Consider the following 102,568-nt stretch of genomic DNA (forward strand, 5'->3'; position numbering starts at 1 on the left):
TCACCCTCGCCATCTTCGGCGTCGTCCTGCTGATCCTCGGCCGGATCCAGGAGCTTTGCGCCGGCAATGAAGACGTCCTCGGCCTCGAGCCGGCGAAATAAGCAACTGCCGCCGGCGGTGATGACCCATCGATCAGAACCGCCAGCGTCCCAGCCTTAAACCAAGCTGCAACAGAGCTTGGCCGCCCTGAAGAGTAGGCCGGCCAAGCGTTTTGGAACCTGCCCGGCAGTCGGCCGTTTCTCGGAGGAGCCTTTCGAGGAGCGTCGTCCGCCGGGCACGTTTTTGTTTCCGCGCCCCTCTAGAGCGTTTCCCGATCAGCTGGACTTGTCTGATTGATTGGAGTCGCATGGAGCCAAGCGACTGAGCGGAATTAGAATAATTCTTGAGGACGCAATTTATGAATTGTGACAAACTTAAAATTTGCTACTCTAATCAAACGATCGAGTCCGATGGGGGCAACGGCGAGACGGGGTGATGGACCTGAATTGAAAAACTGATTTCCGTGCCAAGCTTATGGCGTCTGGCGGGAAGTCTTACCGAGGATCGAAAAATGTTCGTTCGAGCAGCGTGCGCTTTCCTTCTTGCAACGAGCCTCCTCGCCCCCGCCGCACAGGCCGACGGCCGCATGCCGCTCGGCATCGAAAAAGAAATATGTGTGCTGAACGTCGGCCCCGACGCAATGCACTTTACCGCCTATCAACCGCGCTTCGGCGCGCATCGGCCACAAGAAACCGCGGTGGAATTCTGCAAGGATATTCCAGACGTCGGCCCTGTCCTGATCGTGCTCGACTATGTCGATATGGAGCTGCGCGAAATGAGGACCGATGTCCGCGTCATCAAGGCGGTGGACGGCCGGACCGGCTCCTCGGAAATGTCGGGCATTTTGCATGACGCGCAAATGGCTCCCGAGGCCCTGGATCCAGTCACCGAGAAATATCTCCCGCCGCGGCTTTATCCGACCGGCATCATTAAATTCGAACATACTTTCACCAGCCCGGGAAAATATTTCGGCATCGTGACGGTCAAGAACGACCACGGTCAGATCTATGTGTCGCATTTCCCATTTTCGGTGGGACAAACGCACCGCAGAATGATCTTGGCCTATAGTCTGTTCGCCGCGCCGATCATTGCCGGATTTTTCTTTTATTATTGGAAATTCGGGCGCAAACACAGACTAACCGCTTCCGCCAAGAAGGCCTGAGGCGCTGTCGCCCCTCGGTCGAACGGGATTGCAACAGCAATCCCTGCAGGCGCTAAGCCCGCTAGAGCCTCGATTATTCTGGCCCACGGCGCATTTGTCCTTGGACGTTTCGCGGACGTTTCGCGAAATAAAATGACATCCTCGCAAGATTGATCATGATCCGGTTGCGACGCTTGTTCGGCAAGCGGCGCCGCTGTCGCGCGACAGCGCTCAAGAACCGGAGGGCAGGATGGCGCCTTCGCTCGCCCGAAGTTGGAAGACGCCGCGCGACCTCGATCTCGGCCTCCGGCGGATAGATAATGGCGCCGGCATGTCGATCGCGGTTCTCCCGAACGGCTGCCTCTTTTCGATCGAGTCCCGGCGCCCCGGCGGCGCGATCATGATCAACCAGATCCTCGGCTCGCCGATCGATGGCGGAATCGCCCGGCTTTATCTTCGCGTCGGGGGGCCGCAGCCGGCTTGCGTCGAGGTCATCGGCCCCGGCGCGAAGGGTCGTTTCGGCGCGGCGGCGGATGGCTTTGCCTGGGAGGGCGAAGACGCTGGGATCAAGCACCGGGCAACCCTATCGCTGCTGCCGAACGAGTCCGCATGGCTGTGGCGCCTCGAGGTCGAGAACATCCGCGCCGCCACAGCATCGGTAGACGCAATTCTCATCCAGGACATTGGCCTTGGCGAGCGCGCGTTCCTCATGAACAACGAGGCCTATGCTTCGCAATATATCGACTCGCACGTCGAGCGGCGCGAGCGCTGCGGACCAGTCGTCATGAGCCGCCAGAACCTGCCCCAGAGTGGGCGCCATCCCTGGGTTCTTCATGGCTGCCACGAAGGCGCCAGCGCCTTCTCCACCGACGGGCGCCAGCTCTTCGGACCGGCCTTTCGCGACAGCGATCGATTCGCCTTTCCCTTTGGCGCGGACCTGCCAAGCGAAAGGCTCCAGCATGAGCTTGCCTGCGCCGCGCTCCAGACTTTCCGCGCCGCCCTCGCGCCCCGCGCGCGCGCTTCCTGGCGATTCTTCGGCCTTTATGATCCAGATCACGCCGAGGCCTCGAGCCGATCCGACCTCGCTCGGATCGACGCCGCGGCCTGGCCCGATGGGGGTCCAGCCGCCATCCGCCTCAGCGCGCCGGTCCGCGCCCTGGCGCAAGATGCTCCTCCAATCGCGGCGGACCCGCTTGACGCCGCCGATCTCGACCGCCGCTACCCCCTCCGCACGCTGGAGGAGCGGGGGGAAGGACGGCTGCTCTCCTTCTTCACGCCGACGCTCCACGGGTCCGAGCCACAACACAACCGCCATGTCGCGCTGAGGGACAAGGAGCGGATCATGACGCGCCGCCACGGCGCCCTGCTGCGCTCAGGCCAAGCGATGCTGCCCGATGAGGCGACCCTTTGCGCCACCTGCTGGATGCATGGCGTATTCGCCGCCCAGCTGACGATCGGCAATACATCTTTTCATAAGCTCTTTTCCGTCTCTCGCGACCCCTACAACATCACGCGCGCCAACGGACTGCGCATGCTCGTCGATATTGGCGACGGCTGGCGCCTGCTCGCCGTGCCCTCCGCCTTCGAGATCGGCCTTGGCGACTGCCGCTGGGTTTATCGCCTGGGCGTCCGCACCATCGTCATCCGCGCCATTGCATCTGGCGAGGACGCCGCGATGCAATGGCGCGTCGCAGTCGAGGGCGAGCCGTGCCGGTTCCTTGTCTTTGGACATCTGGCGCTGGGCGAACGCGAATTCGAGCGCGCGAGCTTGATCGAGGTCGAGCCCCAATCAAAGCGCTTCAGCTTCCATCCCGACCCAGAGTCGCTTTGGGGGCGGCGCTGCCCTGACGCGCTCTATCATCTTGTGACCAGCACGCCCGAAGCCTTTGAGGCGATCGGCGGCGATGAATTGCTTTATGCGGACGGACGTCCGCGCGAGGGCGCCTATCTCGCCCTGCGCACGGCGCCGGCGCGCGCATTCTGTTTCGCGGTCGTTGGCTCAATGACGGATCCAGCGGCAGCGGAACGGCTTGCGCAGAAATACGGGCGCGGCGTCGACGATCAAAGCCTGCTGGCGCCGGCCGCGCTTTACTGGGGCGCCGTCACGCGGCGCCTGCGCATCCGAGGCGGCGGCGCTGATGGCGAGGCCTTGGATGCGCTGTTCCCGTGGCTGGCCCATGATGCGATGATCCATCTGACCGCGCCGCACGGGCTCGAGCAATATACCGGCGCCGCCTGGGGAACCCGCGATGTCTGCCAGGGGCCGATCGAATTCCTGCTTGCGCTGGAACATGACGAGCCGGTCAAGGAAATCCTCCGGATCGTCTTCGCGCAGCAATATGAATCGCGCTGCGATTGGCCGCAATGGTTCATGCTCGAGCCCTATTCGAGCATCCAAGACAAGCGGAGCCATGGCGACGTCATCGTCTGGCCGCTGAAGGCGCTCAACGACTACATCGAGACGACCAACGACCTTGGCTTTCTCGACGAGCCCGTCGCATGGCGCAACGAACAGACGCTCGAAAGGACCGAGCGCAAGGACTCCGTCGCCGCCCATGTCGACGGTCTCCTTGCGGCCGTGCGCGAGCGCTTCATCCCCGGCACAAGCCTCATCCGTTATGGCGAAGGCGACTGGAACGACTCGCTTCAGCCGGTCGACCCAAGGATGCGGGACTGGATGGTCAGCAGCTGGACGGTGGCCCTGCTGTTCCAACAGCTGAGCCGTTACGCCGAGATCCTACGCCGGAGCGGGCGCGCCGGCGAGGCCGAAGCGGCGCGCGAGCTCGCGGGGCGGATGCGCGGAGACTTCAACCTTTATCTCCTGCGCGACGACACGGTCGCCGGATATGGGCTGTTCGAGCCGGGCGCCTCGGCGCCCGAGTTGCTGCTTCACCCCAGCGATGCGCGCACCGGCCTCAAATATTCGCTCCTGCCAATGACGAGAAGCATCATTGGCGGCCTGTTCACGCCGCAACAGACGCAACATCATCTGCGTCTCATCCGCGAGCATCTGCTGTTCCCGGACGGCGCCCGGCTTATGGATCGGCCGGTCGCCTATCGCGGCGGGATAGAGACGCTGTTCCGCCGCGCCGAATCCGCAGCTTTCTTCGGCCGGGAAATCGGCCTCATGTATGTCCATGCCCATCTTCGCTATGGCGAGGCCATGGCGGTTCTAGGCGAAGCCGACGCGCTCCTGGACGCGCTCCAGCTCGCCAACCCCATTGCGGTGACGCAGCGCCTGAAGCAGGCCCTGCCCCGCCAGCGCAACGCCTTTTTCAGCAGCAGCGACGCGGCTTTCCCCGACCGCTACCACGCCAGTTCGGAATGGAGCCGCGTCAAAGCCGGAGCGGTTGGGTTCGAAGGCGGCTGGCGGATCTATTCCAGCGGCCCCGGCCTTTTCGCCAACCTTCTCATTGTCCACGCCCTGGGCCGCCGTCGGCGCTGGGGCGAACGCGCCCCGCCGCCGTTGACGCCCGACACGGACATGCGGCTGGAATGGGACGTTGGCGATTGAAGCCGCCCGCGCGGGCGAGATTTTTTTGCATCGCGCGGCGAGGGACAGGCGCGGTTCATCGCGCGGCCGCGATCGAGGCATATGTATTGAGAATACGCATCGATAGGTTTCTCCCTCGATCCCGAGAGCTTTCGCCTGATTGTATTCCGACAGCTTGTGGTGTAGCGTTATTTCCAACGCGGTGGTAAATCGCAGATATAAAGTTCGGGAGGGATCGTATGCCGATCCGCAACGGATTTGCCTTGGCGGCCGCCGCTTTGACGGCTTCGGCTGGCCTTTTCGCGCTAGGCGCGGCGGAGGGGATCTGGTCGCCCCCTAAATTGCCGCCAGGGGTTTCGCCCACGCTTTATGCGCTTGCCGTTCCTCCGGGGCGCGAGCCGACCGCCGAGAAAGCCGCCTTGGGCGGGACCTTGTTCATAGATAAGCGCCTCTCCGTCGACGATACCGTCTCCTGTTCCACCTGCCATGATCCGATGAGAGGCTTCGTCGATCAGAAGCGGACTTCTGAAGGCGTTGGCGGCCAGCGCGGCATGCGCAATTCGCCGACGGTCTTGAACGCCATGTTCCAGGCCAGCATGTTCTGGGACGGAAGAGCGGCGACGCTCGAGGATCAGGCCAAGCTTCCAATTCTCAACCCGGTCGAAATGGGACAGAAAAGCCCGGACGACGTCGTCGCGAAATTGCGGGCGATCCCGGAATATGCGGCAAGCTTCAAACAGGTGTTTGGGCGCGACCTGACCTATGACGACGTCGCCGCCGCGATCGGCGCTTTTGAGCGCACGCAATATTCGGGAAATGCTCCCTTCGACCGCTTCATCGCCGGCGATGATCGCGCCATCGACGACTCCGCCAAACGCGGTTGGGCTCTGGTCAACGGCAAAGGCCGATGCAACGCCTGCCATGCTGGAAATGCCGTGAACCCGCTGTTCTCGGATCAGAAGTTCCACAATATCGGGATCGCGGCGCATAAGGCCAATTTCCCGGAATTGGCCGGAAAGGCCTTGAAGGTCCTGCGGACCGGCGATGAGAAACAGCTCGACGAACTGGCTTTGCAGACCGAATTCTCCGAGCTCGGTCGGTTTCTCGTCACCAAGCAACAAGACGGCGTCGGCGCATTCAAAACGCAGACGCTGCGCAATATCGGCATCACCGCGCCCTACATGCATGACGGATCGCTGGCGACGCTTTGGGACGTCATGGACCACTACAATAAAGGCGGCGTGCCCAATCCCTATCTTGACGGCGGCATGCAGCGGCTCGGCCTGACCGAAGGCGAGATCGACGATGTGGTCGCCTTCCTCTTCACCCTGACCGACGACCGCTTCGACGCCTTCAACAAGCAGGAGTTCGCACGGCAGTCAGCGCTGAAGACCACCCGGCCGGAGCGCGATCTCGACGCCGTCGCCGGGCGCAAGGGCAATCTCGGCGATCTCGCGCCAAATCCCGACCTCCAGAATCCGGCCCGGATCGGGGTTTATTAGCCGACCCTCAGGGGAGCGCAAATCCATGACTCGACACCACAAAAGCATCGAGACCCGGCATTATGAGGAACGCGCGTCGTTTTTCGGCGATCTCGAGCGCCTCAGCAACATGTCGCGCCGCGGATTTCTTGAAATTGCCGGCCTGTCGGCCGGAATTGCCGCCGCCAAGGGCCTTGTGACCCCGGTCGGATTTCAACTGATCGACATGGCGCAGGCCGCGGAGAGCAATCGCCCCGGCTTTTCCTTCGCCTATATTTCCGACGCCCATCTCTACAAGAAAGAACTCAACGATCGCTTCGTCCGTTCGATCCTGAAAGCGGTGGACGATGTGAACGCGCTGGATCCGCAGCCCGACTTCGTCCTCTTCGGCGGCGATCTGGCGCAGCTCGGGCAGAAGGAGGAACTCGATCTCGGCGCCCAGATTCTCAAATCGGTGAAGGCGCCGGTCAAGATGATGGTCGGCGAGCATGATTGGTTCCTCGACATGGGCGAGCATTGGCGCGGATTGTTCGGCGCGCCGCAATATTCCTTCGATCATAAGGGCGTGCATTTCGTGACGCTGATGAGCGTCAACGAGAAGGACTTCTGGACCGCCCACGGCATGACACCCGCGCAGCGCATGCAAACCGTCGCCGGCCTCGACAATGGGACGCAATCGCGTTTCGAGGTGGGTCCGGAAGGCCGCGAATGGTTGAAGAACGATCTCGCCAAGCTCGACAAGGCGACGCCGGTCGTGGTCTTCTCGCATTCGCCGCTCTACAAATATTACAAGAACTGGAATTTCTGGACCGATGACGCGGACGAGGTGCAAGCGATTCTGTCCCGCTTCGACACTCTCACCGTCATCCACGGCCACACGCATCAAATGCTGACCAATCGGATCGGCAATATTCACTTCCACGGCTTGTTGTCGACCGCTTGGCCATGGCCCTACGCGCCCACCGGCCTGCCGAGCCTGACCGTCCAGATGAACCGGGCGGACCCCTTCAATGCGTTCGACGGCTGCGGCGACGGGCAGGTCTCGGTTCTGATGTCCGGCATGGTCGACAAGCTCTACAATCTCTGGAACCGCGACCCGGTCACGATCAAGGCGAGCTATCTCTCCTCCTACGGCTTCAAGGACCGCCCGCCGGCGGCCAAACTTGCGAGCTACTAACAGCGTTGCCGGCTCCAGCGCCCCGCGCCAAGGCGGGTAAGACCAGCAACAGCCGAGACTGCGGTTTAGGACGGTCGCGAAAGCAATCGTCGAGGTAGGGCATTTTCGAGCGAAGTGGATGCCGGTTCGCGTTAAGAAAATGCGACAAAACAAAGACCTAGAGTTGCTTTCTGATTCCGCGGAAACTGGAAGCGCTCTAGGAACAAGAAGGAGAGGGAGATGAGTGCGCCTGCCTGGTCTTTGGTCCTGATCGCAGCCACGTTGAGTTGCTCTTCGCTCGCCTTTGGTGCGGACGATGCGCCGCGCCACGTCCTCCCTGCTTCGCCGGATGGCGATCTGGTCGTTGGCCTCTGCGATGGCGAAACATCGGTCGTGGCGAAGGGAATCAAGCCGGGCGACGCGATGACCCCCGAACAAGGCCAGCGCATCGCCGATGCGCTGATGGGCGAATGGCGGCGCAAGCATCCAGAGGCCGCTTGGGACAAGATGATCCAGGTGGCGGAAGCGGACGCCGTTGGACAGGCGAAAAATGCTGGCAAGGACGCTGGGCCCGCCGCAGTCGCCCCGTTTCAGGCGCAGACCTATGGCGCTTTCGACGCCCGCGACGAGGCCATCTGGAAAGCCTCCACGCAACAGCTGATCGACGAAGGCGACCGGATTTTCCATGACGCCAAAGCTTTGGGCGGAACCGTCGCGATCTCCTGCGATATGTGTCACCCCAACGCCAGCAATACGCATCCGGAGACCTATCCGAAATATCAGGTTCAGATTGGCCGCGTGGCGCTGCTGCGGGACATGATCAACTGGTGCATCGAGAACCCGGTCCGCGGCAAGCCGTTCGCCGATGACGATCCAAGGCTCAAGGCGCTCGAGGCCTACATTATTTCACAGCGCAAAGGCGTGGCGCTGGATTACGGCAAGCACTAAAGCGTTTCCCGATCAGATGGAGTCGTCTGATCGAAAAGGAATCGCTCAGATTTAATGAGTTGGAGCATGTTCTTATGAGACATCGGATATATCCGATGTCTCATAAGAACATGCTCCAAGGGGTTGCTATCAGCGCCATCCGAGCGCGAAATCCACACGCGCGCGCCGCAACGGCGCTTTGTCCGGTTAATATGAATTTGCCGCATTCAGGGCCGCGAGGCGTTGGCGCAATCGGCCGACGCCGCTCGAATGATCATCCAATGCGGCTCGGAGCCGCCGATTTTGCCGCACCCTCCAACCAACCGCCGTCCCTCGATCGCCTGCCCCCGCGTCGCGCCGGCGGCCGGCGGCTGGTCGTCCCAGAAATAGGCGGAGCCGAGCGACGCGGCCAAAGCCAGAGATATTGCGCCGATGCCCGGTTTGCGTTTGGTCCTCTGCGTCGCCACAGCTTCTAGTCTCCTTGCCTGCATCCGGCGAAGCGCCCGCGCCGTTTTCAATGAATTGCCGCCTGTTTTGGCCGCCTGGTCCTGGCCGCCTTGTCTTAGCCATCATCTCGGCGGAAATGCGGCGCTGTCTGGAATCATAATCCAGGTAGAACGTTTCATGTTGACGCATTGCGCCAAAAAAGCTTGGTCTCGCGAGGATCGCCCGAAACCTGTGCGGCGGGCGATCGGTCTATGCGTCGACGAAACTTGCCGCTAAATTGCGGCCCCCTTCACCCCCCAAGGACAAGCCATGCCGAAGCTCGCCACGGTCGCATTCGCACTCTTCATGCTCGCCATCGCGGCGCCCGCTCGATCGGGCGAAAACGAGACATATGTCGCCGCGCGGAACTTCATCGCGGCGCTCACGGAGCTGGACGACTCCCTGCGGCGCTATCACGACCTTGTAACGGCCGCCGGAATCAACTCCTACGAGGCGCCGGCTCTCTGCGCCGAGGTCACTCCCGACCCCGAAAACGTGCCCGACGAACATGTCCCGCTTGAGGACCTTTTGAAAAAGAACAAAATTTCCCTGTCCGACGCCCGCACTCTTTGCCGCGCCTTCGCCGCCGAACGCAGCAGCATCGAAAAAGCCAAAGCGGCGAACCTGGCCGCCGCCACTGAATGCGCCGCCCACCGCGTTCCCGCCTGCGACCAGGCCAATGAGGCGGTCGCGGCGCAAAAGGCGTCTCGCGCCCGCATGACGCTCGGCGGACCGCAATAATTAAGCTCAAACGTCAATCGATGAATGTGGCGGGCAGAATCGGCATGGCGCCCGCCATCAAGGACTGAACCTTCGGCGTTGGCCGCCCCAACGGGTAGCACATCGGCGCCGGCGCGAATGCCGATAGCTCGGCCGCCGATGAAGAGGCGGCGGCTGCCGGTTGCGGGGCCGCCGCCTCAAGCGGTGTCGCGTCCTTCGCCGCATTGGGCGCCAGGGACGCGGTCGCTGGGCTGCGCCGCTTCGGACGGGCCGGCGTGACGATGACATCGAGCCCAGCATAGGCCAGCGCCTCGGGGCGGCTGACTTCGCCTAGAAACGCGCCCTGGCGGGCAAGCTCGAGGAAAGCGGGGTGCTGGCCTCCATCCGCATAGGTGGTCCGCACCGCGGCGCCGCCGTCGGCTATGAGCGCCGCGACGCGCGCCTCCTCTTCATCGCGCCGCGCCGCCGCAAGCGCTTCTTTTTCGGGATCGGCCGAAGCGGCGAAAACATAGCGGCCGGCGGCGACGCCGACGACTAGCTCTTCGCCCGTGGCCTCGAAACGATCCGAACCCTCCTTCAATTGCCGCCAGAACGCGATATTCGGGTCGGAGCGGTACTTGGCCATGTTCTGCGCGGTCATCCGAAATGGATAGGCCTGAAACTGGAACGCCGGCTGGCCGCCTCTCAACGCATCGCGAGCGAGGGCGTAAATCTCTCCGACGCCCTTGTCAGTCATCGCGTAGCAGCCCGCCGAGGAGCATGTCCCATGCACCATCAGATAGGAGCCCGAGCCGCCATGAGCCCGGTCATAGGCGTTGGGATAGCCGGTATCGAATGAAAGATAATAGGCGGAATTCGGGTTCATCTGCTTGGGACCGACCGAATAGAACCCTTCGGGGGTCTGACGATCGCCGGCCTTCGACTTTGGACCGAGCTGCCCTGACCAGCGGCAGATTGGGAACGCCTTCAACAAGACGAAGCGTCCATTCTTGGCCTTCTTCCAGATTTCCAGCTCCGCTTCCTTCTTGTAGGAGCGGATGAGGATCGGCGCCGCCGCTGTCGTTTCTCGCGCCTTCATCAAGGCGAGCGTCGCCGCCGGAATTGGCGCACCGCTTTTGTCCGACTGCGCCAAGGCGGGGGCGCTCCCTTGGCTAAGGAGAAGCGCAGCCAGGCAGCCCACTGCGCGCCAAACCGCGATCTTTGACCTAAGGTCCATTCGCCGCCTCGGGCATTGTTGAGCTTTGCGAGAGCATATCCTCAAAAGGATTGCGAACTTATTGGCCAAGATCATGGCGCAAGACAACCCAAGCGAAAGCCGGACCCATGCCTTTCGCTGTGGCGATGCGTCCCGTCCTCCGGCTCGCTCATGGAAGGCGGTGCAGAAAGCAGGCTGGGACGTCGGCCCCCGTCGGTGATCTTATCGGACGGGGCGCGGGGCGCTATAATGCATGATGCGGCGGGGGAGCCAGCAGGCGCCAAACCACGGAGCAGACAGGATGAAGCATCGAACCCTTGGCCGCAATGGCCCGGAGGTCTCCGCAATCGGTCTGGGCTGCATGGGCATGTCCGATCTTTATGGCCCCGCCGACCGCGCCGAAAGCCTCGCCACCCTCCATGCCGCGATCGAGGCCGGAGTGACCCTGCTCGACACCGGAGATTTCTATGGCATGGGCCACAATGAAATGCTGATCCGCGAGGGCTTGGAAGGCCACCGCCGCGACGATCTCCAGATCAGCGTCAAATTCGGCGCCTTGCGCGATCCCGCCGGAGGCTGGATCGGCGTCGATTGCCGGCCGGCGGCGGTGAAGAATTTCGCCGCCTACTCGCTGCGCCGGCTTGGCGTCGATCATATCGACATCTACCGCCCGGCGCGGCTCGACCCGGCGACCCCGATCGAGGACACGATCGGCGCCATCGCCGATCTGATCAAGGCCGGCCATGTCAAACATGTCGGACTGTCCGAGGTCGGCGCCGCGACGATCCGGCGCGCCCATGCCGTCCACCCCATCTGCGACGTGCAGATCGAATATTCGCTGATCTCGCGCGGAATCGAGGATGAGATTCTGCCCGCCTGCCGCGAACTCGGAATTGGCGTCACCGCCTATGGCGTCCTCTCTCGCGGCCTCATCAGCGGGCACTGGTCGCAAGCGCGGGCGGGCGCAACGGACTTTCGCGGCTTCAGTCCGCGCTTCCAGGGTCAGAACCTCGAAGCCAATCTCGCTTTGGTGGAGCGGCTGCGCTCCATCGCCGCCGCCTTGGGCGGATCGGTCGCCCAGATCGCGATCGCCTGGGTTCTGGCGCAGGGCGCAGACATCATTCCCCTGGTAGGGGCGCGGCGGCGCGACCGCCTCGACGAAGCCTTGGGCGCCCTCGATCTCGCCTTGTCGTCGGAGGATCTGGCGGCGCTCGCCGAGGCGATCCCCGCCGGCGCCGCGGCGGGAGAACGCTACGACGCCGCCCAACTCGCGCATTTGGACAGCGAGAAGAAAGCCTCCGCCTAGCGCTCTCCCCCCGGGGCCGCTTTTCATTTCAGGCGCAATGGTTAAGACTGGGCTTTGACAAAAGGCATTCCGCGAGACAGCCAATGGACTCCTATCGCTCGCTTGAGCAGAAATTCGCCCGCTTAGGCGCGATCAACGACGTCATAGGCGTCCTCAATTGGGATACCGAAACCACCATGCCGGACGGCGCGGCCGATAGCCGCTCGGAACAATTGTCAACATTGGAGGGGATGGCGCATGGGCTGCTCGCCGCGGCCGAGACCGGCGAACTGCTGCAGCGGGCCGAGGAGACCGCGGACGCACTTGACGATTGGCAAAGCGCCAATCTGCGCGAGATGCGGCGCGCCTATCTTCATGCCGCAGCGGTTCCCGAGGACCTCGTCGAGGCGAACTCCAGGGCGGTGTCCAGGTCGGTCATGGCTTGGCGGCAAGCGCGCAAGGCCAGCGATTTCGCCGCAATGCTGCCTTATCTTGCCGAGGTGCTCGATCTCCAGCGCCAGATCGGCGCGATCAAGGGCGAGGCGCTTGGATTGTCGCCCTACGACGCCCTCCTCGATGGCTACGAGCCGGGGATGCGCCAAGCCAAGATCGACGGGCTCTTCGCGGCTCTGCGCGCCGAGTTGCCAGGCCTGATTCAGGCGGCGCAGGCGCGCCAGCAAAGCCTGCCCTCAGTCCAAGCCTTGACTGGCCCCTTCCCGATCGACAGCCAAAGGCGTCTTGGCGAGCGGCTCATGACGGCGGTCGGCTTCGATTTCGACCGCGGCCGCCTCGACGTCAGTTTGCATCCATTCTGCGGCGGCGCGACCGACGATGTCCGGATCACCAGCCGCTACAACGAGGACCGGTTCATCAGCGGCCTTATGGGCGTGCTGCATGAGACCGGCCACGCGCTTTACGAGCAGGGCCGGCCAGCCGCTTGGCGGCGCCAGCCGGTCGGGTCGGCCCGGGGCATGGCGCTGCACGAGAGCCAGTCGCTGCTGATCGAAATGCAGGCCTGCCGCTCCCGCGCGTTCACGGAATTTTTGGCGCCCCTCCTGCGCGAGGCCTTCCAATGCGAGGGCCCGGCATGGAGCGCCGAAAATCTTTACCGCCATCTGACCGCGGTAAAGCCAGGATTGATCCGGGTTGACGCCGACGAAGTCACCTATCCGGCCCATGTCCTGCTGCGCTACGATCTCGAAAAGGCGCTGATTGGCGGCGATCTTCGCCTGGCGGATCTGCCGGCGGCATTCAATGAGGGCATGAAGGAGTTGCTCGGCCTAGACGTGCCGAATGATGGCTTGGGGTGTCTTCAGGACATCCATTGGCCGGGCGGGAGCTGGGGCTATTTCCCGACCTATACGCTGGGAGCGATGGCGGCCGCGCAGCTCTTCGACGCCGCCGGCCGCGCCGATCCCGAGATTCCCCTGGCGATTGGACGCGGCGATTTCGAGCCGCTCCGGTCCTGGCTGCGCATCAATGTCCATGCGAAGGGCAGCTTGCTGGAGATGGATGAGCTTCTGATTGCGGCGACAGGTCAACCACTCAGCGCGGAAACATTCCAAAAGCATATTTCGACGCGCTACCTGGGAGATTCCTGAGCGGCTTATGAGCCCGCCGGAACATGCTCGGACGTCTTGATGTCCTATCGACCGACCGGACTGGCGCCGATGAAGCCAATCGGCTGGCGAGACCCAGCTTATTTCGAGGGTTGTCCGTGGTTGCGGGCATGATGAGAGCGTTTTTGTTTCCTGAGGCCCCAGCTCTGCGCAATGCCCGGGCCCGCCGTATAGCCGATCACGCCGCCAGCCACCGCGCCAACCGGGCCGCCAACCAAGAGCCCGGCGACCGCACCCATGGCGCCGTCACCGAGGCGCTCTTGCGCGCTCGAAAATGAAGGCGCGCAAATCATGGCCAGAGACGCTGTTACGACCAAAAGAGCTTTCTTCATCAAATATCCCTGTTGCTGCGCGCACGGCGCCGATAATCACGGATCGCCGCTGCGCCTGACGGATTCTCATCCGATCGCGTGAAAATTATAGGGAGAGATCGCGTTCATTCGAAGGCGGCGGCGCTTTTTGCGTATCCGCCAGCGGCAGGCCTGGGATGAAGTGGCGGCGAACGCCAGGATACTTGGCGCGCAGGTCAGGATAAAACCGAAACCAATGCTAGGAAGAAGTTTGCCGAAGCCGAGTCCGTCTGACCCAGGCTCAGGCGTGTTTGCCCGCAAAGGCAAACTTCGCGGCTCATATGGTTCGCGACCTTTTGCCGATCAGCCCAATGAGAACCTGCGCGCCACTGTGGCGCGCTGATGGCTAAGCTAATCGCCTCTTCCGCAAGCTTGGCGATATCTACGGCAATTGCCTTCGCCTTGCTCGCCTAACTCCTCTTTGTGGAGACAAGCTCTCCGCAGTTCCCCACAATTCGGTGAAACAGACCGGCCTTGGCGATGTTGCCCAGACTCTATTCGGACGCCTCCGGGCCCAAACTCGACACCCTGTGAGAACCCCGAAGCAGGAAAAGCAAGAAAAGCCGCCGCAGCTAGGGCGAGTGCATACGTGCGCATTAGAAATCCTCCTTGTGTACCAATCGCCAACTGAGGAGGGACGTGATTGGTTCCGGGCTGCGATCTCCGCTGCACCTGCGACGGGGCATGGCCCCAAAACATGAGGACGTCGCTCTACCCCATCCGCAATATTCGGGGCTTATGTGGATCGCGCAAGCTCGAATGGCTGACAGCGCTGGAGCGATCCGAAAACATCTCGGAAGGTGTGAAGGTGATCAACAAACTGGCGCCATCTGCGCCAGATTCTAAGGCCCGCAGCGTTTCTCGGCGACGAAGTCTACGCTGGCGCTTTCAAACTCGACGATGAATGTCTCGACGGTCGTGGCTTCTGCTGATTCCTGACGCGCTCCCGTCTTCGCGTCGTAATCGTAATTTCCGCCTTTGGGCACATCGAGCCAATAATCGACGAAACCTTCTTCCGCCTGAACGTCGTAGGCTAGGTCATCCCAAGGGCCTACTTCAAAGCGGCAAAAGCATTCCACGACGAAGTCCCGCCATGCGTCGCATTCGCCATCCTGGGCCACAGTTCTGTTATAGCCGCGCATTTCCTGGATGAGTCTGTTGAGCGTCATTGTTGTCATCGGACTTGTCCGGTAGCCATCTTGTTTTGGACTCTATACAATTCATCACATTTGAAAAAGTTCCATAACGACGCCAAACGCGTCGAGGTCGATTCGTGTTCTAGAGCGCGTTCCGATTGGATGGAATCATCCAATCGATAAGAACTCGTTCCAGATCAATAAGTTGGAGCATGTTCTTTTGAGACATCGGATATATCCGATGTCCAAATATCGAAAAAGTCGATCAACTTTTTCGGAACATGCTCTAGGGGAGCGGAGGCGATGGCTCGAGCTCTGAAAGAGAATATGCGCCGCGCCAATTCGGCTCAGCAGCGACGCATCAGCACATTGGCAAGCCATCCTGGCAGGCAAGCTGGACGGCAAGAGTTGTGACGGATCGGGCCGAAAAGCCAGCGTCGACGTTGTTCAGCGTTCCGGCTACCGGGCAGTCTGCGACGGCGGGACCTTCGCGGCGGGCAATCGGCCTCGCGCATGAGGTCAAGGTAGTCGCGCTCCATGTCTTCAATCACACGCTCGTCGTTTTCCGACGCTCAGCGAGAAGCTGGCCCGCCCACATCTGGCCACAGGTCGCAGCGGCGACTTGGATTTGTCAAAAACGTCTGGTCGAGTCAGGTTGCGATCGGACCAGCGACGATCTGGGGAATGTTCGTTAGATGGGAGAGAACAAATGCTTGAAACTATAGCAGTTATCCTCATTGTCCTCTGGTTGCTGGGCTTGGTCTCTTCCTACACAATAGGCGGGTTCATTCATATTCTCTTGGTTATAGCGGTCATCGTGATCGTGCTGCGTTTAATTCAAGGCCGAGGCATCCTGTAGCGGCGCGTGAATGTGATCACCCTCCTTTTTTAGCCCTCGATATAGGAGGCCGAACCGGATTGAGCCCAAAGCGCACCGCGCGGGCAATCATGTCGATCGTCGAGATTGAAGGCGGCGCGCCAGATCCGTCCGACGCGCCAGAGGGTCAAGCGGCTGCGTTGTGCTCCTCCGCGAGGATAAAGCAGCGGTTCGCGCTAGGCTTGAACGCCAGATGGATAACCCTTGTCTTTTCGCGGCCGTCGTCTAGGCGAATGTCGTAATTCGCCATTGATTTGGGTCCCGCCTCGTGCGCCGCGATGATCTCGCCGTCGCCGCTCGGATTCGCTGCATCGCCTGGGTATCCGGTGAAATGAATCCTCTGGCCGACTTTGAGGTCGTCATATTTACGGGGTTCCGTCGTCATCTTTTCGATCTCCATCGAAGCGAAGCGCCTCGGTGACGCCGCTCGCAGGCGGCGCTTCACAAGCGCTCAGACGTCCGGGTTTAAAGTTCAGGCCAAATCATCAATCCTCGCTATCGGATCGCGCCGTCGGATTTCATCCCTTGGCTCACGAATTCGAGGCTTACGCTGCGGCCGATGTTTCCCCGAATTTCGCTCTCTCGCTATCGAGGTCGGCAAGGGATCGTAGTCGGCAGAAGGCCGCGCCAATCACCAACGTTTGGCGGCGGCTTTCCGAAAAATTTCCTTACGGATGACTATCCGCCACAAAAATAAAGCTAACTAATTGAAATCATTGGCGCGCCCAAGGGGAATCGAACCCCTGTTTTCGCCGTGAAAGGGCGACGTCCTAGACCGCTAGACGATGGGCGCGGAAGCTGGCGAGATCGCATTGCAAGATTTGCTCAGCCGGGCGGACATATAAAGGGCGGCGGCTGGACTGGCAAGTTCAACTATGCGCTTTCATGCCGAACGCGGCCCGGCGGCGGGCGCCAGATCGAGCAGCCGGAGCTGCACGCGGTCCCTTCCGCCCCAACGGTCCAAGGCCAGGGTTCCGGCAAGATGCATCATGGCGCCGCGTCCGGCGTGCAGCGCCCGCCCCAACGGCTCTGCGCCGGCGCGAAAGGCTATGCCGTCGATCCTGGCGCCATCCCCCGCTTGCGCCCGCAGCCGCACATGCCCATTGCCGACGTCGGCGACATCGACGAGCCGATGGGCGGGCAGGACAAAAATCGGCTCGGCATTGCCGGCGCCGTAAGGACCGGCCCGCTCCAGCGCCGCCATCAAAGCCGGCGTCGCCGCGGCGGCGGTCAGCGCCGCATCGATCAGCAAAGCCTCGCCGGCTCGCCCCGCAGCGACCGGCGCGGCGAGTTTTTCTTCAAGAAAAGCTTGAAAATCGGCGACGCGCTCGCGGCAAATCGTAATGCCCGCCGCCATGGCATGGCCGCCGCCCTTGACGAGAATCCCAGCCTCCACCGCCGCGCGCACCACGCGGCCAAGATCGACGCCGGGAATCGAGCGCCCCGACCCTGTCCCCACCCCTCCCGCGTCAAGAAACGCGATCGCGAAGGCAGGACGCCGAAACTTGTCCTTGAGTCGCGAGGCGACGAGCCCGACAACGCCTGGATGCCAGCCGTCCGCCGCCGCAACGACCGCCGCGCCAATGTCGTCGAGGCCAAGGCTCGCCAGGGCCTGCGCCTCGGCGTCCTCCAGAGTCGCCCGCTCCAACTCCTGGCGCTCACGATTGAGCCGGTCGAGTTCTTCGGCGATGCGCCTGGCTTCAACTGGATCGGCGAGGCTCAACAGCCGGGCGCCAAGCGCGGCGTCGCCGATTCGCCCGCCCGCATTGATGCGGGGACCGATCAGAAAGCCAAGATGATAGGGTTTTGGCGGTCCATCGGCCCCCGCTACATCGAACAAAGCCGTCAGGCCCACCCTCCCCCGAGCGCGCATGACGGCCAGCCCCTTGGCGACAAAGGCGCGATTGAGGCCTGTCAACGGCGCGACATCGGCGATCGTCGCAAGCGCCACCAGATCAAGCCCGGCGAGCAGATCGGGAGCCTGCCGCGTCGATGAAAAAAAGCCGCGCTGGCGCAATGCCCGATTGAGCGCGATGAGGGTCATGAATGCGACGCCAGCAGCGCAGAGCTGGCCTTGCCCAGAGAGATCATCCTGCCGGTTCGGATTGACGATAATCGCCTCGGGAAGAATTTCGGGCGCTTGGTGATGATCGAGCACGATGGGGTCGAGGCCAAGCCGGCGGGCCTCGGCCAAAGGCGCATGGCTCATCGTGCCGCAATCGACCGTGATCAGAAGTTTGGCGCCCGCCTCGGCAAGGTTGCGGATCGCTTCGACATTGGGGCCATAGCCTTCGAAAATCCGGTCCGGAATATGAATGACGCAGGGCGCGCCGCAGCTTGAAAAATAATCGGCGAGCAGAGCCGAGGAGGCCGCGCCATCGACATCGTAATCGCCAAAGATCGCGATTTTGTCGGAGCGCTCGATCGCGTCGGCGATTCGCTCCGCCGCAGCCTCCATGTCCTTCAACGCATTGGGGTCCGGCAAGAGCCGCCGCAGCGTCGGATCAAGATGCGCTTCCGCCGTCTCCGGCGTAACGCCGCGCCCGGCGAGGACGCGGGACAGGAGATCGCCCGCCCCGACCAATTGCGCGATGGCGAGCGCCCGCGCCTGGCCTCCAACATCGAGCCGATCGCGCCAGGGACGCCCCAGCGCGGAGCGCTCGACGCCAAGAAAGGCGCGCGGCTTTTGGGCGGACAGCGATTCGGCCATTCCCGACCTTAGCGGGTCCGGCTTTGAAATTCGAGCGCGTTGATTTTTCCGATCGAAAGCCCGGCGGCTCAGGCCGGCGTCACCGCTTTTGCGCGATGCTTTCCCCAAGCCTTGCGGCATAGCGGGCCATCAGGTCGACTTCGAGATTGATCTCTTCACCCACGCGCCGCTCGCCCCAGGTCGTGACCTTCAAAGTGTGCGGGATCAGGAGCACCGAAAAGACATCGTCCTCCACGCTATTGACGGTCAGGGAGGTTCCATCAAGCGAAACCGAGCCTTTCTCCGCAATGAAACGGGCGAGATCCTTCGGCGCGCGAATGGAAAAGCGCTTCATTCCATCGAAATCCTCGATCGTGAGGATCTTCGCCAAGCCATCGACATGGCCGGTCACGATATGGCCGCCAAGTTCATCCCCGAGCCTTAAAGAGCGCTCAAGATTGACGCGCGCGCCGGGCTTCCAATGCCGCGCGCTGGTCCGGGCGAGGGTTTCCGCGCCGACATCGACCTCGAACCAGGTCTTTTCGCCGGCGGCTCCGATCGCGACTGCGGTCAAGCAAGGGCCGCCGCAAGCGATCGAGGCGCCGATGGCGATTGTCTCGGCGGGATAGGAACAAAGGATCCGCGCGCGTAACAATTCGCCGCGCGGCTCGACTTTGTCCACCTCGCCGATATCGCTCACAAGACCGGTAAACATCAGATCGCTCTTTCGTAGCGCGTCAGCCGGTCCGCGCCGATCGCCCGCGTCTCGACGCAATGGTACCGATCGGGATCGGCGAGCGCGGCGGCGCTTGGCGGGGCGAGCCCCAACACGCCCTCCCGCCCCAGCGGCTTGGCGCTGGTGAGGATCATGACGTCATCGGCGAGCCCCTGCCCGATCAAAGCCGCCGCGATGCGGGGGCCGCCTTCGCTGAAGACCCGGGTGAGGCCGCGCGTCGCGAGCGCCTCCAGCGCGGCGCGGAGATCGACGCGGCCGGCGCCGTCGCGCGGCGCCATCGCCACCTCGAGTTTTTCGGCGCGCAGGCGATGCGCGGCTTCCTCCGAGGCGCCCTCTCCCGCGATCACAAGCGTCGGATGGGTCTTGGCCGTCGCGACAAGACGCGATCCAAGTGGAAGCCGAAGGTCGCTGTCCAGCACCACCCGCAAAGGCCGGCGCGCTTCAAGCCCGGGAAGCCGCACGGTCAACAGGGAATCATCCGCCAGAATCGTTTCAATGCCCACCATGATGGCGTCATGCATGGAGCGCTGGATATGCACGTAGCCATTGGCCGGCGCCCCGGTGATCACGAGACGCGGGTCATGCAGGGAGCCAGCGGCATGAAGATCGGCCGTCAAGGCGAGTTTCAAGGTCACCATCGGCCGCTGGCCGGAGACCCGCAACATATGGCCGAGATTGGCCCTCAGCGCCTCCTCCGCCAGCAGGCCCTTTGTGACTTTGACGCCGGCGGCGGTTAAAATCTGATCGCCTTCGCCGCCGACGCGCGGATCCGGGTCGTCGACGGCATAGACGACGCGCGCAATTTTGGCCGCGATGATGGCGTCGGTGCAGGGCGGCGTCACGCCATGATGGCTGCAGGGCTCCAAAGTGACGTAGAGCGTCGCGCCGCGCGCGGCCTCGCCGGCGGCCCGCAAGGCTTCCGTTTCGGCATGAGGGCGCCCGCCCGGTTTGGTCCAGCCGCGGGCGAGGATGATATCGTCCTTGACCACCAAGGCGCCCACCGCGGGATTGGGGGCGCTGAGCCCCAGCCCGCGCCGGCCCAGCGCGATCGCCGCCGCCATGAATCTTTTGTCGGCGCCGGGCTGGATCATGCCCGGCTCGGCGAGCGCGCCTTCGCCGGCCCCGGCTCGACGCCCTCCGTTGGCGCGAGAGCGCCGCTCGCGAGTTCGTCGATCAGAGCGTTGAAATCGCTGGCCTCGCGGAAATTCCGATACACGGATGCAAAACGGACATAGGCGACGCTGTCGAGCGCGCGCAGGCCCTCCATGACAAGCTCCCCGATCCGCTCGCTCTGGATTTCGTTTTCGCCCTGACTTTCGAGCTGGCGCACGATTCCGTTGACCATCCGCTCGACGCGCTCTGGCTCCACCGGACGTTTGCGCAAGGCGACCTCGAGCGAGCGCATCAGCTTTTCCCGCTCGAAGGGCGCCCGCCGCCCTGATTTCTTCAAGACCGTCAATTCGCGCAATTGCACGCGCTCGAAGGTGGTGAATCTTCCGCCGCAATCAGGACAGACCCGCCGGCGGCGGATGGCGGAGGCGTCATCCGTCGGCCGGGAGTCTTTCACCTGAGTTTCGAGACTGCCGCAATAAGGGCACCTCATGGCGGGCTTGCCTCAGTTCGCCTCAGTAGATGGGGAAGCGTCCGGTCAGATCCTCGACGCTTGCCTTGACCTTGGCTTCAACCGCGCCATTTCCAGCATCGCCATTCGCGGCGAGGCCGTCCAGGGTTTCAGCGATCAGCTCGCCGACCTTCTTGAACTCGGCCACGCCGAAACCGCGCGAGGTCGCCGCCGGCGCGCCGAGGCGAATGCCGGAGGTCACCATCGGGCTTGCGGTATCGAAGGGCACGCCATTCTTGTTGCAGGTGATCGAGGCGCGGCCGAGTGCGGCTTCCGCGGCCTTTCCGGTCAACTGCTTCGGCCGAAGATCGACCAGCATCAGATGATTGTCGGTGCCGCCGGAGGCAAGCGCGAAACCGCTTTCCTTGAGCGTCTCGGCAAGCGCCTTGGCATTGTCGACGACCTGACGCGCGTAAACCTTGAAATCGGGCTGCAAAGCTTCGCCAAAGGCGACCGCCTTGCCCGCGATCACATGCATCAGGGGTCCGCCTTGCAGCCCCGGAAACACCGCCGAATTGACTTTCTTGGCGATTTCGGGGTCGTTGGTGAGGACCATCCCGCCGCGCGGCCCGCGCAAGGTCTTATGCGTCGTCGTGCTGACGACATGGGCGTGCGGAAATGGCGAAGGATGGGCCCCGCCCGCGACGAGTCCGGCGAAATGCGCCATGTCGACGAAGAAATAGGCTCCAATGGAATCCGCAATGGCCCGGAAACCGGCGAAATCCCAATACCGCGGATATCCAGACCCGCCCGCGATGATCAGCTTTGGCTTATGCTGCTCGGCAAGCTGGGCGACGGACTCCATGTCGATCAGATGATCGTCCCGGCGCACGCCATAGGGAATCGGCTTGAACCATCTTCCCGACAGGTTCACCGGCGAGCCATGGGTCAAGTGCCCGCCCGCTGCGAGATCGAGGCCCATGAAGCTATCGCCCGGCTGCAAAAGCGCGAGAAACACCGCCTGATTCGCTTGGCTGCCGGAGTTTGGCTGGACATTGGCGAATTGACAGTCGAACAGCCGCTTCGCCCGCTCGATCGCCAAAGTCTCGGCCATATCGACGAATTGACAGCCGCCATAATAGCGCCGGCCTGGATAGCCCTCGGCATATTTATTCGTCAGGACCGAGCCCTGCGCTTCAAGAACGGCCTTCGAGACGATGTTCTCGGAGGCGATCAGCTCGATCTCATGCCGCTGCCGGCCGAGCTCCAGCTCGATCGCCTTGGCGATTTCGGGATCGGCGTCCTTAAGAGTCGCCGCGAAAAAGGAATTTGGAGCGGGCCCGCCCCTTTCGGCGCTGGATTGGCTCATTGATGGGAGCTCCTGTGAAAATGCTGGCGCGCGCGCCAGGTTGGAAAGCTGGCGTAACGGCCCAGCCTGTCGGACGTACGGGTTATTCGACGGGTGCTGCTGGCCATAGCATGACATTCCGCCAGAGTGAAGCCGCGGCATGGATGGTTTTGGACTGATGGATTTTGACGCTCGGCGGCGCGCGCCTTGATGCGCTCTGCCAATCGAACCTTTGGGCTTTGAGAAAGTTACGGCTGAGCAGATCTCAGTCGCTCCCTTTAGAAGAAATCCGGCGCGGCGGCGGCGGCGGCAATCGGTCCTATAGCTGGAGAATTCGTCAAGGTCAGAACCTGATCGATACTTATCTTAAGCTTATCGATGAGACCTAAACAACACAGCTCTATTTTTGAAGAACAGGAGAGCTTTCGCTCCAGACGAAGGGACGGCGCCGCACTGAAGATGGACATCGCTAAAGCAAGCATCTGGACAGGCGCTTCGCGGCGCAAGGCAGTTAAGGGGCCAGATCTGGCTCGTTCTGAATGGGAGTTAACAACGGAGTTACGGAAATGACGCAATTCGACAACCTGACCCAGGATATTGGAGCGCGATTTAACCTCGGCCCCAAGGCCGGCCCGCTCATTCAAGAACTTCTCCGCCTGATCGCCGGACCGCCGGAGGGCGTCGCCGGGTTCCTGAACAAATTCCGGACGGCCGGCCTCGCCTCGGAAGTCGACTCCTGGTTGGGCAGATCGGACAGCGCCCCTCTCTCGCCGCCACAAGTCGAGCAGGCGTTAGGCCGATCCGTCGGCGAGATCGCAGGCAAGCTCGGGCTTAATCGAGAAGTCGTTGCGACCGCGATTGGCTATATCGCACCGAAAATGATCGGCATGATGACTCCGGGGGGCATTATTCCCACCTCCATCCCCGCTTGGGCGTCGCGATTTTCTCAACCCGCCGCCCCAGGGTCATCATCCCGCATCAGCGAATTCTCGACGGAAAGGGCCAGGCAAACGTCCCTCGGACAGGCCAACAGAGGACAGGCCAGCGAAGATATTTCCAGGCGCAACCGGTGGCTTATGCCCGCCGCAGCGGCCCTGGTCGCGATTGGCGCGCTGGGATATCTGATGTCCGGGCGAACCGGCGATCAAGCAGCGATCCAGCCGAGCCCCAGTTCGACCGCCATGGCGCCGGCGGCTTCGATCCCCGCCCGCTTGGCGCTCGTCAATGACAACGGTCTCGTTGTGTTTTCCGGCGTCGTCCGGGATGGCGCCGCGCGCGGCGCGATCATGGATTCGCTCAAGAGGGCGTTTGGGGCCGACAAAATCAGCGGCGACCTTACGGTTGACGGACGCGCATATCCGGCGACATGGGTCAACAATCTGAAAGCCGCGCTGGACAATTTCAAGACGCCGGGAGCCCAGGCCCTCTTCGAGGGGAATAAACTAAGCGTTGGCGGACCGATTTCCGACAGCGAACGCAACAGGATTGTGAATGCGTTGAAATCCGTCATGGGAACACAATACGCCTTTGCGACTTTGTCCGATGGCGCCGCCGCCAAAGGCTCGGCGCTGAGCGCCCTCAAACCAGGGTTCACCGGCGCTGAGCTGGTTGGCGTTCTCAATCAGTCGAATTTCGATTTTCCAACCAATAGCGCCGAGCTTCCGGCGAGCGCCAAGCCCATCTTGCAGCAGGCCGCCAGTCTGATGAAACAACTGCCGGCCGGAACATTGGTCCAGATCGGCGGCTATAGGGACAGCGCCGTCGAATCAGCCACCAATATGCAGCTATCCCAGCAGCGGGCCGACGCAGTGCGCCAAGCCCTTGTCGAGGGAGGGGTCAATCCCTCCATGCTCCGCGCGAAAGGATTAGGCGTCGCCAACGGGGGCGCGATGGAAGGCCGCAGCAGCGACGCGGGACGCATGCGCGCAAGCCGCAGCATCGAATTCAGCATCGTTCAATAAAGTTGAGTTCGGTTTGCGACGAAGGATTTTGAGAAAGACCATCGCGGCTCGCCACCGCGATGGTCTTCGCAAATTAAACTCTCCTTCGAGGATCATTCCTCGTCATTCATCGGTTCAAGCACCTGGCTGCGCGCGCTGACCGCCGGCCGCACGGACGGCTGGATCGCCTGCTGCACCGGCCAAGGCGACGCGTCGGCGGCGACAGGGCCGAAACCGTCCCGCTGATAAATATCGTCGCGGAACTGCGCGAGGCCCTCGGGCGTAGCCCAGGCGGTTATATAGACCCAGTAGACCGGCACAGTCGCGGCGAGCTTAGCGTCGATGCGCTGTCCGGACCGGATCGCTTCGTCAATATGATCGCGATCCCAGCCTGGCGTATCCTTGAGCAGCCAGGTCACATAGTCGCGAACATTCTGCACCCTGATGCAACCCGAGGACACAAAGCGGTCATCATCGCCGAAAATGCCCTTTTCCGGCGTGTCGTGCATATAGACGCCGTAAGGATTGTTGATATTGATGCGCACGACGCCGAGCGAATTCACGTCGCCGCCAGGATCCTGCCGAAATTTGTAATTCGTCGCCTCCAAGGAGTGCCAATCGACCTGGCTGGGGGAGAGTTCCTGGCCGTCCTTGTTGAAGATCCGGATCTTATGCTCGTTCAGATAATTGGCGTCCTTCTGCATCCTCGGGATGAGATCCTTGCGAATGATGGAGGGAGGAACCGTCCAATAGGGATTGAAATTAATGTCGATCGCCTTGGTCATCATGACCGGGGACTGGCGGTCGATCTTGCCCACGCCGGCGTTGTGATGCGTCGCGACGACGCCATTCTCGACCGTCTCTACCGCCATGGCCGGAATATTGGCCATAACGAAACGGTCTCCGAGATTGCCGGAATAGGAGCGCAGCCGGACAAGATTGATCTCGAGCTGACGCAATCTCACATCGGCCGGCACATTGAGCGCGGCGAATGTTTCTTTCGATGCGACGCCGCTCTCGGTAAGCCCGTGCCGAGCCTGAAAATGCTTGACCCCGGCGTCTACGTAGGAATCGAACACCGGCGAGGCCCCCACCGATTGATCGAGGTCGCCCGACGCGACCAGCCGGCGCCGCAGCGCCACGACGGCCGGACCGCTGGCTCCGAGTTTCAAGACATGTCCCGCGGGGACCATGCCCCACCCGCCATTGGCGACGATCTGACGATAGGCTTCGATCGCCTGCTCGGTCGCGGCGAAGGTCTGCGCCGAGAGAACCGGCGTATTCGAGCGCGTGATCGCGAGCCGCGGATCGGCGTCATACCGTTGCGCCCATTCGGCCTGATCGCCGAACGCTCCGCTCGGCGCCGCCTGCGCAATAGGGGATAAGGATAGACCGAAGCCAGCCAGCAGCGCGGCCAAGATCGAACTGCGCCTCAGATCATGATGCGCCAAGCCTATCGAACCTGTTGTCACGTAGCACTCCAATGCTTTGCGCTTCCCTTTGGCGCTACCCCGTGGCGCTTTCCTTCTGGCGCGCCAAAGCTTGGCGCTCCCGGTGCCGGGGCCGCTCGCCTGTGTTGGTTGCTCTTCAAACGTCCACGGGGATCGAAAATGAATAATCCACTATCAGGGTCAAAGGCCCGTCTATCGCTTTTTGATGGCCATTTTGGGGCTAACGGGCAAGACAAAGCCGCGTGAACGCCTTTGCTCCAGTTACCATCGCGATGGTTAACAACGAACAAACAGGACGGCGGATCTATGGCAAATCGGCTCTCTGCGCGATTTTGTCGGCGGGCGCGCATTTTCCGCGTCCTGGATGCCCGGGTCCTGGATGCCCGGGTTGTAAGCGTGAACGCAAAAAAGCGCCGACCTAATTGGAATAGATCATGACCCACGACAAGAAATAGACAGCAAATTCGACGCCGCTCAAAGACTTACGCTCCGGGGGTGAAAATCAATCCAAGCACAATGACCGAGGCTTCGCATTTAGGCTCGAGACGGAGCCGAGTTCGATCAAAGCCGGTAGCGAATCTGATCCGTCCAGAACCGCTCGAGCCGAACCAAGGACTGATTGAGCCGGGAAAACTCATCGCAGGCGATGCCCCCGATTTGCTCGACCGTCTTGATATGTTTGTCGTAGAGGCCGGCGACGACTTCGTGCACTTCCCGTCCTTTGTCGGTCAGGCTGATGCGGACCGCGCGGCGGTCGACGCGCGAACGGGCATGGTGCAGATAGCCGGTTTCGACAAGCTTTTTGACATTATAGGAGACGTTCGAGCCGAGATAATATCCACGCGTCCGCAATTCGCCGGCGGTCAACTCCTTGTCGCCAATATTGTAGAGAAGCAAGGCCTGAACGGAATTCACGTCGCTGCGGCCGCGTCGGTCGAATTCATCCTTGATGACATCCAAGAGGCGGCGGTGCAGCCGTTCAACAAGGGTCAGGGCTTCGAGATAGACCGGACGAACCTCGGCGAACCGTTCGGCGCGAGCCTGAGAAACATCGCTCTTCAGCGCATTGATCATGACCCATCCTCGTAACTGGCGATTCGGCGCGATGGCATTCGGCGCCTCTATGGGATAAAAATACCGGCCACAGATGAAAACCTGTTTAAGCAACAAACTGAATCGCAAGTTTATATGTTTCGGTGAATCAGACGTGAAATAAAGAATCAGTTTACGATTAACCGCTTCCAACTCTTGTAAGCTAGCCGCCCGTTTACTATTGACAAACTAGTATTAAAGCTAAACATAGCGTAAATCGTTCGGCTATTTCCACCTGATGAATCCGAAAAGTCGTCCTATCCGCGATTCCGCCACATTCCCATCGATAAAGGCCCAGCCGAGACCAGACGGTTTGGGCGCATTGTCACATTAGCGACTTTTGCCGGGATTAGTGTCGCCCTAAATAAAGTGCCGCCACGTGATTCCAAAGACTTAGAGCGCTTTCCGATCGAATGGAGTCATTCGATCGATCAGAAATCGCTCCGGTGTTAAAGAATCTGAGCTTATTCTCGTCGAACAGAGCGAACCAATCTATTCGGAATATGCTCTAGCGCGGGATGTCGGTATTTCTAAAGGCGCCCCAGTGTCGCTTGGCGCAAGACCGGAATGAATTTGCTTGATCTCGCACTGCGCCGGGTGGTTCAGCCGATCTCTACGGCGAGCGGCGCTCCCCTTAGGCGACGCAGCGCCTCAAAGCCGGTGAGGCGAGACGATGGAACCCTCTTTTAGCCCTGTCGACGGCGTCTTGCGCGCATCGGAATCGGCGAAGCTTCTACTGCGCCAAAGCGCATTAGCTCTTCAGGCCACGACGCGCCATGCCGAACGCATCGGCCGCGCTCACAATGCGCTCTCGCTTGCCGCCCTGACAAGCGCACAGTCGCTCGCTAAAACCATGACCTCCAGCCCCTTCCAGGGCCAAATGTTCGAGCAATTGCTCGACTATTGGGCCGATGCGGGGCAGCGGTTGGTCCTGACGATCGATGTCTTGCGCGAGCGCGCCAACAATGATCTCGCGCATGAAGCCGCCGGCACGCCGCCGATTCTTATCTACGACAACGAGGCGATCGTCGACGGCCGAACGCTGAAGCGGCCGGTCAATTACATGCTCCTCAAGATATTGCCACCCAAGGGCCAGGAGGTTCTGGCCTGGAAGCGGCCTCATATGATCATCGATCCGCGCGCCGGACATGGGGCGGGCATCGGCGGCAGCAAGCTGGACAGTCAGGTGGGGGTCGCGCTGGCCGATGGCCACCCTGTCTATTTCGTCGCTTTCCGCCCGCATCCGGAACCCGGGCAGACCCTCGCCGACGTCATGCGAGCCGAGGCGGAGTTCGTCAAGGAGATCGCGCGGCGCCATCCGAAATCGCCAAAGCCCATCATCGTCGGCAATTGCCAGGGCGGCTGGGCGGCGATGATTCTCGCCGCCGCGAATCCCGACATCAGCGGGCCGCTTGTGATCAACGGCGCGCCCCTTGCCTACTGGTCCGGCCGCATTGGCGAAAACCCGATGCGATACAGAGGCGGCTTGCTCGGCGGCATCGCGCCGGTTCTGCTCTGCTCGGACCTCGGCCATGGCGAATTCGACGGCGCCTATCTCGTCTCGAATTTCGAGCAACTCAATCCATCGCGCCATCTCTGGAGCAAATATTACGAGCTCTACCGTAACGTCGATGCGGATCGGGAGCGCTTCCTCGAATTCGAGCGATGGTGGGGCGGCTACCACTTCATGACCGAAGCCGAAATTCGCTGGATCGTCGAACAATTATTCGTCGGCAATCGTCTGGCGCGGGGCGAGGCGCGCATCGAGCGGGGCCGCCAGATCGATCTGAAGCAGATCCGCTCGCCGATCATCGTTTTCACCAGCCGCGGCGACGCCATCACCCCGCCGCAACAGGCGCTGAACTGGATTGTCGACACTTACGCCGACGAAAACGAGATCAAGATCCGCGGCCAGCGGATCATCTACATGATCCATGAGAAAGTGGGGCATCTGGGGATTTTCGTCTCCTCGTCCGTCGCCAGACGCGAGCATTCCGAGGTCGGCTCGACCATGAAGACAATCGAGGCGCTGGCGCCCGGACTATATGAGATGCAGATCGAAGATCAGCGCGGCGAGGGGATCCATGCTCGCTTTCTCGTCAACTTCCAGGAGCGGAAGATGGCGGATCTCGCGACGATCGACGACGATGGACGGCGCGAGGAAGAATCCGCCTTCGCGGCGGTGAACCGCCTCTCCGAACTCGGCGGCGAACTCTACGATCTCTGCCTGCGTCCGATCGTGCAATCCCTCGTCACGCCTCAGAGCGCGGCGGCGCTGCGCGCTCTGAACCCGGTTCGTTTGCGTCGCGGAATATTCTCGAATCGCAACCCTGGGATGGCCGCCCTGGCTTCTTGCGCGCAACAGGTCATCGCCGCGCGCAAACCCGCCGCGCCCGATAACGCCTTCCGTCAAGCAGAGGCCTTGTGGGTCGAAGGCGTCGCCCAGATCTTGGACTATTATCGGGACCTGCGCGACGCAGGGTGCGAATTGGCGTTCTTTGGACTCTATGCCTCGCCGCTGATGCAATGGGTCGGCCGCAGCCATAATTTTCAGCGGACGCTCAAGGACCCGGCGGAGCTGAGATTTCTGCCCGAGGTGCGGGCAATTTTGCACAACATCGAGCGCGGCGGCCTTGCCGAGGCAGTGATCCGCATGCTCATCGTGCTGGCCGAGGCGCGCGGCTCGGTCCGCCGCTCACGGCTTGAGCGCTCGGCGCATGTTCTCAGCCATGATGAACCCTTCGCATCGCTGGGAGCGGAGCGCCGCGCCGAACTGATCCATGAGCAGTCGGTCATTGTCGAATTCGAGAAGGATCTTGCGATCGACGCCCTTGCGCGTCTTCTGCCAGAGGCGGCGGAACGTCAAAAGGCGGTCGGCGTCGTGGAATTCATCGCCGGCGCGCTCGAAGAAATGGAGCCTCACACAATTCAAGCATTGCAGCGCTTCCGGCGCGTGCTTGGCCTGCCGCCGCTCGAGGTGCGTCCCGCCAGCGTCGACCCGCTGGCTGTGGCCTCGTTGGAGGGTTCCTGGGGGACCTGACGCCCCGGATCGAGCGCGGTTTTAGAGCCTATTCCGAACAGTTCACTCTGTTCGACGAGAATATGCTCAAATTCTCTAACGCTGGAGCGATTTCTAATCGATCGAATGACTTCGTTCGATCGGAAAGCGCTCTAGAGCATGATGCCGAAAAGTGGAAACCGGTTTTCGGACGACATCATGCTCTAACTCTTTGATGAGAGGCGGATTCAGACTTTGGACGAGATCGGTTGCGATTCCGTCCAAAGTCATCCGGCTCTAGGCGGCGGCGGCGACGGCGCGGTCCAGCACCGCCAGCGTTTGGCGCGCGATCATTGCCTCTTCGTCCGTCGGGATCACGAACACGCGCACGCGCGAGCGTTGTGAAGAGATGACCTGTTCGCTGGCCCGGTTGGCGGTGCGGTCGAGTTCGATGCCGATCCACTCCATGCCTTCCAGCACCCGCTCGCGCACCCGCCACGCGTGCTCGCCGATGCCGCCGCAGAAGACCATGGCGTCAAGCCCCTCCAGCACCGCCGCGAGCCCGCCCAGTTCTCGGCGGATGCGGAAGACAAAATACTCGATCGCCTGCCGCGCCTCCGGCCGGTCCGAGGCCTCCAGCTCCCGCATGTCGTGCGAGACCCCCGACAGGCCTTTCAACCCGGACTCCCGGTAGAGCAAGTCGGCGATCGCCTCCGCGCTCATTTTCATTTCCTGCATGAGATAGAGCACGACGCCCGGATCGAGCTGACCGCAGCGGGTGCCCATCGGCAACCCGTCCAGCGCCGTGAAACCCATCGAGCTCGCAACGGACAGCCCGTCGCGGATGGCGCACATCGAAGCCCCATTGCCAAGATGCGCGACGACGACGCGCCCGGCCGCGTGCAAGGGCGCCACCTGCTGCAGCTTCTCCGTCACATATTCATAGGACAGACCATGGAAGCCGTAGCGCCGCACGCCTTCGTCGTAGAATTTGCGCGGCAGCGCGAACACGTCGTTGACGAAGGGGTGCGCGCGGTGGAAAGCGGTGTCGAAACAGGCGACCTGCCGCACATGCGGCCATGCCTCGCGCGCCGCGAGGATGCCGGCGATATTATGCGGCTGGTGCAGCGGCGCGAGCGGCGACAGGCTTTCAAGAATGCGCAAGACTTCGTCGGTCACCAGCGCTGGCGCGTCGAAATAAACGCCGCCATGCACGACGCGGTGGCCGGCCGCGACCACATTGGCCTCCGGAAACGCTCCCAGCCGCCATGCCAGCACGCGCCGCAGCGCCTCGGTATGGAATGGCGCGTCGCCGGCGTCCGTCCATGCGTCCTCATGGATCGGCGCGCCGCCGCCATCGCGCGCCTTGAGGCGCCGCTGCTCCCCGAGCATCTCCACCAGGCCGACCGCGAGCGCCACGGGTTCACGCCCGTTCAGCTCAAACAGCGCGAATTTGATCGAGGACGACCCGGCGTTGAGGGTGACGACGTGGCGGCTCATTCGGCGGCTTCCTTCAAGGCTTCCGGCTCCACCGCGCTGCGCCCGGTGGACAACCAGTGCGCATAGAGGACCGCCACCGCGCAGGAGAAAAGGCGAGAGCGCTCATCATCGGCCCGGCTGGTCAGCAGCACCGGCACCTTGGCGCCCAGCACTAGGCCCGCTCCCTCGGCCTGCGCCGCATAGGTCAGCTCTTTCGCCAGAATATTGCCCGCCTCGAGGTTTGGCGCAACCAGGATGTCGGCGCGGCCGGCGACCAGCGAGGTGAGCCCCTTGGTTTTGGCCGCCGATAGGCTGATCGCATTGTCCATCGCTAGCGGCCCGTCGACGACGCCGCCGCGGATCTGCCCGCGCTCCGACATTTTCGAAAGGGCGGCCGCGTCGAGGGTCGATTGGATTTTTGGATTCACCGTCTCGACGGCCGACAGCACGCCCACTTTCGGCCGCGCGATCCCCAAGGCCTGGGCGAGGTCGATCGCGTTCTGCACGATGTCGACCTTTTCCTCAAGCGTCGGCGCGATGTTGATGGCGGCGTCGGTCACCAGCAAAAGCTGATGCAGCGATGGCGCATCCATGACGAACACATGGCTGATCCGGCGTCCGATCCGCAGGCCGCCTTGAGACTTCACAACATGCTTGAGAAGCGCGTCGGTGTGTAAATGGCCCTTCATGACCGCCGTGGCCAGACCTTGATGCACCATCTCCACCGCGCGCGCCGCCGCCGCGTCGTGGCTGGGCGCATCCTCGATCGCGATTCCGGCAAGGTCGGCGCCATTGCTCGCCGCAATGGCGCGGATCTGCGCGGCGTCGCCGATCAGGATTGGAATGATGAGGTTTTCCCGCGCCCCGGCAAGCGCGCCAAGCAGCGCATTCTCCTCCTCGGGGGCGACAACGGCGGTCGGCATCGGCGGCAGATTCCGGCAGGCGCCAAGCAACCGCTCAACCTGAGAGTGATGCTGCACCGTCAGCTCCGGAAGCTCGACATCGTCGATCACTTGGCGGGCGACCGGAGCGCGGACCTCCGCGATCCCCTTGGCGATCAACTCGCCGCCGCGCTCTACGCGCGTCTGCAGCACGACGATCGCCGGCGGGCGCAGCTCCTCCACCCGCACCGATACTTTCAACGCGTCGCCGACATGCGCCCTGGCGTGGAAGCTGAGCGTCTGTGAGACATAAATGGTTCCGGGGCCTGGCAGCAAATTGCCAAGCACGGCCGAGAACAGCGATCCAACCCACATCGCGGGCGCAGCGGGCGCTTCGTTATGACCGGGGGTTGGATCGGGGAGGTTTTTCGGGTTCAAATTCCCGCTGGCATGGGCAAAAACGATGAGGTCGTTTGGCGTCACCACCCGGGTGATTGACGCTTCATCGCCGATCGCGAGCTCGGCGAAAGTCTTATTGGTGCGCATCACTCCTCCACAGCCTCCAGAGACATCAGCTTCCCCACTGTGTCCGTCCAAGGCTTCGCCGCCGCCGGTTCGAAGTTCGAGGACGGCGCGCTCAAGGTCTCGCGGAGACGCGCAAGCATGCGGATCGTCGGTTCGCTCATCTCGGCCGGATCGCCGGCAATGTCCTCGACCAGCTTGATCGCCCGTTGCCGCTCCGCCGCGCTGGGCAACAGCTTGCGCAGCGCGCCAATCGCCGCCTCGGGTTCGAAGTCGATAATCAGCGTCTGTTCGTTGATGATCTGAGTCCTAAGATCATCCCCCATCGCCTGGAACGGCTCGGTGGATTGCAGAATCGCATTCGATCTTTCCAGGCGCGACTGCCGCACGGCGCCGCGCGAGCGCGCCATCAGGATCAGCATCCGGATCACCGCCTCGGCGAAGCCGCCGCGCTCGATGCTCGCCAGCGCGGCCTCGACCTTTGGCAGTTCGCGCAAGGTCTCGCCGAGCTTGGCGGTTGGATCTGGCACATGGCCTTCGTTGAGGCGCATCACGAACGGGTTGGCGTAGAGGCTGAAAAACAGAAGCTCCTTGCGCGCCGCGCTGACGTCGCTCCAGAACGTCAACGTCTGCTCGATCATGCTCGCAATCAGCTTCTCGCTTTGCAGGAAAGGATTGGAAGCGGCCGCAGGCTTACGCTGCGTGCGAACGGACTCGGCCAATGCCGCCACCGGCTGCATGGCCGGGTTCTTGTCCGATACAAGGTAACGGCGCACGCGCAGCGGATGCATCCGCACCAGCGCTTCGGAAAAAGCCGGCGTCACCATTGCCTTGACGAAGGGCCGCGCCGTCAATTCATAGGCGTCGACCCAGAATCGCGAGAGTCTCGCCACCAAGGCGAAGGACTTCTCGTCGTCCTGCCCATCGTCGAACGCCCGGATGTCGGCAATGGTGCGCTCCTCGCAAGACATGATGTATTGCGCGTCGACGCCTTCGCCGATCTTTTTCTCGATCCGCATTTCATAAAGGCCAGGCGCCAGCGCTTCGATCATTTCAAGCGTCGTGACGATCCGATCATGCTCCTTTTTCGCAACTTTGGCGGAGACGAAAATTCCGAGATGTCCGATGTCCTTGTGCACCATGTAAACGATGCGTTGGCCGCGGGCCCGGATCTCGCGTTCGTCGCCGTAGACGGCCGGAATCCAATTCAGCGCTTGCTGCGGCGGAGTGATGTCATCGCCCTGGCTGGCGAAAACGATGATCGGCGCCTTGATTTTCTTGAGATCCACTGGACCGCGTCCGCCGAGCAGGGCGTCGCCGCGTTGCAGCTTGTTGCCGATAAAGAGGCTCTCGACGATCCAGCGAATTTCAGATTCATTCATAAAATAGAAGGTGGACCACCACCGCTCGAAGCCCTTAAAGCGCGGTCCCTCGGTGTCCGCGTTGGCGAAGACATTGTAATATTTCAGCCACTTGGTATTGCCCGGATTCATCGCCTCGAAATTCGACACAAGATGCGCGCCGTCAAAAACGCCGCTGCCGAAGTCGCAGGCAAGAACCGCCGGCAAGGTGCCAAATCCCAAGCCTCCTGAGTAGCGGAGCGGATTCTTGCCCCTTACTCCGGCCCAATAGCTCAAAGGAGCGCCATTGGCCACCACGGGTCCCGTGACGTTGGGGTTCGACGCCGCCAGCAGCATCGCGGCCCAGCCGCCCTGACAATTGCCGATGATCACCGGCTTCGGCGCGTCGGGATGGCGCAGCGTCACCTCACGCACGAACTGTCCCTCGGCCACGCAGACATCGGCGAGGGTCTGCCCAGGCTCGGGCTTAGGATGGAAGATCACGAAATAAACGGGATGACCTTGCCCGAGCGCGACCCCGACCTGGCTGTCCGACTTGAAGCCGCCGATCCCCGCGCCGTGTCCGGCGCGCGGATCGATGATCATGTAGGGCCGCAGCGTGGGGTCGACATGGACCCCTTCCGGAGGCAGAATTTGCACAAGCGCATAATTGACCGGCCGCTCGAGCCCGCGGCCGTCGACCACTGTCTCGTAATCATAAACCAGAACCAAACGGTCGCGGCCTTCCATCTCCTCGACGGCGTAGTTGCCGACCTCCCGCATGATGTCTAGAAACAGCATCGCCCGCTGTCCCGCATCCATGATGTAGGCCAAAAACTCCTGCGATAGATCTTTCGACTGGGACAGGTTTTCAAAGACCTTGCGCCACTCTTCCGACAACTGTTGGCTTTGTTTCCCATAGGCGGCGTTTATCCGCTGGAAATGATCGCTGCCGAGACCGGCCAGGGAGTGCTCCAGCGCGGACAATTCCGAAAATTGCCGGCCGAGATGTTCCCCTCTTCTTGCAAAGCCGAGCTTGTCAGCCGACGCAAATTTGGCTGATGCGGGTTGGGGGAGCACTTTTAACATGGCGCGTTTCCTCTTTGAGCAGCCTGGGGCGCCGCGAAGTTCAAGCCAGGAAGAAGGCCTTGCACTTTTCTCGCATCTTACGATGACGTTTTCGCGATATGCGCGCAAAGCTCCAGCTAATGCCGCATCTTGCGCGTCATGCCGCATCCCGTTCGGGGATCGCGATCGGCATTTCCGGCACGTCGCCGATGATCAGGAGAGCGGCGCCAGTATTCGCCACGATCTCATCCACGCTCACGCCGGGCGCCCGCTCTCGCAGGAGGAGCCCCTCGGAAGTCGGTTCGATCACCGCCAGATCGGTGACGACAAGGCTGACGCGCCGCGTCGCCGTGGCCGGCAAGGCGAGGCTGGCGACAATCTTCGGTTGACCTTTGGCGACGTGTTGCATGGCGACAATGACCCGCTTGGCGCCGACCACAAGGTCCATCGCACCGCCCATGCCGGGAACCAATTTGCCGGGCACCATCCAGTTGGCGAGGCGTCCGGAGCCGTCGACCTGCAGACCGCCGAGAACCGTCATATCGAGATGGCCGCCGCGGATGAGCGCGAAGCTCGTTCCGCTGTCGAAACTGGCCGCGCCGGGCAGAGCCGATATGAAGCCGCCGCCAGCGTCGGTGAGGTTCGGGTCCTCCATCCCCTCGGGCGGCGGCGCGCCGAATCCGATGATGCCGTTTTCGCTTTGGAAGGCGACGGAGATCCCCGGCGGCACGTAGCGCGCGACCAAGGTTGGCAGGCCGATGCCGAGATTGACCAACGTGCGGTCGCGAAGCTCCAGCGCGACCCGGCGGGCGATCAGCTCCTTGGCGTCCATTAAAGCGGCCTTTCGATGAGGTGATGCACGAGAATCCCGGGCGTGCGCACAGCATCTGGCGGTATCACGCCGACTGGCACGATCTCATCCGGTTCGGCGATCACGCAGACGGCGGCGAAAGCCATGAGCGGGTTGAAGTTCGTGGCGGTCAAACGATAGGTGAGATTGCAGTTATAGTCGGACTCATGGGCTCGGAGCAGCGCGAAATCGGCGCGGATCGGCAACTCAAGCAGGAAGTCGCGGCCATCGACCTCAATGACCCTTTTGCCTTTCTCCACCACCGTGCCGACGCCGGTCGGCGTCAGGATGCCGCCAAGGCCATTGCCGCCGGCGCGGATGCGTTCGGCCAGCGTCCCCTGCGGGATCAGGTCGACGCTGATTTCCCCGGCGATCATCTTTTTCTGAGTCACCGGGTTGGTGCCGATATGAGACACGCGCGCCTCGGCGACGCATCCCGCATCGATCAGCTTGCCAACGCCAACGCCCGGGAAGGCGGTGTCATTGCCAATGATGGTCAATCCGCGGGCGCCCCGCGCGACCAGCGCGTCGATGATGCGGTTTGGCGAGCCGACGCCCATGAAGCCGCCGAACATTACGCTGGCCCCGTCCGGAATCAGCGCCGCCGCGTCAGCCGCCGAAATCGCCCGATGCATGATGGCCTCCCTTTCAGCCCATGATGTGAAGGCCGGCGTCAATGAAGATCGTGTCTCCGGTCATGCCCGAAGCGCCGCCGCCGACGAGGAAGGAGACCACGCGTCCAACCTCGGCGATGTCGACGAGACGATGGGCCGGCGCGCGCAACACAGCCGCCTCCACAAGTTCATCGAACTCGGCGATGCCGCTCGCCGCCCTGGTCTTCAACGGGCCCGGCGACACCGCGAAGACACGGATCCCCTTTTCACCGAGTTCGGCCGCGAGGTACCGCGTCGTCGCCTCGAGCGCCGCCTTCACGGGGCCCATGACGTTGTAATTGTTCACCACCTTGTCCGCGCCATAATAGCTCATCGTGAGCAGCGCGCCGCCGGGCGCGATCAGCGGCTCCGCCAAGCGCGCCATCTCGATGAACGAATAGCAGGACACGCGCATCGCCTGCTGGAAGCCGGCGAGCGAACAGTCCACGACGCGCCCGTGAAGATCCTGGCGGGGCGCGAAGGCGATCGAATGGATGACAAAGTCCAGCCGGCCCCATTCCGCGCGGATGCGCTCGAACACCGCTTCCAACTGCCCCGGTTGCTCGACATCGAGCGGCAGAATCAGACCAGCCTGCAGCTGCTCGGCAAGGGGCCGAACATAACGCTCCGACTTCTCGTTGAGATAGGTGACCGCCAGCTCCGCGCCGAAGGCCCGCAGCTTCACCGCGCAGCCATAAGCAATGCTGTGTTCATTGGCGATCCCAACCACCAAGCCGCGCCGCCCCCGCAACATGTCTCCGATGCGGCTGTCAGGGTCCCAGACCTTGGGCAGGGGATCGGTAGGCTCGGCGACATCGTGCATCTACAATCCCTTGGACCATTGCCGGAGGCGGAGGGCCGCCATTCAACATTAGGCCTGCGCATTATCTGGCGGGCCGCGCCAGCAGCGCCGGCAAGAGGCCCATTTCGAAACGATGGCGATCCGCAGGCCCGTTGCACGATTGGGGGCGGGCAACCCTAGGTCGCATTGCTACGCCAGGGCGATGACGCCTTCGTGACCATGTAGCGTTGGCAATCGAGGAATTGGGCGGGAATAGCGAGGGCGTGGCGTGCAGAGGCTAGTCCCCGAATGCATGCCGGGGAGGCGACCCCAGCGACATCCGCGGCATTGTGAAATTACCCCCTTTCCTTGCATCAGACTCAGGGTTCATCGTGACCCACAACGGTGCTCGAACGCGGATTATCGCCTGTCCCGGCCTGCGCGGACTCCGTTGAATCAAGAAAGGCCTTATTTGCCTGGCGCTTGAGATAGTCCGCCAAGGCTCTCGTCAGCCCAGGCATCTTGAGCCGCATCATGATGCTGCGTTTGTTGGATTTTTTGAACACGGATGAAGGATTGAAATACTCGCGCGCATTCTTGTCGGTGAGAACGAACGGGGCGCGGCCTTCGCGCGCGAGGACATAGGACATGATCAGCGCGCCGGCGCGATGATTGCCTTCGATGAACAATTGCGGTTCGCTTAAAACTCGGATGTAGACGCCGGCCGCGCGGCGCCAGACGCTTTCTCCCCGGTTGCGCGCATACCAATCCATGATGTCGCGAATGCCGCCGTCTGGCTGCCCGTAAAAGCGGTTCTCGGTCGCTTCGATAAGCCGGCGATGGTCCAACCGCACGGCGTCGCCGACGCCGCAGAGCACGATGGCGTTCAGCTCCAGCCAATAATGGAGTTGACCCATCGCGAATATATCCACATCTTCGCGGATAAGGCGATCGACCATAGCGTAGCCCTCGAGCATGTTGCTGAGGACTTCGTCATCAAGAGGGTCTCGCCGATCGAACAATTCCTTGTTGATCTGCGGAAACAGACGTTGAAGACGGCGAAGCGCCGCCTTGATCGCAGGGAGATTGAGGACCGCCAAATCTCCCTCCTTGCGCGCAAACTTACTTGATGCGGGAAAGGGCGCTTTTCCCAAGATCGGCGACAGCCTGGGGCAGCGCGAGATATCCTAAATCAGCGGCGAATGTCTGGCCTACGGTAAGACCCCAGTCGACAAAAGACCTTACAGCCTGCGCCCGTTCGGCGGGATATTTTTCGTAAAGCAGAAGCCAGCTGTAGGTCACGATCGGATAGGCTTTCAGGCCCGCGGGATTCATCATGGACGCAGAAAGTCCTTCGAGGCCTTGGTCGGCCGAGGCCGCGAGAGCGGCGATCCCGGACTCCTGGGTCGGGGCGATGAAGGCGCCGGCCTTGTTCTGCAACAGCGCGACAGGCAGGCCGAGGCGGCGAGCGAAGCCAAACTCGACATAGCCAATCGCACCCTCGCTGATTTTAATGCGCGCGGCCACGCCTTCATTTCCGCGAGCGATCATGGCGCCTTTCGGCCAGGCGACGAGCTTGCCGACGCCAGGCCCATCATCGGCCCAACTTTTGCTGACCGCGGCCAAATGGCTTGTGAAAGCGAAGGTCGTTCCGCTCGAATCCTGCCGGCCGATCACCGCTATGTTCTTTGAAGGCAAGGCCAAGCCGGGATTGGCGGCGCGCAGTCTGGGGTCGTCCCAAGTACTGATCCGGCCCATGAAAATATCGGCGTACACATCCTGCGGCAATTTTAGCTCGCCCGTGAGGCCGGGAAGATTATAGGCGAGCACGATCATGCCGGCCGTGCTTGGCGCCTGGACCGCGCCGCGCCCGATCTTAACAGCCGCGGACGCCGTCAACGGCGCATCGCTGGCGCCAAAGTCGACCGCGTCGGCGCTGAAGCGGACAACGCCCTCGCCCGAGCCGACAGCCTCGTAGCGCACCGCGATGGAGGGATGCGCCTGCTGGAAGGCGTCGATCCATTTCTCATAGAGAGGCGCCGCGAAGGTCGAGCCGGCGCCTCGAAGCTCGAGCCCCGCCGCGAGGGCCCGCTCGGGCGCAGCCGCCGCGGCCAGAAACCAGAGCGCGCCCGCAAGCGCCGCCGCTGTCTTCATCGTGAGCTGTCTCAATGGAAGCAACATGCGATCCTCAAGTTCCTGGATTAGCTAAAGTCACCGCGAATATATTGCTTCGTCAGCTGCTCTTGCGGCGCCTCGAAGATCTGATCGGTCTGACCGATCTCGACGAGATAGCCCGTGCGGCCGCCCCTCGAGATGTCGACCGAGAAAAACGCCGTCACATCCGCCACGCGGCGCGCTTGCTGCATGTTGTGGGTGACGAGGGCAATCGTGTAATCATTCTTGAGCTCAAGCATAAGCTCCTCGACCCGCCTGGTGGCGATCGGGTCCAGCGCCGAACAAGGCTCGTCCATCAAAAGAACCGTCGGCTGGGTCGCGACCGCGCGGGCGATGCACAGCCGCTGCTGCTGCCCGCCCGAGAGGGACAGGCCACTCGCCTTCAGCTTGTCCTTGACCTCGTCCCAAAGCGCCGCGCGGACGAGCGCATGCTCAACCCGCTCCTCGATGTCGCCCTTGAAGCGATTGAGCTTCAAGCCGAAGGCGACATTGTCGAAAATGCTCATCGAAAAGGGATTTGGCTGCTGGAAGACCATTCCGATATGGCGACGCACGACGACTGGATCGATGCCTCTCGCGTAGACGTCCTGCCCGAGGAAATTGACCTGCCCCTCGAGCCGGAAGCCCTTGATGAGATCATTCATCCGGTTGAGGCTGCGCAGCACGGTGCTCTTGCCACAGCCGGAGGGTCCAATGAAACCCGTGATCTTGCCTTTCTCGATCGGAACATTGCTGTCCCGGACCGCGAGAAACTTGCCATAGAAGATCTTGTCCACATGACAGTCGATGGCGACATCCGAGGCAGGGACCGCCTGCGGCCGTTCGAGTAATTCCACGTCGGACATTGAATTCCTCCTTAGACCTGCGGGCGGCCGATGAAGCGGCTGAGTATATTGAAAGTAAGGACAATCAGCACGAGCACGAGAGAGGCCGCCCAGGCGAGCTCGATCTGATTTTCGAAAGGCATGCTCGAGAAATTGTAGATCAGGATCGACAGTGAAGCGGTCGGCTCCCTTAGGCTCCGCAGCCAGTAGTTGCTGAACAGTGCGGTAAAGAGGAGCGGCGCGGATTCCCCGGCCACGCGCGCCACCGCGAGGATGACGCCAGTGACGATGCTCGGCAGCGCCGTTGGCAGCGTCACGCTCCAGACGACCTGCGCGTTGGTGCAACCCATTCCAATGGCCGCATCCTTCATCCGCTGCGGCACCATCCGCATGGCGCCCTCGGCGGTCAGAGTGACTGTCGGCAACATCAGAACGGCAAGCGCGACGCCGCCCGCCAAGGCCGAATAACTGCCCATGAGCAAAACGACCGCCGCGTAGACGAAGACGCCCGCCAGGATCGACGGAAACCCCGTCAGCACCTTCGATAAAAAGCGAGCGATCGCAGCGATCCGTCCATTGGGACGAAATTCGGCAAGATAGACGGCGGCGAGGATCGCGATCGGAATGCTGATGACGGATGCGATCGCGACGGTCACCAGAGTGCCCTGGATGGCGTTTCCAATGCCGCCGCCCAGTTCGAATCCCGCTGGCGGCAATTCGGTGAACAGCTCCGCGCTGAGCCGAGCGCCGCCCTTCACGATCAACATATAGAGTACGGAAATGAGCGGGACCGCTCCAAGCGCCGCCACGAGGCAGGCGCCGACTGTCAGGAACAGATTGCTCAGGGCCCGCGGCTCAAAGGAATTGCGCCGCAGACTCAGCGCTTTGCTCGCCGCCGCGGCGCCCCGCGTTCTCTCGCGCATTTGGGTCGCTTTCGTCGCCTTGTTCATCATGCCTTCGCTATCTTCCGTGAGGTCCAGACCAGGATGAGCGTTCCAATCACGTTCACGACCAGCGTAATCGCCAGCAGCACAAGGGCTGCATACATCAGGGACTGGCGTTCGATCTGACCGGCCTCGGGAAAATTCGAGGCGAGCAAGGAGGCGAGCGTGTTCGCGGGCGAGAACAGGGACAGCGAGATCTGATTGGCGTTGCCGATCAACATGGCGAGCGCCATGGTCTCGCCGAGCGCGCGTCCAAAGCCCAGAACCAAAGCGCTGGAGATTCCGCCGGACGCCGTGGGAACGATGACTTTAAGAATGGCCTCCCACCGCGTCGTGCCCATTCCGTAAGCGGCTTCCTTGACCTTGTAAGGGACGAGGCCGATGGCGTCCTGAGAGATCGCGGCGACCGTCGGCAGGATCATGATCGACAACACGATCACCGCGGGCAGCATTCCCGGGCCGCTGAGCGAGGTCGCGAAAAAGGGGATAAAGCCAAGGCTGTCATGCAGCCAATTGGCCGCCGGGCGGATGAAGGGAATGACGACGAATATGCCCCACAGCCCGAAGACGACGCTCGGAATCGCCGCCAGCATCTCGATCAACGTGCGGAAGGCGACCGCTATCCGGGGCGGCAAGAAGTCCTGAGTGAGGAAGATCGCGATCGTGATCCCGATGAACCCGCCGATCAGCAAAGCAAGCAGCGAACTATACAGCGTGCCCCAGATCTGAGGCAAAATTCCAAAGGAGGCGTTCTGCACATCCCATTGGGAATTCGCGAGAAAAGCAGCGCCGCTGCGGCTGATCGCCGGCAGCGCCTGCCCGCCAATTTCCCAAAGAATGTAGACGACTAGGGCGATGATCGCCAAGGCGCCGGCAGTCGCGGCGAGAAAGAAGGCGCGATCGACGAGGTAAGCCGCGATCGAGGGTGGTTGCGACACGGACTTTGCATTTGGCAAAACAAACTGGACCGCCACGAGGGACCTCTTAAGTAAAGTTCGCCAATTTCCACCGACCGCGTCGCTCCCGAGGGAGGAGCGACGCTGAAAGGCGCGTGCTTATTGGATCTTGGCCGAAGCCGCCTTGACTTTTTCAATAACGCTGGAGGGAAGCGGGATGTATCCCATGCTGTCGGCGATCTTCTGCCCGTCCGTCAGCCCGTAAGCGACGAGTTTGCGAAGCACCTCGGCCTTGGCCGGATCCTGCTTTTGATAGAAGAGCATCCAGGTAAAGGACACGATCGGATAGGCTTCGGCAGCGGTCGGATCGTCAACCCAAACGATCAGATCCGGCGGGAATTCCGCGCTGGCGAGCGCGATCGCGCCGCCCTTGCCGCCCGCTGGAACATATTTGCCGGCCTTGTTCTGCACCAGCGCAATGTCGGCCTTCGTCAGTTTCGCGTAGCCATACTCGATGTAGCCAATCGCGCCGGGGGTCTGCTTGACCGTTGCGGTCACGCCATCGTTCTTCGGAGCGGCGACAATCTTGTCGCTCTGCGGCCATTGAACGTTTGTGCCCGTGCCGACCTGCTCTTTGAACGCCGGACTGATCGCGCTGAGATGCTTGGTGAAGACAAATGTCGTGCCGCTCGAATCCGAACGACGAACCACCGTGATCGGCAGATTGGGGAGCTTCAGCTCGGGGTTCGCCGCTGCGATGCGCGGGTCGCTCCAGTTGGTGATCTTGCCAAGAAATATGTCCGGGTAGACGTCGCGCGGCAATTTCAGGTTTTTCGGCTGGCCCGGGAGATTATACGCGAGCACGATCTCACCGGCGGTCATCGGCAGCAAAACAACCCCGTCAGCGACCTTGGCGATCTCTTCCGGCTTCATCGCCGCATCGCTCGCAGCGAAGTCAACCGTCTTGTTGATCAGATCCTGAATGCCGGCGCCGCTTCCCTTGGCTTGGTAATCGACCGTGACGCCGCTGGTCTTCTTGCTGAAGTCCTTGAACCAAGCCGAATAGATTGGAAATGGAAAGCTGGCGCCCGAACCAATGAGGCGCAAATCTTCTGAATTGGCCTGCGAAATTTGAGCAGCCAGGGCAAACGCCGCGGCTGCTACAAGGGTCAATTGACGCTTCATCGATTTTACTTCCATGTCTTAAGAACTGCCTAGAAGAGGGAAAAGGCCCGCATGGCCTTTGCGTCGAAAGCCACAAGGCGAAGACCGCCCGCGGGCGTCGCCGGCGCAGAGAAACCCGTCGTCTGTCACTTGGCGTTGCGCCGATGGCGAGCAGGCGTCTCCCTTGAAGCTGAACACCCGGCGGGAAAGAGGGCATGCGGCCCGCCACATTCTCGCCAAAAAGCGCACAGGCACTCCGTAAGCACATGAGGTGACATCCGTAAGCACGCAACGTGACAGTGGGATGACATCGCACGCGTAGGTTGCCGATCCGCAGGTCGCCCACGCCGTCGAGCCGACTTTGCGGCGCCGCCAGCGGACAGTCCCGCACATGCCTTGATCGTTTATTCCGCGGCCTTTTCAACCCTGCCGAGGTCATCGGCGAGGTTGCGAGGAGATGACGCGGCAAGCGCCTTGCCGCGTCCAGAGAGGCTCGGATTGGTCAGGAAATAGGTTTGCGCGCCAAAGGGCTCCTCGCTTGGCGTCCGCTCGACTCGCCGGCTCGAGCCATCCTCGAGGATCGTCCAGCTTTGCTCGTTGTCGAGAAGGTTGGCGAGCAGCACTTGGTCGAGAACCTGCTCGTGCAGGGTCGGATTGACGATCGGGAACAGGGTCTCGACCCGCCGATCCAAGTTGCGCGACATGAGATCGGCTGAAGAAATATAAACGGCGGCCTCGGCATGGGGCAGCCCGTGGCCGGCGCCGAAGGCGTAGATGCGGGAATGTTCGAGAAAGCGACCGATGATCGACTTGGCGCGTATATTTTCCGAAAGCCCCGGGACGCCGGGACGCAGGCAGCAGATGCCTCTGATCACCAAATCGATCGAGACGCCGGCGGCGCTCGCCTCATAAAGGGCGTCGATGATCTGGGGATCGGCCAAGGAGTTGCACTTCAGCCAGATCACCGCCGGCCTCCCGGCCCGGGCATGTCCGATTTCAGCGGCGATATGGTCGAGAATCCGGCGCTTGGCGGAGACCGGCGAGATCGACAAGCGTTCAAGCTCCGCCGGCTCGCCATAGCCGGTGATGAAGTTGAAAACGCGAGCGACGTCGCGCCCGACGGCGGGATCCAATGTAAAAGCCGACAAATCGGTGTAAATTCGCGCCGTGATCGGATGATAGTTTCCAGTGCCGATATGGCAATAGCTCACGAGGCGGCCGGCCTCCTGGCGGACCACCATCGACAGCTTGGCGTGGGTCTTGAGTTCGGTGAAGCCAAACACGACTTGGACGCCGACGCGTTCGAGCGAACGCGCCCATCTGATATTGGCTTCCTCGTCGAACCTCGCTTTGAGCTCGACAAGCGCGGTCACCGATTTGCCTGCCTCGGCCGCCTCGATGAGCGCCTTCACGATCGGGCTGTCGGAGGAGGTGCGATAAAGGGTCTGCTTGATGGCCACGACATCCGGGTCGCGCGCCGCCTGCTGCAGGAACTGCACCACCACGTCGAAGGATTCGTAAGGGTGGTGGACGATAATGTCCTTCGCGCGGATGGCCGCGAAACAGTCGCCGCCGAACTCCCGGATGCGCTCCGGAAAGCGCGGGACGGATGGCGGAAATTTGAGGTCCGGCCGATCGACCCCGATCAACTGGGTCAGCGCGCTAAGCGCCAGCATGCCTTCCTCGACGATCACGTCCTGCGGCTCGATCCGCAGCTCCCGGGCGACGAAATCTCGCAGCGCCGGCGGCATGGCGGCGTCGACTTCGAGACGGATCACCGAGCCGAGCCGGCGCTCTTTCAGCGCCGCCTCGAAGACGCGGACGAGATCCTCGGCCTCCTCGGCAAACTCGATGTCAAGGTCGCGAATGACCCGAAACAGGCCAATCGGGCCAAGCTTGCAACCGGGGAACAGGCGTTCGGCGAAAAGCGCGATCACATCCTCGACCCGAACGAAGCGCGCGGCGCCCTCAAGGCTGTCGTCGAGCCGGATGAAGCGCGCGAGCTTTCCCGGCAGGCGCACAAGCGCGGTGAAGACTCGGTTGTCGGCCTGGCGGACCACCTCCAGCGCCAGGGAGAGCTCCAGGTTCGGAATGAAAGGAAATGGATGCTCGGGATCGATCGCCATCGGCGTAACCGTCGCGAAAATATGGTCGGCGAAATAAAGTTCGAGCCGCACGACGTCAGCGGTGGCCAAGGCGGGACGATCGACGACGAGGACGCCTTCGATCGCAAGCTTCTCACGCAATGCCCGCCAGCATTGTTCCTGGTCGCGGGTCAGTTGCGCCGTGGCCTCGGCGATCCTCGCCAGAAGCTCGGAAGGCGTCAGGCCATCCATGGAGGGCTCCATCGCCCCGGCCTCGACTTGCTCGATGAGCCCGGAGACGCGGACCATGAAGAACTCGTCGAGATTGCTGGCCGAAATCGCCAGGAAGCGCAATCGCTCAAGCAGCGGATGAGCGATGTTGGAGGCCTCCTCCATGACCCGTCGATTAAACCAAAGCCAGGAAAGCTCGCGATTGACGAAGCGCTTCGGATCCAGAGAGAGAGCCTCCGTCGCGCCATCCGGTTGGGACGACTGAGGTTTCCGGGAGCGGGTCGCCGGCGGGCGTCTGATCGAACTGGTCATGATGGTTCCATTTGTGGCGTCGTCTTGGCTCGCGCCGAACACACGGCTGCAAGCCTCGGTGCGCCGAGCCCACCACCGCGCGATGACGGCCTTATGACGGCGCCCACATATCGAGCAAAGCAGCGGCGCGCCGCTCACGCGACGGAGATCTATTCACGTGTGAAGGCCGAGGCCGCCCGCGTCCCGGCTCTCCCTTTCTTCGGCGCCGTCATGTCCGACATCGGCCCTCTGCATTCCCCACCAAAGCTCTCTATCGTTGCTTGTCGAGAGAGGCGGATTTAGCACAGAGGCGATCGCCGCCGCCGCCGAAATATCTTAGGACAGCCACGGCCTAGCTTGTATATACCATGTATGCTTTATTCATCTAGGTGGGACGCAGAAGGTATGTCATACAGCGCAACAACCATTGCTAGAATTGTCGATCGCATTAACCGAAGCCATTTTCTTCCGGCCATTCAGCGTCCCTACGTTTGGGAGCCAAACCAAATCACTACACTGTTCGATTCTTTGATGAAGGGCTATCCAATCAGCTCCTTCCTGTTTTGGGAACTAAAGCCGGAGAACAGAGAGAACTGGGATATCTATCAATTTGCTGAGCACTTCCGGTATGGTCAAGTTCATAACGAGCTCGCCGAAACAGACGGCCGCGACATCACACTTGTTTTGGACGGCCAGCAACGGCTAACGTCACTATTGATCGGACTTCGCGGCACTTACACAGTGAAGCTGAAGCACAAGCGGTGGGATAATCCAAGTGCATGGGTCCGTCAGCGGCTCTATCTCGATCTCTTCAGGGATTCGAAGAACGAGGACGAAGACGTCGAAGATGTTAGCATAACCTATGGATTCAGGTTCTTTTCAGAGGATTTGAAGCCTTCTGCAAGCCATTGGTGGTTTAAAGTTGGCCACATTCTCGATTTTGACAATGAAGATGAGTTTCACGAATTCAAGGATCGCTTAATCGACTCCTTCCCGGGTGAGGTGACCAAGGCACAGGAACGAGTGGCTCGCCGAACGTTAGAACAACTTTACCGCGTCATTTGGAAAGATGAGATAATAGCATTTTACACCGAAAAGAACCAATCTTACGATCGCGTCCTGGACATTTTTATCCGCGCAAATGACGGCGGCACAAAGCTCAGCAAGTCCGATCTCTTACTTTCAATGATAACATCGAAATGGAAGGGCGTCAGCGCACGCGAAGAGATCTATAACTTCGTGGACTTTCTAAACGAATCTCTTTTACGCAAAAATGACATAGACAAAGACTTCATCATGAGGTCTTGCCTTGTCCTTTCTGACCTTGAGCACAAATATAAGATCAACAATTTTACGACAAAAAATCTTTCTCTGATACAGGCCAACTGGAGTGAGATCCAGAAAGCTATCCAGGCCACAGTCAGTCTAATTAATCGATTTGGCATCGATAGGGATACTCTTACTAGTGCAAATGCACTCCTACCAGTCGCATACTACCTCTACAAAATAAAGACGGGCGCTCTTGATGGAAGTACTCCATTCGAAGTCCACAATGCACAACTCATTCATCGCTGGCTTCTCGGTAGCCTCCTCAATGAAGTGTTCGGGGGCAACTCCGATCAAACGATTGGTGTTTCACGGTCGATAATTCGTGAATCCCTTCGCGCCTCGAATGACTTTCCTTATGATGATCTGGTGGCAGGTCTGCAGAAACGTCGTGGTCGAGTCGTCAATTTCGACGATCAAAATCTCGAAGCTTTGTTGGATGATACCCGATATGGTAAACGAACGGCCTTTCTCGCGCTTTCTCTATTGTATGATGCGTTAAATTGGGGAACGTCATATTTTCACATCGACCACATTATTCCAAAGTCTCTCGCCACACGGCAAGCACTCATGGCAAGGAATATCGCGGAATCTCGAATCGAGAGAATTCTCAGCGCCGTCGACAGCTTCGGAAACTTGCAGCTCCTCCTCGGACGCGAGAACATCGAGAAGTCAAACACGCCATTTGCAGACTGGATGAAGACGCGGAATCAAGAGTTCGTGAAGCAACACCTCATCCCTGAAAATCCAGAGCTTTGGAGCGTGGAGATGCTGCCGGAATTCGTCAAGGAGCGTGAGAAGCTGATCAGGCGGCGACTGAGCGCGAGAAGCCCTGCCTAGTCACGGCATGGCCTTTGAGCCCGATATGGTGGTGCGGACGACGGGAATCGAACCCGTATGACCTAGGTCGAGGGATTTTAAGTCCCTTGCGTCTACCAATTTCGCCACGTCCGCTTAGCTCAAGGGCTTTACGCGCGCCGAATGCCCCAGGCAATATCTCAGCCGCGGTCGGCTTGCGAAATCGGCGCCTGGAAGCTGAGGCCTAAGTCCCAGGGGAAATAGATCCAGGTGTCCTGCGAGACCTCGGTGATGAATGTGTCGACGAGAGGACGCCCGAGCGGCTTGGCGTAGACGGTGGCGACATGCGCCCTTGGCAGCAGCGCGCGCACGGCCCTGACGGTCGCGCCGGTGTCGACGAGATCGTCGATGACGAGAAGGCCTTCCCCGCCATCCTGTCCGATCTGCGGCGATACGCTCTTCAAGACCTTGATCTCACCTTGGACGCTTTCGCCGACATAGCTCGCGACGCAGAATGTGTCGATGATCCGCATGTCGAGTTCGCGCGCGACGATCGCCGCCGGCACCAGTCCGCCCCGGGTGATCGCCACCACGCCCGAAAAAGGCATGGCCCCGCTCAACCGCCAGGCGAGCGCCCGCGCATCGCGATGGAATTGATCCCAGGAGACATGAAAGGCTTTTTCAACAGGGGTATTTTTCTGCGCCGGCGGAACAGGCATTTTCGCTCAGACCCGCTCCTTGAGGAGACGCGCGACCAAGGCTTCGATCGAAGCCGCGGCGACGCCGACCTGCTCCCTGTCTTTGCCGCGGACAACTATCTCATTATGAAACCGGCCATCGCGGAACGAAGGATAGGAGCCGATCGAAAGCTCCGGGCTGGCCTCGGCAAGGGCGGCGAGGTCTGCGGCATAGGCGCCCTCCGGCAGTTCGCCCGCCGCGACCGTCTGCGCCAGCATTTTGGCGCCAGTCACAAGTTTCGGCGCGACCTTATCGAGCATGGATTGCATGATCGCGGGAACGCCGGCCATGACAATGACATTGGAGATCCAGAACCCCGGCGCCTTCGAAATCTCATTTTCGATCAATTCGGCGCCATGCGGAATCCGCGCCATGCGCCGGCGCGCCTCGTTCAGGTCCTCCGGCTTGATCCGCTCCAGCAACAGGCTTATCGCCCGAGGATCCACCGAAATTCCGACGCCCAGGGCGCGCGCCACGGCGTCGGCGGTGATGTCGTCATGCGTCGGCCCGATCCCGCCGGTGGTGAACAGGTAATCGTAGCGCGTCCGCAAAGCATTGACCGCGGCGATGATTTCAGCCTCAACGTCGCCGACGACGCGCACCTCGCGAAGATCGATGCCGATCTTGGTGAGATAATCGGCAATATAGCCGATATTGCGGTCCTTGGTGCGCCCCGACAGGATCTCGTCGCCGATGACGAGGATCGCCGCCGTTACGGAAGCCGTATGCGTCATGGTCGCTCTCCTCCCGAGCTTGCTACCATGAAACAAATCGCAATTCGACCGGTTCAGCGGCAAAAGGCATGATTTCCGCATGAACGCGGCAAGCGCCCTCGAACTGGTCCGGTGCAGCCATGCCGTCCGAAACAATCGCCGAGCAGAAGGCCCGGGAGGCCCTCGCGGCGAATCCTTTTCCGCCAACGCCCTGGGTCACGGTCACGAATGAGGGCATCGTCATCGCAACGGGATACAGCGAGGCGCTGAACCGTCTCTTGCGCTGGGTGCCGAACGCCAAGTGGCGGCCGGCCAGGCGGTCCTGGGTGATTCCCCTGTCTGGCGCCGAGGCGGTTCGCGCCGTGCTGCCGGAAATCACCCGGCTCGCCGACGCCGCGCAGGAACTGGACGAGGTTGCTCCAGCTCCCTCGGCGGCGCCTGCGGCGGCCGTCCCGAACAATGATCCAACGATTGCCTTGGCCAAGGCGGCGGAGCTGCTCCACGGCCCAAACTGGCGCGGCATTCTCGAGCAGAAGCCCAGCGACGCCCCGGTCCTTGAATGGATCGCGGGACAGCGCTCGCCAGATCCGGCGGATCCCAGGCTCGCGGCATTCATCGCCGGCCTTCGGGCCAAGGCCGAAGCCCTGGCCCAAGCGGCGGACCAGATCGAGGCGAGCCTTGGCGCGGCGGCGATTGAAGAACAGGCAAGGTCGCGGCGGCCATGACGGACTATATTCCCGAACTCAGCGAATTGCGCATGGTCCGGCGGGCGCCCGATGGCCCACTGCCTTTCAGCAAGGAAGACAAAAGCTATGTTGTCGCCTGTTTCAAGGATGTCGAAGCCAGTTTTGGCGTCAGCGGATGCGCGGAGGCCGCCGCCGGGGAAGGGTCGGCGCGGGCGCTGATCAAACAATTGATCGAATGGTGGCGCACGCTTGGGCCTGAGACGCAGGACCAGCGCGACGCCTATGGCCGCATGCCGGGCGCGATCAGGCTTATTGACACGGTGGCGACATGGGTCGAAGAGCAGGACGCGCGAAGGCGCGGCAAAGCCGACGCGACATGAGCGCCGGCAAAAAGCTTGGTCTTGTCGTTATGCCCCGGTTGGACCATAGTCGATCGGGCGCGGACGCCGTCAGCGCCGCCGATGGAGCGCGCGCGGCTAAGACATTTTCGAGCAAGGCGGGCGCGGGCTTGCATCAAGAAAATGCGACAAGACAAAGAGTGAGAGCTGCTTTCTGTTTCCTTCGGATCTGAAAGCGCTCTAAGGCCCTGGACCCACTCCATGAGCAAAAGTTCAGTTATCCGGGTGACGCATCGGGCTCTGGGCGCAATGCTCCGCCTCACCGTCGCGGAAGGATTATCCTTCGACCTGACCCTGGAGGAGGCGCGCACGTTGGCCCGCGCGCTTGCAGCGGTCCGCAACGGCAATAGCAATGTCGACGAGATCTATATGAGCCCCATTGCCAGCGACGGGGATTTCTCGGCCAAGGTCACCCCGGATGGATTGCTGCTCGATGCGCGCAAGCCCCCGCTGCGCTTGGCGTGGCCGGAAGTCAGTGAGATTGCGGGAGCCCTCGCCGAACTCGCGGGCGAAGGCTAGAGCATTATCGAGAGAGGCGGCCCCCGGCTCGCGTTAAGAAAAAGCAACAAAGCTAGAGCCACTTTTCTTGATTTCCGCGGTCTCACCATTCCCCAATCAAATGCAGCGCGATTTCCCGGCGCTGCGGCGCGCTCCGGTGTTCAAATACATAGACGCCCTGCCAAGTCCCCAGAACCATCTTGCTCGACGTAATGGGGATTGACAGCTGAACCTGCGTCAACGCCGCTCTGATATGGGCTGGCATGTCATCCAGGCCCTCGGTTCTATGACGGTAGCGCGCGGGGTCCTCCGGAGCGATCGCCGCAAAGAACGTTTCAAGATCGGCGCAAACATCCGGATCGGCGTTTTCCTGGATCAGCAGAGAGGCCGAGGTATGGCGGCAGAAGACCGTCAACAGCCCGAGTGAGATATTCTGTCCGCCCACCCACTCGGACACTTCCCGAGTGATTTCGACAAGTCCTTTGCCAGGGGTTTGAATCTGGAGGGCGTGAAGCGCTTGGCGCATGGCGTCGCCTTGGGTTCTAGATCACGATGCTTTTAGATGGAAACATCCAAAAGCATGAAACTGATCTATTGTTGCGGAAAGAGCGGGACTTAACGCGAAAAACCGGTTTCCACTTTTTCGCATCCCGCTCTAGGCCGCGCCCCTCGGGATATGAACGCGCCCTCTTAAGATCCTACCGCACCTCGAAATCGAGCGGCTCTGCATCCTTAACGCCTTCGAGCGCGAAGTGCCACCATTCCTGGGGCAGGTTCACGAAGCCGTGCCGCTGCATCAGGGTGAGGAGCTTGGCCCGGTTGGCTTTGGCGGACTTGCCAATTGCCGGATTTTCCGTCGCCGAAGCGGCGTCGAAGAGATCGAAGGGCGTGCCGAAGTCGAGCCCTATGATCCCGAGATCGACCGCAATGCCTTTGGAATGGGCCGAGGCCTTGGCGATATAGCCGAGTTCGAAAAGCGACTGCTTGTCGATATGGGGATAGTAGATTTCCTTCATCGCCTGATCTTGCGCGTCGGCGGCCCAGGCGATGAAAGCCTCGGTCGCCCGCTGCGGCCGGTAGCAATCATAGACGACAAGGCGGAGGCCTTCGCTTTCGATCTCCTTTTGCACGGCGGCGAGCGCTTCCGCCACTTCCCGGCGCAGCCAGCATTGCGGCGCCTGATAGCCGGGGACCGACCTGCCGGTGAAATTATTGGCGCTGGCGTAGCGGATGTCCTGCTTGACGCCAGGGGCGATATCGGAGAGGCGGACGAAATTTCGCGGCGGCTCGCCGCTCGCGGCGGCGGCCCCGCACAGGGAGCAGAGCGTCGAACAGAGCGTCAGCAGCGTCACCGCGGCGGAAAGACCCTCACTCATCCTCGATTTCCTCGCTGAATTCCTGCGCCCTTGGCTTGACCGCACGACGCAGAGCTTTGCGGCAAATGCGGCAGGGACGCCATAAACTTCCCGCGAAAAAATCGCCACGCCAACGCCAATTTATCTCTTTTCACATATTTGCGGCGCATGTTTGCGCATCGCGAAGAGGATATTGGCGGCCGACCTTGTTTGGCTATCCCGCCGGGGCCACATCAGGCCGGGTTCAAATCGCCGGAGCGTTTTCCTTGGGACGGTTTTCAGGGACGCTCTCAGGCCCGCCAGGTCCTGACCCGTCGCCCAAACGGTTCAGACCGCGCGAGATGGAAAAGGACCGGGAGAGCAAGAGATGAGCGACAGGAACGGTTTTGACAGGGCGGCGGTCCGGCCGCCGATTTTCATGCCGGCCTATCTTCCTCCGCAAGCGCTCGCGGGGGTGCGGACGCGGCGCATCATGGCCGTGCTTCTTGACCTCGTTCTCGTCTCGATCCTCTCTTTCGCGCTATGGCTGGCGCTCGCCGTCCTGACCCTCGGGCTTTCGCTCCTGATCCTGCCGCCGCTTTTTCCGTTCGTCGCGTTTTTCTACAATGGCTTGACCATTTCAGGCTGGCGGATGGCGACCCCTGGCATGCAGGCGATGGACCTTGAGATGCGCCTCATCGATGGCCAAAGAACGCCTTTCCTAAATGCCGCGGCGCATGCCGTCCTGTTTTACGTCAGCTGGATGTTCCCGCCGGTTTTTCTGGTCTCGCTTCTGAACGACAATAAAAGATGCCTGCACGACATTCTCGCCGGCGTGATCGTCACGCGGCGGCCAATCTGGTAAGCCACGCGCCCATCTGTCCTTCGCAGCAAATCCTTTGCGGCGCGCGGAGAAAGCGATAGCCTGCGATTCCGGCCGTTGAACCTGGAACATGAGGACCGACGAGATTGACGCGAGAACCGCGCGACGCACCGCAGTTTTATCTGACGGCGCCCTCTGTTTGCCCTTATCTCCCGGACCGCCAGGAGCGGAAGGTCTTCACCCATCTGATCGGCGGCCGCGCCGTGGCCTTGAACGATCAGCTCACGCTGTCAGGTTTCCGCCGTTCGCAGACCATCGCCTATCGGCCGGCCTGCGAGCGCTGCCGCGCCTGCGTCTCAGTCCGCGTCAAAGTCGCCGAGTTTCGCCCCTCGCGCAATTTCCGCCGGGTGCTCGAACATAACGGCGACCTGAGCGGGACAGTGGGACGCGCCGAGCCGACCTCGGAGCAATATTCGCTGTTCCGGCGCTACCTCGACGCGCGGCACGGCGAGGGCGGCATGGCCGACATGACCGTCCTCGACTATTCGATGATGGTCGAAGACAGCCACGTCGAGAGCCGCCTCGTCGAATATCGCGTCATGAACGGGGAGACCCAAGGCAATGGCGGTCAGCCGCTCGTCGCCGCCTGCCTGACCGATCTGCTCGCCGACGGCCTCTCGATGGTCTATTCCTTCTATGCGCCGGACGAACAGCAGCGTTCGCTCGGCACCTATATGATCCTCGATCATATCGAACGCGCCCGCCGCCTCGGCCTGCCCCATGTCTATCTCGGCTATTGGGTCGAGGGGTCACAGAAAATGGCCTATAAATCCCGCTTCCTGCCGCAGGAAAGGCTTGGCATGAATGGCTGGGAGCGCGTGGAATAGGGCGTTTTCTAGCGAAGCGGAGGCCTGTTTCCATCAAGCAAATGCGCAAGCCAAAGCGAAGAAGCAGCGTTCCCGCTCCGCCGCATTGGAAAGCTACATCTAATTTTCATCGCCCGCACGTCGCAGAACTGGCGCCATTTTTCTTACTCTATTATATTTGTCCGGTGGTCTGCGATGAACCTCAACCGACGGAGAATGCGTATGGCCCTTCAACTCGGCGCGCTAAGAGACGCTCTGATTGACGCCGGAGCGAAGCCGGAGAAGGCCGATAAAGCGGCTGAGGAGTTGGCGGGATATGAAAACCGGCTGGCGAGCATTGATGCGCGACTGACTCCGCTTACCTGGATGAGCGGCTTCAATCTGGTCCTGACGTCAGGAGTCCTTTGGCGCCTGCTTTCGCACTGATTAACGCCAAGCATCAGCCTGCTGCAGGCGCGGCTCAGCATCAATGGCTGGGAGCGCGTGGAATAGCGCAAGCGCTTTGCCAGAGCGGCTATATCGATGCTCGGAGCATTGCAATCGCATCTCTTGCCGCCTTATCGACGGCATGTACGCCGCGAATCCAGGCGACTTCTCTCGATATTCTCGTCCGAGCTTACCCGGATCAACTTGCGAGCCATGATGCAACGGATCTCATCTACATACAGGCCAGACGTTCTTATGGACCAGAGTTAATAACTATTGATATGCGTCAACGCCATTAAACAATAAAAGCCTATATTGCGCCCATGCCCGGAGGCTGAAGAGATGAAACTCCGCAAGATTATTGCAAGAGCCCTCGGCATTGCGTGCGTCGCAAGCGGCGTCGCGGCATCCTGCCTTTCGACGCCCGCCATGGCGCAAGACGCGGCCTATATGTCTTGTGGAGAACTCTGGCATGCGCGCAACGCGATCTATGCGCGCAATGGCTATTGCTTCGAAACGCCGCGCGCGCGGGCGACCTTTGGGCCGGGCTGCTTCCCGCCCTATGGTGAGTTGCACGGCTGGGAACGAAATCGCGTGGGCGAGCTCAAAATGTGGGAACGCCGGAAAGGCTGCTAATCCCCGCGCCCGCATCATCCGATCAAGGCGGACGCGCGCTTCAACCGAAGCGATTGTTCTTCGGAAACCCTCGCGGCGGCAAGCGGCCAGCTTCAGCGCGATTGCCGATCCAATCCTTCAGATCGGCGGCGGCAACCGTAAAGACCCGCCCAGACGAGTCCTTCCAGGTCAGGCCGTCCGCGAGCGCAAACACCTTGGCGTCGGAAATGCCGCCATCGCGATATTTTTGCAGGCGGACGCCTTTGCCGCGCGCCATTTCCGGCATCTGCTCGAGCGGAAAGACGAGCAGCTTGCGATTCTGCCCGATCACCGCGACATGATCGCCCTCAGCCGGAACGATCAGCGCCGCGCTTGCCGGCTTATCGACATTGAGCAGCAGCTTGCCCTTGCGGGTGCCCGCCAACATTTCGTCTTGCGTCGCGATGAATCCGCGCCCGTCACCCGCCGCCACAAGCATTTTCATGCCTGGCGCATGGGGAAACACCGCAACGATCGTCTCGCCTTCGCCAATGTCGGCGAGGAGGCGCAGCGGTTCGCCCTGGCTGCGGCCGCCGGGAAGCTTGCCGGCGTCGAGCGTGAAAATCTTGCCGTCGCTTGCGAGCACGAGAATTTTCGACGTGGTCTCGGCAAAGAACGCGGCGTCAAGACTGTCGTCGCCCTTGAACTGCAGCCCCGAGAGATCGGCAACCTGGCCTTTGAGCGCTCGGATCCAGCCTTTTTGCGAAACGACGACCGTTACCGGCTCCCGCTCGATCATGGCGCTTGAAAAGTCGATGTCGGCAAGGTCGGGCGGCTCCCCGAAGCTGGTGCGGCGGCGCCCGATTTTCGTCTCGGGTCCGTATTTCTTTTTCAGCTCGCGAATTTGTCCGGTGATCGTCTTCCATTGCTTGACGGGATCGCCAAGCAATCCCTCGATCTCGCGTTTCTCCTTGACGAGATCGTCATGTTCGCTTCGAAGCTGCATTTCCTCGAGGCGGCGCAAACTGCGCAACCGCGTGTCGAGGATGTAATTCGCCTGTATGTCGGTGAGGTCGAACGCGCTTTTTAAGGCCTCCTTGGGCTCGTCCTCCTCGCGAATGATGCGGATGACCGCATCGAGATTGAGGAAGACGATGAGCATGCCGGCGACGACTTCGAGGCGGTGCTCGATCTGTCCGAGCCGATGCCGCGAACGGCGCAGGAGGACGTCGCGGCGATGGTCGAGCCATTGCTGCAGGGCTTCCTTGAAGGAGACGACGCGCGGCACGACGCCATCGACGAGCACATTCATGTTCATCGGAAAGCGGGTCTCGAGCTCGGTGAGCTTGAACAATTGCTCCATCAAGAGGTCGGGATCGACCGTGCGCGCGCGCGGCTCGATGACGACGCGCACATCCTCGGCGGATTCATCGCGAATATCGGCGACCAGCGGCAGTTTCTTATCGTTCAAAAGTTCGGCGATCTTTTCGATCAGCCGGGATTTTTGCACCATATAGGGGATTTCGGTGACGACGATGACCCAGCCGCCGCGCCCCGCCTCCTCCTTCGACCAGCGCGCCCGCAGCCTGAACGATCCGCGCCCGGTGCGATAGGTTTCGGCGATCGAGGCCTTGGATTCGACCAATATGCCGCCGGTCGGGAAATCCGGTCCCGGCGCGAAGGTCAGCAATTGATCGCTCGTGGCATCCGAATGCGCGATCAGATAAAGCGCCGCGTCGCAGAGTTCGGCGAGATTATGCGGGGGAATCGACGTCGCCATGCCGACCGCGATTCCCTGCGCGCCATTGGCGAGGAGATTCGGCAAGGCGGCGGGCAGGACCACGGGCTCGTTCTGGTCGCCCGAATAATTCTCGCGAAAATCGATCGCGTCCTCGTCGATGCCCTCCAGCAGCAGGCGGGCGACATCGGTCATCCGCGCTTCGGTGTAGCGATAGGCCGCGGCGCTGTCGCCGTCGATATTGCCGAAATTGCCCTGCCCGTCGACCAGCGGATAGCGCGAGGAAAAATCCTGGGCGAGCCGCACCAAGGCGTCATAGATCGCCTGATCGCCGTGCGGGTGGAACGAGCCCATCACGTCGCCGACGATTTTCGCGCATTTTTTGAAGGCCGTCCCAGGATCCAGCCGAAGAATCTGCATGCCATAGAGGATGCGCCGATGCACCGGCTTCAAGCCATCGCGGGCGTCCGGCAAGGCCCGGCCCATGATGGTCGACATCGCATAGGCGAGATAGCGCTCTTCCAGCGCATCGCGCAGATTGACAAGTTCGGCGCCCCCGGTCGAGGGCGGGGTCGGAGGAGAGAGGTTTTTTGCCATGCCGCAGGCCTAAACGACCGGCCCTCGCCGCGCAAGTTCTGTTTTTGTTCTAGAGCATGATGCCGAAAAGTGGAAACCGGTTTTCGGACGACATCATGCTCTAACTTTTTTATGAGAGGCGGATTTAAGACTTTGGACGGAATCGCGTTGCGATCCCGTCCAAAGTCATCCGGCTCTAGGCGCAGGCTAAACTCCCCACGCCGGAAAATGTGAGGTGTGGCGGCGCTGCACTAGTTCGGCGCAGGGCCCCAGGCTACCCAGCATGAGCGCTCAGGTTGGGCTTATCAGGATGAGCTTGCCGAAGCGGGGTCGCAAAGTGCGGCGCCACACATGTGAAAGTTCAATAATCGTGGAACTTCAACAAGGCCTAAGCATTATCGCGGCGAAGCTGCGTCGTCGCCTTGATGCCGGGCTTTTGAAAATGGAATCGACATGAACAGAGTGGCTTCGATTTTGGGTTTGGCAATGAGTTTTGCCGTGATTTTTTCCGCCTATTCGGGAACGCCCGATGCGTCCAGCGTCGAGACGCAAACGGCCCAAATGGCCGATGCCTCAGGCAAGAGCTGCATCAGCCGCGAATTCGCGCTCGATGAAGGCTATGGCGTCACCCGCACCGAAACCCGTCTCGTCTGCTCGGAAGATTGAGCGCATCCAGGTTGAGAGCACATTAGCGCTGCGTCGGCGACAAATAATCCTTTAGCACCGCTACGACGGCCCCGATGAGGCGCTGCAAATCCGCCTCATCGATCGTGAAGGCCGGGGTCAGATACACAATCTTGCCGAAAGGCCGCACCCAGACGCCGGCCGCGACAAAGCGGCGTTTCAATTCATTGATGTCGTCGATCCTGTCGAGCTCCACGACGCCGATCGCGCCTTTGACGCGAACATCGACGACGCGCGAAAAATTTCGGCACGGTTCGAGGCCGAGCCTCAATGCGGCTTCGATCTTCGCCGCCTGCTCCAGGCGCGGCTCGCGCGCGAAAAGATCCAGCGAGGCGTTGGCGGCGGCGCAGGCGAGCGGATTGGCCATGAAGGTCGGGCCATGCATCAACGCGCGGCCGAAATCCTCCGACAAGAAAGTTTCAAAAATCGCGGCAGTGGCGATGGTCGCGGCAAGGCCCATCGTCCCGCCGGTCAACGCCTTCGACAAAGTGACGATGTCGGGCGCGACATCGGCCGCCTCGCAGGCGAAGAGCGTTCCGGTCCGGCCGAAGCCGGTAAAAATCTCATCGAAAATCAAAAGGAGATCATGCCGGTCGGCCGCTTCGCGCAGATAGCGCAAGGTCTCGGGATCGTGAAAAATCATCCCGCCCGCGCCCTGAACGAGAGGCTCGACCAGAATCGCCGCAACCTCCCCGGCATGGCGCTCCAGCAGCGCGTCGAAAGCCTCGCGGCGCAAAGCGTCCGTCGGAAGCTCGGCAATGATCTGGCTCGGCAGGACTTTTGAGAAAAGCCGATGCATTCCCTCGTCCGGATCGCAAACCGCCATGGTCGCGAAAGTATCGCCGTGATAGCCGCCCTTGAAGGCGACGAAGCGGTTGCGTCCGGCAATCCCACGGTTCAGCCAGAATTGCACCGCCATTTTCATCGCGACCTCGACCGCGACCGAGCCGCTGTCGCTAAAGAAGACGCGATCGAGCGGTTTGGGGAGCAGCGCGGCGAGGCGGAGCGCTAGAGTGAGGGCCGGCTCGTGCGCGAGGCCGCCGAACATGATATGCGGCATCGCGCCCAGCTGAGCGATCACGGCCTCGCGGATATGAGGATGATTATAGCCGTGACAGGCGGTCCACCAGCTCGCGATCCCATCGACGAGTTCGCGCCCATCGGCGAGGGTTATCCGCGCGCCATTGGTGCGGACGACGGGCAAAGGCGGCGGCGCCGTCTTCATCTGGGCATAGGGCAGCCAGATGTGCGGCAGGCCTTGGGATAACCAATCGGGCGGGTCGGGGCTCATTTTTGTGCTCTGGTGGGATAGGCGCTTTAGCGCCGCGCCCAGCCCAGGTCAACGGAGCCGGAAGACCGGCGGCGGCTCGGTTTGGATTTCAGCAATGGGTGGGTTTCCGCCAGTCCGGTCCCGGGCCTGCAATTTGGAAAGCGGTCATTCTGTTTATGGCGTGGCCTGGCCGAAGCGTAACGACAGCTTTGGAGACAGGGAACCTGGACAGCTGCCGCTCACTCACCGACGAGAGAATGGATCTATTTTACTCGGTCTCGTTCACTCCGATTCGGCCAGATTGCGCGAGCTGGAAGCGCTTTCCTCCCGATCGCCCCCCTGTTCGGTCATATCGATAAAGAGCATGAGGTCCTGCGGGCTAAGCGACCATGTTTTGCCCTTGTGCTCTCGCGCTTCGCGAATGAACGCGTCAAGTTTGTAAGCCTGCTCGACGGAGCGGATTTGGTCGATCTTTTGCGCGAGGGGCGCCGCCGCGCGCTCATCTATATGCAGCAACGTAGTCATGAGCTCATAGCTTTGCTCGCATTCGAAATCCTCACCGGTTGCCATGGATAGGAAGTCGATCACTCGTGCCGGCGTGTCCGCGTAGACACGTGCGAGTTCCTCCACCAAATCGATGATGACCTTATCCCAGGTGGCGAGGACAAAGCCCTTCTGGTCCATGTCCTTCAGCATCGTCACAACGATTGCGTCGTGATCGATCAGTCTCTTTGGATGATATAGCCTCTTTTCCTGAATCCGATTGCGGATATCCTGGTGGTAAGCGCCATCTGCGATAATCTTGATATTCTGCTGATCAAGAATTGATTCTATTCTGTTCTCAATCGAATTCAGAGATTTTCCCGGCGAGATGCCGAAGTACCCGAGAAACTGCTTTAGGTCGAGTTTGTCGCCCTTCTGCCTCAGGGTCTCGGCAATGTGTGTGTAGTGGCTGATGTAGGCGTTCTCTGAGGCACGAAGTGTCTCGCGCGCCTCAACCGGTAGCGAATTATAGATCTCCAACCGTTCGAGGGCTCCCTGGCCGTGGGCCGCCATTTCATTGAGGTAGACCCGCGGCACGACCATCTTAATGCCGTGCGCATCGCACGCCCGCTTCAGGGCGGTGGCGGCCAAACCGTACCGCGACTTAGCTTCGACAAACGCCAAGCCGAACAAGACTGGCATCGCGACGCTTGCGTCTAGGACCATGCATAAGTCCGTTCGACGCCCCAAGGCGCGATAGATGTCAAAGGAGTTCGTCGAGAATATCTGATCAACCGTCACGCCGTACTGCCTCAATCGGGCGGTGGCGGTCGCCGCCAACGCGTCGTAGACCGCAGACCGCTTGCGACTCAGCCCATGCCCAGCGAGGAGGCTGCTTAAGGACGTTTCCAAGGGCCCCTGACCATCGAGATCGCGGTTCCGTACGAGAAGTTCGAGCGCGATGTCCAGCAGCCTTTCAGCGGCTTCGCTCTCCAACCCGGTCACCTCGGTCAGGGCCGCCACGTCGGCCTTGCGAGCAGCAAGAAACTCAGTTTCTGCGGCCTGCATAACCAGCAGCTCCCCCTCACTCAACCGGAGCCCATTTGCCGCTTTCTGCACGCGCCCGGCTATTCGGAGGCGCGTCAGGGCAGACTTAGCCGCGCGATCAACGTTCTCACCAGGAATTGCTGTGGCGACCTGCTGAATAAGCTCCGTCTCCGATGTGTCCGGTCGCCTCAGGAGTTGCGCCCGGAGATTGGCTTCGATGACTTCGTCGCGAAGCTCTCGAGCCTCCTGCGAAAACAGGAGCACCGTACTGATCGCTATGTCCTTTGGGTCAGCATGAAGCTCCAGCGGCACCGCCATGCCGAGCATTTCATATGACCGTCGAATGACGCCTGGTCGAGAGAGCGCGGTGGAGACCCTGCGCAAATCAGCGATCGTGAGGTCGATATGCCCCTTCCCCTTGTATTGGGTGTCAAGGAACTTCTGCTCAGCCTCCGGCCCAATTGGCCGGTTCGTAACGAAGATGAGGTGGCGTTTTCCAGCCTCAAGCGTCTTTAATGCCTCGTCGTTGATCTTCGTCTCCCAGTCCTTCCGGACGCTCAGCTGAATACGAAGGTCTCCACGCGAACAAACCACATCACGCCCGCCATCTCCGGCGCCATCGACGATGCTGAGATCTTGATAGCCGCGCTGCTCAAGGTACATGAGCGCGACGTCGTAGAACCGCTTTTCTTCGAGATGCTGGATCGCAGTCTTGAGAGCTGAAAAATACAAGGTGGTCGTCCGAAATGCGGTGGGTCAAGGGTCAGTGGTCGCCTATATATTAAAAGATAGCCGATGAACGCTGGTCGGCGATAGGTTGAAGTTTCTCGAGAGCGGACGTTCGGGAGGGTGGTTAAGCGTGAGCAACGCCGGTCTGCCTCCGATCGGAGAAATCGAAGCCAGGTCGGCGCGATAGGCCCCTCGCAGGCTAAACGACTGCTCCGGAGAGTCGGAAGCTGGTCTTGGAGCGACGAGGTTGGGTCGGAAACTGAAATTCAACCTAAAACACTACCGGAAACCCGATGCGCTCCCTCGACGACTTCGCTTCAAACAAACTCGCCGAGCTTGACCGCGCGAGCCTGCGCCGCACATTGGTCGAAAGCGCCCGCGAGGACGGTCTCTACATCGCGCGCGGCCGGCGGCGCCTTTTGTCGTTCTCCTGCAATGATTATCTGAACCTCAGCCATCATCCGGCGCTCAAGGCGGCGGCTTGCCAGGCGATCGCGCTCTATGGCGTCGGCGCCGGCGCTTCGCGGCTCGTCACCGGCAATCATCCCTTGCTCACCGAGCTCGAGTCCCGCCTTGCGCGGCTCAAGGGGACGCCGGCCTGTTGCGTTTTTGGTTCAGGCTATCTCGCCAATGCCGGGATCGTCCCGACCCTCGCCGGCTCTGGAGACCTCATTCTGATCGACGAACTTGCCCATGCCTGCCTTTGGGCCGGGGCGCAATTGTCGCCCGCCAAAACCCTGACCTTCCGCCATAATGACACAGCTCACGCCGAGGACTTGCTCGCCCGCGAGCGCGGCCAGTTTCGCCATGCCTTGCTTCTCACCGATGGGGTATTTTCCATGGATGGCGATCTTGCGCCCTTGCGCGATCTCGCCGCGCTTTGCGCCGCGTTCGACGTCTGGCTGATGGCCGATGACGCCCATGGCCTCGGCGTGATCGGCAATGGGCGCGGCTCGGCCTTCGCCGCGGGGCCCGAAGCGCTGGTTCCTTTGCAAATGGGCACGTTGTCCAAGGCGATTGGCGCCTATGGCGGCTATCTCTGCGCTTCGGCGCCAGTCATCGACCTGATGAAGACCCGCGCTCGCACGCTCGTTTATTCAACCGGCCTGCCACCGGCCATGGCGGGCGCCGCGATCGCGGCCTTGGACATCATCGAGAGCGACCCCGAACTGACCAAAAGGCCGCTCGCCAAGGCGCGCCTCTTCACCTCCCTGCTCGGCCTCCAAGAGGCGCAAAGCCCCATCGTTCCGCTCATTGTCGGCGCGCCGGAGGCAGCCTTGGAAGCCTCGCGCCGCTTGGAGGAAAAGGGCTTTCTCGTCACGCCGATCCGGCCGCCGACAGTTCCCGAAGGAACGGCCCGGCTGCGCTTCGCCTTCACCGCCGGCCATGCGGACGAAGACATTATTCGCCTTGCTGACGCGGTGCGGCGTTGCGCCGACCTCGCCCCCACGCGCCAAAGCGAAACGCCATGCCCGCGATCTTCATAACCGGGGCAGGAACGGATGTCGGCAAGACCTATGTCGCAGCGGGGCTCGTCCGTCTTTTGCGGCGGCGGGGACAGCCTGTCGACGCCTTGAAGCCGGTGGTCAGCGGCTTCAATCCGGGCTCCCCATCAGGCAGCGATCCCGCCATTCTCCTCGACGCGCTCGGGCGAGCCATGACGGAGGAGGAATTCGCGCGGATCTCGCCTTGGCGCTTTCGTGCGCCCCTGTCGCCGGATATGGCGGCGCAGGCGGAAGGCCGCGCGATCGCGTTCCAAGAATTGATCGATTTCTGCCAAGCGGCGATTGCGCGGACCGATGGCCTCTTGCTGATCGAAGGGGTCGGCGGACTCATGGTCCCGCTCGACGATCGCCATACCGTGCTGGACCTGATGGTGGGGCTTGGCCTTCCGCTGATCTTCGTCGGCGGCAGCTATCTTGGCGCGATCAGCCATATTCTGACCGGGCTCGACGCGCTGCTCCGCCGCAATCTCGACGTGCGCGCCATCGTGATCAGCGAGACCCCGGGCTCGAGCGTCGCCCTCGGCGCCATAGCGACGACACTCGCTCATTTCACGCAAGCGCCGCTGTTGACCTTGCCCCATCAATCGCCTGCGGCGCAGGGCGGCGAGGTTTTCGAGCAATTGGCCGAACTGCTGTAGAGACCGCGCGCCTCCAACCAATGGCATAAAACATGCCTAGGGAAAGAAGGCGCAGCGCCGCGCGGTTTGGCGTCAGGCCCAAGCATCATTTTCGAAAAGTGGCCCCGGTTTTCGGGATGATGCAGAATTAAAAATCCTAGAGCTTATTCCGAACAGATTGGTTCAATCTGTTCGGAATAAGCTCAGACACTTTAACACTGGAGCGGTTTCTGATCGATCAAATGACTCCATTCGATCGGAAAGCGCTCTAGGCAAGCGACGCCAACAGCAGTTTTTCACCGCGGTCCGGCGCCCCTGCCTGTGCGCCGGCCTCGGAGGTTTCTAAAGGAGACGGACGTGACGGAAACAGAACAAAAGCGCTCCATCGTCGTGGAAGCGGACATGCCCTATCCGGTGGAGAAAGTTTGGCGCGCCCTGACGGACTCGGAATGCATCGCCCTCTGGTTCATGAAGAACGATCTGGTGCCGGAATTCGGCCATAAATTCACCTTCCGCAGCCGCCCGATCGAGCGCTGGGATGGCGAGTTTCAATGTCAGGTCCTCGACGTCGAAGAACTGCAGAAAATCTCTTACACTTGGAAGGGCGGCCACCCTGAACTCAAAAGCTTCGGACGCTATATCGACACGATGGCCACCTGGACCATCGCGCCCAATGCGGACGGCGGCACGCATGTCCGATTCGATCACGATGGTTTCGACACCAGTGAAGAATCGAACGGTTGCTATGAGGCCATGAACAAAGGCGCTCAGAGCGTGGTGCGGACATTGAACAAGATGATTCCCGATTTTGACGAATAGCGGCGCCAGCGCCGCTAAGCTCCGTTACCCGGCCCCGCCGTTAAAGGGTTCGAGAACCCGATATTATGCTCGGGAATCAAGCCTAAAGAAATATAGGGCAGAAAGGCGCCAGCGTTTTACTGCATTTTCTTATAGACGGTTACGCCGCCTGTCTGCCGGTCCTGGAGGTCGAACTGGTTGGGGGTAAATTCCCGGAAGGTGATCGCATAACGCTTGCCGTCCTTCATATCGACCGTCACCATCCCGTCGATATTGGGCGTAAAGCTGCCTTCCTCCCATGCCCCCGACGCCGACGGAGAGGTCATGGCGATCGAGTTTCCGGTTCTAAAAACGATATGACGCGCATTATCTGTGGTTTGCTGCCATTCTCCGGTTGTCAAACGCGAATCCGTTTTTTCGCCGCCGCTCAACAGTAGAACGACGAATATAGCGATAATTGGGACCGCAACGACAATGACATTAACTATCTTGTTAATGTACGTTCCTTTGTCATCCTTTGATTGTATGGATACTGAGCTCACCAAGACCTCCTGACAATTGAGCGAATGCTATTTATGTGGATGGCCAACTTTCCCAGCGCAAGGGGTGCGGCAAATTGTCATGACGCCGCTCGCGCCCCTGCCCGTTTAGGGCCGCTGTCGAAGGCGTTGCGGACAGCGGCGAAGGCCCAGGCGACGCTGGGGATGAGAAACTAGAGCGCTTTCCGATCGAAGGGAGTCATTCGATCGATCAGAAATCGCTCCAGTGTTTAAGAGTCTGAGCATATTCTCGTCGAACAGATTGAACCAATCTGTTTGGAATATGCGCAAGGCGCGCGCCTGCCCGCCATAGGGACTCGATCGCTCGATGCCGGCGCAAAGCGCTCTTCAGCGCATGAGGATTCTTGGGCGCATAAGAAATTGGGCGCATAAGAAATAAGGTCTAGCCAAGACCACAAGGCGCGTCGCCGGCCGCAGGGTTATGGGACCCCTATCGCTCGGCCGGACGCGTCGATCCGCCTTGAAGCGGCGGCAACCAGTTTCTCAGGCGATCGCCAGCACTTTCTCAATTCGCGCGGCGGCGGCGCGCAGACGATTGCGCATATCGGCGAGATCCGCGCCGCCCGCCGTCACGCCAAGCTCGCGATCCTGATAGGATTGGAACACGACGATATCCCCATCGGCCTCTTCGGCCGCGTCGATCGCGGCGTTGATCTGCTGCGGATCGACGCTTCCATCAGTCGTAATGACGAGCACCGCAGCGGATTCGTCGTGCCACCGGAACGGGTTGAAACGATAGAGCATCTCATCGAAGGAGGAGATCAGCGCCGGCATGATGTCGCCCTTCACGCGCAGCATGATCGCCTGCCATTCGGGATCGGAGAAGCGGACTTTGTAATCGAGCAGCTTTGGCCCTTCGCCCGTCAGCATGATCTTGGCGCTGAGCGCGCCTTTGCACATTCTGCGTTCGGCTTTCATCTGCTCGACCGTCGGTATGAAAATCCGATCGACGATCTCTTGCTCGACCGCGGGCGTCACCGTCGGCGCGGGCGATAGGCAGCCGGGCGCGGAAGGCGGCGTCTCGCCATCCCAATTCGGCGTCGTCGACGTGAGCGGAAGCACGACATTGCCATCAGTGATGACGGAGAAGCCGACTTCATCGCCGGTCAGGAACTCCTCGACGATCACCTCATCGCCCGCCCGGGCCAGTCGCGCGGCGATCGCCGCCCCGGCCTCTTCCTTGGTCCGACAGATCGAGACTTTCGCGCCATCGACGCTGCGATCCGACTTGATGACCGCGGGCAGGCCCGTCTCGCTCAAATAGCGGCGAGCCGCATCCGGATCGGAGAATTTTGCGAAACGCGCGGTTGGGATCGCGTGGCGCTGGCAAAAATCCTTCGCAAAACCTTTCGAGACTTCGAGCTTGATCCCGCCCATATCCGGCCCAAAGGCCGGATAGCCATTGCGGTTCAACATGTCGACCAGGCCGTTCTCAATGGCCAGCAGAGAATCGACGATGACAAATTCGACTTCGTTATCATCGCAATAGCTCAAAATGGTTTGCAGCGCGCCCATCGAAATCGGCACGCATTCAGCGAGATTGGCGACGCCGCCGCTCCCCGGCGCACAATAAAGCTCATCGACGAGAGGCGATTCCACGAGCTTCCAGCACAACGCATGTTCGCGCGCGCCATCGCCTATCACCAAAACTCTCATTGCTCTCCCCTCAATCGGCAAGCCGGCCGCCATCCCCCATCTTCGAGGACCTGCGTTCGAGGGCATACATGAACCGGGCCACGGCATCACGCATTTTCCGCGTTGCTCCGCCGGACTTAGTCTGCGAGAGCCTTCTCGACCTTGGCTTTTTGGGCAGTGGGCGCAGGCGCCGCCTTCAAGGGCTTTCGCCGTCCGGCCCTGGCTTCATTGCTGGCGGCGGCGCTTTCAAGTTCGCTCCGCAGGTCCTCGAGTTCGGCCTTAGTTCTGGGCGAGGGCCGCTTCGGATCGCTTCCGATCGCCGGCTGGGGCTCGGGAGCCTCGCCGGAGCGGCGCGATTGGCGGACGAAGTCCTTCGCCTCTGGCACATCGGCCTTTAATCGCGACCGCAAAATGGTGTCGAGCGGCGAACCGCCTGTCTTTTGTCCGTCCTGCGCATGGAGGGCAGGCGCGGCGCAAAGCATGGCTCCCGCCAGCGCGAACCGGAGGACAACTCTGGCCCATTGCGGGCGAAATTGGATTCGTTTCATTCGGCCGCGCCAAGCCTTGGCATCATATCTCAGGTTTAATTGCCTATTTTCAGGATAAGAGATTATTGTGTCGGAAGCGGGACGCCTCTTTTGGGCGCCAGCTCGCCTGTGGCGTATCAGGGCGGCGGGACGGCGCCTCAGCCGATTGATTCAATGCATTTTGCTGGGCATTTTCCTGGAAAATGCGCTAAACTTCAATCGCCTTGAAAAATGGCGCGGCAAGCGCCTTCGCCGCGCGGATGGACAAGGTTCAGGCGATGAACAGATCAATAGCCCCGCTTCGAATGCGCGAGCGCGCCTGAAAATGGTTCTGTTACGTTGAATTCTTCAGGGCCAAAGCCCATCCTTCCCCCAGACCCTCCTTCGGAAATATCTAAAATAGGACAGTGGAAAAACCCATGAGCGCGAGAACGACCCAGCGCCTTGGTGCGAACGGAAGGCGCCGGAGCAAGACCCGCGCTGCCGCCAAGAACGAGAAAAAGCGGGCCGAAGCGACGTCATCGATAGGCAATGATGCGCAGGCGCTGGAAGCGGCGAACGAACCGCGCGAGGATTTGCCGGCTGATGGCGCGAGTGACTTGCCCACCAGTCATTCGCCCGCTAAGGAAACGTCTCCTAAGGAATTGCCCGCCAAAGAGCCGGCGGACAAAGCATTGCCGCCCGCCATCGCGAAAACCGCAAGCGAAACTAATGGAGCCGGCAAGCCGGATTTCGAGCGCCTCTCCTACAACATGGCGCGGTTGGTGGAACAAGGCGGCAAGGCGCTCGCCGCCTGCCTCAGGCCGCCCGAGGCCGGGGAGGTCAAGAGCGACCTTTCGGTGGAGGTCGCCGATGCGGTTCGCTCGCTTGGCCGCGTCGCCGAATATTGGCTGAACGATCCCGCCAAAAGCCTCGAAGCGCAATCCACCCTGGCGACCAATTTTCTCGCTCTTTGGGGGCATACTTTGCGGCGGCTTTCGGGCGGCTTCGAGGATCCGATCGTCCCCTATGACCCGACCGACAAAAGATTCGCCGCGCCGGAATGGCGGGAGAGTCCCTTCTTCGATTTTCTGCGACAGGCCCACGCCATAGGCTCGCATTGGGCGAACGACCTCGTCGATCGCACGGACGAGCTCGATCCCCATGTCCGCGACAAGGCGAAATTCTACCTGCGCCAGATTTCGAGCGCCCTTTCGCCTTCGAATTTTTTTGCGACCAATCCCGAGATCCTCAAGGAAACCTGGGCCACAAATGGCGACAATCTTGTCCGCGGCGCCTCTTTTTTGGCGCGCGACATCGAAGCCGGCAAAGGCATGCTCAAGATCAGCCGCGTCGATTCGTCGAAATTCGAAGTCGGCGTCAATCTCGCGACGACGCCCGGCAAGGTCATCTATCGCAACGATCTCATCGAATTGATCCAATATGCGCCGACGACCGATGCGGTCTACAAGCGGCCCTTGCTGATCATCCCGCCCTGGATCAACAAATTCTATATCCTTGATCTTAGCCCGGAAAAGAGCTTCGTGCGCTGGGCCGTCTCGCAAGGCCTCACGGTTTTCATCGTCTCCTGGGTCAATCCCGACGCGCGCCATCGCGACAAGGGCTTCGAAGATTATATGCGCGAAGGCATTCTCGCCGCGCTCGAGGCCATCGAACAGGCCACCGGCGAGAAGAAGGTGTCCGCGATCGGCTATTGCATCGGCGGAACCCTGCTCGCCATGACCCTCGCCTATATGGCGGAACTGGGCGATGACCGGATCGAAAGCGCCTCATTCTTCACGACTCAGACCGATTTCAGCCAAGCCGGCGATCTCAAGATCTTTGTCGACGAGGATCACCTCCGCGACTTGGAAAGCAAGATGGCGGCGACAGGCTATCTCGACGCGTCGGCCATGGAGGCTTCGTTCAATATGCTCCGGCCCGACGATCTCATCTGGTCCTATGTCGTCAATAATTACATGAAGGGCAAGGCGCCGCTCGCCTTCGATCTTCTGGCGTGGAACTCGGATTCGACGCGGATGCCGGCCGCCAATCATCTCGCCTATCTGCGCCACTGCTATCTCGAAAACCGGCTGGCGAAAGGCAAGGCGGTTTTCGGCGGCAAGACCCTTGATCTCGCCAAGATCACGCTGCCCGTCTATCATCTCGCGACGCGGGAGGATCACATCGCGCCAGCGCGTTCGGTTTTCATCGGCGCCAAATTATTTGGCGGCGACGTCCGCTACGTGCTCGCGGGATCGGGCCATATCGCCGGCGTCGTCAATCCGGTCAGCAAGCCAAAATATCAATATTGGCTTGGCGAGTCCCCGAGCGGCGCGTTCGAAGACTGGCTCATGACTGCGATCGAACACAAAGGTAGCTGGTGGGCCGACTGGATCGAATGGATCACGCGGCAATCGCCAGAAAAAGTCCCGGCGCGGCAGCCCGGAGACGGCGCGTTGGCTCCGATTTGCGATGCGCCCGGCGAATATGTGCGCATCCGCCACTGACGCCCTGGGCCGCCGCGCGATGCATGCGAACCCATTTTTGACCCCTTGGCTTTTTCAGCCAAAGGGTCTCCTTGTTCATTGAATTTGTCGAAGCACGCATAGAGCGGTTCGAGACGTCGCGCTGCTATTTACCGCAGGCTTTCTTGCACACGTTCAATTCATAGGTGCAATATTCGTCGGTGCTGCCGTCCTGATAGCACTGCTCTTTTGCCTTCGCGCATTTTTCAGTGCAATCGCCGGACTGAGCCGCCGCCCCGCTCGATTGCGCCTGAGCATAGGAGCCGTTGGCAAGACTGAGGCCGCCGGCCAACAAGAGACCAGCTGCAAGCATTTTCATCTGACGCCCTGACAGCAGCCGACCGAAGAGCCCGCGCGCATCGCGCGAACCGACATTGCTCGTTCCCCGTGAAATGACTTCCATCATGCGAATCCTCCTCTGCCGGTTTTTTGGATCTGGAAACTGCATCGGCACATAGCAGCTAACCCGTCGAAACCATATTGATGAAGGTTTTGCAACGAATTTATCCGGCGAACGGCCGTCATATTTCGTCGCACCATGCGCGAAAGCGCTTCGGGGCGAGGCGGCCAGCAACAGGAAACGCGATCGCCAATCTCTCTTCAAGACCGTTGACTTCAAGCGCTGCGCGCCAGCATCAAGTCCAGATTCTGCAGCGCCGCGCCGGAGGCGCCCTTGCCGAGATTGTCGAGCTTGGCGACGAGAACGGCGTGACGGCGCGTCTCGTTGAAGAAAACCCGCAGTTCGAGATCATTGGTCCCGTTGAGGGATTGCGGCTCGATCTTGCCTGACGCCTCCGCCGGCATGACGCGCACAAACCGGCTCGCGGCATAATGGGCGGCGAGCGCGGCTTGGAGATCGGCACCCTTGGGCCTCCCCGGCAAATCGTCAAGAAAAATCGGCGCGCTGACCAGCATGCCTTGGGCGAAATTGCCGACGGAGGGCGCGAAGATCGGGCGGCGCTCCAGACCGCCATAGCGCTGAATTTCAGCCAAATGCTTATGTTCAAGGCCGAGCGCATAGGCCTCGAAAGCGGGGGCGGCGCCGCGCTCATAGTCGGCGATCATCGCCTTGCCGCCGCCGGAATAGCCGGACACGGCGTTGATCGCCACCGGATGATCGGCCGACAGAAGGCCGGCGTCGACCAAAGGGCGCAGAAGCGCGATCGCTCCAGTCGCGTAGCAACCGGGATTGGACACGAGCCGCGCCGTCCTGATCGCCTCAGGCTGAGCGGGGCTGAGCTCAGGGAAGCCATAGGTCCATCCGTCGGCGACGCGATGCGCTGTCGACGCGTCGAGAATGCGCGGCGCCTTGTCGCCCAAACTCGCCGCGAGCGCGACCGTTTCGCGCGCCGCGTCATCAGGCAAACACAAAATGACGATGTCGACCGCCTCCAGCAGCGCTCTCTTGGCGCCGGCGTCCTTGCGCCGCTCCGGCGGCAAGCTCATGCGGAGGATTTCAGGGCGTCCGTCGAGACGCGCGCTGATGCCGAGCCCCGTCGTTCCGGCTTCGCCGTCGATGAAGATTTTCCCGGTGACGGCCATGGGACCCTCGAATGGCGGTTGAGTTTAAGAAAAAGGCGGCCAGTGGCCGCCTTGATCTTGAACCGGCGCGAAATGACGCGTCAACGTTTCGAGAACTGGAAGCTCCGGCGGGCTTTCTTCTTGCCGTATTTCTTGCGTTCGACGACGCGCGAGTCACGGGTCAGGAAACCTTCCTTCTTGAGCACGCCGCGCAGTTCCGGCTCGAAATTGACCAGCGCCTTGGACAGGCCGTGGCGCACCGCGCCAGCCTGCCCCGAGAGGCCGCCGCCTGCGACGGTGACCGTCAGATCATATTGATCGACGCGCTTGGCGACGCCGAGCGGCTGTTGGAGGATCATGCGCAGCACGGGGCGAGCGAAGTAAACTTCGAGCGCGCGCCCGTTCACCGTGACCTTGCCGGCGCCCGGCTTGATCCAAACCCGCGCCACCGCATCCTTGCGCTTGCCCGTGGCATAGGCGCGCCCTTGCGGATCGAGCTTTTGGACATATTGCGGCGCAGCCTCGGCCGGGGGCGTCGCGCCCTTCAGATCCTGAAGCGAAGATAAAGTTCCGGTCATTGTCAGACGAGCCTCGCGTTCTTGCGGTTGAGACTCGCCACATCGAGCGTCACCGGCTGCTGTGCTGCGTGAGGATGCTCCGCGCCCTTGTAAACGCGAAGATTGCCGAGCTGCTGGCGGCCGAGCGGCCCACGCGGAAGCATGCGCTCCACCGCCTTTTCGACGACGCGCTCAGGGAACCGGCCGTCGAGGATGAACTTGGCGGTCCGTTCCTTGATGCCGCCCGGATAGCCGGTATGGTGATAATAAACCTTCTGGTCGCGCTTGCGCCCGGTCAGAACCACCTTTTCGGCATTGATGACGATGATATTGTCGCCATCGTCCATATGCGGCGTGAAGGTCGGCTTATGCTTGCCGCGCAGCCGTAAGGCGATCAGCGTGGCGAGGCGGCCGACGACAAGCCCATTGGCGTCGATCACCACCCATTTTTTCTGAATATCCGCCGCCTTGGCGGAATAAGTCTTGCCGAACATGAAACGGCTCCATCGGTCATCGGCGCAAGGGGCGCCGTCGTCGCGCGGGCCTCGCCATTCGTCGGCGCTGGTTTTAGGCGCCCAATTGATGGAGGTCAAGGGCCTTAATTACAAAAGAACCAATCACTTGTACTATGCGGTATTATAATACCGTAAATCGGCGTCTCCAAGTTCTGGCCCCTCCCCAAGGATTCTCGCTGGCGTTGTCCGGCGATGCCCTATGAGATGGATTTCTCGCCTGAAACGACGCATGGATAAGCCGATGAGCGATGACGATCCCAAGACCTTGGTTTATCCCGACGCGTTCCTGCGCGATATTCTGACGCGGGTTAAAACCATCGCGCTGGTCGGCGCCTCCGCCAATCCAGCAAGGCCGTCGTTCGGCGTCTTCGCCTATCTATTGACCCAGGGCTATCATGTCATTGGCGTCAACCCAGCCCTTGTCGGACAGACCATCCATGGCGCGTCTTGCTTCAAGAGCCTCGCCGATGTTCCCGAACCCATCGACATGGTCGATATTTTCCGCAATTCCGACGCCGCCGGCGGAGTCGTCGACGAGGCGCTGGCGCTCGCGCCTCTTCCGTTGGCGATCTGGATGCAGATTGGCGTGCGCGACGACGCGGCCGCCGCAAGGGCCCAGGCGCTTGGCGTCAAAGTGGTGATGAACCGCTGCCCCAAGATCGAACATGGTCGCCTGTCGGTAGGCGATCATTAGAGCGGGATGCGTCCGAGATGACTCGCATTCCACACTCTAACTCTTTGTTTTTAACGCATGATGTTGGTCCAAAAAGTCTGCAGCTTTTCGGCGTCATGCTCTAGCCCGAAAGGGTCCCGCAACATGAGGAACAGCGCCGCTCCCGGCTTCTCCACGATGGCGATTCACGCCCGCCGCTTGTTGGGCCCAGGCATGATGAACCCGGTCAGCGCGCTTGAGGAAAGAATTGCCGCGCTCGAGGGCGGAGTCGCGGCGGTGGCGGCCGCGTCCGGGCGCGCGGCGCAATTGCTGGTCTTCCATATGCTCATGGCGCCCGGCGAGGACATTGTCGCCGCCAACAAGCTTGACGGAGGCTCGATAGGTCCGTTGAGCCATGCGTTCAAGAGTTTCGGTTGGGGGGTCACATCGGCCTCCCCCGACGACCCTTCGGCCTTCGCGGCGGCGATCGGTCCAAAAACCAAGGCAATCTTCATCGAATCGATCGCCCATCGGAGTGGCGCGATCGCCGATATAGAAGCCATCGCGCAAATAGCGAAAGCGGCGCGGATTCCACTTGTTGTCGATAATGCGCTGGCGACGCCCTACCTGATTCGTCCGATCGAGCATGGCGCCGACATCGTCGTGCATTCGTCGGCGAAACTTCTCGGCGGTCACGGCCATTGCGCGGGCGGCCTCGTCATCGACGGCGGCGGTTTCGACTGGCTGCAGGACCAGCGCTACCCGATGCTCGCGGCGCCGAGGCCGGAATATGACGGCATGGTGTTGGGCCAGGCTTTCGGCAACTTCAGCTTCGCGGTCGCCTGCCGGATGCTAGGGCTGCGCGATTTTGGCGCCGCGCTCTCGCCCTTCGACGCCTTCTTGACGCTCTCCGGCATCGAGACTCTGCCGTTGCGGATGCAGCGCCATTGCGAAAATGCGATGGCTGTCGCGGAATGCCTCGCCGGCCATCGCGCGGTTCGCTGGGTGGCCTATCCGGCGCTCCAGGGCGATCGCTATCACGAGCTCGCGCAAAAATATTGCCCCGATGGCGCAGGCGCGGTTGTCGCCTTCGGCCTGCGGAGCGGCGAGGCGGCCGGCGGCGCGCTGGTGCGGCGGCTGAACCTGTTCTCCCGTTGCGCGGAGGTCGGCGGCGCGCGCTCGCTCGCGGTCCATCTGGCCTCGACGACGCTGTCGCCCAGCGCTGTCCGGCTCTCGATCGGCATCGAGGACAAAAAGGACCTTATCGCCGATCTCGATCAGGCGCTGGCGACGTGAGAATTTAACGCGCCTGCGTCAGCGCTTGCGCATGGGCGACCGCCATCGCCAAGACGATCATCGCGAAAGCCTGATGCGCCAGCCCTGCCCAGAGCGGCACGACAAGGACAAGCGCCGCGATCCCTATGCCAGCTTGCGCCGCGATCAATCCAACCAGAGCCAGGGCGCGCCGCAGCGCCCGGCTCGCAGCCGCCGCGCGCCAAGTCCAGAAAGCCTGCGCCAAGGCGAAAACCAGAAGCGCATAGGCGAGCATCCGGTGCTGGAATTGCACCATCAATAGATTGTCGAGAAAATTGCGCCAGAGTGGCTCCAGCAGGGCGAGTTTTTCGAGCGGCGGCACAAAATATCCGTCAATCAGCGGCCACGTGTTGAAAGCCCGCCCCGCCCGCAGACCGGCGACGAGAGCGCCAAGCCCGATTTGCAGCAGCACCAGCAAGACGCCGGCGCCGGCGAACCATTTGAGGCCCGGCAAGATCGATTCATCGAGTTCGGCCGGACGCGTTTTTAGCGAAGCGGCAAGCCATACCAGTATGCCAAAGGTCAGCGAGGCAAGCAGCAGATGGATCGCCAGCCGCTCCTGAGCGACTTCGATGCGGCCGGCAAGCCCGGATTCGACCATCCACCAGCCGACAAAGCCTTGCAGCCCGCCAAGCGCCAGCAGGCCAAGGAGCTTTGATTTCATCCCCAAAGGAAGAAGCCCCTTCGCCCAGAAATAGATCAGGGGCAGAAGGGTGGCGAGGCCGATCAGGCGACCCAGAAGCCGATGGCTCCATTCCCAGAAGAAGATGACCTTGAAGCCGCTAAGATCCATATTTGGAAAAACCGCGGAATATTGCGGAATTTTTTTGTAATTTTCGAATTCCGCCAGCCAATCCGCCTCGCTCAAAGGGGGAATGACGCCCGACAACGGCTTCCATTGGGTGATGGAAAGACCCGATTCGGTCAGCCTCGTCGCGCCGCCGACGACGACCATCAAAAACACGAGCGCGGCGAGGCTCCACAGCCAGATCGCCACGGCGCGATTGGCTTTTCGGGCGTGAGCCGACGGCGCCGCGCCATGCGCGGCCGGATCATAGAGCGGCCCGAACATGCTGTGACCTCAAAAGCATTGATGATTGATCGAAGCGCGGACATAAGGCCATGATGGCCGAAATGTCCATGCGCGGCATGCCGCAATCCGAACAAGGAGAAGACATGCCCCGCCGGACCCGCAAATTCATCGGCGCGGTTGTGATGGTCGGATTCGTGCTGGTCTATGCGCTGATCGCCATGGCTTTGGCGCAAGCGCGCCCGATCCAGAACGCCTCCGCGCTTATTCAGGGGATTTTCTATGCCGCGCTCGGCATCGCCTGGATCCTGCCATTGATGCCCTTGATCAAATGGATGGAAAAGCCCGACCCTTGATGGCGACGGCGCTCAGGCCGCGTCCTGGCCTAAGCTCAAGCGTGATGGCGCAGGCAGTCCAATGACGAGGACTTCCTGCGCGCCGCATTCGATCAACTCGGTCCTGGCCGCGCCAGCGGCGCTTTCGCGCGGCGGCGGCGCCGAAAGCACGACGAAATCCGCTTTGGCGGCGAGGGTCTTGGCCATGTCGTCCTGATCGAATGGGGGAGCGATCAGGAGGATGAAGTCATAGGTCCGCGCTAAAGTCTCGACGACTCCAGCGAATTCTTGCAAGTCGATCGCCGCCTCGGCCGGGGCGGGAACGAAATGAAGCCGGGAGGCGGGGTCGCGGCGAATGACCTCGGCGAAGGAGGCTCGTCCGGAGAGAAGATCGCTCAAGTTCAGTTCGCCGGAAGCAAAAGCCGCCTCCGGCCTCGGCGCATCCGCCGGGCGCCGCCAGAAATCGGGCGCATTCGCTTTGTCGAGGCCAATGACGATCGAGCGCCCTTCTTGTCCAAGAAGACGTCCAAGCGCCCGCATCGTCTGCGGCGCGGCGCCTGCGGCGGAAAGACTCGTGACCACGATGCGCGCGCCTTGCGCAGCGGCGCGGCGAGCCGACAAGATTCGCTCGGCGATGTCCGACACCGCCTCCGCCTGATCGGCCTCGGCGCGGCTCGCCGCCTCAAATGTCCGCGATTGCTGCTCTTGCTGATCTTGCTTCGCCTCGTCTTTAAGTCGGGCGAAAACCGGCATCCGCCCGAGCGCGCGCGGCTGCTCCACCGGCGCTTCGACCAGAGCGGATGCGCCGGCGCGCTGGAACGCGCGCGCGCCAAAGGCGGCGAAAACCGTGACAAAAGCCGCCGCCGCTCCAAAGGCAAGGAGCAAGGACTTGTCTGGAAACAGCGCCAGCCCGGGCGCCATCGCGCGCGAGACGATGCGCGCATCGGGCTCGCCGTCGCCAGCAAGATTTGCGGCCGAACGCATCTCCAAATAGAGATCGGCGATCTTGTTGGCGGCTTTTGCCGCAAGGTCGCTATCTTCGGACTGGAACGCGATGGTGACGATCCGCGCGTTTGGCGGCGCGCTGACGCTCAGGCGCTCTTCGTAGGATTTCAAAATCCGTTCGTCCAAGCTCGTGCGCGCCGGGTCGCGCATGAGCCCCAGAAAAACGAGCGTGCGCGGGACAATCCCCAGGCCGTCGGCCAGGGGATCAAATTCGGGCCATGCCGCCATGCCGAGCTCTTTGATGGCGCGGCGCGCGAGATCGCGAGAAGCGACGAGCTGCGCCTGGCCCTTGACGGCGGCGCGTTCCCCGGCGTAGCTGTCGAAATTGGCCGGGCTCGACTTGGCGCTGATAAAAACCTGCGCTTCGGCCCGATATTTTGGGGTCGCCAGCATCAGAAAGGCGCCAATTAGAAACAGGACCGACAGCGTGACGGCGATCAGCCGCCATCGCAAGGCCGCGAGCGCCTCGCGCATCGCGCCGAAATCGCGTTCTGAGGAGCGCTCCCTTCGCGGCTCGTCCCAGTCCCGCCAGTCCATTGCAGACTCCCGAATCCTAACGTGGCTATTAGACGACGTTAAGGTTTCGGTTAGGTTAACGGCGGGCGCGCAGCCTTTGGCGATCGCGGCAAGCGCTGGACCGAATTCAGTTCAGCTTCGAATCAGTCCAGCTTTGGCTTGGCGCATGTCTCTTGAAGCATGTCTTTGCTTCATGCGAAGAAGCGCTAAAGGCTAGGCTCCCCGAGCCCGGCGATCCTGGTCGCCGCGCGCAAGGTATTTTCCATCAGCATCGCAATCGTCATCGGACCAACGCCGCCGGGGACCGGCGTGATCGCGGCGGCGCGATCGAGCGCCTCGGTGAAAGCCACGTCGCCGACGAGCCGGGTTTTGGGGTGGCCCGACGCATCCTGGCCTTCGCCCGCCACGCGGTTGATGCCGACGTCGATCACCAAGGCGCCGGGCTTGATCCAGGCGCCGCGAATCATTTCCGGACGGCCGACCGCCGCGATGAGAATATCGGCCCGGGCGACCGTCGCCGGAAGATCGCGCGTGCGCGAATGGGCGATGGTCACGGTCGCGTTGCGGCCAAGCAGCAATTGGGCGATCGGCTTTCCGACCAGATTGGAGCGGCCGACGACGACCGCTTCGCTGCCGGACAGATCCACGCCGAGCGCCTTAGCGGCCTTGTCCAAGAGGACCATGCTGCCGGCGGGCGTGCAAGGTATCAGCGCGCGCGAAAGATCGCCGATCGCGAGCAGGCCGGAATTGACGGGGTGGAGGCCATCGACATCCTTCGATGGAGAAATCGCCTCGATGACGCGGGTCGGATCCAGCCGCCCGGGCAAGGGCAATTGCAGAAGAATGCCGTGGATCGCTTGATCGGCATTCAGCTTTTGAATGAGGGCGAGCAGTTCCGCCTCGCTCGTCGTCGCGGCGAGATCATATTGCACTGAATGAAAGCCGCAGGCGACGGCGGCCTTGCCCTTGGACTTGACGTAAACCTGGCTCGCCGGGTCCTCGCCGACGAGGATGACGGCGAGACCGGGCTTCAAGCCCTGTGCGGCAAGACCGCGCGCGGCTTCCGAGATCTTCGCCACCACCTCTTCGGAAGCCCGTTTGCCGTCGATCAGAACGGCCCTGCTGCCCGAGGGGCGCAAGACGCCTTGTTCATTGGGATGCGTCGTCGGGTCGGTCTGCGCGAGAGCCATTCGGAGTCCTTTGAAGTTCCAGGTGAGGATAGCGGACTATTTGTCAGAGTTCGAGCGCTCTGCCAAGTCGGCTTCGACGCAAGCGTTCCGTCCTCCAAGAATGCGGTCTATCGCGGCGAACATCACGCCCAATCCGAAGAAGGCTGCGAGGAAGACCATCGCGTTGATCGAAACTCCGCCATAGCCAAGCGTAGCGACATCGACAAAGGGATAAGGATAAATGCCGAAGACCGCGCCGCGCAGCAGGATATAAAAGAAGTAGAGGAGCGGATAGATCAACCACACCACCGGATCAATCCAGCGCAATGTCCCCTTTGGCAGAAAAATAAGCCAGTACAGCGGGTAGAGAAGCGGAATCGCGTCGTGCAAGAGCCGATCAGCGACCAATTGCAACCCTTGGGGATCCCATAGGCCACGAAGAAGAAGAGCATAGACCACGCCAACGATGACAATATAGTTTGCCAGCGCGGACTTCACGCTCGGCCTCAATAAAAATTGATCGGTTTGTGGCCGCACAAGCGAAATCGTGAGCAGGAGGGCCACGAGCATATTGGTCTGGATGGTGAAGAAACTGAAATAATGGATGAGGCCGCCGACAACCGAAGCATTTTTTATAAGAGCCTCCTGTATGTCGAAGCCCATTTGAACGGTCAAGGCAAACCATCCCAGCATTGCGAGGGCGGCGGCGCAGATGCGATTGATGTTGAGTGTGCTTGAAACTTTGACAGCAGTCTTTACGTCAGAAAAGCCATACATAATGACCCTCCGCGATTGAGTTCACATTTGTTTCAAAGATGTTTCAAAGGAGAAATGGTTCCGTGAAATCAAAAAGCCATGGCCAACCGCCAAATCTAACGCGATCGTGCGCGACCGGGCCAAAGCAGCTTGGATTCAGACAGAGATGCTCTACGCGGCCGGCGCGATTTCCAGAAAATGGGCCCAATTGAGGAAAAGAGGCGTCCAAGGATCGCCCGATGTGCCAAAGCTCACACTTATTGGCCCGATGAATCGGCAGGATCAAATCCGCCAGAGCGTTAAGCGATCGGATGGACTCATCTGATCGAAAGCCGGCGCCCAGATTCAAAGGATTGGCGTTCCGCCTCCCGCACGCCCCAAGCCCGAACGCACAAGGAGACACTATGAAGCCCCTCTCGATCGCCGCCGCGCTTTCATGCCTTTCCGGCGCGGCCTTCGCCGGTCCGGCGGGGGAGTGGCGCATCGCCGACGGGACGGCGCATGTGGCGATCGAGAACTGCGGCGGCAATCTTTGCGGCCATGTGTCCTGGTCGAAGGGCCAAGGAGATAGAGACCTGGGAAATTTAGTCGGCAGGCCGGTGATCATCGGCATGAAGCCGCATGGCGGCGTCTGGACCGGTTCAATCGTCAACGCCAGGGACGGCCAGAAATATGTCGGGCGGATTTCGCTCCACGGCGAGCGGACTCTCAAGGTGGAAGGGTGCGTCGCCGGCGGCCTGATCTGCGGCGGTCAGGAATGGTCGCGCCTGAAATAAGGCTTTCGGGTCGCGGGCGGATGGCGTTTGCCAGCCAAGCAGGCGGCGGCCCCCTTAAAAAATACCGCATTCCCTACGGTCGAAGTTGCACTCCCCCTCGACTCACTCAAAAAAGGCGGCGCTTTCGCATTGCTCTCCGCCGTCTTCACTTGCCGGCGGCGACGAAAAACGCGCTACTGCTCTGGCCGCGAATATGACAGTTTATGATCTGGCCGCGCAATCCGCGCGAGGCGAATGGAGCCGGCCCTGGTGACGTCTCCCATAGGTCCGTTTCGACGGCGCAGTCTTTTCGGCAAATATGTCGCCTCCTTTGTCGGGCTGGTGGTGTTCGTGCTGACGATCAGCAGCGCGGTCGACATATGGATCACCTACCGCGACACCAAGGCCATGATCCTGCGCGGCCAGAGCGAGAAAGCCGAGGCGGCGGCGCGGAGGGTCGAGCAGTTCATCGCCGAGATCGAACGGCAGATCAGCTGGGCGACGCGCGCCAGCGCCGTCTCCCTCGACCAACGCCGGAACGATTATGGCCTGATCCTCGAACATACGCCGGGCATCGCCGAAATCACCCAAATCAGCAGCGACGGAAAGGAATTGATCAGCGTCACGCGCGACAATGTCTCCCTCGGCGATGGCGATGACTGGACCCTGACGGAAGCCTTCCGAGAGGCGCAGCAGGACGCGGCGTGGTTCGGCCCCGTCAAATCCTCCTCGAGCGGGCCGCGCATGCAGGTCGCGATGGTGCATGCGGGCAAGAAAGCCGGCGTCACGGTCGCCGACATCGAGCTCAAGTTTCTGTCGGATATCCTGAACGGCATTCAGGCGGGCGCTGGCGTTTCGGCCTATATGACGACGGCGGATGGAATGCTCATCGCGCATACCGACAGCAGTCTCGTGCCGCGAAATCTCGACATGTCGAACTTGCCGCAAGTGGCGGCGTTCAAGAACAACGGAGCGCCGATCGACATCGGCAAAGACCTCGAGGCGCACACCGTCCTCACCTCGGCGGCGTCAAGCCCGCGCATGAACTGGCTGCTGTTCGTCGAACAGCCGCACGCGCAGGCGCTTGGGCCGGTCTTCGACCTCCTCCTGCGCCTCAGCTGGCTGTTTGGCCTCGGCCTGGTTCTCTGCGTTGGCGCCGGGATGCTGCTCGCCCGGAGAATGACCGTGCCAATCCGCGCCGTGCAGGCCGGCGCCTCGCGCCTCGCCGCCGGCGACTTCAACCAGGAAATCAAGGTCCATACCGGCGATGAGATCGAGATCCTGGCCGATGAATTCAATCACATGGCGGGGCAATTGCGCGAGTTCTACGCGCGGCTTGAACAAAAGGTCGAGGATCGAACCCGCGATCTCGCCCAATCCGTGCGCGAACTGAAGGCGCTGGAGGAAGTCGGCCGGGCCCTGGCCGCCTCGCTCGAACTCAACGAAGTCCTAGCAACAATCCTGACGCGGGCGGTCGAACTCGCCGAAGCCGATGGCGGCGCTATTTATAGCTTTGATCGCGAGCGCAACTGTTTCCACCTCGCCGAAGCGCATGGACTCGATCCTTCTTTCGTCAGCGCGCTGCGCGAAGTCAAGCTGACCCGCCTGGAAGGCCTGCTCGGCGAAGTCGCGCAACATGGCAGGGCGGTGCAGATCCCCGAAATCAAGGAGGTCGATGGATTTCCGTTGAAGGCCGCGACGCTGGCCGCCGGCTTCCGATCCGCGCTGGTTGTTCCGCTCATCGGGTCAGATGGCGTTCTCGGCGCGCTCCTTGTGGAGAGCCGCGCCCCAGGGCGCTTCGCCGCCAATAAGATCGGATTGATGCAAACTTTCGCGCATCAATCCGTCCTCGCCATGCATAATGCGCGGCTGTTCCGGCAGGTCGAGGAAAATGGCAGGCAACTCGCCATCGCCAGCGAGCATCAATCGCGATTCTTCGCCAATATGAGCCACGAATTGCGCACGCCGCTCAACGCGATCCTGGGCTACGCCGAACTCTTGCAAGACGGCCTCTATGGCGACATACCCGAGCGCGCGCGGCAGGTTCTCGAACGCGTGCAGAGCAATGGCGCGCATCTTCTCGGCCTCATCAACGACGTGCTCGATCTCTCCAAGCTCGAGGCAGGCGAGCTATCATTGGTCCTCGACGAATATTCGATGCGCAATGTCATCGAACAGGTGATCGCCACGACCTATGCGCTCGCCCATGCGAAAAATCTTGTCATCAAACAAGACATCGGCGAGCCGCTTCCGCTCGGACGCGGCGACGAGCGGCGCTTGACGCAAGTGCTTTTGAACATCATCAGCAATGCGATCAAATTCACCGACGCTGGCGGCGTGACGGTTTGCGCCCGCGCAATCGGCGAGCAGTTCGAACTTACCATCGAAGACACCGGTCCCGGCATCGCGCCGGAAGATCAGGCGCGCATATTCGAAGCCTTCCAGCAAGGCGACGATACAAGCACCCGGCAGAAGGGCGGCACCGGGCTTGGCCTGTCGATCAGCAAACGCTTCATAGAAATGCATGGCGGCTCGATTAAGGTCGCCTCGGCGCCGGGCGCTGGATCGATCTTCTCCATCGTTCTTCCGATCCGCGTCGATCAGCAAAAGGCCGCCGCATGAGCAAGCGCATTTTTTTCGTCGAGGATGCCTTTGACAACCCGCAGATCCTCCGCGACCTTCTGGCCAATGCCGGATTCGAACTGCTTCAGGCGACCGACGGCGATGCGGGCGTGTGTGGCGAAGCTTTGAGCACCCGCGCGATCCTCGCCCGGATTCGCGAACATCTTTCATGAAACAAGGGTGAAGCGTTTGCACAGTCCGCCGCGCATCCTGGCCGTCGACGACGTTCCGGAAAATCTCGAAATCGTCACCATGCGGCTCGCGGCGCATGGCTACGACGTCGTCACCGCGGCCGATGGCGAGGAAGGCCTCGCCAAGGCGCGCGCGCTCCAGCCTGATCTCATTCTTCTCGACATCATGATGCCCAAACTCGATGGCGTCTCCGTCCTGAAGGAGTTGAAGCGCGATGAGAGCCTCGGCTTCATCCCGGTGATCCTGCTCACCGCCAGGGCGGATCGGACCGACATCGTCGCGGGCCTTGACGCCGGCGCCGACGACTACCTGACCAAGCCTTTCGATCAGAGCGCCCTCGTCGCGCGGGTGCGCTCGATGCTGCGGATCAAGGCGCTGCACGACACCGTTCAGGACCAGGCCGCCAAGCTTGCCGAGCAGACAAGGGAGATGGCCGCGTGGAACGCGATGCTTGAAAAGCGGGTGGCCGAGCAAGTCGGCGAGATCGAGCGGATCAGCCGTCTCAAGCGTTTCTTATCGCCGCAGATCGCCGATCTCGTCGCCGCCAGCGGCCAATCCGAAAACCTTCTCGAAAGCCACCGGCGCGAAATCACGGTGCTGTTCTGCGACCTTCGCGGCTTCACCGCCTTCACCGAAATCGCCGAGCCCGAGGAGGTCATGAAGGTATTGAACGAATATCATCAGACCTTGGGCAGCCACATAGACCGCTATGAAGGGACGCTCGAACGTTTCGCCGGCGATGGGCTCCTGACCTTGTTCAACGATCCGCTGCCCTGCCCCGACCATGCCGAACGCGCGATCAGGATGGCGCTGGACATGCGGGAAAGCATCGCTCAGCTTGCCCAGATTTGGCGCAAGCGCGGGCATGAATTGGGTTTTGGAATCGGCGTCGCGCTCGGCTATGCAACCTTGGGCCGGATCGGCTTCGAGCGGCGCTTCGATTATTCCGCTGTCGGCAGCGTCACCAATCTCGCCTCCCGCCTCTGCGATGAAGCCAAGTCCGGTCAGATCCTCGTCGAGGCGAAGGCCTTCAACGCCGTCGAGGGCTTGTTCGAAACGCGCCCGCTGGCGCCAATCAGCTTGAAAGGATTCCGGCGGCCGGTCGAGGCATATGAGATTCTCGGCCTCTCCGCCCATCCTTCTTAAAATAGGAACAGCCTCGTTTATTCCGCCGGACGCCCGACCGAGCGCGGCCTTTCCACCTCCGCGGGCTTTTCCTCCGCCGTCGTTTCGGAGCCTTCGCCCTTCGCAAGACCAAGATGGCGCCAAAGCCGCCCGATCCCGCGGCCGATATCGTCCATCATGGCGAAGAAGGCGGGAACGAAAAGCAGCGAGAGCAGGGTGGAGACGATCAGGCCGCCAATAACGGCGATCGCCATCGGGGCGCGAAACTCGCCGCCGGCGCCGATCGCGAAGGCGCTCGGCAACATGCCGGCGACCATGGCCACCGTGGTCATGACAATGGGCCGGGCGCGCTTCTTGCCGGCCTCAACGATGGCCAAAGTGCGCTCCATGCCGCTCGCCATGGCCTCGATCGAGAAATCCACCAGCATGATCGCGTTCTTGGTCACGATCCCCATCAGCATCAAAATGCCGATGATGACCGGCATGCTCATCGGCCGGCCGGTCAGAAGCAGGCCCAAAATCGCGCCGCCGATCGAAAGCGGCAGGGAAAACAAGATAGTAACCGGCTGCAGGAAACTGGCGAACAGAATGACCAGCACCGCATAGACCATCATGAGGCCGCTGCGCATGGCCTCGGTGAAGCCGCTGAACAATTCGGCCATGGCCTCGGCGTCGCCAGATTTGGCGACCTTGATCCCTTTTGGCGGATGTTTCATCAAGGGCAGATCATAGATCGCCGTCTCGGCCTCGCTGAGCGTCGCGCCGCGCGCCAGGGAGGCCTGAATCATCGCCTGGCGCTGCCGATCGAAGCGGTTGATGCTCGCTTCGCCCTGCCCGAGTTCGATGTCGGCGATCGTGCGCAGCGACACGGCCGCGCCGGCGCCGGTCGGGACTTTGATGTTTTCAAGCACCTGCTTGTCGGTGCGCGCCTTGGCGTCGAGTTGGGCGCGGATCGGAATCAGCCTGTCGCCGGCGTCGAACTTGGCCAGGGCCGGACCGACGTCGCCGATCGTCGCTATGCGCAAGGTCTCGGACAGCCCCTCGGTCGAAACGCCGAGCCGCGCGGCGAGATCGCGGTTGAGCCGGACGAGGAGTTCCGGCCGCTCCAGCGAAGTCGAGGCCACCACGTCGGCGAGCAAGGGGATGCGCTTCATCTGATTGGCGAGTTCGGCGGCGAAATTCGCCACAGTGAGCGAATCCGGGCCGGTCACGACATAAGACACCGGCCGCTGGCCATAATCGTCGACGAACCATGCATGTATGTCGGGAACCTCGGCGAGTTCCACCCCGATCGCCAGTTCGAGGTCATGCACGCTCGCCTTGCGTTCCGAGCGCGGCGCATAATTCAAAATGAGCGAGGCCTTGCGCACGTCGCTGGTCGAGGGTGGAATATGGCCGCCATCGATAAAGACATGCGAGATTTCAGGATGTTTGCGCAGCCGCCTGGAAATCGCATCAGCCACGTTTTGGGTTTCGCCGAGCGTTGCGCCGGACGGCAATTCGATCGCCAGATGCGAGCGCGCGGCGTCCTGCGTCGGCTGAAAATCGGTCCCAAGCAGCTTGGTGCTGAGGATCGAAAGGACAAAGAGGACGAGGCCGATCGCGACCGTGCGATAGCGATTCTCGACCGACCATCCAACAAGGCGTCCATAGCGCTGCGTGACCGGCCCCTCGGCCACCTCTTCGCGCCCATGCGCCTTGAGGAAATAAGCGGCGAGCATGGGCGTGATGAGGCGCGCGGCAAGCAGCGAGAACAAGACTTCGGCGGAGACCGTCAGGCCGAACTGCTTGAAATATTGACCGGCGATATTGTTCATGAAACTGACCGGCACGAAAACCGCGACGATCGTCAGGCTGATCGCGATCACCGCCAAGCCGATCTCGTCGGCGGCGTCGATCGCCGCCTGATAGGCCGATTTTCCCATCCGGATGTGGCGCACGATGTTCTCGATCTCGACGATCGCGTCGTCGACGAGAATGCCGGTCGCGAGGGTGATCGCGAGAAGGCTCACGAGGTTCAGGGAAAAGCCGAGCTGATCCATGACAAAGAAGGCGGGCAGGATCGACAATGGCAAGGCGACCGCGGCGATCACGGTCGCGCGGAAATCCCGCAAGAACACGAAAACCACGATCACCGCGAGAGCCGCGCCTTCGAACAGCGTGCTCATGGCCGAATGATAATTGCCGAGCGTGTAGGTGACCGAGCTGTCAATGAGCTTCAGAGCGACATCGGGATGCGCTCGCGCGAGGTCGCCGATCCGCTTTTCAACTTCGGCGGCGACGGCGACATCGCTTGCGCCTTTCGAGCGCTGGATGCTGAAGGCGACGATCGGCTCGCCATCCAGCCGCGCGAAGGTGCGCGGTTCGGCGATCGTGTCGGTGACGACGCCAAGATCCTCAAGGCGCACTTCGCCGCCGCGCGGCAAGCTCAGCATCGTGCCAGCGAGTTCATTGAGGCTGCGCGCGCCCGCCAAGGTGCGGATCGATTGATCTTGGCCGCCGAGGTCGGCGCGTCCGCCGGTCAAGTCGAGATTATTGCCGCGCAGGCGGCGGCTGACGTCGGCGGCGGTCAGGCCAAAAGCGTCGAGGCGGGCGGGGTTGAGCGAAACGAGAATTTCCCGATCGACGCCGCCGACGCGTTCGACATTGCCGACGCCGCGGATTTCCTGCAGATCGCGTTTGACGACTTCATCGACGAAATTGGACAATTGCTCCGGCGTCTTGCCGGGAGCGATGGCCGCATAGGTGACGATGCTCGATCCGACCACCCCGACCTGCCGGATCAGCGGTTCGTTGATGCTGCGCGAGAGCGAGCCCCTGATCCTCGTGATGGCGTCCTTGACGTCGTTCAAGGCGCGATCCGTATTGGCGTCAAGCGCCAGCGTGATCGTCGTCGCCGAGACGCCGTCGGTGACCTGCGACATGATATGGCGCACGCCCTCGACGCCGGAGACGGCGTCCTCCACCTGTTTCGTCACCTGGGTCTCAAGTTCGGCCGGCGCCGCGCCAAACTGGGTGATGACGACGGTGATGATCGGCTGGTCCACGTTGGGAAGCAGCGTGATCGGCAATTTCTTGAAACTCGCGACGCCCAGCGCCAGGATAACCAGCGCGAAGACAACGGCGGGCAGCGGATGCCGAATCGACCAGGCCGAAACATTGATCGTCATCAGCGCAGCCCCGTCGATGGACCGGCATCCTCGCTTAGCACAGGGGAAACACGGTCGCCGTCCCTGAGCGAGGCCCCGGCATTGGCGACGACGAGTTCGCCGCTGCGCAGACCCTCCTGGATTTCGGCGTCATGCTCGGACAATATGCCGACCCTGACGCGAAGGGTCTCGATGAGATGGCCGCGCACCACTTGCACGCTGGTTCCATCGGTCTTGTAGAGGACAGCGGACCGCGGCACCGATATGCCGCAACTCTGCCGCGCATCGATTGTCGCTCGGACGAAACGCCCGGCGCGCAGCGCCGGATCGCGAGGGATCGCCACCCTGACATGCCCCATCTGCGTGACCGGATCGATTTCCGAAGCGACCTTGCGCACCCGGCCGTTCACTTCATGCCCCCGTTCGATCTCGATTCGCACGTTCTGGTCTTCCTTGATCGAAGAAAGGTCGATGCTCGACACTTCGACGTCGACCTCGATCAGCCCGTCGATCGCCAGCCGAAACAACGGCTCGCCGCGTGGAGAATAGGCGGCGCCGGGTCGCGCCGCGGATTTCACCACAAGGCCGGGCGCCGGCGCGCGCAGGACGATAGACGACGGCAGGGCGCTGGCCGATCCAGCCGCTCCGCCTCGGGCGGCGCCTGCTTCGCCGGCAGCGCGCCCCGGTCGGGCTGCGCTTGCGTCGCCGGCGGTCTGAGCCGATCCGGCGGCGCTTGCATCGCCGCCGATTCGTGAAAGCCGCGCCAGCGGCTGTCCATCGCTGACGATGTCGCCCTCCCCAGCCAAAACCTCGGCGACCTCATATCCCTCGAGCGCGAGAGCGACGATCGCGCTGGCTCGGGGCGCCAGAAAGCCTGTCACCCGGACCGCGGCTGAAAAACAGGCTGGCGCCGCTTGCGTCACGGTAACCGGCGTTCCCAACGTCGCATCTGCTTCCGGGCCGCTTTGTTGGACCGCCCCTTGGCTCCCTCGGCCGCCGTCCTTCGACGGCTCGGCGGCCTGAAGACAAGGCGCGCCAAGGAGCCAAAACACGACGCCCGCGAAGGCGCGTTTCCTCAGCCCCAGGGGAGCCAGAACGGGCGGAAATTTCATGTCAAGGATTTCATGGGATTCAGGCCGGGGATTTTGTCTGATGGCGCTCGATCAGCGCAGGCAAGGGCATTGTGGAACAAGGGTCAAAGTAACGAATTTTAGCCGCCGCTCAAGGCAGATCGCGCACAACTCGGAAGCCGTTAGCGTAATAGCGAAGTTCGGCGTCGTAAAGAAAACGCGACGCGGAACGAACGTAGCGCGCGCCGGCGTCGAAAGATCCGCCGCGCACAACCCTTTGCCGGCAAAGCCCTGTCGTCGCGGCGCTCCCATCATTCGGGGCGCCCTGATAGGAATCGCTCCAGCAATCCTCCACCCACTCCCCAACATTGCCGGCGGTGTCGAAAAGGCCGAACCCATTTGCCGGAAAAGAGCCGACGGGGGTCGGACGGCGGACGCCGCCGCCGCAGCCGCGGCAATTGGCGTGACCCGATTCAACTTCATCGCCCCACCAAAACGCCGTCGTCGTCCCGGCTCGGGCGACATATTCCCATTCCGCCTCGCTTGGAAGCCGGTAGGGATGGCCGCATTTGCGCGTAAGCCAGCCGACAAAGGCGTGCGCATCGCTCCAGCTCACTTCGCTCACCGGCAAATTTGTCCGGTCCCGGCCGTGATCGCCAGGACGCCAGCCCCCACAACCGCCATCGGCGACGCAAGCATCCCATTGCGCAAGGGTGACCTCGCTGCGCCCGGCCGCGAAAGGCTTGCCGATGACGACGGCATGAACCGGCTTTTCGGTGTCGAAATCCTCCGAGCCCATAGTGAATTCGCCGGCCGGCGCGACGACCAGTTCCGGGCACTCGGCGCCATCGCGGAAGATCACCCCGGGTTTCAGTTCGCCCGAAGGCGGGCCGATGCTGACGGGCGGACTATTTTCAGCCTTGGATTTCTGCCGTGAGACTTGAGATTGCGCCAGGCCCGGCCCTCCCTGGCCAAGACCGCCCGTCCCGAGGGGGGTGCCGATAAATACGTCGCCGGCGAGCGATGATTCCACAAACGGGACCTGCTCGCCATTGGTCGCGCGGGAGACGCCAAGCCGCGTGCGGTTGAAAATCTCTTCAGCGTTCAAATCCGGCGTACGCATTTCCTTGAGGAGTTCGCCGACGAAAATGCTGCTGTCGCCTTCGGCGTCGTTAATGACCTTTCCCGGCGCGGTCGAGGCGATGAGCAGGCTTTCGGACGGCAAGGCGATTGGGCCGAGCCCAGCGGACAGGCTTCGGAAGCGGCGCTCGAACGGATTGCGCCGGGAGGCGTCGAGGACAATCAGTTTGGCTTTGGCGCCGGCGCGCTCCATCGCGCCAAAAATGTCTTCGACGCCTATTCCTTGGCTTCGCACATCGGCTTCGGTCCAAATATCCGCGTCGACCGGGATCAAATAGGCGCGGCCTTTCGCCTGAACCCCATAGCCGCTGAAGAAGAACAAAGCGGTGGAGCCAGGCTTTACCTTCGCCGCAAAGGCCTCGATGGCGCGGCGCATGGCGTCCTTGCCAAGGTCCTCATGCATGTCCACAGCAAATCCGCTGCGCCGAAGTTCGTCGGCGAGGCCACGCGCGTTCTTGCCCGGCAAGGTCAAGGGCGGACTTGCGGCGGGGTAATCGGCATTGCCGATGATCAGGGCCGAAAGGGACCCGGCGCGAAGGGAGTCGCCGCTCTGCGGCGCCGCGCAAGATGGCCCATTGAAACCGAAACCGGCTGCGATGCTCAAGACAAAAAGCAAGAAAGCGCGCATGAATGAAGACCCGCAAACGATCCGCGAGCCGGACCGTTTCCCCGCCGATGCTTAGCATCACCTTGGAACGGAAGTCCACGTGATCGGAGGGCGATGCGCGTTCGCCGGCGCCCGGCTCGAAGCCGCCTTTGAGGGCGCGATTTATCGGCCGGAACGAGCCTCTCCGGCGGCCCTAAGCTTGCCTCCCGCTTTACTTCTGGCTGGAAGCCGATAGTCTATAAAATCTGGCAAGGCCTGGGATCATGGCTGTCGCCGAAACTTTGGGGATGGGCAAGGCTTGGCCGCAAATCTTGGGCTGAAGCGCTTTTCTTGCCGCAATTGAGCCGCGGATCAACGATCTAACTAGAGACTCGTTTCCGCTTTGACCTTGGGCGCACATCATGTCTTCCGCCATTTCGGATGAAGGCGATCGCGAAGCCGATGCGGCCGGCGACGCGCGGCGGCGAATTCTCTGTGTCTTCCCGCGCTATGTCCCCTCGTTCGGCACCTTCGAATACGCCTATCCTCTAACCGGAGGCGTGCGGGCTTTCATGCCGCCGCAAGGTCTCCTCGTCATCGCGGCCGTCCTGCCAAAGAATTGGGACGTCCGCTTCATTGACGAGAACATGACCGCCGCGAGCGCGGAGGATTTCGCCTGGGCCGATGCGGTGTTCGTCAGCGGAATGCATATCCAGCGCCGGCAGATCGAGGATATTCGGGCAAGGGCGCATGCGCTCGGCAAGGCGGTGGCGCTCGGCGGCCCTTCCGTTTCGGCGTGCCCGGAACTCTATCCGGATTTCGATTATTTGCACATAGGCGAACTTGGCGATGCGACTGACGCTCTCATTGCCCATCTCGTGCGCGATATATCGCGACCGCCGGCCCAGATCGCGCTGACGACAAGCCTGCGCCGCGACCTCGCCGAATTTCCTGTTCCAGCCTATGAACTGGCCAAGATCGACCGCTATTTTCTCGGCAGCATCCAATTTTCCAGCGGTTGCCCCTATACTTGCGAGTTTTGCGATATTCCCGGCCTTTATGGCCGCGCTCCGCGCCTCAAGACCCCGGCCCAGGTTGTCGCCGAACTCGACAAGCTGATCGCATGCGGCGTCAATGGCTCGGTCTATTTCGTCGATGATAATTTCGTCGCCAACCGGCGCGCCCTGCTCGATCTTTTGCCCCATCTCGTCACATGGCAGAAGCGCAATGGCTATGCGGTCAGCCTCTCTTGCGAAGCGACCCTCAATATAGCCCGGACGCCAGAAATCCTGCAACTCATGCGCGAGGCCGCGTTCGACACGATTTTCTGCGGAATCGAAACGCCCGAGCCCGATGCTCTAAGGGCAATCGACAAAGCGCATAACATGACTTTGCCGATCCTGGAGGCGGTGCGCGCCATAAACCGGCACGGGATGGAGGTCGTTTCCGGAATTATTCTTGGACTCGACACCGATACAAACGAAACGGGCGAGAGGATCCTCGCCTTTCTCGACCAATCCAAGATACCGATGGCAACGATCAACCTGCTCCAAGCCTTGCCGCGCACGCCCTTGTGGGACCGGCTGCGGAATGAAGGCCGGCTGCGCGAGGAGAACCTGGACGCCGAATCGAACGTCCAGTTCAGACTGCCTTACGATGAGGTGCTCGCCATGTGGCGCAACTGCATGGACAAGGCCTACCGGCCGGAAGCGCTGTTCGCCCGCTACGAATATCAGATGCGGGAAACAAGGCCCTACCGGCTCAAACGGCCAAACAGCCGGCAACGGCTTTCCGCGCGGAACATCCGCGCCGCCTTGCTCATTCTATCGAAGCTCCTTTGGAAGGTGGGCGTAAGGGGCGACTACAGGCGCGAATTCTGGACCTTTGTCCTGCCCCGCCTGATGCGCGGTCAAATCGAGCAGATTCTCAGCGTCGGCCTCGTCGCCCATCATCTCATCATGTTCGCGCGCGACGCATGTTCGGGCAAAGGCAACGCCTCGCATTACTCCGCCAAGACCCGCACGTTGGAATTGGAAAAGCCGCTGCCCCAGTGACGCCCAAAGCCCGACTGGCGAGCAGGACAAACTGTGGCTTTGGCACAACATAGATTGCAATTCCTGGCGGGCCCAGTTGCAAGTCTTCTTCATTCATTGCTTCAAAACGACGCCGCGAGCTACAAATTCGCCCAACAAGACGCCGGGGGGTGGGCTATGGGCAACTCAATTTCCACATACAGGGCATTTGCGGCCGCGCTTCTTGGCGGGACCGCGTTAAGTTGTCTCCTGCCCGGCCAGGGGGCGGAGGCCGCCTGCGTTGCGACGCCCGGCGCGACGCAGTTTGATGTCTCATGCACAGGCGCGACGGTCCTCCCGGCGCCAATAACCTATACGGTGGGCCCAGCGGAGCCGGCTAGCGTCGCCGTTATCCTCGGCTCGGACGGGAATCCTGCGAGCGTCTCTTACACCACCACCGCCTCCGCGGCTTTCGCCTTGACGCTGCAAGGCGGCGCTGGAACTTTCGGCTCCATCGATACTGGAAATCTCGGCGCGCCGAGTTCGATCGTCGGCGCCACCGACGGCGTCGGCATTCAATCAACCAACGGCGCTTCGATCCTCATCGGACAAAATTCCGCGGGCGGCGCCGGCCTCAACGCCAATGTGACCGGCCAAAACGGCTACGGGATCCTCGCCCTCGCAGCGAGTTCCGGAGCGGTGTCGATCACAACGGCGCCGGGGACTCTGATCACGGGAACGGGCAGCGCCGCGATTTTTGCGCAAGTCGCCGACGGCAATGCGCAGGTCGTGTTCAATGGCGATGTCCTGACCACAAATTTCTCTGGTCAATATGATGTGGAAGTCTCTTCTACCGGGGCCGGCAATATCACGATCGGCGGATCTGGAAACGCTCTCGCGGGCGGCATCTCCGCGGTAAGCTCCGGAACTGGCGGGATCATCATTCAAGGCTCCGGCAACACAACCGATCTCGCCAATGGTCCGGGCATATTGGCCGAGATCACCAACGCGGCGAATAATTCGGCGATACAAATTGCGCGCGGGGGCTTCATCGTCGGCGCCCTCGACGGCATTACCGCGACCACAGCAGGCGGCGGCGACATCACCATCGCCACCGCAGGGAATGTCACGGGTCTTGACGGATATGGCGTCAGCGCGGCGACGAATGGCGGACTGACGACAATCAATGTCGGCGCCGCAAGCACAATTTGGGGCTCGGCCGGCCCGCTCAACTTGTCCGGCACGTCGATCGTCAACAACGCCGGCGCGATCAGCTTCGTCAATGGCGTCGCCGCCAACACGATTTGGAATGCGACGACCCTCAATGGCCAGGGCGGCAGCTTGGCGATCGACGTGAATACGGCGTCAGCGGCCGCCGATCACCTGCAAGTGACGACCTTGAGCGGCGCCAACTCGATCCAGATTCATGCGATCGGCGCAGCGGGTCTCATCACCACTCCGATTCCGATCCTCACCGCAGCCAATCTGGCGCCGGGCGCGACTGTCGCCGCGGCCTATAATCCCGGGCTCATCAATTACAGCGTCGTTCAGCAAACCCCGGGCGATTATTTTCTCACCTCGCAAGTCAATGCGGGCGCGGCCGGAGCGACGCCGACCAGCATCAGCGCGATTCTCACGGCCCTCAACACTGGATTCTTTCAAAACGCCAGCGCTTTCGTCTCCGAACCGCCGAATCCCGAAAGAAACCAGATCAACGGCGGCCCGTGGATCCGAGTCGCCGCCGGACAAAACGATGTCAGTTCGATCGCCAGCGCGCAGAATCCCAACGGGATCACCAGCGCGCAGGAGAAGGTCCGCACCAGCTTCAATGGCTTTCAGACCGGCCTGGACCTCGGCGTCGCCAATGTCGAAGGGACAGGCTGGAATACGCATTTGGGCGTGACGGCCGGCCAAGTCCTGCTTCGCACCAACGACCTCTACGCAAACAACGTCAATAGCAATGTCCAGGTGCCCTTCATGGGCATCTATGGCGCGGTTACGGGACACGGCTTCTTCGGCGATTTTCTCATCCGGGAAGACTTCTATGGCATGAAACTCAACAATCCGGCCGCTTCCCTGGCCGGCTCGAATCTCAACGGAAAGGCCTTCGCCGCCAATGTCTCGGCCGGATACCGGTTCGATCTCCCATCGTCCTGGTTCGTCGAGCCCTCGGCCGCCTTCATGTATTCCAACCTCCATATCGACACCTTGCGGGTCGGCCTCGATTCCTCTCAAAATCTCGTTTTCGATCCCTTCGCGAGCAAGCTTGGCCGCTTTGGCGTGCGTGTTGGGACCACCGTTGTTCTCGATCGATTCCAGCTGGCGCTGCAGCCCTTCCTGTCCGGCAGCGTGTGGCGCGAATTCGCTGGCAGCACCGTCACCAATTTCAATGTCGGCCCGACGCTGGTTCCCCTGACCGACACAAGGATCGGGACATTCGGACAAATCGGGCTTGGCGTTTCCGGTCAGGTGCTGAATTCAGGCTTTCTCGGTTTCGTTCGCGGCGACTATCGTTTCGGCGCGAATATCACCGGCTATGCGCTCGTCGCCGGGCTTCGCTATCAGTTTTAGAGCGCGTTCCGATTGGATGGCATCATCCAATCGATAAGAACTCGCTCCAGATCAATAAGCTGGAGCATGATCCGCGACGCCCCTGGATTAGAGGTTTAGCGCCCGGCGTCCGGATCGCTCTTTGCCTTTCGGAGCCTCGCCCAAAGCTCTAGCCGCTTGCTGAGTTCTTGTTCGAAACCCCGGCTTGTCGGCGAATAGAGCTTCCGGCGCCCGAGGGTTTCCGGCCAATAGTCCTGGCCGGAGAAGGCCTCGGGTTCATCATGGTCATAGGCGTAATTTTCGCCATAGCCTTCGCTTTTCATGAGCTTGGTCGGCGCATTGAGGATAATTTTGGGAGGAGTCAGTGACCCATGATCCTTGGCGAGCCGCGTCGCCGCCTTAAAGGCCGCATAAGCGGCGTTCGATTTCGGCGCTGTCGCGACATAGATGACCGCATTGGCGATCGCGAGTTCGCCTTCCGGCGAGCCCAGGAAATCATAGGCGTCCTTGGCTGCATTGGCGATGAACAGCGCCTGCGGATCGGCAAGGCCGATGTCTTCGACCGCCATCCGGACCACGCGCCTGGCGATGAACAAGGGCGCTTCGCCGGCGTCGAACATGCGCGCGAGGTAATAGAGCGCCGCGTCGGGATCCGAGCCCCGCACCGATTTATGCAATGCGCTGATGAGGTTGTAATGGCCTTCCTGCGCTTTGTCGTAGATCGGCGCGCGCCGCTGCACGATTTGAGCGAGCTTTTCCGCATCGAAGATCTCGCCCGGCGCCGAGGCGCGCCAGACCTCCTCGGCGAGGGTCAAAGCCGCGCGGCCATCGCCATCGGCCATTCTGACCAGCGCCGCCCGCGCCAGCGAATCGAGCGGCAGCGGCTTGCCTTCGAAGCTTTCCGCCCGCGCCAGCATTTTCTCGATCGCCGCTGCGTCGAGCGCCCGGAAAATCAATACGCTCGCCCGCGATAGCAGCGCGGAATTAAGTTCGAAGCTCGGGTTTTCGGTCGTCGCTCCGATCAAGGTGACGGAGCCGTCCTCCATCACCGGAAGAAAACTATCCTGTTGGGCCCGGTTGAAGCGATGGACCTCGTCAACGAAAAGCAATGTTCCGCGACCTAATGCGCGCCGGCCCCTCGCCTCCTCGAAGATTTTTTTCAGATCGGCGACGCCAGAAAATATCGCGGAAATCTGGACAAAAGCGAATTTCGTCTCATGCGCGAGCAACCGCGCGACCGTCGTCTTGCCGGTTCCCGGCGGCCCCCAGAAAATAAGGCTGCCAAGCGCGCCGGAAGCGATGCGCCGCGTCAGCGCGCCCTCCGGCCCAAGAAGATGGTCCTGACCGACGACTTCAGCGAGACTTTTTGGGCGCAGCCGGTCGGCAAGCGGATGCGGCGCGTCCTTCTCGAGACCGGCGGCGGCGAAAAGATCTGTCATATCGCCTGCAATCGGGGCTGGAGCATGAGCCACAAAAGGCTGCGTTAAAGCAAAATGCGGCCGTCGGCTTTCGGGTGAAATGTTGCAGGACCGAAACGTGAAGTCCAGCCTGCGCTCAACCGCCAAGCACCGTCGTTATGAACTCGCCGCCGCGCTCGATCGTCAATTTCCAATAGGGATGCCTGTCGCTGGTCGCCCTTTCTATGTCGCGCGTCAGCGCAATCTTGGCGTCGTTGACGGTGAGAATCACATCGCCTTTCTTGAAATTGACCGCTGCCGCCGGAGTGCCGTCCTCGACCTCGCTGATGACGACGCCTTCGCTCACGCCGCGGATCGAAAACTCTTCCGACACGGCCGGCGACAAATTGATCAAAGTCGCGCCCGCAAAGGGCGAATTGCCTTGCGGCTTGATCGGTTCGCGCGCCGGCGTTTCCGGCGCGGCCGTTAGCTTGACGGCGGCAGAAACCGGCCGGCCATTTCGAAAAAGAGACAGGGACGCGATTCCGCCCAAGGGCTTCGTCGCCATCCGATAGCCCAGGCTCTCAGGATCATCGACGCTCAGCCCATCGATGGCGGTAATGAGATCGCCGCGCTTTATGCCCGCTTCCGCCGCCGGACCGCCCAAAGAAATGTCGGTGACGAGGGCTCCAGATGGTCTGTCGAGGCCGAGGGAATCGGCAATTTCTTTTGAAACGATCTGCAGACTGGCGCCAAGCCACGGCCGCCGCACTTGCCGGCCTCCCCCTTTTGCGGCGGCGACGACAATTTTCACCATATTGACCGGGATCGCAAAACCGATTCCGACCGAACCGCCCGATTGCGAAAAGATTGCCGAATTGATGCCAGCCAACCGCGCCTTCATATCGATGAGGGCGCCGCCGGAATTGCCCGGATTGATCGCCGCGTCGGTCTGAATGAAAAAGCCATAGTCGGAGATGCCGACCTGAGTGCGCGCCAGAGCCGAGACGATCCCCTGCGTTACGGTCTGCCCGACCCCGAAAGGATTGCCAATGGCGAGAACAATGTCTCCGACCTCCAGAACATCGGAATCGCCCAAATCCAGCACCGGGAAATTAGAGCCCTCCTTCAGCCGCAAAACGGCGAGGTCCGTGCGCTGATCGCGCAAGATGATTTCGGCGGCGAACTCGCGCTTGTCCGCGAGTGCAACTTTCACGTCAGTCATCCCTTCGATGACATGATGATTAGTAACGACGAGACCTGAGGGATCGACCAGCACTCCCGAGCCAAGCGACTGCGCGGTAGGCCCCCCCGGCCGCGAATTGCCGCCATCGCCGAAGAAACGGCGAAAAACCGGATCGTCGAAAAGAGGATTGCGCGGACGTCGGTCCGTCCGCGACGCATAAACGTTGACGACGGCGGGTTGGGCCTTTTTGACGATCTGCGCAAAGGACAGGAGGAGTTCGCCTCTTGTCTCCGGCGGCTGACGCAGAACCTCCGCGCGAAGGATATCGGGTCCGAGCAGACCCGCGAGCGCTAGAAATGACGCAGCAATGACTTGGAGGAAATGGCGGAAGGTTTTCATGGATCGCTCCGGACCATCCAGTTTAAGCCCTCTCGGATCATTTTCAAGCGACGCGGAGACAGGTTTGCGTCAAGAAAACTCTTACAAAACAAACCCCTAATGGGCTTCCGAATGGGATGGATCCATCTAACCGAAGGATTCACTCAAATTTGAAAAGTTCGCGTATGTCGTAATCAAAAAAGTCGATCAACTTCTTTCTCAACTCTGGCTTGGCGTTGGTTCAAAGCGCCGAACGCAAGGCGAAGCCGTAAAAAAAGCCTTGGGCGGCTGCGGCGCATCTGCACGCGGCGAACGGGCGTCCCGTTCCTTCGATCGCGCTTAGGAGCGCGATCGAATCCTAGGGGACGGACCGTCCTTAGTCATGCTTCAGGCCGCGGCCTCTTCATCCCCGCCCAAGACGGGACCGGAATCCTTGCCCTTCGCCTCGACGTCGCGATCGACGAATTCGATCACCGCCATAGGAGCATTGTCGCCATAGCGGAATCCCGCCTTCAAGACGCGAATATAGCCGCCGTGACGCTCCTTGTAGCGCGGCGCGAGGACCGAAAACAGCTTTCCGACGAGCGCGACATCCTTGATCTGGGCAATCGCCTGCCGACGCGCGTGAAGGTCGCCGCGCTTGCCGAGCGTGATGAGCTTTTCCACGATCGGCCGCAGATCCTTCGCCTTCGGCAGCGTCGTGACGATCTGCTCATGCTTGATGAGCGCTTGGCTCATATTGGCGAACATCGCTTTCCGATGTTCGTGCGTGCGGCCGAAGCGGCGCTTTGCGTGTCCGTGATACATGGCTCTCTCCGTTGATTATGCGGCCGCCGTGCCAAGGTACGGCCGGTTCCCACGTTTCCCATCGCGCTTTTCAAGCTGCGCCGGGGCGGGATCAGGTTGTCCAGAGAACGATCTAGAGCCCGGCGCGAAAATGGGCCTGGCTGTTGGAATCGCGCTCCAGTTCTTTATCTTGATGCGCTTTCCTGACGCGAACCGGCGAACGCTTCGCTCGAAAATGCCTCTAGTAATGTTCCTCGAAACGCTTGGCGAGTTCGTCAATATTGTCCGGCGGCCAGCCGGTGACCTCCATGCCAAGATGCAGGCCCATCTGAGCCAGCACTTCCTTGATCTCATTCAACGACTTGCGCCCGAAATTCGGGGTGCGGAGCATTTCCGCTTCGCTCTTTTGAATAAGGTCGCCGATATAGACGATATTGTCGTTCTTCAGGCAATTGGCTGAACGGACCGACAATTCGAGTTCGTCGACCTTCTTCAGCAGCGCAGGATTGAAGGCGAGTTCGGGGATCGACGGGGTCGTCTCGACGCGGCGCGGCTCTTCGAAATTGACGAAGACATTGAGCTGATCCTGCAGGATGCGCGCGGAAAAGGCGACGGCGTCTTCCGGCGACAGCGATCCGTTGGTTTCCACCTGAATGGTCAGCTTGTCGTAATCGAGAATCTGGCCTTCGCGGGTGTTTTCGACGCGATAGCTCACTTTTTTGACCGGCGAATAGAGGCTGTCGATCGGGATCAAGCCGATCGGCGCGTCCTCGGCGCGGTTACGGTCCGCCGCGACATAGCCCTTGCCGGAGTTGACGGTGAATTCCATCCGGATCTCGGCGCCCTCGTCGAGGGTGCAAATGACAAGGCCGGGATTGAGGATCGAAATATCGCCGACGGTCGCGATATCGCCGGCGGTGACCTTGCCGGGACCCTGCTTCTTCAAAATCATGCGCTTGGGGCCATCGCCCGGCATCTTGATCGCGATGTCCTTGATATTGAGGACAATATCGGTGACGTCCTCGCGCACGCCGGGGATCGACGAAAATTCATGCAAGACGCCATCGATATGGACCGACGTAATCGCCGCGCCCTGCAGCGACGACAATAAAATGCGGCGCAGGGCGTTGCCCAAGGTCAGGCCAAAGCCGCGCTCCAGCGGCTCGGCCACGATCGTCGCCAAGCGCCTTGGATCGTCACCCGAGGCGACCTCGAGCTTATTCGGCTTGATGAGCTCCTGCCAATTCTTTTGAATCACGACGGCGCCTTTCCTCGATGCAAAGGCGCCGGCCGGGCGCCTTGCGATTTATGCCGAAATGAAAGCCAAACGGAACTTCGAGACCGCCAGCCCCTTCGCGCTCAAACGCGCCGCCGCTTGCGGGGACGGCAGCCATTGTGCGGGATCGGGGTGACGTCGCGAATGGAGGTCACGGTGAAGCCCGCGGCCTGCAAAGCGCGCAAAGCCGATTCGCGGCCGGACCCAGGTCCAGACACCTCGACTTCGAGGGTGCGCATCCCATGCTCGGCTGCTTTTCTGGCGCAATCCTCCGCCGCCATTTGCGCCGCGTAAGGCGTCGACTTGCGCGAACCCTTGAACCCCATGGTCCCCGCCGAGGACCACGAGATCGTATTGCCTTGCGCGTCGGTGATCGTAATCATCGTATTGTTAAAGGTCGAATTCACATGCGCCACGCCGGACACGATGTTCTTGCGCTCGCGGCGGCGAACGCGGGTAGCCTCTTTTGCCATGGTCTCTTTCCTTCAAGCGCGCCCGTAATGCCAGGCGCTCGGGATCTTTGTAATTGTTGCGGCGACGCTGGACGCGTCCGCTTTACTTCTTCTTGCCGGCGATGGGCTTCGCCTTGCCCTTGCGGGTGCGCGCATTGGTATGGGTGCGCTGGCCGCGAACCGGCAATTGGCGCCGGTGACGGAGGCCGCGATAGCAGCCAAGATCCATCAGGCGCTTGATGTTGATGGCGACCTCGCGGCGAAGATCGCCTTCCACCATATAATCCCGGTCGATGGTCTCGCGGATCTGCAAGACTTCCGAGTCGGTCAATTCGGCGACGCGCCGCTCGGCGGGGATATTGACCTTTTCGCAAATTTCCTCGGCCTTCCTGGGACCGATGCCATGAATATATTGAAGTGCGATCACGACCCGCTTATTGGTCGGTATATTGACGCCTGCGATACGAGCCAAAACTCATTACTCCATTTGGGCCGCGCGAGTTTGAAGGCCAGGCGGCGGAATGTTCGCCCCGCGTCCGGTGGAGGCCGGCCCTTGCGAAGCGCCCGACAAAAGCAGACCGGCGACCTAAACGGCAAGGCCCCGGAAACGCTCGTCTCAGGCTGGAAGCGGTCTCGATAGCCGATCGCGCCGGCCGCGTCAACTGCCTGTCGCTGTTGCGGCGCACTCTCGGCGCGCCGGATCGCGGCTGATAATCGCCCTGCCCTCCCGCAAACCATGCTGTTGCATTCGCCGATTGTTTGCGCCATATAGCCCAAGCCAGCGGGTTTTTCGCCTCTGGCGCGGATGCGGGTGTAGCTCAGGGGTAGAGCACAACCTTGCCAAGGTTGGGGTCGAGGGTTCGAATCCCTTCGCCCGCTCCAAAATATCTTATATATTTCAAGCTATTAAAAGCGGCCCCCTCGGGGCCGTTTTTGCTTACACGATCGACTTGCGGCCTCACTGTAAGCGCCTTGTAAGCAAATGGGATCGAAGTTTCGGCTCCGATGGCGCACTTCAGATGGTGGGCGGACGACAACTTCGTGGGCCGGTAGCCGTCGGGAGACAGCCAAACCGACGAGACTGCGCATCAAACTGAAGACCGAGATCCATGGTCGTCTTGCCCTTCTTCGGAGCTCGACGAAGGGCAGCATGCTTGCCGATAACCTCTGCAGGTGACAAGCAGCCAAATTGTATCGGGCGAGATGCACTTCGAAGGCACGGCAACTCGATGAAGGCCGCGCACGGTCCATCAAGACGACGAAGAACGACGAGTTAATTAGCTGCATCGGATGCATGTTTTAGCAGCGCGGCTGACGCACGATGCCGACCATGGAAAGACTGCTCTGTATGGTGGTTTCGTGGAGCGTCTTGGAGTACCTCGAACAGGAGGACATTGCCGCGTTTTTGCCAGAATATATATACCATATAATAAATATAAATTATGAATATATAACCCAGGACGCTGGCGCATGGTCAACCTTGTCTCGATCTCCCAGGCGCTCCTGGTCGCCGAGCATCTCAGCTTCAGCCGTGCGGCGCAGGCCCTGGGCATCCGGCAGTCGGCCGTGAGCCGGCGGGTGCGGGCGCTGGAGGATAAGCTCGGCGTTTCCCTATTCGAGCGCGACGCGAACGGCATCCGGCTGACAGAGGCTGGGCGTCGGTTTCTGGACCGGTCGCGTTCGGCATTGGCCGAGATCGATCACGCAGTGAAGGCCGCCGCCAATGCCGGGCGCGGCGCTGAGGGCGCAATACGAATCGGGATCCTGTCGTTGCTGTCGGGCGGTTTCGTGCGCGAGTTGGTTCGCACTTATCGCGAAACGCATCCGGCGATCGCCATCGATATCGTCGAGGGCTCCGCAAGCGAGCACCTGACCCGGATCAGCGAGCGTCTACTCGACATTGCTTTCGTCACCGGGACCCCATCGATGCCACTGCGATACCATCGTCCTGTGGGAGGCTCGCGTCTTCGCTGTCCTGCCGGCGCGGCATCACCTCGCCGACGAAGACAAAGTCGGTTGGGAGGCGCTGACGGACGAGCGCTTCATCGTCAGCCGCGATGCGCCTGGCCCGGAAATCCATGACTATATCGTCCAGCGGCTGGCGGATCTCAGGCATAGTCGGGCGGTCGAGCGCTATGGCGTCGGCCGCGAGACTTTGATGCATCTGGTCGGGCTTAACTTCGGCATCACCCTGATCAGTGAAGCGGGGACGGCGACGCGCTATCCTGACGTTGTCTTCCGGCCCCTTGCGACATCAGCGGATATATTACCGTACAGCGCCGTCTGGCTGCCGGGAAACGACAATCCGGCGCTTCGGCGTCTTCTCAGTCTGGCCCGGTCGTTGTCGTCGGGCCGGCCGGCTCCGCAGGGGCCGGAGATTGCTTCCTATTATTCCGCGCTTTCGCAAAGACGCGGTCACTCGCGATGAAGCGGGGCAACAGCCAGAGTTTTTCACTGAGAACTGACCCATGTTTTGACCTCCCCCTGGCTGATTTGTCGGGGGATCCAGGAGTGATCGACATGGCGTTATTGAGCGTAATCCGGCGCTGGCATTTCCGGCAGGACGTCCCGATCCGGGAGATCGAGCGGCGGACGGGATTGTCCCGGAACACGATCCGCAAATACCTGCGGGCGGACGCGGTTGAGCCAAAGTTCAAGGTTCCCGATCGGCCAAGCAAATTGGACCCATTCGCCGAGAAGCTGGCGGGTTGGCTGCGGCAGGAAGCAGTCAAATCGCGCAAGC

At 61.3% G+C, this 102,568-nt stretch carries 85 protein-coding genes, 3 tRNA genes and 2 pseudogenes; 37 read left to right on the plus strand and 53 right to left on the minus strand.

Annotated elements, in window-relative coordinates; translation table 11 throughout:
- Positions 1-550: 550 nt before the first annotated feature.
- The 5 genes from DL86_RS11405 (at position 551) to DL86_RS20290 (ending at position 8,258) form a co-directional block, all read left to right on the plus strand.
- Positions 551-1,201 (plus strand): hypothetical protein, encoded by a 651-nt coding sequence (locus DL86_RS11405; protein WP_051953252.1) that lies wholly within the window; start codon positions 551-553, stop codon positions 1,199-1,201.
- A gap of 229 nt (positions 1,202-1,430) precedes the next feature.
- The gene (locus tag DL86_RS11410; protein ID WP_036261482.1) at positions 1,431-4,694 is read left to right on the plus strand and encodes a GH36-type glycosyl hydrolase domain-containing protein; all 3,264 of its coding nucleotides are present in this window, start codon (positions 1,431-1,433) and stop codon (positions 4,692-4,694) included.
- A gap of 218 nt (positions 4,695-4,912) precedes the next feature.
- Positions 4,913-6,175 carry a cytochrome-c peroxidase gene (locus DL86_RS11415; protein WP_051953254.1) on the plus strand — a complete coding sequence of 421 codons (1,263 nt, stop codon included), beginning with the start codon at positions 4,913-4,915 and terminating at the stop codon, positions 6,173-6,175.
- Between the two features lie 25 nt (positions 6,176-6,200).
- On the plus strand, positions 6,201-7,331 hold the full coding sequence (locus DL86_RS11420; protein WP_051953256.1) for a metallophosphoesterase family protein: 1,131 nt from the start codon (positions 6,201-6,203) through the stop codon (positions 7,329-7,331).
- A gap of 219 nt (positions 7,332-7,550) precedes the next feature.
- Positions 7,551-8,258 carry a c-type cytochrome gene (locus tag DL86_RS20290; protein ID WP_202899195.1) on the plus strand — a complete coding sequence of 236 codons (708 nt, stop codon included), beginning with the start codon at positions 7,551-7,553 and terminating at the stop codon, positions 8,256-8,258.
- A 206-nt stretch (positions 8,259-8,464) separates the two neighbouring features.
- Here DL86_RS20290 and DL86_RS11435 read toward each other — a convergent pair whose 3' ends face one another.
- Positions 8,465-8,704 carry a hypothetical protein gene (locus DL86_RS11435; RefSeq protein WP_156964601.1) on the minus strand — a complete coding sequence of 80 codons (240 nt, stop codon included), beginning with the start codon at positions 8,702-8,704 and terminating at the stop codon, positions 8,465-8,467.
- A 289-nt stretch (positions 8,705-8,993) separates the two neighbouring features.
- Between DL86_RS11435 and DL86_RS11445 the strand changes: the two genes are divergently transcribed.
- On the plus strand, positions 8,994-9,464 hold the full coding sequence (locus DL86_RS11445; RefSeq protein ID WP_036261493.1) for a hypothetical protein: 471 nt from the start codon (positions 8,994-8,996) through the stop codon (positions 9,462-9,464).
- 13 nt (positions 9,465-9,477) lie between these two features.
- Here the strand turns inward: DL86_RS11445 and DL86_RS11450 are convergent, their stop codons facing one another.
- Positions 9,478-10,659 carry a L,D-transpeptidase family protein gene (locus DL86_RS11450; protein WP_036261494.1) on the minus strand — a complete coding sequence of 394 codons (1,182 nt, stop codon included), beginning with the start codon at positions 10,657-10,659 and terminating at the stop codon, positions 9,478-9,480.
- 280 nt (positions 10,660-10,939) lie between these two features.
- Between DL86_RS11450 and DL86_RS11455 the strand changes: the two genes are divergently transcribed.
- From DL86_RS11455 to DL86_RS19825, 3 genes are all read left to right on the plus strand, one after another.
- The gene (locus DL86_RS11455) at positions 10,940-11,944 is read left to right on the plus strand and encodes an aldo/keto reductase (RefSeq protein ID WP_036261620.1); all 1,005 of its coding nucleotides are present in this window, start codon (positions 10,940-10,942) and stop codon (positions 11,942-11,944) included.
- Positions 11,945-12,027: 83 nt separating this feature from the next.
- Positions 12,028-13,524 (plus strand): carboxypeptidase M32, encoded by a 1,497-nt coding sequence (locus tag DL86_RS11460; RefSeq protein ID WP_036261496.1) that lies wholly within the window; start codon positions 12,028-12,030, stop codon positions 13,522-13,524.
- A gap of 23 nt (positions 13,525-13,547) precedes the next feature.
- Positions 13,548-13,820, plus strand: a complete 273-nt coding sequence (locus DL86_RS19825; protein ID WP_156964602.1) for a hypothetical protein — start codon at positions 13,548-13,550, stop codon at positions 13,818-13,820.
- Positions 13,821-14,734: 914 nt separating this feature from the next.
- Here DL86_RS19825 and DL86_RS11470 read toward each other — a convergent pair.
- Positions 14,735-15,070 carry a hypothetical protein gene (locus DL86_RS11470; protein ID WP_156964603.1) on the minus strand — a complete coding sequence of 112 codons (336 nt, stop codon included), beginning with the start codon at positions 15,068-15,070 and terminating at the stop codon, positions 14,735-14,737.
- A gap of 667 nt (positions 15,071-15,737) precedes the next feature.
- Between DL86_RS11470 and DL86_RS19830 the strand changes: the two genes are divergently transcribed.
- Positions 15,738-15,887 carry a lmo0937 family membrane protein gene (locus tag DL86_RS19830; RefSeq protein ID WP_156964604.1) on the plus strand — a complete coding sequence of 50 codons (150 nt, stop codon included), beginning with the start codon at positions 15,738-15,740 and terminating at the stop codon, positions 15,885-15,887.
- A gap of 145 nt (positions 15,888-16,032) precedes the next feature.
- Here the strand turns inward: DL86_RS19830 and DL86_RS11475 are convergent, their stop codons facing one another.
- From DL86_RS11475 to glyA, 7 genes are all read right to left on the minus strand, one after another.
- The gene (locus DL86_RS11475) at positions 16,033-16,290 is read right to left on the minus strand and encodes a hypothetical protein (RefSeq protein WP_156964605.1); all 258 of its coding nucleotides are present in this window, start codon (positions 16,288-16,290) and stop codon (positions 16,033-16,035) included.
- A gap of 332 nt (positions 16,291-16,622) precedes the next feature.
- Positions 16,623-16,698, minus strand: a tRNA-Glu gene (locus tag DL86_RS11480).
- Positions 16,699-16,788: 90 nt separating this feature from the next.
- Positions 16,789-18,615, minus strand: a complete 1,827-nt coding sequence (recJ, locus tag DL86_RS11485; protein ID WP_036261502.1) for a single-stranded-DNA-specific exonuclease RecJ — start codon at positions 18,613-18,615, stop codon at positions 16,789-16,791.
- A gap of 79 nt (positions 18,616-18,694) precedes the next feature.
- The gene (locus DL86_RS11490) at positions 18,695-19,309 is read right to left on the minus strand and encodes a riboflavin synthase (RefSeq protein ID WP_036261503.1); all 615 of its coding nucleotides are present in this window, start codon (positions 19,307-19,309) and stop codon (positions 18,695-18,697) included.
- Positions 19,309-20,421, minus strand: coding sequence for a bifunctional diaminohydroxyphosphoribosylaminopyrimidine deaminase/5-amino-6-(5-phosphoribosylamino)uracil reductase RibD (gene ribD / locus DL86_RS11495; RefSeq protein ID WP_036261505.1), 1,113 nt, complete (start codon positions 20,419-20,421; stop codon positions 19,309-19,311). Before ribD ends, DL86_RS11490 begins: the two co-directional genes overlap by 1 nt.
- Positions 20,418-20,933 carry a transcriptional regulator NrdR gene (gene nrdR / locus DL86_RS11500; protein ID WP_036261506.1) on the minus strand — a complete coding sequence of 172 codons (516 nt, stop codon included), beginning with the start codon at positions 20,931-20,933 and terminating at the stop codon, positions 20,418-20,420. The genes ribD and nrdR overlap by 4 nt, the downstream gene beginning before the upstream one ends.
- Positions 20,934-20,955: 22 nt before the next feature.
- Entirely contained in the window at positions 20,956-22,260 is a 1,305-nt protein-coding gene (glyA, locus tag DL86_RS11505; RefSeq protein ID WP_036261508.1) for a serine hydroxymethyltransferase, read from the minus strand.
- Positions 22,261-22,805: 545 nt separating this feature from the next.
- Here glyA and DL86_RS11515 point away from each other — a divergent pair.
- Positions 22,806-24,200, plus strand: coding sequence for an OmpA family protein (locus tag DL86_RS11515; RefSeq protein ID WP_036261511.1), 1,395 nt, complete (start codon positions 22,806-22,808; stop codon positions 24,198-24,200).
- 92 nt (positions 24,201-24,292) lie between these two features.
- Here the strand turns inward: DL86_RS11515 and DL86_RS11520 are convergent, their stop codons facing one another.
- Positions 24,293-25,651, minus strand: a complete 1,359-nt coding sequence (locus DL86_RS11520; RefSeq protein ID WP_051953259.1) for a L,D-transpeptidase family protein — start codon at positions 25,649-25,651, stop codon at positions 24,293-24,295.
- A gap of 540 nt (positions 25,652-26,191) precedes the next feature.
- Positions 26,192-26,704 (minus strand): transcriptional regulator LdtR, encoded by a 513-nt coding sequence (gene ldtR / locus DL86_RS11525; RefSeq protein ID WP_036261626.1) that lies wholly within the window; start codon positions 26,702-26,704, stop codon positions 26,192-26,194.
- Positions 26,705-27,395: 691 nt separating this feature from the next.
- Here ldtR and DL86_RS11530 point away from each other — a divergent pair.
- Positions 27,396-29,762: a DUF3141 domain-containing protein gene (locus DL86_RS11530; protein ID WP_036261517.1), complete on the plus strand. Its 2,367-nt coding sequence runs from the start codon at positions 27,396-27,398 to the stop codon at positions 29,760-29,762.
- A gap of 255 nt (positions 29,763-30,017) precedes the next feature.
- Here DL86_RS11530 and DL86_RS11535 read toward each other — a convergent pair whose 3' ends face one another.
- The 13 genes from DL86_RS11535 to DL86_RS11595 all read right to left on the minus strand — a co-directional run bounded on the left by DL86_RS11535 (position 30,018) and on the right by DL86_RS11595 (position 45,924).
- A complete protein-coding gene (locus DL86_RS11535) occupies positions 30,018-31,220 on the minus strand; it encodes an acetate/propionate family kinase (protein ID WP_036261519.1) in 1,203 nt (400 codons plus the stop codon).
- Positions 31,217-32,626 carry a bifunctional enoyl-CoA hydratase/phosphate acetyltransferase gene (locus DL86_RS11540; RefSeq protein ID WP_036261521.1) on the minus strand — a complete coding sequence of 470 codons (1,410 nt, stop codon included), beginning with the start codon at positions 32,624-32,626 and terminating at the stop codon, positions 31,217-31,219. The genes DL86_RS11535 and DL86_RS11540 overlap by 4 nt, the downstream gene beginning before the upstream one ends.
- Positions 32,626-35,031, minus strand: a complete 2,406-nt coding sequence (locus tag DL86_RS11545; protein ID WP_084572868.1) for a DUF3141 domain-containing protein — start codon at positions 35,029-35,031, stop codon at positions 32,626-32,628. Before DL86_RS11545 ends, DL86_RS11540 begins: the two co-directional genes overlap by 1 nt.
- A gap of 136 nt (positions 35,032-35,167) precedes the next feature.
- Positions 35,168-35,842, minus strand: a complete 675-nt coding sequence (locus tag DL86_RS11550) for a 3-oxoacid CoA-transferase subunit B (RefSeq protein WP_036261524.1) — start codon at positions 35,840-35,842, stop codon at positions 35,168-35,170.
- Positions 35,842-36,495 carry a 3-oxoacid CoA-transferase subunit A gene (locus tag DL86_RS11555; RefSeq protein WP_036261633.1) on the minus strand — a complete coding sequence of 218 codons (654 nt, stop codon included), beginning with the start codon at positions 36,493-36,495 and terminating at the stop codon, positions 35,842-35,844. Before DL86_RS11555 ends, DL86_RS11550 begins: the two co-directional genes overlap by 1 nt.
- A 13-nt stretch (positions 36,496-36,508) precedes the next feature.
- Positions 36,509-37,336, minus strand: a complete 828-nt coding sequence (gene fabI, locus DL86_RS11560) for an enoyl-ACP reductase FabI (RefSeq protein ID WP_084572869.1) — start codon at positions 37,334-37,336, stop codon at positions 36,509-36,511.
- A gap of 338 nt (positions 37,337-37,674) precedes the next feature.
- Positions 37,675-38,394: a hypothetical protein gene (locus tag DL86_RS11565; RefSeq protein ID WP_051953272.1), complete on the minus strand. Its 720-nt coding sequence runs from the start codon at positions 38,392-38,394 to the stop codon at positions 37,675-37,677.
- 22 nt (positions 38,395-38,416) lie between these two features.
- Entirely contained in the window at positions 38,417-39,475 is a 1,059-nt protein-coding gene (gene pstS / locus DL86_RS11570) for a phosphate ABC transporter substrate-binding protein PstS (RefSeq protein ID WP_156964606.1), read from the minus strand.
- 20 nt (positions 39,476-39,495) lie between these two features.
- On the minus strand, positions 39,496-40,314 hold the full coding sequence (gene pstB, locus DL86_RS11575) for a phosphate ABC transporter ATP-binding protein PstB (protein ID WP_084572870.1): 819 nt from the start codon (positions 40,312-40,314) through the stop codon (positions 39,496-39,498).
- An 11-nt stretch (positions 40,315-40,325) separates the two neighbouring features.
- Complete coding sequence (pstA, locus tag DL86_RS11580; RefSeq protein WP_036261646.1) at positions 40,326-41,216, minus strand: phosphate ABC transporter permease PstA; 891 nt, start codon at positions 41,214-41,216, stop codon at positions 40,326-40,328.
- Positions 41,217-41,242: 26 nt separating this feature from the next.
- On the minus strand, positions 41,243-42,175 hold the full coding sequence (gene pstC, locus DL86_RS11585; RefSeq protein WP_245276347.1) for a phosphate ABC transporter permease subunit PstC: 933 nt from the start codon (positions 42,173-42,175) through the stop codon (positions 41,243-41,245).
- 117 nt (positions 42,176-42,292) lie between these two features.
- A complete protein-coding gene (pstS, locus tag DL86_RS11590) occupies positions 42,293-43,318 on the minus strand; it encodes a phosphate ABC transporter substrate-binding protein PstS (protein WP_036261649.1) in 1,026 nt (341 codons plus the stop codon).
- Between the two features lie 383 nt (positions 43,319-43,701).
- A complete protein-coding gene (locus DL86_RS11595; protein WP_036261650.1) occupies positions 43,702-45,924 on the minus strand; it encodes an RNA degradosome polyphosphate kinase in 2,223 nt (740 codons plus the stop codon).
- A gap of 384 nt (positions 45,925-46,308) precedes the next feature.
- Between DL86_RS11595 and DL86_RS11600 the strand changes: the two genes are divergently transcribed.
- Positions 46,309-48,069 carry a GmrSD restriction endonuclease domain-containing protein gene (locus DL86_RS11600; RefSeq protein ID WP_036261529.1) on the plus strand — a complete coding sequence of 587 codons (1,761 nt, stop codon included), beginning with the start codon at positions 46,309-46,311 and terminating at the stop codon, positions 48,067-48,069.
- 29 nt (positions 48,070-48,098) lie between these two features.
- Here DL86_RS11600 and DL86_RS11605 read toward each other — a convergent pair.
- The 3 genes from DL86_RS11605 to DL86_RS11615 form a co-directional block, all read right to left on the minus strand.
- A tRNA-Leu gene (locus DL86_RS11605) sits at positions 48,099-48,183 on the minus strand.
- Positions 48,184-48,227: 44 nt separating this feature from the next.
- Complete coding sequence (gene gpt / locus DL86_RS11610) at positions 48,228-48,746, minus strand: xanthine phosphoribosyltransferase (protein ID WP_036261531.1); 519 nt, start codon at positions 48,744-48,746, stop codon at positions 48,228-48,230.
- A gap of 6 nt (positions 48,747-48,752) precedes the next feature.
- Positions 48,753-49,499: a competence/damage-inducible protein A gene (locus DL86_RS11615; protein ID WP_036261533.1), complete on the minus strand. Its 747-nt coding sequence runs from the start codon at positions 49,497-49,499 to the stop codon at positions 48,753-48,755.
- 119 nt (positions 49,500-49,618) lie between these two features.
- Here DL86_RS11615 and DL86_RS11620 point away from each other — a divergent pair, with 119 nt between their 5' ends.
- The 3 genes from DL86_RS11620 (at position 49,619) to DL86_RS11630 (ending at position 51,081) form a co-directional block, all read left to right on the plus strand.
- Positions 49,619-50,203, plus strand: a complete 585-nt coding sequence (locus DL86_RS11620; protein WP_036261534.1) for a hypothetical protein — start codon at positions 49,619-49,621, stop codon at positions 50,201-50,203.
- The gene (locus tag DL86_RS11625; protein WP_036261536.1) at positions 50,200-50,544 is read left to right on the plus strand and encodes a hypothetical protein; all 345 of its coding nucleotides are present in this window, start codon (positions 50,200-50,202) and stop codon (positions 50,542-50,544) included. The genes DL86_RS11620 and DL86_RS11625 overlap by 4 nt, the downstream gene beginning before the upstream one ends.
- A 219-nt stretch (positions 50,545-50,763) precedes the next feature.
- A complete protein-coding gene (locus DL86_RS11630) occupies positions 50,764-51,081 on the plus strand; it encodes a hypothetical protein (RefSeq protein WP_036261538.1) in 318 nt (105 codons plus the stop codon).
- A gap of 82 nt (positions 51,082-51,163) precedes the next feature.
- On the opposite strand, the gene DL86_RS11635 is transcribed toward DL86_RS11630, so the two are convergent.
- Together DL86_RS11635 and DL86_RS11640 are read right to left on the minus strand one after the other, a co-directional pair.
- Entirely contained in the window at positions 51,164-51,586 is a 423-nt protein-coding gene (locus DL86_RS11635; RefSeq protein ID WP_036261540.1) for a secondary thiamine-phosphate synthase enzyme YjbQ, read from the minus strand.
- Between the two features lie 172 nt (positions 51,587-51,758).
- Positions 51,759-52,436 (minus strand): M15 family metallopeptidase, encoded by a 678-nt coding sequence (locus DL86_RS11640; RefSeq protein ID WP_036261652.1) that lies wholly within the window; start codon positions 52,434-52,436, stop codon positions 51,759-51,761.
- 346 nt (positions 52,437-52,782) lie between these two features.
- Here DL86_RS11640 and DL86_RS11645 point away from each other — a divergent pair, with 346 nt between their 5' ends.
- From DL86_RS11645 to DL86_RS11660, 4 genes are all read left to right on the plus strand, one after another.
- Entirely contained in the window at positions 52,783-53,259 is a 477-nt protein-coding gene (locus DL86_RS11645) for an RDD family protein (protein ID WP_036261542.1), read from the plus strand.
- A 104-nt stretch (positions 53,260-53,363) separates the two neighbouring features.
- On the plus strand, positions 53,364-54,104 hold the full coding sequence (locus DL86_RS11650) for an arginyltransferase (protein WP_036261547.1): 741 nt from the start codon (positions 53,364-53,366) through the stop codon (positions 54,102-54,104).
- A 201-nt stretch (positions 54,105-54,305) separates the two neighbouring features.
- On the plus strand, positions 54,306-54,509 hold the full coding sequence (locus DL86_RS11655; RefSeq protein ID WP_036261550.1) for a hypothetical protein: 204 nt from the start codon (positions 54,306-54,308) through the stop codon (positions 54,507-54,509).
- A 342-nt stretch (positions 54,510-54,851) separates the two neighbouring features.
- Entirely contained in the window at positions 54,852-55,145 is a 294-nt protein-coding gene (locus DL86_RS11660; protein ID WP_036261552.1) for a YARHG domain-containing protein, read from the plus strand.
- A gap of 40 nt (positions 55,146-55,185) precedes the next feature.
- On the opposite strand, the gene parC is transcribed toward DL86_RS11660, so the two are convergent.
- Positions 55,186-57,438, minus strand: coding sequence for a DNA topoisomerase IV subunit A (gene parC / locus DL86_RS11665; RefSeq protein WP_036261555.1), 2,253 nt, complete (start codon positions 57,436-57,438; stop codon positions 55,186-55,188).
- Between the two features lie 432 nt (positions 57,439-57,870).
- Between parC and DL86_RS11670 the strand changes: the two genes are divergently transcribed.
- On the plus strand, positions 57,871-58,083 hold the full coding sequence (locus tag DL86_RS11670; RefSeq protein ID WP_156964607.1) for a hypothetical protein: 213 nt from the start codon (positions 57,871-57,873) through the stop codon (positions 58,081-58,083).
- A gap of 22 nt (positions 58,084-58,105) precedes the next feature.
- Here DL86_RS11670 and DL86_RS11675 read toward each other — a convergent pair whose 3' ends face one another.
- Entirely contained in the window at positions 58,106-59,392 is a 1,287-nt protein-coding gene (locus tag DL86_RS11675; RefSeq protein WP_036261559.1) for an adenosylmethionine--8-amino-7-oxononanoate transaminase, read from the minus strand.
- Between the two features lie 261 nt (positions 59,393-59,653).
- A complete protein-coding gene (locus DL86_RS11680; RefSeq protein WP_036261562.1) occupies positions 59,654-61,633 on the minus strand; it encodes a restriction endonuclease in 1,980 nt (659 codons plus the stop codon).
- A 290-nt stretch (positions 61,634-61,923) separates the two neighbouring features.
- Here DL86_RS11680 and DL86_RS11685 point away from each other — a divergent pair, with 290 nt between their 5' ends.
- From DL86_RS11685 to DL86_RS11695, 3 genes are all read left to right on the plus strand, one after another.
- On the plus strand, positions 61,924-63,117 hold the full coding sequence (locus DL86_RS11685) for an aminotransferase class I/II-fold pyridoxal phosphate-dependent enzyme (RefSeq protein WP_036261565.1): 1,194 nt from the start codon (positions 61,924-61,926) through the stop codon (positions 63,115-63,117).
- Positions 63,099-63,773 carry a dethiobiotin synthase gene (gene bioD, locus DL86_RS11690; RefSeq protein ID WP_036261568.1) on the plus strand — a complete coding sequence of 225 codons (675 nt, stop codon included), beginning with the start codon at positions 63,099-63,101 and terminating at the stop codon, positions 63,771-63,773. Before DL86_RS11685 ends, bioD begins: the two co-directional genes overlap by 19 nt.
- Before the next feature lie 336 nt (positions 63,774-64,109).
- Positions 64,110-64,571 (plus strand): SRPBCC family protein, encoded by a 462-nt coding sequence (locus tag DL86_RS11695; protein ID WP_036261571.1) that lies wholly within the window; start codon positions 64,110-64,112, stop codon positions 64,569-64,571.
- A 116-nt stretch (positions 64,572-64,687) separates the two neighbouring features.
- On the opposite strand, the gene DL86_RS19835 is transcribed toward DL86_RS11695, so the two are convergent.
- From DL86_RS19835 to DL86_RS11710, 3 genes are all read right to left on the minus strand, one after another.
- On the minus strand, positions 64,688-64,876 hold the full coding sequence (locus DL86_RS19835; RefSeq protein ID WP_156964608.1) for a hypothetical protein: 189 nt from the start codon (positions 64,874-64,876) through the stop codon (positions 64,688-64,690).
- A 717-nt stretch (positions 64,877-65,593) separates the two neighbouring features.
- On the minus strand, positions 65,594-66,766 hold the full coding sequence (locus DL86_RS11705; protein ID WP_036261576.1) for a phosphoribosylamine--glycine ligase: 1,173 nt from the start codon (positions 66,764-66,766) through the stop codon (positions 65,594-65,596).
- A gap of 116 nt (positions 66,767-66,882) precedes the next feature.
- The gene (locus DL86_RS11710) at positions 66,883-67,293 is read right to left on the minus strand and encodes a hypothetical protein (protein ID WP_036261577.1); all 411 of its coding nucleotides are present in this window, start codon (positions 67,291-67,293) and stop codon (positions 66,883-66,885) included.
- 398 nt (positions 67,294-67,691) lie between these two features.
- Here DL86_RS11710 and DL86_RS11720 point away from each other — a divergent pair, with 398 nt between their 5' ends.
- A complete protein-coding gene (locus tag DL86_RS11720; RefSeq protein WP_084572871.1) occupies positions 67,692-69,761 on the plus strand; it encodes a PHA/PHB synthase family protein in 2,070 nt (689 codons plus the stop codon).
- A gap of 124 nt (positions 69,762-69,885) precedes the next feature.
- Here the strand turns inward: DL86_RS11720 and DL86_RS20345 are convergent, their stop codons facing one another.
- The 4 genes from DL86_RS20345 to rplM form a co-directional block, all read right to left on the minus strand.
- Entirely contained in the window at positions 69,886-70,353 is a 468-nt protein-coding gene (locus DL86_RS20345; protein WP_156964609.1) for a hypothetical protein, read from the minus strand.
- A gap of 41 nt (positions 70,354-70,394) precedes the next feature.
- On the minus strand, positions 70,395-71,321 hold the full coding sequence (argC, locus tag DL86_RS11730) for an N-acetyl-gamma-glutamyl-phosphate reductase (RefSeq protein ID WP_036261586.1): 927 nt from the start codon (positions 71,319-71,321) through the stop codon (positions 70,395-70,397).
- Between the two features lie 80 nt (positions 71,322-71,401).
- Positions 71,402-71,878, minus strand: a complete 477-nt coding sequence (gene rpsI / locus DL86_RS11735) for a 30S ribosomal protein S9 (RefSeq protein WP_036261588.1) — start codon at positions 71,876-71,878, stop codon at positions 71,402-71,404.
- Positions 71,879-71,880: 2 nt separating this feature from the next.
- Entirely contained in the window at positions 71,881-72,351 is a 471-nt protein-coding gene (gene rplM / locus DL86_RS11740) for a 50S ribosomal protein L13 (RefSeq protein WP_036261655.1), read from the minus strand.
- A gap of 262 nt (positions 72,352-72,613) precedes the next feature.
- On the opposite strand from rplM, the gene DL86_RS11745 reads away from it, so the two are divergent.
- The gene (locus DL86_RS11745) at positions 72,614-73,066 is read left to right on the plus strand and encodes a CoA-binding protein (RefSeq protein ID WP_036261657.1); all 453 of its coding nucleotides are present in this window, start codon (positions 72,614-72,616) and stop codon (positions 73,064-73,066) included.
- 156 nt (positions 73,067-73,222) lie between these two features.
- Positions 73,223-74,320: an aminotransferase class V-fold PLP-dependent enzyme gene (locus DL86_RS11750; RefSeq protein WP_051953261.1), complete on the plus strand. Its 1,098-nt coding sequence runs from the start codon at positions 73,223-73,225 to the stop codon at positions 74,318-74,320.
- Positions 74,321-74,324: 4 nt separating this feature from the next.
- Here the strand turns inward: DL86_RS11750 and DL86_RS11755 are convergent, their stop codons facing one another.
- Complete coding sequence (locus tag DL86_RS11755) at positions 74,325-75,410, minus strand: COX15/CtaA family protein (protein ID WP_036261591.1); 1,086 nt, start codon at positions 75,408-75,410, stop codon at positions 74,325-74,327.
- 104 nt (positions 75,411-75,514) lie between these two features.
- Between DL86_RS11755 and DL86_RS11760 the strand changes: the two genes are divergently transcribed.
- Entirely contained in the window at positions 75,515-75,724 is a 210-nt protein-coding gene (locus DL86_RS11760) for a DUF2842 domain-containing protein (protein ID WP_036261660.1), read from the plus strand.
- A 12-nt stretch (positions 75,725-75,736) separates the two neighbouring features.
- Here the strand turns inward: DL86_RS11760 and DL86_RS11765 are convergent, their stop codons facing one another.
- The 3 genes from DL86_RS11765 to DL86_RS11775 all read right to left on the minus strand — a co-directional run bounded on the left by DL86_RS11765 (position 75,737) and on the right by DL86_RS11775 (position 79,170).
- Complete coding sequence (locus DL86_RS11765; RefSeq protein WP_036261594.1) at positions 75,737-77,245, minus strand: Wzz/FepE/Etk N-terminal domain-containing protein; 1,509 nt, start codon at positions 77,243-77,245, stop codon at positions 75,737-75,739.
- A gap of 185 nt (positions 77,246-77,430) precedes the next feature.
- On the minus strand, positions 77,431-78,414 hold the full coding sequence (locus DL86_RS11770; protein WP_084572873.1) for a bifunctional 5,10-methylenetetrahydrofolate dehydrogenase/5,10-methenyltetrahydrofolate cyclohydrolase: 984 nt from the start codon (positions 78,412-78,414) through the stop codon (positions 77,431-77,433).
- Between the two features lie 36 nt (positions 78,415-78,450).
- The gene (locus tag DL86_RS11775) at positions 78,451-79,170 is read right to left on the minus strand and encodes a Pr6Pr family membrane protein (protein ID WP_202899198.1); all 720 of its coding nucleotides are present in this window, start codon (positions 79,168-79,170) and stop codon (positions 78,451-78,453) included.
- Positions 79,171-79,553: 383 nt separating this feature from the next.
- Between DL86_RS11775 and DL86_RS11780 the strand changes: the two genes are divergently transcribed.
- The 4 genes from DL86_RS11780 to DL86_RS20710 all read left to right on the plus strand — a co-directional run bounded on the left by DL86_RS11780 (position 79,554) and on the right by DL86_RS20710 (position 83,864).
- Positions 79,554-79,925: a DUF2147 domain-containing protein gene (locus DL86_RS11780; RefSeq protein ID WP_036261596.1), complete on the plus strand. Its 372-nt coding sequence runs from the start codon at positions 79,554-79,556 to the stop codon at positions 79,923-79,925.
- A 249-nt stretch (positions 79,926-80,174) separates the two neighbouring features.
- Complete coding sequence (locus tag DL86_RS11785) at positions 80,175-82,526, plus strand: sensor histidine kinase (protein WP_245276348.1); 2,352 nt, start codon at positions 80,175-80,177, stop codon at positions 82,524-82,526.
- The gene (locus DL86_RS19845; RefSeq protein ID WP_156964610.1) at positions 82,523-82,699 is read left to right on the plus strand and encodes a response regulator; all 177 of its coding nucleotides are present in this window, start codon (positions 82,523-82,525) and stop codon (positions 82,697-82,699) included. The genes DL86_RS11785 and DL86_RS19845 overlap by 4 nt, the downstream gene beginning before the upstream one ends.
- Positions 82,700-82,706: 7 nt before the next feature.
- On the plus strand, positions 82,707-83,864 hold the full coding sequence (locus tag DL86_RS20710; protein WP_280948994.1) for an adenylate/guanylate cyclase domain-containing protein: 1,158 nt from the start codon (positions 82,707-82,709) through the stop codon (positions 83,862-83,864).
- Positions 83,865-83,881: 17 nt separating this feature from the next.
- On the opposite strand, the gene DL86_RS11795 is transcribed toward DL86_RS20710, so the two are convergent.
- The 3 genes from DL86_RS11795 to DL86_RS20475 all read right to left on the minus strand — a co-directional run bounded on the left by DL86_RS11795 (position 83,882) and on the right by DL86_RS20475 (position 89,830).
- Complete coding sequence (locus DL86_RS11795) at positions 83,882-87,013, minus strand: efflux RND transporter permease subunit (protein WP_036261598.1); 3,132 nt, start codon at positions 87,011-87,013, stop codon at positions 83,882-83,884.
- Entirely contained in the window at positions 87,013-88,104 is a 1,092-nt protein-coding gene (locus tag DL86_RS11800; protein ID WP_051953265.1) for an efflux RND transporter periplasmic adaptor subunit, read from the minus strand. Before DL86_RS11800 ends, DL86_RS11795 begins: the two co-directional genes overlap by 1 nt.
- A 109-nt stretch (positions 88,105-88,213) precedes the next feature.
- Positions 88,214-89,830 carry an SUMF1/EgtB/PvdO family nonheme iron enzyme gene (locus DL86_RS20475; protein WP_036261600.1) on the minus strand — a complete coding sequence of 539 codons (1,617 nt, stop codon included), beginning with the start codon at positions 89,828-89,830 and terminating at the stop codon, positions 88,214-88,216.
- A gap of 380 nt (positions 89,831-90,210) precedes the next feature.
- Between DL86_RS20475 and DL86_RS11810 the strand changes: the two genes are divergently transcribed.
- Both DL86_RS11810 and DL86_RS11815 read left to right on the plus strand, forming a co-directional pair.
- Entirely contained in the window at positions 90,211-91,842 is a 1,632-nt protein-coding gene (locus tag DL86_RS11810; RefSeq protein WP_051953267.1) for a B12-binding domain-containing radical SAM protein, read from the plus strand.
- Between the two features lie 156 nt (positions 91,843-91,998).
- Positions 91,999-94,371: an autotransporter domain-containing protein gene (locus DL86_RS11815; RefSeq protein WP_156964611.1), complete on the plus strand. Its 2,373-nt coding sequence runs from the start codon at positions 91,999-92,001 to the stop codon at positions 94,369-94,371.
- Between the two features lie 95 nt (positions 94,372-94,466).
- Here the strand turns inward: DL86_RS11815 and DL86_RS11820 are convergent, their stop codons facing one another.
- From DL86_RS11820 to rpsM, 6 genes are all read right to left on the minus strand, one after another.
- Positions 94,467-95,789, minus strand: a complete 1,323-nt coding sequence (locus DL86_RS11820) for a replication-associated recombination protein A (RefSeq protein WP_036261603.1) — start codon at positions 95,787-95,789, stop codon at positions 94,467-94,469.
- Between the two features lie 115 nt (positions 95,790-95,904).
- Positions 95,905-97,332, minus strand: coding sequence for a DegQ family serine endoprotease (locus DL86_RS11825; RefSeq protein WP_036261604.1), 1,428 nt, complete (start codon positions 97,330-97,332; stop codon positions 95,905-95,907).
- 366 nt (positions 97,333-97,698) lie between these two features.
- A complete protein-coding gene (gene rplQ, locus DL86_RS11830; protein WP_036261605.1) occupies positions 97,699-98,118 on the minus strand; it encodes a 50S ribosomal protein L17 in 420 nt (139 codons plus the stop codon).
- 220 nt (positions 98,119-98,338) lie between these two features.
- Positions 98,339-99,403: a DNA-directed RNA polymerase subunit alpha gene (locus tag DL86_RS11835; RefSeq protein WP_245276351.1), complete on the minus strand. Its 1,065-nt coding sequence runs from the start codon at positions 99,401-99,403 to the stop codon at positions 98,339-98,341.
- A gap of 53 nt (positions 99,404-99,456) precedes the next feature.
- Positions 99,457-99,846, minus strand: coding sequence for a 30S ribosomal protein S11 (rpsK, locus tag DL86_RS11840; protein WP_012591970.1), 390 nt, complete (start codon positions 99,844-99,846; stop codon positions 99,457-99,459).
- An 82-nt stretch (positions 99,847-99,928) separates the two neighbouring features.
- Positions 99,929-100,297, minus strand: a complete 369-nt coding sequence (gene rpsM, locus DL86_RS11845; protein WP_036261609.1) for a 30S ribosomal protein S13 — start codon at positions 100,295-100,297, stop codon at positions 99,929-99,931.
- Positions 100,298-100,632: 335 nt separating this feature from the next.
- On the opposite strand from rpsM, the gene DL86_RS11850 reads away from it, so the two are divergent.
- The 3 genes and pseudogenes from DL86_RS11850 to DL86_RS11860 all read left to right on the plus strand — a co-directional run.
- Positions 100,633-100,707, plus strand: a tRNA-Gly gene (locus DL86_RS11850).
- Between the two features lie 588 nt (positions 100,708-101,295).
- Positions 101,296-102,253 (plus strand): annotated as a pseudogene (locus DL86_RS20480) (LysR family transcriptional regulator).
- 92 nt (positions 102,254-102,345) lie between these two features.
- A pseudogene (locus DL86_RS11860) lies at positions 102,346-102,568 on the plus strand (IS21 family transposase); the annotation flags it as partial.

The sequence above is a fragment of the Methylocapsa aurea genome (assembly GCF_000746085.1).
Lineage (GTDB): Bacteria > Pseudomonadota > Alphaproteobacteria > Rhizobiales > Beijerinckiaceae > Methylocapsa > Methylocapsa aurea.

Excerpts from the sequence above, each read along its gene's own strand:
- pstS (WP_156964606.1), bottom strand. The coding sequence starts at position 39,475 with ATGTTGCTTCCATTGAGACAGCTCACGATGAAGACAGCGGCGGCGCTT.
- pstA (WP_036261646.1), bottom strand. The coding sequence starts at position 41,216 with ATGCGCGAGAGAACGCGGGGCGCCGCGGCGGCGAGCAAAGCGCTGAGT.
- rpsI (WP_036261588.1), bottom strand. The coding sequence starts at position 71,878 with ATGACCGGAACTTTATCTTCGCTTCAGGATCTGAAGGGCGCGACGCCC.
- bioD (WP_036261568.1), top strand. The coding sequence starts at position 63,099 with ATGCCCGCGATCTTCATAACCGGGGCAGGAACGGATGTCGGCAAGACC.
- DL86_RS11820 (WP_036261603.1), bottom strand. The coding sequence starts at position 95,789 with ATGACAGATCTTTTCGCCGCCGCCGGTCTCGAGAAGGACGCGCCGCAT.
- DL86_RS11810 (WP_051953267.1), top strand. The coding sequence starts at position 90,211 with ATGTCTTCCGCCATTTCGGATGAAGGCGATCGCGAAGCCGATGCGGCC.
- DL86_RS11780 (WP_036261596.1), top strand. The coding sequence starts at position 79,554 with ATGAAGCCCCTCTCGATCGCCGCCGCGCTTTCATGCCTTTCCGGCGCG.
- rplQ (WP_036261605.1), bottom strand. The coding sequence starts at position 98,118 with ATGTATCACGGACACGCAAAGCGCCGCTTCGGCCGCACGCACGAACAT.
- DL86_RS11445 (WP_036261493.1), top strand. The coding sequence starts at position 8,994 with ATGCCGAAGCTCGCCACGGTCGCATTCGCACTCTTCATGCTCGCCATC.
- DL86_RS11760 (WP_036261660.1), top strand. The coding sequence starts at position 75,515 with ATGCCCCGCCGGACCCGCAAATTCATCGGCGCGGTTGTGATGGTCGGA.
- DL86_RS11600 (WP_036261529.1), top strand. The coding sequence starts at position 46,309 with ATGTCATACAGCGCAACAACCATTGCTAGAATTGTCGATCGCATTAAC.
- DL86_RS20290 (WP_202899195.1), top strand. The coding sequence starts at position 7,551 with ATGAGTGCGCCTGCCTGGTCTTTGGTCCTGATCGCAGCCACGTTGAGT.
- DL86_RS11660 (WP_036261552.1), top strand. The coding sequence starts at position 54,852 with ATGAAACTCCGCAAGATTATTGCAAGAGCCCTCGGCATTGCGTGCGTC.
- DL86_RS11775 (WP_202899198.1), bottom strand. The coding sequence starts at position 79,170 with ATGTATGGCTTTTCTGACGTAAAGACTGCTGTCAAAGTTTCAAGCACA.
- DL86_RS11640 (WP_036261652.1), bottom strand. The coding sequence starts at position 52,436 with ATGAGTGAGGGTCTTTCCGCCGCGGTGACGCTGCTGACGCTCTGTTCG.
- DL86_RS19825 (WP_156964602.1), top strand. The coding sequence starts at position 13,548 with ATGCTCGGACGTCTTGATGTCCTATCGACCGACCGGACTGGCGCCGAT.
- DL86_RS11415 (WP_051953254.1), top strand. The coding sequence starts at position 4,913 with ATGCCGATCCGCAACGGATTTGCCTTGGCGGCCGCCGCTTTGACGGCT.
- DL86_RS11705 (WP_036261576.1), bottom strand. The coding sequence starts at position 66,766 with ATGAGAGTTTTGGTGATAGGCGATGGCGCGCGCGAACATGCGTTGTGC.
- DL86_RS11745 (WP_036261657.1), top strand. The coding sequence starts at position 72,614 with ATGAGCGATGACGATCCCAAGACCTTGGTTTATCCCGACGCGTTCCTG.
- DL86_RS11490 (WP_036261503.1), bottom strand. The coding sequence starts at position 19,309 with ATGTTTACCGGTCTTGTGAGCGATATCGGCGAGGTGGACAAAGTCGAG.
- DL86_RS20475 (WP_036261600.1), bottom strand. The coding sequence starts at position 89,830 with ATGCGCGCTTTCTTGCTTTTTGTCTTGAGCATCGCAGCCGGTTTCGGT.
- DL86_RS11405 (WP_051953252.1), top strand. The coding sequence starts at position 551 with ATGTTCGTTCGAGCAGCGTGCGCTTTCCTTCTTGCAACGAGCCTCCTC.
- fabI (WP_084572869.1), bottom strand. The coding sequence starts at position 37,336 with ATGCACGATGTCGCCGAGCCTACCGATCCCCTGCCCAAGGTCTGGGAC.
- DL86_RS19845 (WP_156964610.1), top strand. The coding sequence starts at position 82,523 with ATGAGCAAGCGCATTTTTTTCGTCGAGGATGCCTTTGACAACCCGCAG.
- DL86_RS11645 (WP_036261542.1), top strand. The coding sequence starts at position 52,783 with ATGAGCGACAGGAACGGTTTTGACAGGGCGGCGGTCCGGCCGCCGATT.
- parC (WP_036261555.1), bottom strand. The coding sequence starts at position 57,438 with ATGGCAAAAAACCTCTCTCCTCCGACCCCGCCCTCGACCGGGGGCGCC.
- ribD (WP_036261505.1), bottom strand. The coding sequence starts at position 20,421 with ATGATCCAGCCCGGCGCCGACAAAAGATTCATGGCGGCGGCGATCGCG.
- DL86_RS11750 (WP_051953261.1), top strand. The coding sequence starts at position 73,223 with ATGGCGATTCACGCCCGCCGCTTGTTGGGCCCAGGCATGATGAACCCG.
- DL86_RS11795 (WP_036261598.1), bottom strand. The coding sequence starts at position 87,013 with ATGACGATCAATGTTTCGGCCTGGTCGATTCGGCATCCGCTGCCCGCC.
- DL86_RS11515 (WP_036261511.1), top strand. The coding sequence starts at position 22,806 with ATGACGCAATTCGACAACCTGACCCAGGATATTGGAGCGCGATTTAAC.
- DL86_RS11410 (WP_036261482.1), top strand. The coding sequence starts at position 1,431 with ATGGCGCCTTCGCTCGCCCGAAGTTGGAAGACGCCGCGCGACCTCGAT.
- nrdR (WP_036261506.1), bottom strand. The coding sequence starts at position 20,933 with ATGAGGTGCCCTTATTGCGGCAGTCTCGAAACTCAGGTGAAAGACTCC.
- argC (WP_036261586.1), bottom strand. The coding sequence starts at position 71,321 with ATGGCCGTCACCGGGAAAATCTTCATCGACGGCGAAGCCGGAACGACG.
- DL86_RS11670 (WP_156964607.1), top strand. The coding sequence starts at position 57,871 with ATGAACAGAGTGGCTTCGATTTTGGGTTTGGCAATGAGTTTTGCCGTG.
- recJ (WP_036261502.1), bottom strand. The coding sequence starts at position 18,615 with ATGGCCGAATCGCTGTCCGCCCAAAAGCCGCGCGCCTTTCTTGGCGTC.
- DL86_RS11635 (WP_036261540.1), bottom strand. The coding sequence starts at position 51,586 with ATGCGCCAAGCGCTTCACGCCCTCCAGATTCAAACCCCTGGCAAAGGA.
- pstS (WP_036261649.1), bottom strand. The coding sequence starts at position 43,318 with ATGAAGCGTCAATTGACCCTTGTAGCAGCCGCGGCGTTTGCCCTGGCT.
- ldtR (WP_036261626.1), bottom strand. The coding sequence starts at position 26,704 with ATGATCAATGCGCTGAAGAGCGATGTTTCTCAGGCTCGCGCCGAACGG.
- rplM (WP_036261655.1), bottom strand. The coding sequence starts at position 72,351 with ATGTTCGGCAAGACTTATTCCGCCAAGGCGGCGGATATTCAGAAAAAA.
- DL86_RS11615 (WP_036261533.1), bottom strand. The coding sequence starts at position 49,499 with ATGACGCATACGGCTTCCGTAACGGCGGCGATCCTCGTCATCGGCGAC.
- DL86_RS11800 (WP_051953265.1), bottom strand. The coding sequence starts at position 88,104 with ATGAAATTTCCGCCCGTTCTGGCTCCCCTGGGGCTGAGGAAACGCGCC.
- DL86_RS11765 (WP_036261594.1), bottom strand. The coding sequence starts at position 77,245 with ATGGACTGGCGGGACTGGGACGAGCCGCGAAGGGAGCGCTCCTCAGAA.
- DL86_RS11710 (WP_036261577.1), bottom strand. The coding sequence starts at position 67,293 with ATGAAACGAATCCAATTTCGCCCGCAATGGGCCAGAGTTGTCCTCCGG.
- DL86_RS11420 (WP_051953256.1), top strand. The coding sequence starts at position 6,201 with ATGACTCGACACCACAAAAGCATCGAGACCCGGCATTATGAGGAACGC.
- DL86_RS19835 (WP_156964608.1), bottom strand. The coding sequence starts at position 64,876 with ATGACCTCTCCGTCGGCGTCGGGGGCATGGGAGGAAGGCAGCTTTACG.
- DL86_RS19830 (WP_156964604.1), top strand. The coding sequence starts at position 15,738 with ATGCTTGAAACTATAGCAGTTATCCTCATTGTCCTCTGGTTGCTGGGC.
- DL86_RS11770 (WP_084572873.1), bottom strand. The coding sequence starts at position 78,414 with ATGGCTCTCGCGCAGACCGACCCGACGACGCATCCCAATGAACAAGGC.
- gpt (WP_036261531.1), bottom strand. The coding sequence starts at position 48,746 with ATGCCTGTTCCGCCGGCGCAGAAAAATACCCCTGTTGAAAAAGCCTTT.
- DL86_RS11470 (WP_156964603.1), bottom strand. The coding sequence starts at position 15,070 with ATGACAACAATGACGCTCAACAGACTCATCCAGGAAATGCGCGGCTAT.
- DL86_RS11755 (WP_036261591.1), bottom strand. The coding sequence starts at position 75,410 with ATGTTCGGGCCGCTCTATGATCCGGCCGCGCATGGCGCGGCGCCGTCG.
- DL86_RS11455 (WP_036261620.1), top strand. The coding sequence starts at position 10,940 with ATGAAGCATCGAACCCTTGGCCGCAATGGCCCGGAGGTCTCCGCAATC.
- DL86_RS11720 (WP_084572871.1), top strand. The coding sequence starts at position 67,692 with ATGAGCGCGAGAACGACCCAGCGCCTTGGTGCGAACGGAAGGCGCCGG.
- DL86_RS11625 (WP_036261536.1), top strand. The coding sequence starts at position 50,200 with ATGACGGACTATATTCCCGAACTCAGCGAATTGCGCATGGTCCGGCGG.
- DL86_RS11675 (WP_036261559.1), bottom strand. The coding sequence starts at position 59,392 with ATGAGCCCCGACCCGCCCGATTGGTTATCCCAAGGCCTGCCGCACATC.
- DL86_RS11555 (WP_036261633.1), bottom strand. The coding sequence starts at position 36,495 with ATGCATCGGGCGATTTCGGCGGCTGACGCGGCGGCGCTGATTCCGGAC.
- DL86_RS11630 (WP_036261538.1), top strand. The coding sequence starts at position 50,764 with ATGAGCAAAAGTTCAGTTATCCGGGTGACGCATCGGGCTCTGGGCGCA.
- DL86_RS11460 (WP_036261496.1), top strand. The coding sequence starts at position 12,028 with ATGGACTCCTATCGCTCGCTTGAGCAGAAATTCGCCCGCTTAGGCGCG.
- DL86_RS11475 (WP_156964605.1), bottom strand. The coding sequence starts at position 16,290 with ATGACGACGGAACCCCGTAAATATGACGACCTCAAAGTCGGCCAGAGG.
- DL86_RS11540 (WP_036261521.1), bottom strand. The coding sequence starts at position 32,626 with ATGCGCACCAATAAGACTTTCGCCGAGCTCGCGATCGGCGATGAAGCG.
- DL86_RS11685 (WP_036261565.1), top strand. The coding sequence starts at position 61,924 with ATGCGCTCCCTCGACGACTTCGCTTCAAACAAACTCGCCGAGCTTGAC.
- DL86_RS11825 (WP_036261604.1), bottom strand. The coding sequence starts at position 97,332 with ATGAAAACCTTCCGCCATTTCCTCCAAGTCATTGCTGCGTCATTTCTA.
- DL86_RS11450 (WP_036261494.1), bottom strand. The coding sequence starts at position 10,659 with ATGGACCTTAGGTCAAAGATCGCGGTTTGGCGCGCAGTGGGCTGCCTG.
- glyA (WP_036261508.1), bottom strand. The coding sequence starts at position 22,260 with ATGAGCCAATCCAGCGCCGAAAGGGGCGGGCCCGCTCCAAATTCCTTT.
- DL86_RS11545 (WP_084572868.1), bottom strand. The coding sequence starts at position 35,031 with ATGTTAAAAGTGCTCCCCCAACCCGCATCAGCCAAATTTGCGTCGGCT.
- DL86_RS11815 (WP_156964611.1), top strand. The coding sequence starts at position 91,999 with ATGGGCAACTCAATTTCCACATACAGGGCATTTGCGGCCGCGCTTCTT.
- DL86_RS11530 (WP_036261517.1), top strand. The coding sequence starts at position 27,396 with ATGGAACCCTCTTTTAGCCCTGTCGACGGCGTCTTGCGCGCATCGGAA.
- DL86_RS11595 (WP_036261650.1), bottom strand. The coding sequence starts at position 45,924 with ATGACCAGTTCGATCAGACGCCCGCCGGCGACCCGCTCCCGGAAACCT.
- DL86_RS11535 (WP_036261519.1), bottom strand. The coding sequence starts at position 31,220 with ATGAGCCGCCACGTCGTCACCCTCAACGCCGGGTCGTCCTCGATCAAA.
- DL86_RS11620 (WP_036261534.1), top strand. The coding sequence starts at position 49,619 with ATGCCGTCCGAAACAATCGCCGAGCAGAAGGCCCGGGAGGCCCTCGCG.
- DL86_RS11550 (WP_036261524.1), bottom strand. The coding sequence starts at position 35,842 with ATGGACGCCAAGGAGCTGATCGCCCGCCGGGTCGCGCTGGAGCTTCGC.
- pstB (WP_084572870.1), bottom strand. The coding sequence starts at position 40,314 with ATGTCCGACGTGGAATTACTCGAACGGCCGCAGGCGGTCCCTGCCTCG.
- DL86_RS11655 (WP_036261550.1), top strand. The coding sequence starts at position 54,306 with ATGGCCCTTCAACTCGGCGCGCTAAGAGACGCTCTGATTGACGCCGGA.
- rpsK (WP_012591970.1), bottom strand. The coding sequence starts at position 99,846 with ATGGCAAAAGAGGCTACCCGCGTTCGCCGCCGCGAGCGCAAGAACATC.